Consider the following 112,619-nt stretch of genomic DNA (forward strand, 5'->3'; position numbering starts at 1 on the left):
CGAGCTGCGCCTGGACCGCGTTGGAGAACTCCAGCACGTCCAGGTCAGAGTCCTCGGCCTGCGTCAGCCCGACGGCGATGGCCGCCTGATAGCCCGCATCATCCAGCGCAACACGCGTGTAGCGCGTCAGCCGCTCGACCTGCTCGCCCGTGGCCGGATCGACCACCTCGCTGATCAGGTCCCGGACCTCGGCGGCGTCGACGGCGTCGATCGAGGCCAAGGCGTCGGCCAGACCCTCCGCCCGGGCCTGCAGGTCCTCCGGGCTCACGCCGTCGGGCCCGACCAGTGAGACCAGCAGGTCGTACTCACCGACGAAGCTCGCAGCAGAGACCGACCGGTACTCGACCTGTGCGGCGTCGGGGACCTCCGCCCCCGCCGCGATCAGGCGCTCAGTGCCCTCCTCGGAGGACACGCCGTCCTCGAACTCGACGATGACGGCGAAGGTGTTGGGCTGGGACTGCGTGGTCGTGCTCGACACCCCGTCGACCTCGCCCAGGACCTCCTCGAGTGGGGCAGCCACGTCAGCATCGACCTGCTCCGGGTCACCGACGAAGTAGGCGCCGGTGACGAACGAGATGGGCGTGTCGACCGGCGGGAAGCCCTGCCGGTCCAGGCCCACGAAGAAGGCGTAGAGGCCCGACGCCAGGACCGCGACCAGCAGCGCGACGGTGAGCGCCCATCGTCGGCTGGCCCCGGTCGCGATGTCGGCGATGGTCGACCGGCCGGAGTCCGGGGGCGGTGCCGCCGACGGTGCCTCCTCCTCGGCCGGGGATGGACGATCGGCGTCTGGAGGGGTTTGGATGCTCACCCGGCGATGGTCGCTGCCATCGCCGGATCCTGCATCCGGGGAATCCCCTAGGTCTCAGGAGATCGGCTCGGCCTCGTCGCGGAGGACCCGCCGCAGGATCTTGCCGGACGCCGACTTCGGGATCTCGTCCATGAACGTGATCCGGTGCAGCTGCTTGTAGGTGGCGACCTCCTCGGCGACGAAGGCCTTGATGTCGTCTTCGCTCGCCTCCTCGCCGTCCTTCAGCACGACGTAGCCGACCGGCAGCTCACCGGCCTCGTCGTCCTGCAGGCCGATCACCGCAGCGTCGGCGACGGCCGGGTGGGTCAGCAACAGCGCCTCCAGCTCCGCCGGCGGGACCTGGAAGCCCTTGTACTTGATCAGCTCCTTCAGCCGGTCGACGATGTAGACGTGCCCGTCGGAGTCGATCACGGCGACGTCGCCGGTGTGCAGCCAGCCGTCGGCGTCGATGGTGCTGGCGGTCGCGGACTCGTTGCCGAAGTACCCCTTCATCACCAGGGGGCCCCGGACCCACAGCTCGCCACGCTCGTCGACGCCGAGGGACTCGCCCGATGAGGGGTCGACGATCATCGACTCGGCGTTCGGCACGGTCACGCCGACGGAGCCCGGCTTGTAGTCCCCGGGCACGGTCGTGTGGCTGACGGGGGAGAGCTCGGTCATGCCGTAGCCCTGGACGACCTCGCAGCCCAGGCGGCCACCCGCCTCCTCGCCGACCTCGGCGGACAGCGGGGCGGCGCCCGAGAAGATCTGCTGCAGGTTGGTCAGGTCGAACTGGTCGACGAGCGGGTGCTTGGCCAGGGCGACGACGATGGGCGGGGCGACGTAGGCACGCGTGCACTCGTACTGGTCGTTCAGCGAGAGGAACTGCTCGAGGTCGAAGCGCGGCATCGTCACGATCGTCGCGCCGACGTTGAGGCCGGCGTTCATGAGGACCTGCATGCCGTAGATGTGGAAGAACGGCAGGACCGCGACGAACGCCTCGTCCTCGGTGAAGCCCTGTGGCTCGGAGAACTGCACGACGTTGGCGACCAGGTTCTGATGGGTGAGCATCACGCCCTTGGACAGGCCGGTCGTGCCGGAGGAGTAGGGCATCACCACGACGTCTTCCTCCGGGGTGACCTCGACCTGCTCCTCCAGCGGCTCGCCCATGAGCTCCGACAGGGACGGGTAGTCCTCGGTCTGGTCGAGCGTGTAGACGTCGGTGATCCCGGCCTGTGCCGCGGCAGCCGCGGCCGTCTCGGCGACCATGCCGACCGTGACCATGATCGAGGCACCGGAGTTCTGCAGCTGGTGGCCGACCTCATCGGCGGTGTACGTCGGGTTGATCGTGGTGATGGCCCCGCCGGTCATCGCAACGCCGTGGAACACGACGGCGTACTCGGGGACGTTGGGGGCCATGATCGCCAGCACGTCGCCCGTGCCGAACCCGCGGGCGACCAGTCCGCCGGCGAGTGACTTGATCTGGCTGGCCAGCTGGCTGTAGCTGACCTCCCGGCCGGTGGGTCCGTCGACCAGCGCGGTCTTGTCACCGAGCTCGTCGGCCCGGGCGAGGATGAAGGGGGTCAACGCGGTGACGGGGATCTCGACGTCGGGAAGTGGGCTCTTGTGGATGATCTGGCTGCTCATGGTCTCTCCGGCACGTGGGGGAGCGGTGCGGGTGGAGGCACCGCGGGCTCGTCGGCTGGTCTACCCGAGAAACCCAGGTTGCAAGCGGAGGCGGACGGGAATCGAACCCGCCAGGACGACCATGTCGCCCTCGTCGGTGTTGAAGACCGCGGGGACCACCAGGAACCCAGACGCCTCCCAGAGAGGGCCCGAGCCTAGCCCGCCGGGCGTGGTCAGCGCGAGGTCGCTGACGTTTGCTCGATGGCGGACGGGACTACCCTGGCTGATATGGCTCACTCGCTGATCCACTACTCCGCAGACATCCCGACGCTTCGACGTCCCGTCATGATCGTCTCCCTCGACGGGTTCATCGACGCCGGGGATGCCGGGTCCAGCGCGGCCATGTTCCTGCGCCACCGCTGGGCCGCCAAGCCGATCGCGACCTTCGACCACGATGCCTTCATCGACTACCGGGCCCGCCGGCCCACGACCGTGATCGACAGCGGCCTGCTCAAGCGCGTCGAGTTCGACGAGTTGCGGGTCCTGGCCGCCCCGGTCGAGGCGGCAGAACACGATGCGGTCTTCCTCCTCGGTCCCGAGCCGGACATGAAGTGGGAGGCCTTCTGCGACACCGTCATCCGCCTCTCCCGCGACCTCGGCGTCGAGACCGTGATCAGCGTCGGTGCCTACCCGGCCGCCGCCCCGCACACCCGCCCCACCCAGATCGTCTCGGCCCGCAACATCGCAGCCGGCGACATCGTGCCCACCGCCCAGAAGGTCCCTGGCTACACCGGTCCGGTCGGCGCGCAGGTCATGCTCCTCCACCGCCTCGGCGCGGCCGAGATCCCCGCCATCGGACTCTGGGCCGAGGTGCCGCACTACATCTCCGCCAACCCCCACCCGGCCTCGGCCCTCGCTCTGGTCGAGATGGTCCAGGACACCTTCGGCACCACCGTCGACACCGAGGAGCTCGAGCTGGCCGCCGCCGCACACAACGTCCAGGTCGACGAGGCCGTCGCCGAGCACTCCGACGCCGCGGAGATGGTCGAACGCCTGGAAGCCCACCTGGACGGCGGCGGCGACACCGAACAGGTTCCCTCCGGTGACGACCTGGCCGCAGAGATCGAGCGCTTCCTCTCCGACCGCCAGGAGTAGTTCGGTTCCTCGCCCCGCTGCGGGTGACTCCGGTCACGCCAGCGCGACCTGGTCAACACACAGGCCGGCTCGAGCCAGCTACAGCAGCAGCCGGCACGCCGAGAGCACCGGGACCCGTCGCGTCAGGAGCCGTCCAGGCGCCCCACGCCGACGTTGAAGAGGCGGACCTTCGACTGGGCGACCAGCTGACCCTCCTCGTCGGCCATGTCGACGTTCCACAGCTGGACGGACCGGCCGAGGTGGACCGGCGTGGCCGTCGCGGTCACCGTTCCCGACCGGGTGGCCCGCAGGAAGTCGGTGTGGTTGCTCTGCCCCACCGCTCCAGCATCGGGTCCGCCCAGCTCTCGCGCGGCGAGGGCCCCGCCGATGCTGGCCACGGTCTCGGCGATGGCGCAGTACACGCCGCCGTGCACGATCCCGTAGGGCTGGTGGTGGGCCTCGGTGATCTCGAGTTGGGCGACGCACTTGAGCCGGGTCGCCAGCGTGAACGCCATCCCCATCGCCTCGACGAACCCGCCACGGCTGGCGTTCATCTCGGGGGCGTAGTTGCGCAGCGGGTTGCCGTCCTCGTCGGTGATGTCGCTCATGACCGGCAGGCTAACCGACGCTGACACGCGGAATACCCTGGCAAGCGATGAGCACCGTGCGCGACGTAGACAGCCAGACCTTCCAGACCGAGGTGATCGAGGCCTCGAAGAGCCGTCCGGTCGTCGTCGACTTCTGGGCTGCCTGGTGTGGCCCCTGTCGGCAACTCTCCCCACTGCTCGAGACCATGGCCGAGCGGTTCGCCGGCACCGTCGACGTGGTCAAGGTCGACGTCGACAGCAACCAGGCGCTCGCGCAGCAGTACCGGGTCCAGGGCATCCCCGCCGTCAAGGCCTTCGTCGACGGTCGGCTGGCCAGCGAGTTCACCGGCGTCCAACCCGAGCCGGTCATCGAGAACTTCTTCGCCTCCCTCGGCCCCTCGCCCGCAGACCAGCTCGTGACCAGCGCCCCGACCGCCGCCGACCCCGCAGCCGTCTACCAGGAGGCCCTCGACCTCGAGGCCGACCACCCCGCGGCCGCGATCGGCCTGGCGGGGATCCTGGCCGCTGACGGCAACGCCGACGAGGCCCGGGCCGTCCTCGCCCGCGCCCGCCCGACGCCGGAGGTGGCGCAGGCCATCGCGGAGCTCGACCTGGGCGCCGGAGGGACCGCCGACGTCGATGCCCTCCAAGCCGCAGTCGACGCCGGCGACGATGACGCCCGGGTTCCCCTCGGTCGTGCCCTTGCCGCTGGCGGCCAGCACCAGGACGCCATCGCGGTGCTGCTGGACGGGGTTCGGACGCCGGCCACGAAGGACGACGCCCGAACGGCGCTGCTGGACGTCTTCACGGTCCTCGGCAACGACCACGACCTGGTCAAGTCGGCCCGCCCACGGCTCGCGGCCGCGCTGTTCTAGCCTGGACCGTTATCGTGTGGCCCCATGGTCGAACAGGTTGAAGTAGTCGAGGACGACGAGCCCGAGGCAGCAGCGGAGGGCGAGGACAGCCCGGAGCCGATGATCACCGAGCCCGGCAAGCTCATGCGCATCGCGGTGATGTTGCGCGAGGTGCAGGGCGAGGCGAGGCGCGCGGACGCCGACGAGGGCGGCCGGTCGATGCTCCGGCAGGTCCACGAGCGGGCCATGGCGGAGCTGTGCGACGTCCTGTCCAGCGATCTGCAGGACGAGCTGTCGCAGTTCTCCTTCGAGTTCGACTCCGATGCGCCGTCACAGAGCGAGATCCTGATCGCTCAGGCGCAGCTCATCGGATGGCTGGAAGGCCTGTTCCAGGGCATCCAGGCCGCGATCTTCAACCAGCAGGCCGCGGCCCAGAAGCAGCTGGAGGCCATGCGGCAGCGCGGCCTGCCCCAGGGTCGCCCGGCCGGGCCGGGTCAGGATCAGCGCTCGGGCGGGGACTCCTCGCCGGGCAACTACCTCTGAGGACGCCGGACGGCGTAGAGTCACACCCCAGTCACAACCAGCCGTCAGAACCAGCAAGCCAAGGAGTCACCGCAACATGGGTCGCGCACGCGAACACTGGGAGCTGCTCCGTGCAGCCCTCGAGAAGACCGACGTCGAGGCCGTCGACGCGATGTACGCACCCGACGCCGTCTGGCTCGAGCCGCACAACCCGCCACACGAGACCAACAAGCTCATCGCCGCCTACCTGAGCTCGTGGATGCAGGCGCGGGAGAACATCGACGTCACGACCAAGCGGCTGCTCGAGTCCGGCGACGGCAGCTTCGTCGCCGTCGAGTGGGCCATCTCCTACACCGCCGCTGGCCGGCGCTGGAACTCGCTGCCCCGCTCCTCCTGGATCGAGGTCGGCGACGAGGGCATCACCTACCACCGGGACTACCTCTGACGCTCGGTCAGCCTCCCACTCAGCCGGCGGTGGCGATGAACAGGCCCGTCCCCTCCGCCAGCAGCTGCCCGTCCCCGGACTCGAGCCGGGACAGCAGGTGCAGCTTCCGGCCATCCCGCCGGTCGAGCCACGCCCGCGCCTCGAGTTCGGTCTGCACCGGTGTGGCGGCGGCGTAGCGCACCGTGAGCGTGCCGGTGAAGGCCGCCGTCCGCTCCAGCAGCAGGACGTAGCCCATGATGTCGTCGAGGATCGCGGCGATGATGCCGCCGTGGGCGCGCTCGGGGGCGCCCTCGAAGGCTGCGCCCAGGTTGATCCGGCCGACCGCCACGCCGCCATCGCGATGGACCCGCATCATGATGCCCATCGGGTTGATCCGGCCACTGACCACACACTCCTCGAAGTGCCGCATCGGCTGGCCGTCGTCGGGTGGGTCCAGCCACAGCTCCTTCTTGAGGACGGAGACGTCGCGGTGACGCCGGGGCGAGGCCTCGACCAGCTCTGACGTGGCATCGGCCTGACGGGCGATTCGCTCCAAGAGCTCCTCGTCGGCGTCGAAGGCCACCATCGCGTGGTTCAGTCGGCGAAGTGCGGCAGCGGCAGCCAGTCGGGGGTCGATGGACGCATCCTACGGCCCGACAGCGCTCAAGTGCGCCGCTCGTTGACCGATCTAGGAGGTGTCCCTCCATACCCCGCAGGCCCGCGGGGTCCAGCAGTCGACCAGAGACAAGGAGCGAGGAGCGTTGGTTCAGTCCCGAGGCGGTCTCCGGAACGCGCTGATTCCAGCTCTCGTGGTGATCGTGGTCGTCCTGACGATCCTGACCGTCAACACCAGCAGGGCCGAGCAGGAGGAGTTCGACCGGGACATCGAGGCTGCGGTCGACCTCGTGGCGCAACGAGTCGATGCTCGGCTCCAACGCGGGGTGCTGGAGGCTGAAGCCCTGCGTGGCTTGTTCGCCGCCTCGGAGGAGGTGGAGGCGGATGAGTTCGCCGCCTACACCTCGTTGCTCTTCGACAGTGAGACGTTGGAGGGCGTCACGGCCCTCGGCTGGTCACCCCGGGTCCTGCGGGAGGACATCCCGGCGCTCGAAGCCACCGTCCGCACCGACACCAGCATCAACCCGGACGGCAACCCCACGTTCGAGGTGTTCCCGCCCGTGACGGACGTCGACGCCGACCCGGTGGTGTACGTGGCCCCGAACTCCAACTCGGCGGCCTGGGGCTTCAACCTGGCCTCCAATCCCTCGCGACGGGCCGCACTCGACGCCGCCCGCGACACCGGGGAGGTGATCTCGACCGAGCCCCTCGTCCTGGTGCAGGAGGAGGCGGACAGCGCAGCCGTCATCCTCTACGCCGCGGTGTACGAGGGCGGGCGGACGCCCGCGACCGTTGCCGAACGGCAGGCTGCGTATCGGGGATCGGTCTCGGTGGTGCTCCGGAGCGTTGAGTTCATCGCGCCGGTGATCGCCGACCCGCGGATCGAGGTCACGCTGTACGACGTCACGACTGCCGACGTCGCCGAGTCCGCAGCCCAGTCCCAGTCCGCAGCCGCCGATCTGACGCCCCAGGGGGTGGCGCCGGCGGCCATGCTGCTGCCCGCCTTCGATCCGGCCGGCCGCACCGCGATCGAGCGGGTCGTCGATGCGCCGGGCCGGGAGTGGATGTTGGTCGCCTCAGCGGTTGAGCCTCGACCGGCGGCCGTGGACGCGGGCATCCTGATGCCACGGCTCCTCCCGCTCCTCGCCGTCGTGGGGCTGTTCCTGATCCTCGGACGGTCGGAGCGACGGGCCCTGGACGAGGCGCAGGTCGCAGCCGAGGAGGTTCGGGCGTCCGAGCAACGCCTCGGCGCGCTGGTCGCGAGCTCGCCCGACGGGCTGCTGCTGCTCGACGCCGAGGGCGCGGTGCAGTTCGCCAGCAACGAAGCCGACCGCCTGCTGTCCTACCACGGGCAACCGGTCGTCGATACCAACATCGAAGCGCTGCTCTCATCCGGTCGGGGACCGGTGTTGGACCGGCTGCGCGACATGACCGACGGCCGGGTCGAGTTCGAGGGTCGTTCCCCGTCTGGCACCGGGATCGACGTCACCGCGGTGGCCTTCGACGACGATCAGATCCTGGTGTCGGTGCGCGACGCCACGGCACGAATCCGGGCGTTCGACCTGATGGAACGCGCCGTCGTCCGGGAGCGGCAGGCAGCCGAGCGCGAGCGGGAGCTGGCGGCCTCCCGGCGGGCGTTGCTGTCGACGGTCTCCCACGAGCTGAAGACGCCGCTCACGGCCATCCTGGGCTTCTCGAGCCTCCTCAACCAGCAGACGAAGGACGACAACCCGGTCGTCGGACAAGCCGCCAATCGGATCGTCCGGAACGCCAAGACGTTGGTCAGCCTGGTCGACGACCTGGTGGCGTTCTCCCGTCTCGAGCGTGATGACTTCGTGCTCGACCTGGCCGATGTCGACGCCTGCGCGCTGGTCGAGGACATCGTCGAGTCGATGCGTCCGGTCCTCGACCAGCACCAGCTCACCGTGAGCGGGCAATCGGTGACGGCCGCGCTCGACCCCACCGCGGTCACGCGGATCATGTCGAACCTGTTGATCAACGCCGCTCGCTACACACCACCGGGGACCCATGTCGAGGTTGCGGTCGTACCGGATCGTGACGGCGTCCGGATCTCGGTGGACGACAGTGGTCCGGGGGTTCCCGCCGACGAGCGGCAGCTGATCTTCGAGCGGTATCAGCGTGGCTCCGGTGGTGCTGCCGCCACCAGCGTCGGGACCGGAGTGGGCCTGTGGGTCGTCCGCGAACTGGCCCACCGGATGGGCGGCGACGTGGTGCTCGAGGACTCCCAACTGGGTGGGGCACGATTCGTCGTGCGGCTGGCGAGCACCCACGCCGGCATGTCGACCGACGCGCCCGATGGCCAGCCCGGGACGGTGCCGGTGTGAGCGACAGGCGCGTCCTCATCGCCGATGACACCGAGGACATGCGCGCACTGGTCAGCATCGTCCTGCTCGGCGCCGGCGTGACCATCGTCGGTCAGGGCAAGGATGGCAACGAGGCTCTGGAGCTGTGGCGCACCTCGCGACCGCCGAGGCTCCACGCCGTCATCCTGGACCAGCGCATGCCCGGCCGCACCGGACTCGAGGTGGCTGAGGAGATCCTGGCCGAGGACCCCGAGCAGCGCATCATCCTCCTCTCCGCGCACGTCGACCCGGAGATGACCGCGGCCGCCGAGGCCCTCGGCATCACCGCCGTGGTGCCCAAGGAGGACATCCTGGGGCTGCCGGAGCACCTCGCGTTCCCCGGCTGACGCGCTCGCACCACGGTTGTCCACAGGGCAGCCGAATTGCCTCTCGGGGGCCGGCCGCCCTTCCGTACTGTCCCGGTCGTGCGTCGCGAAGCCCTCCCCGTTGCCGTCCGCCTGGCCGACCAGGTCCTCCTGGCCGAGGTCACCGCCTACGTCGAGGCCCATCTCGGTTGGCAGGTCGTCGACCACGGGCCACACCTACCCGCGCGGCTGTGCCTGGCCGACCGGCCGCAGCCAGATCTACCAACCATTGCCGTCGCCGTCCCGGGCACCGATCCTCGTCCCCTCCTTCGGGCCGGGGTGCGCGACGTGGTGCTGTGGCCCGACGAACAGGGTCGTCTGGCCGATCTGGTCCCCGATGATCCGGTCGGCCGTCCCGCCGACCAGGTCGTCGTGGTGGCCGGACTGGCTTCGCGTGTCGGGACCACGACGGTGGCCCTCGCCCTCGGTGCCTGCGCCGCCTGGCGGGGTCGGCGCGTCGTCGTGGCCACCTCCACACACGGTCGAGCCCTGGTGGGTCCACTGGAGGCCGGGGCGGTGCCCGGTGTCGGGGAGGTGCCAGGCATCCCTGGCCTGGCCGTGCAGGTCGGCCTGGGCACCCCGCCAGGCCCCAGCAGCCTCTCGGGCACAGGCAGTCCCCCGCGTCCCCACCTCATGGTCGTCGACCGTGGCGTGTCCACGGGTGCCCACATCGCCGTTGCAGTCCCGGACCGGCTGTGTGCGGAGCAGATCGAGCAGCTGACGCCCAGCTGCACCCTGGTGCTCCGCGGCCGGGGTGGCTTGCGTGAGGCGGAGATCCGGCGCCTGTTCGACGGCCGCTCGGGCGTGGTGCTGGAGGAGTCCTTCCGCGTCGCCAGAGCGGGCTTCCAGCGGCGTGTGCCCATCGGGCTGCCCGGCCGGTACGTGGACGGTGTGACCGAGGCGCTCGGGTCGGCCACCGGAGCCATCGCGCCCCGGACGGCGGCGGCGTGACCGACACGGCAGCCACCGACCCCGCCCTGGTCACCCGGATCCGCAGTCGGCTGTCGATAGCCCGCACGGGCTCAGCGCCTGGTCCGCAGACACCGGCGGGGACGCGAGCTGCGGTCGCGGCCGCGCTGGCGGAGGAGGGGGTGACCGATCCAGCGGTGCTGCCCACGTTGGTCCGCGACATCGCCGACCAGGTCGCGGGTCTGGGACCACTCGAGCGGCTGCTGCGGACGCCGGGCGTCTCCGACGTCATGGTCAACGCCCCGAATGATGTGTGGATCGAGCGGGACGGGCGGCTGGAACGCATCGACCTGGGTCTCGCCTCGCGCGCGGACCTGCTCGATGCCGTCAGGCGGGTCATCGCCACACGAGGAGGCCGTCTGGACCGGGCCCACCCGTTCGTCGACACCCAACTGGCCGACGGCAGCCGCCTGCACGCGGTCATCGAGCCGATCGTGCCAGCCGGGCCCGTGGTCACCATCCGGCGCTTCGACCGACGGCAGCTGGGGTGGGCCGATCTGGAGCACTCCGGTGCGGTCCCCGGTCCCGCCGCAGCGATCCTGCGCCAGCTCGTCGCGGAGCGCCGCGGACTCGTCGTCTGCGGGCGAACCGGTGTCGGCAAGACCACGCTGCTGCAGTTGCTGCTGGGCCAGGTGAGCCACAGCGAACGGGTGGTCCTCATCGAGGACGCCCCCGAACTGCAACCCGCCACCGCCCATCTCGTCCGGCTGCAGACCCGTCCTGCCAGCGCCGAGGGAGCCGGCGAGATCGACGCCGGCACGCTGGTCCGCCAGGCGCTGCGCATGCGGCCTGACCGCATCGTCGTGGGAGAGGTACGAGGCCGCGAGATCGCCGACGTCCTGCAGGCGCTGGTGACCGGCCACGAAGGCTGCATGACGACCGTGCACGCCAGCTCGGCCGAGGAGGCGCTGGTCCGACTGGAGGGGCTGGCGCTGTTGGCAGGCCTCCCCCTCGCGGCGGCCAGAGCGCAGATCGCGGCGGCCGTGGACGCGGTGGTGGCACTGGGTCGCGACCAGGAGGGCCGACGCGGTGTGACCCAGATCGCAGCGATTCGGTCCGACGGCGATCGTCCGACCGCGACACCGCTCTGGGAGCGGCAGTGACCACGCTGCTGCGACGCGCAGGTGCAGGAGACGCCGATCTGGCCCAGGCCGACGTCCTGGTGGTGCAGGCCGTCCTGGCCGCCGGTGCGTCACCACTCGAGGCCCTCCGCGAGGTGGACCATCCCGTCATCCGGGATGCTGTCGCTGCCGTCGATGCCGGTGGCTCCCTCGGCGAGTGGCTGGCCGCAGACGATGGCGACGCACCGCGAGCCCCGGCGGCCGTGTCGTTGGTCCGGGCTCTCTCGCTCAGCGACAGACTCGGGTCGGCGGCCGGACCGGCGGCCGACGCGGTCCTCGACGGCCTTGCGGCAGCAGAGCGCGGTCGGCGCCTGACCCGGACGCGGTCGGCCCAGGCGGTGCACAGCGCCCGGTTCCTGATCGGGCTGCCACCCGTCGCCGGTCTGGGTCTCCTCGTACTCGATCCTGCGGTTCGGCAGTTCTGGCTGGCCGGCTCGGGCCTGCTCATCGTGCTCGTCGCGATCGTCCTGATCGGCAGCGCCCTGCTCTGGATTCGGCGGCTCCTGGCCCACGTCGCCGACGCCGCCGGGAATGTGGACCCGCTGGCCGACACGACCGCGAAGCCAGCCCGGGCGGCCGCCACCGTGACCGTCGCCGTGGTCGGAGCGGTGGCCGGCGGCGTTCTGGTCGGGCTGCTCGGTGCCGCGGTGGTGTGGGCAACAGCACCACACCTCCGACAGCGCCTGGTCCAGCCGGCGGAGGAGGCATGGCCGACCCTGTCACCCGCCGACGCCCGGCAGTTGCCGACCGTGGAGGCCATCGAGTTGTTGGCCCTGGCCCTGTCCAGCTCCGCCCCGCTGCCAACGGCCTGTGCCCTGGTCGGAGAAGCCTGCGCGGGCCCAACCGGGCGGGTCTTCGACCGGGTGGCCGCCGGACTGCACATGGGCGCCGATCCGGATGAGGCATTCCCCGAACCGCTCGCCGAGGTGGCACGCCTCCTGTCACTGACCCGTCGCTGGGGTGCCCCGAGCGCGAAGGCACTGCGCCTGCTGGCAGCAGATCTTCGAACTCGGGCCGCGTCAGCGGCGGAGGAGGCCGCCGAACGGCTCGCCGTCCGGCTGGTCTTCCCCACAACCCTGCTGCTCGTACCGGCCTTCGGGCTGCTGGTCGTCGTCCCGCTTGCGGTGTCGATGCTCAGCGGTCTGCAGCTCGGCGGGTAGCCACTCGAACCCAACACGAAGGAGCTCTCATGAACACCACCACCGCCATTCCAACGACCGGCGCCCCGACCGCAAGTGCAGGCGTCGCCGACCGGCTGCGGGCCGTTCACACCGACGAGACCGGATCCCAGGCCATGGAGTACGGCGCGCTCGCGGCCGGCGGCTGCGGCCTCATCGGGGTGCTGGTCCAGCTGCTGTCATCCGACACGGTGCAGGACCGGCTCTCCGGTGTCGTGACCGGCGTCATCGATCAGCTGGGCACCATGCTCGGCGGGATCTTCTGAGCCGGTCTGCATCAGCCGTGGTACCCGCCCCGTCCCGACCGGGTCGTGGGCGGGTGCCCGCGAGTTCTAGCGGGCACGACGAGGGCGCCCAAGCCATCGAGTTCGCGCTGGTGATGCCACTCGTCGCCGTGGCGGCGGCCGTGATCATCGGCCTCGGCCAGCTGGTCATGCTGCAACTCGGCTTGCACCAGACCTCGGTGGCGGGTGCCCGCCTCGCCGCGGTGTCCGACGATGCCACCGTGCTGGCCCAGCTGGACCTGCCAGCGCACACCGTGGTCCAGATCACCCCGCCGTCCGGCGAGCGGGCCGTCGGCGACATGGTCGTGGTACGGATCGAGCGGACACTCGACCTGCCCGGCGGCTCCCGGACCGTCGGGGCCGCAGCGGCCTTCCGCACCGAGGTGGTCCCGTGATGCCGACGGTGGCCCGGCGCGCGAACCCGGCCGACGGCGGCGCCGCCGGCCTGCTGACGATCCTCACCACGCTGATCAGCGGGACGGTGGTGGTGGCCGTGGTGCTCAGCCTCGCGACGGCCGCTGCGGCCGCGGGACGGGCCCGTGCAGCCGCCGACGCGGCCGCCTTGGCGATCCTGTCCGGCTCGCCGCTGGCCGGTGGTGACGGCTCGCCGGCACGTGACGCGGGAGAGATCGTTGCCCGGGCAGCCGACGTCACCATCGTCTCCCTGGACCAGGCAGACTGGCCGCTGGCCGTCCACGTGGTCACCGAGATCGACGTCCCGCTGATCCCCTGGATGCCGCGCGTGCTGCAGGCCCGCGGATCGGCTGCCCTCGACCCACCTGATCCGCCTTGACCGACGCTACGCTCGGTGGCTGGACCGTCAGGTGCTCGCGCGGCCCGTTCAACCATGACCCAGCCGACCGGACTTCTGCAACCCGACCCCGTCGGCCGGGACGTCGGCGGCACGACGCTGATCGGGTACCTGTTGGACGCAGCCCGACTTCGACCCGCCGGCCGCAGGCTGTTGACCCTCTTCAGTCTGGCCCTGTTCATGGTGGGCCTGAGCGTCTTCGCATTCCCGCTCACCACCGACATCTACACGACCCAGCTGGTCCAACGACCCCTGGCCGACCAGTTCACCTCACCGGAGATCGTCGAGCGGTACACCACACGCACGATCCAGACCGGGGACCCCCTGACCCAGATGGTCATTCCCGCGCTGGACGTCGATGTCGTGGTGGTGGAGGGCACCTCACCAGCCGCCCTCCGAGCCGGCGCCGGCCACTACCCGAACACCCCGCTGCCCGGTGAGGAGGGCAACGTGGCCATCGCCGGACACCGGACCACCTACGGCAAGCCGCTCAACGAACTCGACCTGCTCGACGTCGGCGAGGAGATCCAGCTGGTCACGCCACTGTCGATCCACACCTATCGGGTGGTCGCGGCACCAGCCGACTCCGGGAGGCGCTGTGCCAACGATGCCTGCTGGATCGTCGACCCCGATCAGTGGGAGGTCGTTGCACCGCTGGACGGCGCGATGCTGACCCTGACCACCTGCCACCCCAAGAACTCCTTCGCCGAACGGCTCATCCTCCGAGCCGAACTCGTCGGGAGCGAACCCCGGGTCTTCGACGACGAGGGCACCCCGCTGCCCGTGGACCAGACCGCCGCCGCCGCTGAGGTCAGGCGATCATGAGCCGCTGGATCATCGGGCGTGGCGTTGCCCTGGGGGCGGTCGTCGCCCTGATCGTGCTCGGCGTGCTCCTGAGCGTCGCTCCGGTGCAGGCACAGCCCGACCAGCGGGTTGAGGAACCCGCTGCCAGCGCCACCATCGACGACACCTTCGTCGTGGCCGCCATCGTCCGACCTGACGGCGACAGGGCCATAGCGAGGGTCGAAGCCCGCCTGAGCGGACCCTCCAGCCTGCTGGTCGAGTTGGACCCCATCGACCGCTCCGCCGACGGTGGGCAGCGGTGGGCGGCCACAGTCGACCCGCTCGTGCCAGACCGGACGTTGGCCAACGGCAGCTACCGGGTCGAGATCCGCAGCGTCAGCGACGACGGCGCAGAGCAGGAGTGGGTGGGGCACGACATCGCGGTGGCCGTCCCGCCCGCTCGTCCGACGCTCTCCGCAGCGCCGCTCTCCTCGTCAGCTCGACAGGTTCGGCTCACCTGGGACCCGGTCAGGCTCCCCGACTTCTTGGGCTACCGGATCGAGCGTCGACCACACGCAGCCGGCGGCGCGTGGACGACCGCGCACCAGGTCACGCAGGCGGGAACAGGTGCGGTGGTCGACACCGTTCCGGCCGAGGGGGAGTACCGTTACCGACTTGCCGTCCTCCGGCGCAGTGGTGCGGACCAGGCCGCCGGAGATGAGTCCGCTGTTGATGAGGGAGCGACGCAGGAGTTGCAAGCAACCTCACCCACCATCGGCGTACGAGCCACCACAGCCGACCCCGGGGTCTTCACACCACCGGCAGAGGGACCTGCCCCGCCCGCAGCGGGCGATCCGGACCCTGGGTCCGGTGACCCGCCCGCCCCGGTCGCGGGGGCGGGCCCGATCATCCGCGCCGACACACCCGACCCGGTCGAAGCCCCGGCTCCTCAGCCGGTGGCACCAGGGCAGCCGGCCGGTCAGGCCGCGGCGGTCGGGCAGCCCACGCCGGTCCCCGAGCCGGCGCAGGCGGTGGTGCCTGAACCGGAACCGCAGGATCCGCCCACGGAGGCCCCAGCCACCCCTCAGGCACCCGACCTCGGCGAGACCGTCTTCGAGGACCGTCTGCCGTTCGCCGAAACGGCCTCCGAGCTGACCCTGACCGAGAGCGAGACAGCCTTCATCGATGGAAGTCTCACCCCGGGTGGAACCCTGGCGGTCTACACCGAGCAGACCCACGATCAGACCCACGACGTGCTCACCGCCACCGCCGGGGGGCTCGTGATCGTGTTGCTGTCCGCACACGTCCTCCGCTTCGCGACCGCGGCCAGACGACGAGGCGGTTAGAGCCATCCAACATTGGCAATGGTCCCCGACAGACGTGAGCAGACCGAACACGCCACCATTTTTGGAGACGACACGTGCAGATGACCATTGACGACCGCGACGATGACCGCTCCGTGGTCGCCGTCTCAGGTGAGGTCGATGTCTACACCGCACCCACGCTTCGGGAACACCTCAACGGCCGCATCGCTGACGGTGCGACGGATCTGGTGGTCGACCTGAGCGATGTCGGGTTCATGGACTCAACTGGTCTCGGGGTATTGGTCGGGGCGCTCAAACGGCTCCGCCAAGCCGGAGGAGACATGCAGGTGATCTGCACCTCCGAGCCGGTGCTGAAGATCTTTCGCATCACCGGCCTCGAAGGTGTGCTCGGCGTCGTCACCTCACCGGAGGAGCTATCCAGCAGTGACTGACTGGACCACACTACGCGTCCCGGCTTCCGCCCACGTCGTGGGCATCGCACGCGCCATGACCGTTGCGTCGGCCAGCGGGTCCGGCTTGGCGCCGGAGCGGGTCGACGACGTTCGCACCTGCACCAGCGAAGCGGTGACCAACGCGCTCCAGGCGCACCGCCGGGCCGAGGTGACCTTGCCGATCGTGGTCCGCACCCAAGTCGACGGCGACAGCTTCGTCGTCGAGGTGGGGGACTGCGGCAACGGCCTGAGCGTGACGGAGTCAGACTTGACGGTGACGCCCGCCGACCCTTCCGACATCGCCGAACTGGCGGAGGGTGGGTTCGGCATCCCGGTGATGCGCGAGTTGAGTGACGGGTTCGACGTCCGGCCCGGCGGCCTGCTCGACCCGGCCATCGGCACGACTATTCGGATGGCCTTCGAACTCACGGCCGACGAGCCAGCCGAGACCGGCACCTCGCTGAACGTCTGAACCTCTGACGTAGCCGGCTGCGCGGGCGCTGTGCCGTTGGTCGCCCGCGCCGAGGTGCCGGCTTGCGAGCCGGTCGGATTCTCAGCCGGCTGCGCGGGCTCCGTTAGGATCCAGCGACGTGGATGCACTGCTGAGAGCAACGGTCAACACCTACGACGCCTGTGCGGAGGAGTACCTGGCGGCCTGGAAGGATCGGCGACCGCGGGACAGCGCCCGCACGTTCGCCCGGATGGCCGGGGATGGTGCCCTGGTCCTCGACGTCGCGGGTGGACCCGGTGTGGATGTCCGGCTGCTGCGGGACGTCGGCTTGAAGGCGGCCTCGGGCGACCTGTCGTCGGAGTGCATGCGGGTGGCCAGGACCTTCTTCCCCAAGGGTCTGCTGGCGCGCTGGGACTACCGCAGCCTCCCGTTCGCCGACAACCAGTTCTCCGGGATCTGGGCGCCGGCCGCGCTCCAGCATCTGCCCCGGCGGGCGATCCTCCCGGCTATGCGCGAGTTCCGTCGGGTTCAGGCCACGGGGCCGATCTTCGTCACCTTCCCTGAGGGCGAGAGTGACATGGCACCCATGGAGGACCCGCCAGCGGGCATGGTCCAGGTGACGAGCGTCACGCCGGAAGAGCTGCAGGCGCTCCTGCTCCGGCTCGGCTACGTCGACGTGGAGGTGGAGTCCCGTCCGGATCCCCGCGGGATCGCCCAACGCTGGTCCTACGGCGTGGGGATCGCGCCGGTGTAGCCGGCCCTGGCACGTCTGTTCAGCCGAGGAGGACCTGCCCGAGGGCGGCCAACGAGCCACCACCCGCCCAGACCAGCAGGCCAGCGCGGACGGTCTCGTCCGACAGTCGGGTCAGCAACGGCGTGGCCACAACCATGCCAGTGGCGACTGCGACGGCGAGCACCAGCCCGGTCTGGACCTGGAGGAGGGTCAGGCTGCCCGTCAGAGCCAGGCCGAGCAGCGCCAACAGGATGCCGGGCACGAAGATGCTGGCCAGTGTCGGTCGTACCTCTCCCGGGCTGCGGTGTCGGTACAGCACGGCGAGGGGCGGACCGCCCAGCCCAGTCGCAGTGCCGCTGAAGCCGCTGACGAGGCCGGCGAGGCGCTCGTTTGCCGGCGTGACGGAGACGGTCCATCCCAGACCGGTGGAGATGACGGCAACGAGCATCACGACGGCGACGGCGACGCTGATGCCGTCGGCGCTCAGCACCAGGACTGCGAGGGTCCCAAGTGCGATCCCGGGCACACGAGCCACGGCCACCCTGATGGCCGCGTCGCGATCGATCTGCTTGCTCTCCCGGAACGCCATCGCGACGGTCATCGGGAGGAAAGCGACGAGCGGGGCACCCGGGATCAACTCCGGCGTGGTCAAGGCCAGGGCAGGGACGGTCGTGAACGCGACGCCGAAGCCCAGGATGGACTGCGCCGCACCCCCGAGGAGAGCGGCGAGTGCGACGAACACGATCTCGAGGCCGCTCACTGGCGGCCATGTTGCCGTCCGCACGCCCTGGCCGCCGCCGTCGGACCTGGTCGGCACGGTGGGGAACCTGGCTGCACGGTGGGGAAGGTTGGCGCGACGTGGGGAAGGTTGGCGCGGCGTGGGGAAGGTTGGCTCGGCGTGGGGAAAGCAAGTTGGTCGGGAAGCCGGTCCGTCAGAACGGGGAGATCACCACGGCGAGGTCAGGTTCCCCGCAGCCAGGTCAGTTTCCCCGCAGCGAGGTTAGGTTCCCCGCAGCGAGGTCAGGTTCCCCGCGGCGAGGTTGGGTTCCCCGCAGCGAGGCCAGCTTCCCCCACGGGCCCTCAGGGATCCGACCGGATGTTGCCGTCGCTGGAGGTGTCCGGTAAGCCGTAGGCCTGGCGGAGCGAGTTGGTCCACTCCTGCTCGTCGACCGGCTCCTCCCGCTGCACCTCCCCCGGGGCTGGCGTCGGTTGTGTCGGGTCCGTCGGCCGGGCGGCCGACACCACAGACGCCGAGGGGCCGCCCCTAGCACTCGCTGACGGTGAGGCGGCGTCCGTGTCCGAGCCCTCAGCCGCTGTCCCGCTGGACGGCTCGGGACGTTCCTGGCCGTGGCTGTGGGCTGCCACTTCCGCCGACTCCGGGTCGATCGTCGCCGCCGCCACGGCCGTCGTCAGGGGGACGGCCATGATCAGGCCCAGCGACCCGACGATCGTCCGGACGATCTCCTGGGCCACGAGTTCGCTGGTAATGGTCTCCCCGATGGCGCCGTCCCCAACGGTGAAGAGGATCAGCAGGGGCAGGGCCGCCCCCGCGTAGGCCAAGAACAAGGTGTTGACCGTCGCCGCGATGTGGTCACGCCCGACCCGGAGCGCCTCGCCGAACACGGCTCGGTCCGTGATCTCCGGGTTCGCCCGTCGAAGGGCGGCGACCGTCGAGGCCTGACTCACCGTCACGTCGTCCAACACCCCGAGCGTCCCGATGATGATGCCGGCCAACAGCAGGCCACGGATGTCGATCTCGGTCCCCACCGCGAACCGGAGCAGCTGGACGTCCTCACTCGACAGGCCGGTCAGGCTGGTGGCCTCCACGGCAACCAGCGCCAGACCCACGGTGGCCAGCAGCGCGATGCTGGTCCCGACCATCGCCGCCTGGGTCGTCACCGACCACCCGTGGCTGAGCGGCAGGGTCGCCAGCATCACCGCGACCGCGATCACCAGCGCGACGACCGTCGGGCTCTGCCCAGCCAGCAGGGCAGGGATCGCCACGACGATGATCAACAGGCCTGAGACGCCCAGGCCGACCAGTGCCCGCAGCCCCTGCCAGCGCCCGAGTGCGATCACGGCCGCCGCGAAGACCGCCGCCAGCCACGTCAGGGGCATTCCTCGCGGGAAGTCCACGATGGCGAACTGCGGGTCCGTCCCCTCCGCCGACACCTGCGCGACCTGTACGGTCCGGCCGGCCTCGAAGAGCCCTCCCTCATCAACAGCGTCGATCGTGAGGACACCGCCGTTCTCCAGCTCCACATCGACGGAGACCTCGCGGGACCCCGGCAGGACGAAGTCCGACTGCTCGGGCAGCTCTCGCACCTCGAGGATCTCGGCGTTGAACCGGACTTCAGTCCCCGCGGCGAAGCCCTGTTGATCCGGCTCGGGCACCCCGCCGTAGGGGTAGATGGCTGCCAGGCCCACGACGGTCGCCACCACGACGCCGATGACGACGTTTCGCAGCAGACCGCGACGGGAGGCCTTGCTCATGAGGCGACTGTAACCGTGAGCTCCCAGGCGCGGTCCGACCTACCACAGAGGTGCGTCGGCTTCCGAGTGCTGATGCGCGATACATGACAGGCGCAGGTGGTCGGTCACGGTGCTCGCCGGGTCCGGCAGGACGACACCCCCGGACCTGGTGGGCCCGGGGGTGTCGGTCGAGCAGCCGTCAGAGGAACGCCGGTGCGAACACCAGGCTGACGATCGTCATCACCTTGATCAGGATGTTCATCGCCGGACCGGAGGTGTCCTTGAACGGGTCACCGACGGTGTCACCGGTCACCGCAGCCTTGTGCTGCTCCGAGCCCTTGCCGCCGTGGTTGCCCGCCTCGATGTACTTCTTGGCGTTGTCCCAAGCACCGCCGGCGTTGGCCATGAAGATGGCCAACATGAAGCCGGTCGACAGCGCGCCGGCCAGCAGGCCGCCCAGCGCCTCCGGTGAGACGAACCCGACGGCGAGGGGGAGGATGACGGCCAGCGAGCCTGGCACCACCATCTCCCTCAGCGACGCCTGAGTGGAGATGTCGACGCAGCGGGCGGAGTCGGGCTTGACGCCTTCCTTGCCCTCACGCAGCCCGGGGATCTCGGCGAACTGGCGCCGCACCTCCACGATCATGGCCTGCGCGGCCCGACCGACGGACTTCATCGTCAGTGCCGCGAAGGCGAACGTCGACATGGCACCGAGGAACAGACCGCTGATGACCTCCACCGAGGTCAGATCGATCACGTCGAGCCCCACGGCCGCGGTGTAGGAGCGGAACAGCGCCAGCGCGGTCAGTGCGGCCGACCCGATCGCGAAGCCCTTGGCGACCGCGGCCGTGGTGTTGCCCAGCGCATCCAGTCCGTCGGTGACCTGGCGGACCTCCGGCGGCAGATGGGCCATCTCGGCGATGCCACCGGCGTTGTCGGAGATCGGACCGTAGGCGTCGACGGCGACGACTGCACCGGTCGTGGCCAGCATGCCGATGGCGGCCAGCGCCGCGGCGTACAGACCGCCACCGGCGACGCCGTCGGCGAAGGCCGCCTCTCCCAGCGCGTAGGAGGCCGCCAGACCACCGACGATCAGGACCACCGACGCGACGGTGGAGATCATGCCGTCGGCGATACCACCGATGATGACGGTCGCGGGGCCGGTCTCGGACTCTCCGGCCAAGCGCTTGACGGGGCCGTAGTGGTCGGAGGTGTAGTACTCCGAGGTGAACCCGATGGCGTAGCCGACGGCCAGGCCGATGACGATGACGAAGCCGAGCAAGAGGCCGTTGGAGATCTCCGCGACGTCACCGAACACGAACGCGGCGGCGCCGAGCGACACCACACCGGTGATGATCATGGCCATGTTGGTCCCGAAGTGCAGCTGGGAGGACAGTGACCTACCAGGACGCCCGCGGACCAGCAGGGCACCGATGATCGAGGCGACCATCCCGATCGCCGCGATCAGCAGCGGGAAGAGGTAGGCGGCCTCCAGCAGGGACCCGTCGCCGATCTCGGAGATGTCGCCCGAGATGCCGGCCTGGAACCCGCCGAACAGCAGCGCGGCCAGGACGATCGGGGCGACGATGGACCCGGCGTAGGACTCGAACAGGTCCGCGCCCATGCCGGCGACGTCACCGACGTTGTCACCGACGTTGTCGGCGATGGTTGCGGGGTTGCGGGGGTCGTCCTCGGGGATGCCGGCCTCGACCTTGCCGACCAGGTCGGCGCCGACATCAGCGGCCTTCGTATAGATGCCGCCCCCGATGCGGGCGAACAGGGCGATGGAGGAGCCACCGAGACCGAACGCCGCGATCACGCTGAAGGCATCCGGGACCCCGAGGCCCTGGACGAAGATGATGTAGCAGAGGCTGACACCGAGCAGCCCCATGCCGGCGACCGTGAAGCCCATGACGGCTCCGCCCTTGAAGGCCAGCGGCAGGGCCTTCTCGGCGCCCTCGCGGGCGGCGTTGGCCGTCCGGACGTTGGCGGCTGTGGCGATCTGCATCCCGACGACACCGGCGACGGCGCTGAACAGGGCACCCATCAGGTAGGCCGCAGCGCCGTAGGGCAGGCCGTAGGGCAGCACGATGGCGATGACGACCGTCATCACCGCCACGAAGACGCCAACCCAGCGGTACTCCCGCCGCAGGAACGCCTGGGCGCCCTCACGGATGGCCTGGGCCAGCTCCTTCATCGTGTCGGTGCCCTCGTCGGCGGCGTTCACCACCTGGTTGAAGTAGAAGGCCAGGCCGAGGCCGGCCACCGCCGTGATGGCGGCGAGGTACGGGATAAACGTCATGGTGTGAGTGCCTTCGTTCGTTGGTTCGGCCGCGCACAGTGGGTCGGAGGTCTCGGCCCAGGGCCCCGTGGGGCGGCGCGGCTGGTGGGGTCTTGTGATGTGGAGGGGCGGCCGGCCTGCTGCGGGGGAGGGTGCAGCACGAACCAGGGCCACCGGTCACGCTCGGGCACGCAGTGTAGGCGCTGGCAGCCGGACGGCGACAATCGGCCACGGGAGTCGCGCCCACGGTGGCTCTCCCCGGGGCTGTGGACAACGTGGCGGGTGCCGTCGGCGCCTCTGCTACGGTCCGGTCTGTGCTGCCAGGCCTGAGACCTGCGGACCAACGGGAACGGGGAGAGAACCATCCATGTTCGGATTCGGACGACTGACGTGCGGCATCGCGCAGACCGGGGACCGTCGCCTCGCTCTGCTCCTCCTCGCTGGTCTGATCGCAGCCGGCATGACGACGCCGGCCACGGGTCAGATCGTCCTCCCGCCGACGCCGCTGACGGCGGACCAGGCCATCGTGGACCTTCCTGAGTACTTCGAGCGGGTCGTCGCTGTGGACACCGACCGCGATCGCGTGCTGGTCAGCGGCGAGGACGGGATCGTCGCCGTATCAGGCCAAGGTCCGGAGGAATCCATCGAGGGCATCGGAGCGATCAGGTCGATGCTGGTGACGGACGTCGATCAGGTTCTGGCGCTGGGATGGGCGGGACAGCTGGTGGTGCTCGACGCGGCCACGCTCGAGCAGGAGAGCACGATCGACCTCCCGGCAGACGTGTCGTTCTCCGACATGGTGACGGCGGGGGATCGGCTGTTCGTCGCTGGCCGGACCGAGCAGGCCTCGACGCTTTGGGCGGCCGACCTCGAGGCGCTGCTGTCCGGCGATGCGGAGCTCCAGGAGGTTGCCGGTCCGGAGTTGCTCGGCCCGACCGGGCTCGCCCCCATATTGCTCCCGCTGTCCGAGCCGGATCGGGTCTACATCGTCGACACCTCGTCGGTGACGACCCTGGACGTGACCGAGGCCGACGTGGAGTTGGTCGGGCGGGCAGAGGGGTCCGGGCTGCAGGGTGACGTCGCCGTGGACCCCGACGAGCAGGTCGTCTACTTCGGCGGCGGCGCCGTCTTCGACACGGCCAGACTCACGGTCAGCGAGGGACAGCGATTCTCCAGCGGGGTGTCTGCTGAGTCCGGTTTGGAACTGTTCATCGCATCCCGCGCTTCCGACCCGGTGGTGCTCAGCAGGCTCGCGGTCGCATCCGGAGAGACTCCCGTTCACCTTCGCGTGCGCTGTCCCGGTTCACGGGTCCTCGCGCTTGACCGGCTTGCCGGGGATCGGCTGGTGATCACCACGCCCGAGTCGGTCTGCATCACCGATCCGCCGGTCATCTCGGCAGACCTGAGCGATCGACGAGCGGATACCACCGAGCGGATCGCGGTCGGCGACCCCACCGACTTCGCCATCGAAGTCAGCCGACTGCGATTCCCCGACCAGGGTCCTCGGCAGCCCGAGATGGTCGTTCTCGCACGAGGCGATGTCTTCGCCGACGCCATGGCGGGGACATCGCTGACCGCCGATGCCCCGCTGCTGTACGTCGGCGACGACGGCACCATCCCGCCGCGGGTGATGGACGAGATCGACCGGGTCCTCCGCAACGACCCACTGGACGCGGAGCGACCGCTGATCGTCCTGCTCGGGGGCCCGGAGGCGATCAAGCGTGTGGAGCCCATGCTCTTTGACTTCGGGTACCAAACGCGTCGGCTGCAGGGCCGCGATCGGATCGAAACGGCCGTCGCCATCGCCCAGTTCGTCAACCGGCCATACCAACACTTCCTCGCGCGGGCCTACGGCACCGATGCCGACGCGACATCTGCATGGGCGGACGCGGTGGCGATCGGAACGCTGACCGCACAGGTGCAGCCCGTCCTCCTGACGACGAGCGACACGCTGCATCCGGCCGTGCAGCAGTACCTCTTCACCAATGAACCCGGCATCAGGGCGGTGCGGCCGATCGGCGGGGACGTGGCGCTGGCCGGCGCGATTGACGGACAGCTGACCGAGCTCGGCATCACGCAGGTCGGCCCTCGGTTCCGCGGGCCGAACCGTGCGGGAACGGCGGCGAGCATATTCCAGGAGTTACAACGGGGATCCCAGAGCGGGCGTTCGCCGGTCCTGGCGTTCAACGGCTACGTCGAGGAGGGTTGGGCCTACGCCCTGGTGGGTGCCGGGCTGGCGGGCGATCTCCAGGGCGCCCTGCTGCCGGTCGGCGACACCCTGCCGCCCGAGACCGAGGAGGCGATCGGATGCTCGGCCACGACGGAGCTGTTCCTCCTCGGCGGCGCCGAGCAGATCTCGTCGGATGTGGCGTTTGAACTCGACAGCATCACCGCGGAGTGCTGAGCCTCCGCGTCCACCGTGGAGGCCCCGTCGTGATCGCCGCTGGGTACCGTGAGCGTCCATGAGCAGCCTTGTTCGTCGCCGACGCACCGACCGAGAGACCGAGGAAACTGCGCTCTCACCCCTCGCCACGAAGTCGATCGAGTCCGCCGGCCGCGCACTGCGTGAACCCGATGACCCGTACCGCACCTGCTTCGAGCGGGATCGGGATCGGATCGTCCACTCCAAGGCCTTCCGACGCCTCAAGCACAAGACCCAGGTTTTCATCAACCCGACCGGCGACCACACCGTCACCCGCTTGACCCACACCCTGCAGGTGGCCCAGGTGGCCCGCTCGATCGCCGCCGCCCTCAGCCTGAACGAGCCACTGGCCGAGGCCATTGCGCTTGGCCACGACGTCGGTCACACCCCGTTCGGCCACATCGGCGAGGAGGCGTTGGCCACCTTCTTCGAGGACGGCTGGGTCCACTCCGCCCAGTCCGTCCGGATCTTCGACGTCCTCGAGCCGCTCAACCTGTGTGAGGAGACGCGAGACGGGATCCTCCGCCATCCCTGGAAGGTCGACCCGGGCCCGCGGACGCCCGAGGCACAGACGGTCCGCTTCGCCGACCGGATCGCGTATCTGACCCACGACGTGCTCGACGCCGTCCGGGCGGACCTGCTGAAGCCTGCGGACCTGCCGGCAGTGGTGACCGACACCCTCGGCCAGCCGGGGAACGACTGGATCGGTCACTTCATCGAGGCCGTCATCGATTACTCCGTCACCGCCGGGGAGGTGGGTATGGACCCCGCGCTACTCCCGGTCATGCACGAACTGCGGGCGTTCATGTTCAAGCGCGTCTATCTCGGGCCAGAGCAGCACAGCCAGACGCAGGCCGCCAAGCGGGTCGTCCTGGAACTGGTCACCTACTTGCTCGAGCACCCCGAGGAGATCACCGACAGCTACGCCGACCCGGAGGCCGACACCTTGACCCGGGTCGCTGATTTCGTGGCCGGCATGACCGATCGGTACGCACTGATGCTGCACGACCGCTGGTTTCGGCCGAGGCTCTTCAGCCACCCCTAGCGAGCTCGGGATCCCTCCGCAGTCGCTGGGCGGGTTTATCGCTCTCCGCCACGAACGAGGTGAGGGATCGTCGCAGGCCATCGAGATCGCCTGCCGAGCCCGCATGCAACAGGTGCCCGTCGGGTCGGACGACGAGCAGGGCCGGGTCGGCGCCGACATCTGCCGCCACGCGACCGAGGCCCCCGAGGGCCAGGGTTGTGGTGGGAACGGCAAGGTCGTCCAGGACCGCACCGATCGGTCCGGCGGATGCGGCACCGGGCTCCTGGTCTCCGAGGACCAGCGCAACAAGCCCGGCCGGGCGGATCCGATCATGGGTCGAACCGCCACCCGCCACGGCATGGGGAAGTCGGTCGCCGGCCGCCAGTGGGGTGTCGGTCGCGCCGGTGGTCGTCCAGGCGTTGCGGTAGGTCTGGCCGATCTGGGAGAGCGCGTCGAACGCGGCGCGACGCCCGCGGTCCGTCAGATTCGCGAGCACCGTCACCAACGGCAGCACGACGATCCGGAGCGCACTCAAGAACGGGTTGGTGCTGGCTTGCAGGGTGAATGTGCTGTCAGAGATGGCGAGCACGGACTCGGCCACCGGACGGCGCTCGGCCTGGTAGGTGTCCAGGAGTCCGTCGCTGGCCTGCCCATTGACGACGGCAGCGAGCTTCCAGCCCAGGTTCGTCGCGTCCCCGATCCCGGTGTTCATGCCGAGCCCTCCGGCGGGGGAGTGGATGTGGGCGGCGTCGCCCGCCAGAAAGACGTCCCCGACGCGGTAGGCGTCCACCAATCGGTGGTGGGAGCGGTACACCGCAGCAGCCTCGACCGCCCTCAGCTCATGGCGGACGTGGAGTCCGGCCAGGATTCGGCGCATGTCGTCGGGCTCGAGGCCGGACACACCCGTGGGACCGGCGTCCGTGCCGTACCGGCGTTCGAGTGCCGGGGTGAAGTTGGCGACCACGCGCCACCGGCCGTCCTGACCCTCAGCCGCAGGAAGGGGCAGGAAGGCATGGGTCTGGCGGTGGCTGAGCATCATGTGCGCACGGTCGTGAGGGAGGTCGATGTCCATGACCAGGTCCGCTGAGACGAAGCTGCTCTTGTACGTCCCGCCCTCGAGTGCGAGATCGATGCGGTCTCGGACGGTGCTGGAGGCGCCGTCGGCCCCGACGACGTAGCGGGCCCTGATCGTGTGGTCGTGGGCATCATCCTCGCGGCGAACCTGTGCGGTCACACCGCCGTCCGCATCGGTGACCAGATCGGTGAGTCGGGTGTTCCAGCGTGGGCGCAGACCGAGCTCGGCCAGACGGTCGAGGAGCAGCCGTTGGGTCCGGTGCTGCTCCAGCATCAGTCCGAACGGGTAGGCGGTCCGACCGGAGCCCTCGTAGAGCACCTTGCCGATCTGCTTGCCGTACGGTCGGAGGTCGATCCGCTCGATCGTGATGCCGTCGGCGATCGCTCGGGCGGCGACGCCGAGCGTGGCCCACTGCTCCAGCGTTCGCGGATGGACCCAGACGGCACGGGACTGCTGGATGGGGCCGTCGGCCAGGTCGATCAGGACGACGTCCGCACCCGCCTCGGCAAGGGGGATGGCCGTGGACAGGCCCACCGGGCCCGCCCCGACGACCAGGACTTCGGTGGCCTCAACAGAGTTGCTGCTGTCGGTCATGTCCATGCTCCTTCTCGGCGAATGTATCTATACGATACTGTTCAGTATCGAATTTATCAACGAGCGGCGAGTAGCACCCTCGGGGCGTGCTCAGCGGAGGCCGTCGAGGAGCTGGTCCACGAGAGCCGCAGGATCGAGTTCGTCCGTCGCTCCGGAGAGGATGACGAACATCACCGGGCCGACCAGACCAGCGACCGCCAGATTCGGGTTGACGTCGGCCCGGACATCGCCATCGGTGATCGCGCGTGCGATCCGTTCAGCGATCATCTGCTGCCGTGGTCGCAGCACCGAGTTGAGGTAGGCCGTCCCGAGCGGGGTGCCGGCGCCGAGTTCTCCCGCCAGGTGCGGCAGGGCTGCGCCGATCGATGAGTCGCGGAGCATCGCACCCGCTGCGGTGACCATGGCGATCAGATCATCCCGCAGGTCGGCCATCCCAAGCGTCGGCAGCTCGGCGTACACCGCCTCGACAGCGGCCAGCACGAGGTCGTCCTTGCTCGCGTGCCGTCGGTACACCGTGGCTCGCGCGACCCCGGCTCGTTCCGCCACCGCATCGATGGTCAGCCCGGAGGGGCCGACCTCGGCGAGCACATCACGTGTGGCCTGCAGGATCGCGGCGTCGGCCGAGGTGTCGCGCGGACGGCCGGGCGGACGATGCGAGGTCTGGCTCACGCGGCGCCGGGTTGGTCGCCGGCTCCGTCGTCAGCTGATGCCCTCCGGGTCGTGTGGGTCTCCAGCCGCCTCGTCAGCTGGTGCAGCTCCTCGCGAAGCACGGCCAGCTCCCTGCCGGCCAGGCCCGTCGCGGCCTCGACCTCACGCTGAACCGCGCCGGCGCGGTCATACAGCGCGTCACCCTCGGCGGTGGTCGACACCTCCACGACCCGCTCGTCGGAGGTCAGACGACGGCGGGTCACCAGGCCCTTGCTCTCCAATCGCCTGACCAGCGGCGACACCGTGGCGGAGTCCAGGCCAAGCCGTTGGCAGACCGCGCCGAGCGGGATCGGTCCGTCCTCCCACAGCACCAGCAGCACCAGGTACTGCGTGTAGGTCAGGCCAAGTGCTGCCAGGCCGGGCCGGTATGCGGCGGACATCGCTCGTGATGCGGCGTACAGCGCGAAGCACAGCTGCTCGTCGACGACGAAGGCCGTCGGGGGAACCGTGGTCATCCACACAGCCTACGGGCTCGTGGACGGGGGCTCGTACCGGGCAGCGAGATGTGCTCATCCGGGAACGTGGGCGGTCGAACCCACAACCGCGTCGTGCAACGGCATCGCGGACCTGCTAATCCTCATGGAGCATGTCCAAGAGCCTCGTCATCGTCGAATCCCCGGCGAAAGCCACCAAGATCGGCAAGATCCTGGGGAACGACTACGTCGTGGAGTCAAGCGTCGGCCACATCCGCGACCTGCCCGCCAACGCCGCCGAGGTCCCGGCCGAGCACAAGGGCAAGCCGTGGGCCTCGATGGGTGTGGACACCGAACACGACTTCGAGCCGGTCTACGTCGTCAACGCCGGCAAGAAGAAGACGGTCGCCAACCTGCGCAAGCTGCTGAAGGACGCCGACGAGCTCGTCCTCGCGACGGACAAGGACCGGGAGGGCGAGGCCATCGCCTGGCACCTGCTGCAGGTCCTCAACCCGAAGGTCCCGGTCAAGCGGATGGTCTTCGGGGAGATCACCGACAAGGCCATCCAGGAGGCGATCGACAACACCATCGAGCTGGACGAGCGGCTGGTTGACGCCCAGGAGGCCCGCCGGATCCTGGACCGGCTGTACGGCTACGAGCTCTCCCCGGTGCTCTGGAAGAAGGTCAACCCTGGCCTGTCCGCCGGGCGGGTTCAGTCCGTGGCAACGCGCATCATCGTCGAGCGCGAGCGGGAGCGCATGGCCTTCGTCTCCGCGAACTACTGGGACCTCGACGCGCAGCTCTCCAAGGAGGGAACGCCGGCCTTCGAGTCCAAGATGTCGGCGCTCGAGGACCGCCGGCTGGCCAGCGGGAAGGACTTCGACCAGCGCGGCCAGCTGACTCGGGACGACGTCGAGCGGCTGGACCAGCCACGCGCCGAGGCCATCCAGTCCGGGCTGGCTGACGCCGACTTCACCGTCACGTCCGTCGAGACCAAGCCGTACCGGCGCAAGCCCCCGGCACCGTTCTCGACCTCGACGCTGCAGCAGGACGCCGGCCGCAAGCTGCGGTTCTCCACCCAGCGCACCATGCAGGTCGCACAGCGGCTGTACGAGAACGGCTACATCACCTACATGCGGACGGACTCGACGATGCTGTCCGACACCGCCATCGATGCGGCGCGGACCCAGATCTCGGAGATCTACGGGGCGGACTACCTCCCGGACAAGCCCCGGATCTACGCCAAGCAGTCCAAGAACGCGCAGGAAGCCCACGAGGCCGTCCGGCCGGCCGGTGAGACCTTCCGGACGCCGGACTCGTTGCGGAACGAGCTCGGCTCGGAGGAGCGCCGGCTCTACGAGCTCATCTGGATGCGGACCGTCGCCAGCCAGATGGAGGACGCCCGCGGCCAGAGCGTCTCGGTTCGCTTCGAAGCCGAGGTCGGGGAGGCCGGCGGGGCTGAGGCCGGCAAGGCAACGACGTGGAACGCCTCCGGTCGCACGATAACCTTCCCGGGCTTCTTCCGCGCCTACGTCGAGGGCTCGGACGACCCCGATGAGGCGCTGGCCAACCGCGAGTCCTTCCTGCCCGAGATGGCCGAGGGGGATGTGCTGAAGGCCGAGGAGTTGAACGCCGTCGGGCACGACACGACGCCGCCGGCCCGGTACAACGAGCCCAAGCTGGTCCAGAAGCTCGAGGAGCTCGGCGTCGGCCGTCCCTCGACCTACGCCTCGATCATCTCCACCATCATCGGCCGGGGCTACGTGTGGAAGAAGTCCGGCGCGCTGGTGCCCTCCTTCACCGCCTTCGCCGTGGTCGGGCTGCTCGAGAAGCACTTCGCCCACCTCGTCGACTACGAGTTCACCGCCAAGATGGAGGACGACCTCGACGAGATCGCGGCCGGCACCTTCGACCGGGTGCCCTGGCTGTCGAAGTTCTACTTCGGGGTGAGCGAGGGCGGCTCGGGGGACCCAGAATCCTCGGGCTCGGACCCTGGTCCCGACGGGCCGGACGATGGCCTCGACGCCGGCGTCGTCGTCAACCCGATGGGTCTGCGCACGATGGTGACCGACCGGTTGGACGAGATCGACGCCGCGGCGATCAACTCGATCCCGCTCGGCAAGGACTCCTCCGGCGAGACGATGGTGGCCCGGGTCGGCCGGTACGGGCCGTACCTGCAGCGCGGCGAGGACACTGCTTCGCTGCCGGACGACATCGCCCCGGACGAGCTGACCCTGCAGCGGGCGGAGGAGCTGCTGGAGGCACCGAACGACGACCGACTGCTCGGGACCGACCCGGAGACGGGCAAGCCCGTGATCGCCCGCAACGGACGGTTCGGCCCCTACGTCCAGCTGGGCGACCCGGCGGAGGGCAAGCCGGAGAAGACCGGCTCGCTGCTCTCGACCATGTCGCTGGACACCATCGAGTTGTCCGACGCGCTGCGCGTGCTCTCACTGCCACGGGATGTCGGACCGCACCCGGAGGACGGCGAGCCGATCCTCATCCAGAACGGCCGTTACGGGCCGTACCTGAAGTGGGGCAAGGAGACCCGGTCGCTCGGCGGGGAGTCCGAGCTCTTCACCACCGACCTGGATGGGGCGCTCAAGCTGCTCGCGCAGGACAAGAAGAGCGCTCGGCAGCGCTCGAACCCGGTGCTCAGGGAGCTGGGCGTCGACCCGATCAGCGAGGGCCAGATGTCGGTCCGCAACGGGCGGTTCGGGGCTTACGTGACCGATGGAGAGGTCAACGCCAGCCTCCGCAAGGGCGACACGCCGGAGAACATCTCCGACGAGCGCGCCTCGGAGCTCCTGCAGCTGCGGCGGGAGCGGATGGCCGCCAAGGGCACCACGCCCAAGAAGAAGGCCGCCAAGAAGAAGTCGACCCGCAAGAAGACGACGAAGAAGAAGACGACGAAGAAGAAGACGGCGAAGAAGAAGACGGCGAAGAAGAAGACGGCGAAGAAGGCCAGCAAGAAGACCTCCTAGCGGCGCACGACGGCTAGGGCGTGTTCGCGTCCAACTCGTGCAGGAACGGAGCAGCGGTTCCGTCGCTGGGCGCACGCCAGTCGCCACGGGGCGACAGCGCTCCGGCCGCCGAGACCTTCGGGCCGTTCGGCATCGCCGATCGCTTGAACTGGCTGAAGCCGTAGAACCGCCTGATGAAGACCCGCAGCCAGCGCAGGATCTCCTCCAGGTCGTAGTCGTCCTGCCACGCCTGCCAGGCCAGGAACGCCACCTTGGAGGGGGCCGCGCCACCCCGGATCAGGTGGTGCAGGAAGAAGTCGTGCAGCTCGTAGGGGCCGATGGTGTTCTGGGTCGATTGGATGCTGCCGTCAGCGTCCGGCGGGACCAGCTCGGGGGAGATCTCGGTGCCGAGGATGGCCTCGAGGACCTCGTCGGTGGCCCGGTCGAACTGGTCGGTGTCGACGCACCACCTGATCAGGTACTGGATCAGCGTCTTGGGCACCCCGCTGTTCACGCCGTAGTGGCTCATCTGGTCGCCCACGCCGTAGGTGCACCAGCCCAGCGCCAGCTCCGACAGATCGCCGGTGCCCACCACGATGCCGCTGCGCTGGTTGGCCAGGCGGAACAGGTAGTCGGTCCGGAGTCCTGCCTGCACGTTCTCGAAGGCCACGTCGTAGGTGGCCTCGCCGTCCGCCGCCGGGTGGCCCATGTCGCCCAGCATCCGGCGGGCTGCGGGCCGGATGTCGATCTCCTCGCCGTCCACGCCCATGACGTCCATGAGGCGCCAGGCGTTGCTGCGGGTCTCCTCCGACGTGGCGAACCCCGGCATCGTCACGCCCAGGATGTGTGACCGGTCCAGGCCCAGCCGGTCCGTGGCCTTGGCGGCCACGATCAGCGCATGGGTGGAGTCGATGCCTCCCGAGATCCCGATCACCGGTCGAGGCGGGTGGTCGGCGTTGATGCTGGTGAGCCGGCGGGTCAGGCCCTCGACCTGGATGTTGAAGGCCTCGTAGCAGTCCTCGCTGAGCCGCTCCGGATCGTCGGGCACGAACGGATGGCGCGGGACGGCTCGTCGCACCGCTCCAGTCCGAGGTCCGCTGATCCCGATCTCCACGGCCGACACGGGCTCTGGCGGATCGTCGGTGGGCGGGCCGAAGGTCAGCCGACGGAAGGTCGTGGTCGGCCGCCCCTCGGCGATGCCGGTGTCGGCGAACGTCGGGGTCCGGGTGCGCTCCGAGCGGACCCGCCCGAGGTCCACGTCAGCCAGCAGCAACTCCGGACCATCGTCGAAGCGGGCCGAGGACGCAACCTCCTCGCCGAGCTCGTGCACCAGCCCCTGCCCATCCCACGCGACGTCCGTGGTGCTCTCACCGGGCCCGGCGGCGGAGAAGACCATGGCGCTCATGGTCCGCAGCGAGTGCGCGGCGCACAGCAGTGCGCGGTCGCGGGCCTTGCCGATGGTGATGTTGGAGGCCGACAGGTTGCAGATCAGGGTGGCTCCGGCCAGCGCCGCCCGGGTGGTGGGTGGCAGGGGAGACCACATGTCCTCACAGATCTCGACAGCCACGACGAACTCGTCCATCTCCGCGTGACGGAACAGCAGGTCGGTGCCGAACGGGACGACGCCGAGGTCGCCGAGGTCCAGCTGCTGATCGACCAGGCCGGCCCCGGGCGTGAACCAGCGCTTCTCGTAGTACTCGCGGTAGTTGGGCAGGTAGCTCTTGGGCACCACACCGAGGATCCGGCCGTCGTGGACGGCGACGGCGGTGTTGAACAGCCGCCCCTCGTGGAGCAGCGTGGCTCCGACCAGCGAGAGGGGACGACGTCCCTGGCTCCCTGCCACCACGGTCCGCAAGCCCTCGGCGACGGCGTGCCGCATGGCGTCCTGGAGGTGGAGGTCGTCGATGGCGTACGAGCTCAGGTTGAGCTCGGGGAAGACGAGGACGTCGACGTCCTCGGCGTCGGCACGGTCGATCAGCTCGACCGTCCGGCTGGCGTTCCGAGTCACGTCGCCGACCGTTGCCACCGGCGTCGCGGCGGCGACCCGGGCCAGACCGTGTGTGGTCGGCCGGTGGAAGACGTCGGGCGGGATGCTCACGTGTGGCTCCGTGTCAGCGGGGGGTGCAGCGCGGTTGCGCCACCAGCACGGTAGACGGCCGTCGGACGCCCCGACCCGTTGGCGTTGGCCGGCCGGTGATCACCCGTGGGCACAACGAAGTCCTCGGTGGCCTGCAGGACCTTCCGTCGGAAGTTGGACGGGTGGACCTCGCGGCCCCAGACCGCCTCGTACACCCGCCGAAGGTCGGGGATCGTGAAGGTCTCCGGCAGCAGCGCCGTGGCCAGGGTCGTGTACTCGAGCTTCGACCGCGCCCGCTCCACGGCGTCCTCGACGATGCGGGCGTGGTCGAACGCCCAGGGCTCGTCCGGCACGCTGGTCACCGGCAGCCACTCACCCTCGGTCGGCTCGCCGGGGTCGACGGCAAGGCCGAGGTAGACCACCGAGACCGTCCGCATCCGGGGGTCGCGGTCGGGCTCGGAGTAGGTGGCCAGCTGCTCCAGGTGCAGGTCGTCGGGGTTCAGGCCGGTCTTGTCCAGCACGGCACGGGCAGCCGCCGCTCCAGCGACCTCGTCAGGCCCCAGAAAGGTGCCGGGGAGGGCGCGGGAGCCGACGAAGGGCGGACGGTCCCGCCGGATGGTGAGGAGGTGGAGTCGGCCGCCGCGCAGGATCAGCGCCGCCGCGTCCGCGGTGACGGCGAAGGCTGGGTGGTCGGGCGCGCTCATCCGGTCGGGACGGCCTCCGCGATGTGCACACCGGCCTCCCGTAGACGCGCCTCTGCCGCCTCGCTCAACTCGGGTGAGACGGCGGCGGTGAGGGGGCGGATGATGGTGGTGTCCAGGCCAGCGTCAGCGGCATCGGTGGCCGTGGAGGCGACACAGACGTCGAAGGCGATGCCGACGATGTGGACGGCGTCGATGTTCCGCGTCGCCAGCCACTTGCGCAGTCCCACACCGGCTTCGTCGTCCCACGGCGTATCGGCGGCCAGGGTCCCGTCGAACCCGCTGTAGCTGGCCTCGGTCTGTCCCTTGAGGAAGACGGCGGTCCGGCCGGGCAAGACCAGCGCCGGGTCGAACTGCGCACCCGGTGTCCCGGCCATGCAGTGCACCGGCCAGATGCCGGCATCGAGGTCGGGTGGGTCGTCCGTCGTGGCCGGGAAGTGGTCCTGGGTGTCGGGGGTGTGCCAGTCCTTGGTGGCCGCCACCGCGGCGTAGCGCTCACCGGCACGGGTGAGCAGGTCGGTGATGCCTGCGGCGGCGGCCTTGCCGCCCTCCACGGCCAGGCGGCCACCTTCGGTGAAGTCGACCTGGGTGTCGACGATGAGCAGGGCGGTGGTGGTCATGATGGGGCCTTCTGTCGTTGATGTGGCGCGATGGCTGGTGCGGTTGGGTCGGTCTGGTCGTGGCCGGCCTGGTCACCGTGGATGTCAGGGGCCGTGGACCCGGACCGCGGGCTCGCCGGAGTCGAGGGCTCGCGCGGCGCTCGGCAGATCGGCCATGACGGCGGCGTGGTGGGCGCGCGCCGCGGCGGCGTCACTGCGGTCGACCCGCGCGCCGTCCCACACGAGCCGCTGGAGCCCGCGCCAGCCTTCGGGGTCAATGCCATCGGTGGGCCTGCGGAGCCCTGACTCGTCGTCGGTGGGCAGCACGGTGATCTGCTCCTCCAGCCGGCCGTCTGGCCCGCGGCGTCGGCGTGCCGACTTGCGACCGCCGTCGGAGTGCTTGCCTGATGAGGACTTCTCCACGTCGTGGTGGACCCCGCCGTACGTGATCTGCACCAGCTTGTAGACGAAGCCGGGGTTGGGCAGGCCGCTGACCAACTTGGTGCCGACGCCATAGCTGTCGATGGGGCTGGTGGCCAGCTCCGCGATGCGGAACTCGTCCAGATCGCCGGAGACCACGATGCGGGTCGCGGTGGCGCCCAGCTCATCCAGTTGGCGCCGCGCTCGCTTCGCCTCCAGGGCGAGGTCGCCCGAGTCCAGCCGGATGGCACCCGGCCCGGCGGAGCCGGCCCGGCGGGCTGCTTCGACGGCACGCTCGATCCCGGTGGGGATGTCGTAGGTGTCGACCAGCAGGGTGGTGTCCACGCCGAGTGCGGCGATCTGGGCGTCGAACGCCGCGGCCTCGTGCTCGTGGGCCAGTGTCCAGGCGTGGGCGGCGGTGCCCATCGTCGGCACGTCGTACTGGTGACCGGCAGCCAGGTTGGACGTGGCGTCGAACCCGGCGATCCAGGCCGCTCGCGCTGCCGCGACGGCTCCGACCTCGTGGGTGCGACGGCTGCCCATCTCCGCCAATGACCGCTCGCGGGCCGCCACTCGGATCCGAGCGGCCTTCGTGGCCACCGCGGTGTCGTGGTTGATGATCGACAGCAGGAGCGTCTCGAGGATCATCGCCTCACCCAGCGGCGCCTCGACGGTCAACACCGGCGAGCCGGGGCTGTAGAGCTCACCCTCGGGGTAGGCGGTGATCCGACCGCTGAAGGTCCGGCCGTCGAGCCACTGGGCGGTGGAGTCGTCGATCACCTCGGTCTCCTGCAGCCAGTCGAGCTCCTCGGCGGTGAACCGGAAGTCCTCGATGGCGTCCAGGGCCCTTCCGAGACCGGCGAGGATCCCGAAGCGGTAGGGCTCCGGCAGTCGGCGGCAGAAGCACTCGAAGACCGCCGGCCGGTCTGCGATTCCCTCGGCTATGGCCGAGGTGAGCATGGTGAGCTCGTAGGCGTCGGTGTACAGAGCGGTCGATCCAGGTGGGGCGATGACCATGTCGGTTCCAATGACTCGAAATGAGAGACTCAGACCGAGTGTAACACGTCGTGCGATGGGATGAGCTGAGCGGTGCGGACGATCCTGGCTGACCGCCTGGTCGCCCGGTGCGGTTCACATGTCCCCGCCAGGGGGAGTACGAACGGATGACCGATCAGACCAGCACCGAGCGCGACGACCTCATCCGGACGGTCGCCCGGGCACAGCTCGGCTACGAGGAGCTTCGGGAGGGGCAGCTCGAGGCGACGCGCGAGGCGGTGGCCGGCCGCGATGTGCTGGCCGTGATGCCGACGGGGTCGGGGAAGTCCGCGATCTACCAACTGGCAGGGGCGCTCTCGGGGGGCCCGGTCCTGGTCGTCTCGCCCTTGATCGCCCTGCAGCGCGACCAGATGGAGGGATTGGGCGAGGCCTTCGGCGGGGCGGTCGCGCTGAACAGCAGCCTCTCGGACAGCGATTTCGAGCAGGCCCTCTCCGACCTAGCCGAGGGCCGGGCGACCTTCGCCTTCCTCGCTCCTGAGCAGCTGGTCAACGAGACCACCCGCACCCGCCTGAAGGACATGGACATCGCGCTACTGGCGGTCGACGAGGCGCACTGCATCGCGACCTGGGGGCACGACTTCCGACCGGCGTACCTCAAGCTCGGCGAGAGCCGGAAGGTCCTCGGTGACCCGCCGGTGCTCGCGCTGACCGCAACCGCGTCCGCGCCCATCCGCCGTGAGATCATCGCCGAGTTGCGCATGGATGACCCCGTCGTGGTGACCGCGGGCATCGTCCGGCCGAACATCAGCCTGCAGGTGCGAGACGTGGCGGAGGTCGATGACGCAGAGGCGGTCGCCATCGAACAGGTCGTGGACCTCGAGGGAACCGGCCTGCTGTACGTTTCCACACGAGCCCGCGCAGAGGCATTGGCCGAGCGCATCGCCACGCCATCTCGCCCCGCGATGGCCTACCACGCCGGTCTGTCGACGGCCCGCCGGGAGGAGGTCGAGCGGCGCTTCACCGAGGACGACCCGATCGTCGTCATCGCCACGACCGCCTTCGGGATGGGCATCGACGTGGCGCACGTCCGCTTCGTCATCCACGTCGAGGCGCCGGCCTCGCTGGACGACTACTACCAGGAGTTCGGACGAGCGGGTCGTGACGGTCGACCGGCGGTGGCGGTGCTCGTGCGCACGCTCGCCACGGCCAGTGGGCGGCGGCTGGAGGGCGGCAGCACCCAGCTCGAGCGGTCGCAGTTCGACCGAGTCGCCCGAGGACTGTCCTCGGTCGAGGAGACGATCGAGGTTTCGGCGGTCGCTGAGCAGTTCGAGCTCACCCACACCCGGGTTGCCGTGGTCCTCGAGCACCTCACGCGGGTGGAGGCGGTGGATACGATCGGCCTGGAGCAGCTGGCCTGGTCCGGAGCACTCGAGCCGGAGGAGGCGGTCGACGCGGCCTTCGCCGACCACGAGCGGGACACCGCGCTGGCGGACAGCCAGGTTCACATGATGGCGGCCTACCTGGACGCCGACTCCTGTCGCTGGCGGTACATCGGGTCCTACTTCGGCCAGCAGCTGGACGAGCCGTGTGGCAACTGCGACCGCTGCTGGGAGACGGCCGACGAGATCGGGGACGCCGACGGGCAGACCGCCACGAGGGAGGAGGCCGTCCACGGCTTCTCACCCGGTGACCAGGTGCAGCACACCAGCTTTGGATCCGGGTTGGTGGAGGGGGTGGAGGGCAACCGGCTGATGATCCTCTTCGACGATGCCGGCTACAAGACGTTGGCGGCGGATGTGCTGGCGGACTCCGAGGTCCCGACCCGGTCCTGAGCCCCCCGTGGTTGGCCTGGTCGCGCCTGCCGTGTGCGAGTATCCCCGCATGCCACGCCGCACCGTTCATGACCTGGTCGCCGAGGCCCGGGCCGAGATCGAGGAGTTGACCCCTGCACAGGTGCAGGCCGAACTCACGGCCGGCCGCGCGACCGTCGTCGACATCCGCGACTTCCGCGAGCGGATCGAGAAGGGCTCGATCCCGGGCGCGGTGAGCGCCCCTCGCGGCATGCTCGAGTTCTGGTTCGACCCCGAGAGCCCGTACCACAAGGACCGCTACACCCCGGACCAGCGCTACATCTTCTACTGCGGCAGCGGGTGGCGCTCGGCCCTGGCCACCAAGGTGATCGGCGAGATCGGCTACGACGACGTCGCCCACCTGGAGTCGGGCTTCTCGGGCTGGGTCGAGGCGGGCATGGTCGTCGAGGATGTGGCCTCGACGTCGCCGTGGGTCCGACGCGGCAGCTGACCATCAGTCGTCCGGCGTCAGAACGCCCTTGACCTTCCCCCAAGGGCAGACCGGACGATGGCTCCACAGGAGGTAGATGACGTTGTTGGTCACGATCGGTGAGTTCTCGCGGATGACGCGACTGTCGCTCAAGGCGCTGCGCCTGTACGACGAACGCGGGCTGTTGCAGCCCGCGTGGGTCGATCCAGCGACGGGGTACCGGCACTACGACCCGGTGCAAGCGAACCGGGCCGAAGCCGTCCGGATCCTGCGGTCGGTCGACATGCCGCTGGACGAGATCGCGTCGGTCCTCGAGGCCGACGATCCCGACCTGGTCCACAAGCACCTGCAGGTGCACCGGGAGCGACTGGTCACACGACTCGCCAACGACCGACGGATGCTCGAGTACCTCGAATCACTGATGAACAGGAGAGATGGAGTCATGCCCTACACCGTTGAAACCGAAGAGGTCTCGGTTCGCCTCGTCGCGGCGACGAGGATCCACACGAGCCTGCGCAACGTCGGCGAGGACATCGGCGCCGGTCTCGGTCGGCTGCTGCCTGCCATGGGGTCTGAGGGCGTGGAGTCCGCCGGTGCACCGCTGGTCGTATACCACGACATCATCGACGAGGCGAACGACGGAACCATCGAGGTGTGCATCCCGATCGGTCGAGCGCTCTCCGCGGATGCCGATGTCGACTGCCGAGAGCTCGAAGGGGGACCGGTGGCCACGACCACCCACCGCGGCCGGTATGCCGAGATCGCGCCGGCCTACCACACGCTGTCCGGCTGGATCGCCGAGCATGGTCACCAGGTCGTCGGGCCGCCGCGGGAGATCTACCTCAACGATCCGCAGCAGGTGCCCGAGGATGAGCTGTTGACCCGGGTTGAGTTCCCGATCCGGCCGGTCGGTGACGAGGCCATGTGAGCGCAGGGCACCGCTAGGGTTCGGGGGCGATGCACCCGGGCCAGCTGCGTGGATGGACACGCGTCACCGCGTTCGTCGTTGGCGTGCTCATCGGGGTGCTGGCGGGGGCGGCGTGGTTGAGCTTGCCTGCCGGCTCGTCGAACGAGGCCGCGGCCACCCCGCCAACCCTGGAGACGGCCGATCTGGCCGACGCCGGTCCCGCCGGCCAGCCTCGCCCGTCGGGGACCGCGGCGTCCGGCACCGTTCGTGCCTCGGGCGACCCCACAGTAGGGCTGGGCGGCACGCCGGATCAGCTCACCCGGCCGGCGGATCAGCCCTACCGGGCGTTCACGCTGGCCGCGACCGGGGACCTGCTGATCCACTCGCCGGTCCGCAACCGTGCGGCCGTGGCCGATGGGTTCGACTTCGGACCCCAGTTGGCTGCCGCCCGGGCTGACGTCTCGGCCGCGGACCTGGGTCTGTGCCACCTGGAGGTCCCGCTGGACCCTGATGGCCCCTACTCCTCCTACCCGATCTTCAACGCGCCGGCCGAGCTTGCCCGGGCGATCGCGGAGACCGGCTGGGACGTCTGCTCGACGGCGTCCAACCACTCCGCCGACAAGGGGATGGAGGGTGTGGTGGCCACCTTGGACGCGCTGGACGCCGCAGGGGTCGAGCACCGCGGGATGGCCCGGTCGTTCTTCGAGGCGCTGCAGATCCGCCTCACGGAGGTGAATGACGTCGACGTCGGGCTGCTCAGCGCGACGTACGGCCTGAACGGCCTGCCGGTGCCGGGCGGGAACGCGTGGTCGGTCCAGCTGATCGAGCCGGAGCGGCTGCTCGACCAAGCCCGCCGGCTGCGGCTGGGCGGGGCCGACGTGGTGGTCCTCAGCCTGCACTGGGGTGCGGAGTACCAACACACACCGACGGAGGAGCAGCGGGCCATCGCCACCCAGCTGCTGACCGACGGGGCGATCGACGCGATCATCGGCCACCACGCCCACGTGATTCAGCCCGTCGAGTGGATCGAGGGTCGGCCGGTGGTGTACGGGCTCGGCAACTTCCTGTCTGCCCAGCAGCAGGCCGTCAGGCGGGACGGCGCCATCGTGAACCTGGCCTTCCAGGAGGGGCCGGATGGCTGGGTGGTGGAGGAGGTGCATGCCCGCCCGACCTACGTGGACGGGACCTGGACGGTCAATCTGGCCGAGCCAGGCGGCGCGCTGGCCGACTCGGCGGAGCGGACCCTGGGCCACCTCGGCGTCCCGCTCTCGCCGCCGGTCCCCTAGCAGGGCGGGATCACGGCGTGTCCCCGGTCGGGGTTGGGTGGACTTCCCACCGGCAGAGCCGGGGAAGTCCACCCACCTGACCTGGGCCGGACAACGAACCAAGCAGTCGGGTCAGCCACGCAGCGTCCCCGCCCCTCATCCGGTCAGCCGTTACCCTTGAAGGGCTACCCCACAGCCGCGGTAGCGCACGCCAATGCCCAGTGATCCCGCCAGCTTCATCCGCCGGAAGGGCCCGAACGCGCCGGCCAGGGTCGCCTCCTCGGGGAGGTCGGCCTACTTCGAGTTGCTCCGGAACCGCAACTTCCGGTTCTGGTTCGCCTCCTCCTTCACCTCCTCCGTCGGCGACTGGATGGGCTTCGTCGCGCTGACGGCGCTCATGACCCAGCTGTTCGAGAACTCCTCCTCACAGCTGTTCGCCGTCGGCGGTCTGCTGATGATCCGGCTGCTGCCCTCGGCCATGTTCGGGCCGATCGCCGGTGTGATCGCCGACCGGTACGACCGCCGCAAGGTCCTGGTCTTCACCGACATGGCCCGCGCCGTCGTCTACTTCATGATCGTCTTCGCGGGCGACGTGCTAGCGATCTTCGCCCTGACCTTCATCGTCGAGTGCATCTCGCTGCTCTTCCTCGCCGCCAAGGACGCCTCCCTCCCCCAGGTGGTCCCGGACAAGGAGCACCTGACCGAGGCCAACCAGCTCAACCTGCTGTGCAGCTACGGAACCCTCCCGCTGGGCGCGGTCTCCACCTCGATCATGATCGCCGTCGCGGGGGTCGTCGGAGGGTTCGTGTCCTTCGAGGTCGACCCGCTGCGCCTGGCGCTGCTGCTGGACTCGATCTCCTTCGTCCTCTCCGGCCTGCTGCTGTTCCAGGTCACCCTGCCGGGGGAGGCGGAGCGACGGCAGCGGCGGGAGGACGCCGCCGAGGACGGCCCGGGCATCCTCGACGAACTCCGCGAGGGTCTTGACTTCATCCGCGGCTTCCCGCTCCTGCGCGCCCTCATCACGGGCATCGTCGGGGTCTTCTTCGGCGCCGGTGTCGTGATCGGCCTGGGACCCGTGTTCATGGTCAGCGACCTGGGTCAGCCGTCGGCCAACTGGTCCATCCTCCTCAGCGCCGTCGGCGGCGGGCTGGTCGTCGGCATCGCCGTGCTCATTCCGGTCTTCCGACGGTTCGTCCAGGAAGAGGTCTTCCCGATCATGCTGGCGTCGGTCGGCATCCTCGCGGTCGCCACGGCCCTGTCCGTCAACTTCACGATGGCGCTGGTCATCGGCAGCCTGCTGGGCGCTGCGGCCGGGGTCGCCGTCGTCCAGGGCTACACGCTGCTGCAGTCCTACACCGAGGATGCCACCCGCGCCCGCACCTTCTCGCTCTTCTACGTCCTCACGCGGATCAGCCTGTTCGCTGCGCTCGGCATCAGCCCGTTCGTCGCGGGGGCGATCGGCTCGATCGGGGTGGCCACCGGACTGGGTGTGGTCAGCGTCAGCGGAACCCGCCTGACGTTGGTGGTCGGCGGCCTGATCGGGCTGTACTTCGGGTTGCGGACCCGGACGGCGATCAAGCAGGCGATGACCCGCGAGGACTCGCCGCTGAAGATCGGCGGCGCCGTCATCGAGAGCGACCCGGCGCTGGCCGAGGGGCTGTTCATCAGCTTCGAAGGGGGCGAGGGCGCCGGCAAGTCAACCCAGATCCGCAAGCTGGCCGCTGCGCTGGAGGATGAGGGCCGCGACGTGGTGGTCACCCGCGAGCCCGGTGGTGCGCCGCTGGCCGAGCGGATCCGCGAGCTGGTCCTGGATCCACTCACCACGGACATGAACGATCGGACCGAGGCGCTGCTGATCGCCGCCGCCCGGGCCGACCACGTCGAGTCGACCATCCGCCCGGCGCTGGAGGAGGGGAAGGTTGTCCTGTGCGACCGCTTCATCGACTCCTCGCTGGCCTACCAGGGGCACGCGCGCGGCCTCGGCGTCGATGACGTGGGCGAGGTCAATCGCTGGGCCATCGACGGCGTGGCCCCCGACGTGGTGGTCCTGCTGCGGCTGGACCCCGAGGAGGGCATGGCCCGGGTCGAGCGCCGTGCTGCCGAGCGAGCCGCCGAGGAGGCCGAGGAGCGCGGCGGCAACGTCGTCCCCTTCCGCGAACAGGGCATCGACCGCCTGGAGCGGGCCGGCCGCGAGTTCCACCGCGAGGTGGCCAAGGGCTACCTGAAGCTGGCTCGGTCGGGTGGGGAGCGCTGGCTGGTCGTCGATGCCACGGCCGATGCTGACGTCGTCCACGCTCAGGTGCGCGCCGGGCTCCACCGCTGGCTGCCGCTGCCCGACGAGCCAGCCGTCGCGGTGGCCCCGGAGGACGAGCCCGATGTGACCGCCGAGGACGTGGCGGCCTCAGACGCCGACGCCGGCTGAGCCCGACGCAGGGGTTCGGGCTGCCCGCGGGCTGTCGGACCCGGCCGCTACCCTTGCGAGCCGATGGACATCTGGGACATCCCGGCGCAGGACCGAGCGGTGGAGGTGCTCCGCGGCGCTGCTCTGCGTGACGACATCGGGCACGCCTGGGCCTTCGTGGGTCCCCCCGATGTGGGGCAGCAGCAAGCAGCACGGGCGCTGGCGGCCCAGGCCAACGACGCGGTCGGCGATCCCACGCTGACGGGTCGGTTCATGCGAGCCGCCCACCCGGCCTACCGCGAGTTCACGCCCGTCGGAGTGTTCCACCGCAAGGAGGACGTCCACGGGCTGTGGCTCGAGGCCGCCAACTCCACCGTCAAGGAGGGCCGCGTCAAGGTCCTGCGGATCGTCGCGGCCGACCGCATGAACGACAACGCCGCGAACGCGTTCCTGAAGGCTCTGGAGGAACCGCCGCCGGGGACGGTCTGGATCTTGGACCTGACGGACCCGGAGGAGTTGCCCGACACCCTCCTCTCCCGCTGCCGGGTCGTCACCTTCTCCCCGTGGACTCGCGAGCAGTTGCACGAGCTGGCCACGTCCCTGGGCCTTGCCGGTGACGACGCGGAGCTGGTGGTACGTGCGGCGATGGGCTCACCCTCGACCGTGCGAAACCTGGCAGATCCGGACGTCCTGGCCGACTACCGGCTGCATCGGTCCTGGCTGGTCCGGGTGCGAGAGGACGGGCCTGGGTTCGCGCTGCGGGCATCCAAGGCCCTCAAGGACGAGATCGCCAGGCGGAAGAAGGCCGTGGAGGCACAGGGAGAGGCTGAGCTGGAGGCGCTCACCGAGCTCTACGGCGACACGCCACCGAAGCCGGTCATCAAGGACCTCGAGGAGCGATACAAGCGGCTCGGACGCGCGGAGCAGACCGAGACGGTGCAGCACGCACTCGACCACGTCGTCAGCTGGTGCCGGGATGCACTCGTCGTCGGAGGCGGCGGCCAGCCCACGGCGGTGCGCAACGTCGATGCCTGGCCGCAGCTGGTCGAGCAGGCCGAGACCGTCAGCGCCGGCGCGTTGATGGACATCTGCGACTCGGCGCTGCACACCCGCGAGTCGATCGAGGTCAACGTCTCGTGGAACCTGGCGATCGAGGCGTTCATCCTGGGAGCGCACGCGCGCTCGCTCCAGGCGTAGTCAGGCGAACCGCTCCAGCTGCGTCAGGGTCTCGAACCGGGCCAGGATGAGGTCGGCGAGAGGCGTCTCGGCATCCGCCGCCTGCCAGGCCTCGATGGCCAGGTCCAACGCCAGCAGCGCGCAGCCGGCCATCAGATCCGCCGCGGGCCGATCGGCCGTTGGCAGGACGCCACGGAGCCCCTCCGCCAGCGCGTGACGGTTCCGCAGGTCCTGCTCCACTGCGGCGCCGTGGACCTGCGGCGTGGCGTAGATGAACTGGATCCGCGCCAGCTGAAACGCCAGATCCTCGTCGTATCGCCCGGCCAAGGTCTCGACGAACACGTCTCGGATTGCCGAGAGCGGCGGCTGGCGCCCCAGTCGCCCTGCCAGCGCCTCATCGATCGCGATGTCGTGCTCGTCCCACAGCACGATCTGCTCCTTGGACCCGAAGTGCCGATAGACCGTCGAGGCTGCCGTCCCCACCTCGCTCGCGATCTGCTCGACGGTGACGGCATCGAAGCCGTCCGCACGGAACAGCGGCAGCGCGGCACGCTGCACATCGCGCATCGCGCGATGTCGATTGCGTTGGCGTAGGCCGACCATCGCTCCAAAGAGTAGCAAGAGGCAGAATAGGAGTGACTAGCAATTTGCGTTATACTCCGATATGCTCCGAGGCATGCCCACGATCGCCCAGTCTCTCCGCGCCTCCGTCCGGCCCCGCCCTGACGGCCGACAGCCGCTGGTGGATGCGCTCCGCGGCTTGGCCCTCCTCGGGATCCTGCTGGTCAACGTCGAGTACATCCTCCAGAGCGTCGACCTGGGGTGGGCCGGCTTCGACAGTCCCACCGACCAGATCGTGCGTGGCCTGATCGTGGCGCTCGGCCAGACCAAGATCTTCCCGATCTTCGCCCTGCTCTTCGGCTACGGCTTCACCATCCAGCAGTCCCGCACGGACGATGCGGTCCTCCGGCAGCGGTATCGCCGCCGCATGCTGGGTCTGGCCGGACTGGGAGTGGTCCACGGGATCGTGTTCTTCCCCGGCGACATCCTGCTGATCTACGGCCTCATCGGCTGGCTCGCCTTCGCCCTGCGCACCTGGTCCGCGGGCCGACTCGTCCGTTGCGCGGCGTGGGTCTACGGCGTCGCCGCGGGCCTCTGGCTGGTGGTGGGACTGGTCGACTTGGTCGCCTACACGCCGCTGCCCGCACCGACGCAGCAAGTACTGACAACCCTGGCAGCGGGCACCATCACCCAGGTGGTGGCGCAGCACGCCGCGGTGTGGGCCGAGACGCAACTGGTCCTCCTCCTCATCCAGGGCCCAGCCGTGTTCGCCTTCTACCTGATCGGCATGGCCGTCGGACGTGGTGACCTCTTCGCCGCCCCACACCGACACGTCGTCCTGTTCCGTCAGGTCATCCGGAGTCTGGGCTTGCCAGCTCTGGTCGTTTCGATCGTCGGCGCCACCGCCACCATCATCGGCGGGCGACTGGACGCGATCGGGTTCGCCCTGGGCTTCCTGGCTGCCCCTGCCATGGCCGGCACCTACCTGGCTCTGGCGGGCCTGATCTGGGTCCGTCGTGTCGGGCGGGTGCTCGACCTGGCCAGGACGGCCGGGCGCGCCTCCCTGTCGGTCTACCTCGCTGAGTCGGTCGTCGCGACCACCGTGAGCTACGGCTACGGGCTGGGCCGGTTCGGCGCGGGCCCGGCCGAGGGGGTTCTGTGGGCCATCGGCATCTGGCTGGTGCTGGCCGTCGCGACGCGGTGGTGGCTGGGCCGGTTCCGCAACGGGCCGCTCGAGTGGGCCCTCCGAACGCTCACCTACGCCACGCCGCAGCCGCTGCGTCGTCCCGGATGAGCCCGCGACGCGTCATACTGTCGCGGGTGGGATCATCGGTCGATCGGATGCTGCACGAGGCGCGGTCGCGCTTGGACCGCGTGACGGCCGTCGAGGCCGTGTCACGCCGCTCGGAGGGCGCCGTGCTGCTCGATGTGCGGACCGATGACCAGATCGCCCGAGATGGCGAGTTGCCCGGCGCGTACCGCATCACGCTGAACGTGCTGGAGTGGCGGGTCGCGACTGACTCGCCGCACCGGATTCCAACCCTCCCGGGCGATCTGGGCGCCGAGCTGATCGTGATCTGTGCCGAGGGGTACTCCTCGTCGCTGGCGGCCGCCCGACTGCAGGACCTGGGCTTCGACCGGGCCACCGACGTCATCGACGGCGTCGTGGGTTGGCAGATGGCCGGCCTCCCGCTGGAGCGGCCCGTCAGGGACCCTGCCGTCACGGCCAGCCGCCTCGTCGCCAGCCCCTGAAGCCGGGCGCCCGGGCACGAACTCCGTCGGCCCGGTGGCGCGCTCACCTGACGAGGAACCGGAGGATCTCGAGGTCCCGGCGTCGTCGGTCGTCGTAGCCGGGGGTCTCCAGCAGACACGCCTGCGGTGCGGCGCCACGGATGAGGGCTTGGAGGGTGTGCAGACCCATCGTCCCCTCCGCCAGGTTGGCGTGCCGGTCACGACCGGCCCCGGCCTCCACGGCCGAGTCGTTGACGTGCGCGACGGCCACCTTGCCCGCGGCCGTCCGGAATGCCTCCGCCCAGCCGAACGGATCCTCGGCACAGGTCGGATCGCCCGCCCAGGCGTGGGCGGTGTCCAGGCATGCCCCGAGCGGCGGGCCCTCCACCGTCCGCAGGGCCGCGAAGAGACGCGTGATGCTGTCAAGATGCCGGCCGGGCGAGGACGTCCCCGAGGCGGTGTTCTCGATCAGGATCGGCAGGGCCGTGTCGAGCAGCGGCCAGACATCCAGCCAGCGTTCGATGGCCTGCTCGATGGTGCCCTTCGGCCCGGCTGACCCGGCGTGCACGACAACCCCGCCGGCTCCGCAGCGCGCCGCCTGGGCGATGGTGGCGTTCATCAGCCCGAGTGAGCGCTCCCGGACAACCGGATCGGGCGACGCCGGGTTGATGAGGTACGGCGCGTGGACCGCCGCGACCCGGTTGCTGTCGCGCAGCTCCTCGGCGTCGGCGCGAGGCCGCGGGTGCGCCCACACCCGGGGCGAGGTCAGGTGCAGCTGGACGACGTCGACTCCGAGCGAATCGGCGGTGGTCAGGACGTCACGGGAGGGGAGGTGTCCGCCAAGTCGCATCGGCTCCCAGCGTGCCGTGGGCCCGGCGTTTGACAGCTTCCCTCGCTCTTCCCCGCGGTGTGCCGAATCGGTACGGTGCGCTGGTCCAGATCGGCCGGACGTCCTCCGATCCCGAGATGATCCCGACCCACGTCCGTCCCAAGTCACCTCCCTCCACCCCCACGTTCGGAGCGACCATGCCACCCGACGTCACTCGTCTCGTCGCCTCGGCCCGCTCGCATGGCATCGCCCAGTCGATCCGGCGGACCGCGGAGGTCCACGGCGAGGACGTCGCGATCCGGTTCGCCGAGCGGACCTGGACCTACGCCCAGCTGGTGGCCGCCGTTGACGCCCTCGCAGCCGCGTGGCAGCAGGCGGGCCTGGAGCCCGGTGACAAGGTCGCCTTCCTGGGCCGCAACTCCGACCGCTACGCCATCGCCTGGCTGGCCACGCAGGCCGCCGGGCTGATCCACGTCCCGATCAACTTCATGCTGAGCGCCACCGAGGTCGCCTACGTCCTGGGGCACTCCGGCGCCGCCATTGCCTACGCTGACCTGCAGCTGGCCCACACGCTGAAAGAGGCGGCACGGCTGACCGACCAGGACGTGGCCCTCGGGCTCATCGACGGGGACGTCGAGTCCGATGGGGTGGTGTCGCTGCCGGCGGCGCTGACCGGTGACGGCGTCCCCTGTGCCGTGGATGGCCAGCAGCCCGTGGGGCAGATCGCCTACACCTCCGGCACCGAGTCCCGGCCCAAGGGCGCGATGCTGGCCGTCGAGGGACAGATGGACCAGTACTGGGCCTGCATCGTCGAGTGCCACTTCGAGCGGACCGACCGGGTCCTGCACGCCCTGCCCCTGTACCACTGCGCCCAGACCCACTGCTTCCTCACGCCGTACCTGATGCTCGGTGCGACGAACCTGGTCCTCGACGGCGCCGACCCGGGGGTCCTGCTCGACACCATCGAGGCGGAGGGGATCAGCTCGCTGTTCTGCCCGCCGACCGTCTGGATCGAGTTGCTCCGCCACCCGGACTTCGACCCCTCCCGGATGGCCACCGTGACCAAGGGCTACTACGGCGCCTCGATCATGCCGGTCGAGGTGGTGCGGGAGCTCAGCGAGCTGCTTCCCGGCCTTCGGCTGTGGAACCTGTACGGCCAGACCGAGCTCGGTCCGCTGGCGACGGTGTTGCAGCCCGAGGACCAGCTGCGCAAGGCCGGATCTGCCGGCACGCCGGTCCTGACCGTGCAGACCCGGGTGGTGGATGAGGCCATGGCCGATGTGGCAGTCGGGGAGATCGGCGAGATCGTCCACCGCTCCCGGCAGGTCACCCTGGGCTACCTGGATGACCCTGAACGGACGGCGGCGGCCTTCGAGGGCGGCTGGTTCCACTCCGGCGACCTCGCCACGATGGACGCCGACGGCTACATCACCGTGGTCGACCGGAAGAAGGACATGATCAACTCCGGCGGGGAGAACGTCAGCTCGCGGGAGGTGGAGGAGGCGCTCTACGCCCACCCCGCCATCGCGGAGGCAGCCGTCATCGGCGTGCCCGACGACAAGTGGATCGAGGCGGTCACCGCCGTGGTGGTCCCCCGCGACGGCGCGACCGTCGACGTCGAAGAGGTCCTGCGGTTCGTCGGCGAGAACGGCCTCGCCCGGTTCAAGCAGCCGAAGTCGATCCACGTGGCCGACGAGCTGCCGAAGAATCCCAGCGGCAAGATCCTGAAGCGCGAGCTTCGGGAGCGGATCGGCTCCGGGTGACTCAGCTCCGAGGTTGCTGATCTGTAGTTCAGTGATCTATGGTTCAGTACGTGGAGAAACCTGACTGGCTCTTCGATCGCGCCCAGGAGTGGACCGCGCTCACGGCATTTGCCGACCGTGGCCGACCAGGTCTGGGTGTCGTCCGGGGCCGGCGGCGACAGGGCAAGTCCGTCCTGCTACGCGCGCTCTCGGGACAAGGCGGCTTCTTCTACCACCAGGCCCTCCAGGGCGTTGCGGCAGAACAGCGCCGCGACATCGCCGTCAGCTACGCCCGCCACCACGGCGGACCAGTACCGGCCTTCGACCGCTGGGAGGACGTCATCATGTCACTGCTCTCGGTTCCATCCGGGCTGGCGATCATCGATGAAGTCCCCTACCTCACACAGGCATCATCGGAGCTCGAGTCGGTCGTGCAGCGGGCGATCGATCAGGCCGGTCCCACTGGGGGCTCGCTGATCCTGTGCGGCTCCGCCGTGACCTTGATGAACGGTCTGCTACGAGGTTCAGCGCCGCTCCGAGGCCGCGCACAGATGGAGGTCGACGTCTCGTCGTTCGATTTCCGCACCGCTGCTGCGTTCTCGGGTCTCTCGCCGGAGGTGGCCTTCCCCGTCCACGCCGTGGTCGGCGGTGTCCCTGGCTACGCCGTCGAGTTGCTCGACCAGACCTTTCCGGAGGGTGCTGCGGATGTGGACCGGTGGCTGCTCGAGGTGGCCGCCTCGCCCACGCGACCGCTCATCCATGAAGCCAGGGCCCTGCTCGAGTTGGAGGCCGGTGTTCGTGACCCGGGGGTCTACCACGCAACGCTCGGCGCCATTGCTGCGGGCCGGACCAGGACGAGCGAGATCGCCTCGCGGCTGGGCCGGAGCAGCGATCAGGTGTCGCACGCACTACGGACGCTCGCGGACCTCGGGCTGGTGGAAGCGGTGCAGGACCTGCGTCGCAACGGCCGGCCCAGGTGGCGCATCGCCGACCCGTTGCTGGGTTTCTACAGCGCGGTGCTCCGGCCGAACTGGGCTGCGGTGGAGCAGGGTGACACCGACCGGCTGGCAGCTCAGGCACTGAACGCGTGGCGATCGCAGGTGCTCGGGCCGCACTGGGAGTCGCTGGCGCGCTCGTGGACGACGACCTGGGCAGGGCCGGACACGCTGGGCGGCAGCCCGGACCGGGTCGGCATGACCGTCGTCAACGACCCGCCGAACCGGACCTCCCATGAGTTGGACGTCGTCGCCAGCCGGGAGGGGAGGGTGCTTGCCATCGGAGAGGCCAAGCTGCGAACCATGACCGACGAGGACCTGGGCCGACTCCGGGCGATCCGTGATCTGCTGCCCGGTGCGGAGCAGGCCAAGCTGCTGCTCTTCTCCGCGTCCGGCTTCGATCGGGGCCTGTCGGCGTCCGAGGCCGAGCTGGTGGATCTGCCGCGGCTGTACGGCGGGAGCTGATCGCGGGCTGCGATGGCGGCGGTGGGCGGTCGTCGCGTGTGGCGTCAGCCGCCGGCGATGGCCCCGAGGATCCGGAAGACGTCGCGGCCCTCGGCGACGTCGGCCGGCAGCCGGGTCTCCAGCGGCTCGTGGGAGAGGTCCTCCTCGCAGGCGAACCACCGCATGAACGGTCGCCGCTTCAGGGTCCCGTGATCCCGGAAGGTCCCGCGCAGTTCCGGGTGAGCGTGCTCGACGGCGCCCAGGACCCCGCCGATGGTCGGCTCCTCCACCTCCACCGTGATCTCGCGGTCCACGCCGGCAAGGGTGCGGAGGTGATGGGGGAGGACCACCCGGATGGCCGTCACGGGATGGACTGGGCCTCGACCGAGAGAATCCGGGGAAGGTGCTCCACGATCGGCGCCCAGTGGTCCCCGCCGTCGTCCGAGGCATACACCACCCCGTCCGTCGTCCCGACGTAGATGCCGCAGGGATCCTCGGCGTCCAAGCTCATCGCGTCGCGCAGGATGTTGCCGTAGGCGTGGGCCTGCGGGAGGCCCTCGGTGAGCAGCTCCCACTGGTCCCCGCCGGTGCGGCTGCGGGCGACGCGCATCTTCCCGTCGGGCGGGTAGTGCTCGCTGTCGCTGAGGATGGGAACGACGAAGATGGTCTCGGGGTCATTGGGATCGACCTCGATTGGGAAGCCGAAGTCGCTCGGCAGGTTGCCGGAGACCTCCCGCCAGTGGTCACCGGCGTCGTCGGTGCGCAGGACGTCCCAGTGCTTCTGCATGAACAGGGTGTCGGGACGGTCGGGGTGCTGGGCCAGGTTGTGGACGCAGTGGCCGACCGTGGCGTCCTGGTCGGGCAGATGGCCGCTGTCAAGGCCCGTGTTGATCGGCAGCCAGGTGATGCCGCCGTCGTCGGACCGGAAGGCCCCCGCGGCGGAGATGGCGACGAAGATCCGGTCGGGGTTGTCGGGGTTCAGGATGATCGTGTGCAGGCAGAGGCCTCCGGCGCCCGGCTGCCAGGTGCCGGCGGTGGAGTGGGTGCGCAGACCCTCCAGCTCGGACCAGGTCCGGCCGGCGTCGGTGGAGCGGAACAGGGCGGCGTCCTCCACCCCGGCGTAGATCGTGTCGACGTCGACGGGGGAGGGTTCCAGGTGCCAGACGCGCGCGAACTCCCAGGGGTGCGGGGTGCCGTCGTACCACTGGTGGGTCCGGGTCTCGCCGCGGTAGGCGAACTCGTTGCCCATCACCTCCCAGGTCCGGCCGCCATCCTTGGAGTGCTGGATCACCTGGCCGTGCCAGCCGGTGGAGGGGGCGGCCCAGACCCGGTCGGGGTCGATCGGGGAGCCCTTGAGGTGGTAGACCTCCCAGCCGCCGAAGTGCGGCCCCTCGACCTGCCACGCGGTACCGGCGGCCGGGCGGGTGGCGACGAACGCGCCCTTGGCGGTTCCGATGAGGACTCGGACCTGGGTCATGACGGCCTCTCCTGCGGTCGGTTGGGTGCGGGTGCAGCGTGGCAAAAAGTGACTGGTGGTGCAATGGCTGGTCCGGCCGGCTCCTGTGAATGGCACCAGCCGGAGGCTCAGCGGGTTCGCTGCTCCAGGAGTTCAACCAGATCACGGTCGCGGTTGTAGCCCCGATCGACCACCAACCGGGCCAGGCCACGAGCAGTGTCGAGATCCTCCGTCGTGGCGACATTGAACAGGGCCGCGAGATCGACGGTGTCCTGTGGGCGGAGTTCGGACTCGGCCAGCAGCTTCTGGACGATCAGGGCAGCGACCGTTGCGACCGGAACGGTGACTGCGGGGAAGACCTCGAGCGCCTCCGCTCCTTCGACCACCTCGCGCTCGATCCCGGACGAGGCGAAGAGCAGATCCACCACGGCGTCCCCCTCCCCAGGGGGGAGGATGCGTGCGGTTGACAGACGTCCAACCGCCTCCTGCTCGACCAGGGCCTCGGTCGACCAACCGCCGGCCATGAATCGTCCAACCAGGGCCTCCGCCTCGCTGTCGTGTGCGGTGGCAACGGCGATGTCGACATCGCGGGTGAAGCGCGGTTCGGTTCGCACGGAGACGGCCAGCCCGCCAACGAGTGCCATCTCCAGGTGGGCTTCCGCCAGTTCAGCTGCGACGGCGGCCAGCATCTCGGCGAGCTTCACGGGTCGTCCGTCACCCGCGGCGTCCCCACCGTGTCGCCGTACTCGGCGCCGGGCCGGGTGCGGAGCCAGGCTCGCAACCGTGCAGCGATCTGTTCCTCATCCTCGTCGGGATGTCGCCGCCGCAGGTTCTGGCGCATCAGGGCCACGCCGGCATCGTGCAGCGCCAGCGCGCTGCGGAGCCGCTCGACCTCATCCACGATGGCTACAGGATACTGCCGCTACCGCGCGGTCCAGCCGCCGTCGACCATCAGGATCGAGCCGTTCACCATGCGGCCGGCGTCGGAGGCGAGGTAGACCACCGCCCCGGCCACGTCGCTGATCGAGCCGACGTGGCCGACCGGGATCCGGTCCACGACGGAGGCGTTGAAGGCCGGGTCGTCCAGCCGCTCGGCCGTGCCCGGGGTCCGGATGAAGGTCGGGGCGACGCCGTTGACGGTCACGCCGTGAGGGCCCCACTCCAGCGCCAGGACCCGGACGAGCTGGTTGACCCCGCCCTTGGAGGCGGCGTACACCGCGTGGTCGGGTATCCCGACGACCGAGGCCTGGGAGCTCATCGCGATCACCCGTCCGTGGCCCTGCTGGAGCATCACCCGGCCGGCTGCCTGGCAGGTGAAGAACAGGCCCTTGAGGTTGACCGCCATCATCCGGTCCCAGTCCTCCGGGGTGACGTCGACCGCCGGGTGGTTGTCGCCCAGACCAGCGTTGGCCACGAGGATGTCGAGCTGCCCGTGGTCGGCCACGATCTCGTTGACGGTTGCCGTGATCTGGTCGGTGTCGGTGACGTCCAGCGCGTAGGGGAGGATGCCCGGTCCGGCGTCAGCCAGGTCGTCGGGGTTCCGACATGCGGCGGCCACCGTGGCCCCGGCCTGGGCCAGCGCGTCGATCAGTCCCCGGCCGATCCCACGGCTGGCGCCGGTCACCAGCGCCACACGACCGGCGAGGTCGAAGGAGGGGAGGGCGGGATCGGGGGTGTCAGAAGTGGTCATCGGGTGGGCTCCCAGGCCTGGAAGCGGTCGATGGAGAACCGCTTCGGGTAGGGGCCGGACCGCGGGGTCTCGGCGGTGTCGAACTGGTACAGCCCCAGCATGAACTGCATCGGATAGTCGGGCGACTGGGCGACCTGGCGCACCGGCTCGTCGTCGAGGTACCAGGTCAGGTCCTCGGGCGTCCAGCGCAGCCCGTAGGAGTGGTAGGTCGCCACGTCGATTGCGGCGTCCACGGTGGCCTCATCATCGGTCAGGGCGGGGTCCCCGAAGGCCTTGACGTTCATCCCGACGGCGGCCCCGTCCGGGGTGACTGCCGTCCCGAAGATCTCCATCACGTCGACCACACCCGACCGGTGGGGCTCGTCCTCCACCCCGATCATCCACAGCGCGACCATGCAGCCGGGCTCGAGGTCGGCCTTGGCGCGGAGGCGGAAGACCCCGTAGGTCGGGGTGTAGAGCCACTGGGTCTCCTGGGCCTCGCGGACCACCGCCTGATCGGAGAACTGGTGCTGCCCGACCGACGAGCCGACCGGCCCGGCGAACACCCCGGTCTGGATGGAGGAGACCCGGACCTGACCGTCGAACTCCGGGCACCACGGCGCCTGGTGCTCCTCGATCAGCAGCGTCAGCGCGCCGTTGTTCACGTGGTAGCGGGCCGCGGAGTCCTCGCGGGAGGACCACTGCGGCAGGTGGTGGGGCAGCCACAGCGACGGGTCGAGGTCGGGGTGCTTGGTCGCCCCGCCGGACTCGCCGGCTTCTGTGCCGGTGAGATGCTCGGCCGGCTTGCGGGGCTGGGTCTGTCTTGTCGTCCCGTCCGAGGCCCCGGCGTGTGAGCCGGTGGGCTTCTCAACCGGCTGGCGGGGCTCGGTGCCGTCGAAGTGATCGTCGACGACGAGGGTGTAGGACTCGCGGACGACGTCGAGCAGGGTCTGGGGCATGCGTGGCTCCGGGGGTGGAGGAGGTCAAGACCCAAGTGTCGGGGTGCGGCGGCGGAGGCGACACTGGCAGAGATGACAAGTGACCGGAACAAGCTGCCAACCCCGTCGCGGCTCGTCGTGGCGGTGCTGGTGGAGCCGCCGCTCCTGGCCTTCGAACTCGGGATCGCCTGCCAGCTCTTCGGCCTGGATCGCTCCGACGACGGGCTGCCGACGTACGACTTCCGGGTCTGCGCTGCCCAGGCTGGGCCCCTGGCCACGACCTCCCTGATGTGGGTGACGCCCACCCACGACCTGGCCGCGGCCGAGGAGTCGGACGTGGTCGTGGTGCCCGGGTGGGCCGGTCTGGAGGTTCCGCCGTCAGGTGAGTTCTGCGAGGTCCTGCGTTCCGCAGTCGCGCGCGAGGCGGGGGTCATGTCGATCTGCACCGGCGCGTTCGCGCTGGCCGGCGCCGGAGTGCTGGACGGCCGTCGGGCGACGACCCACTGGCAGTTCACCGCGCGACTGCGGCGGGCCTACCCGCAGGTGCGGGTCGAGCCGGACTCGCTGTACGTCACCGACGGACCGGTTCTGACCAGCGCCGGGGCAGCCGCCGGGATCGACGCGGGCCTGCACCTCCTGCGTGAACTGCACGGCTCTGCGGTCGCCGCCGCTGTGGCGAGACGGATGGTCCTGCCGGCCTACCGGACGGGCGGCCAGGCCCAGTTCGTCGAGCGGCCCGTCGCTGGCGGCCATCGCGATGATGGGCTGACCGGTCTGCTGGACTGGATCGTGGAGAACCTGCACCGGCCGCTCACCGTCCGGGTGATGGCCCGGCAGGCCCGCATGTCACCCCGCACGTTCGTGCGCCGCTTCACCGAGACGACGGGCACGACCCCGCACCGCTGGCTGGTGGACCGACGGACCGAGCACGCCGAGCGCCTCCTCGAGACCACCGACATGACTATCGGGGCGGTCGCCAAGCGCTCCGGTTTCGGCGCCACGGACACCCTCCGCCACGCGATGCGCGAACGACGCGGCACGACCCCGTCGGCCCACCGACGCGCGTTCGGTGGACAGACGGGGTAGGTGGTCGCGGGGTGCTTCCGTTGGGTGCTAGCTGGAGCAGAGGTCGAGGCCGACGTTGTAGGTGACCACGACCTTCTCCACCCCCTCGGTGGTCTCCGGGTCGAAGCTCGCGAAGAAGGCGTCGACGTCGTCGGCGCCGCTGTCGATCCGATCGATGGCGAGAGAGGTGCCGTCACGCCCGGCGGCCAGAAGCTCCATGGAGACGACCTGCAGCTCGTCGTCGAGGTCCAGCGTCAGGCTGCTCTCGAACCAGCGGAGGCGGATGTCATCGTCGGCCTCCTGGCAGGCCCTCGCGTCGATGCGCTCCTCGTCGTTGATCTGGACGCTTGCATTGGTGGGGCCAATGGGGCCGTTGTCGGTGTCACAGAGGCCGAGCCCGACGTTGTAGGAGACGGTGATCTCACGGATGCCGTCGGTGTTCGGGCCACCGAAGGTGCCACCGATGGCAGCGACGTCGTCGGCGCTGCTCTGGACGTCTGTGATGGTGGTCGTCCGCGCCGAGCGGTCGGGGCTGGCGAGCTCCATCGCCACGACTTGGGCTTCAGCGTCGGCCTCCAACGTGATGGTGCTGTCGGCCCAGGTCAGGAAGATGGTGTTGTCCCTGGTCTGGCACACCTCGGCGGCGACGGGGGCCTCGTTGTTGATGTAGACCGAGCCCTGGATGGTGTCGGCGTCGAAGCGCTGGCTGGCCACCTCACGGGTGATGTCGAGCGGGATGGCAGCGGTTCCGCCGTACACGGTGATGGTGCTTGGCGGGTTGGCGGCCAGGTACTCGGTGGTGGAGTCGGACAGGCCGGCTGGGTCGACCAGCAGCATGGGCTGCTCGGTCAGGGCGGCGTGGGTGCCGCCGGAGAGTGCGTCGGGGAACTTCTCGCCGGAGGCGATGGCGACGCGGTTGTCCTCCTCGGGTCCGGTGGGCGGCAGGAACTCAACGGCCAGACGGGAGGTCTCGTACTGGTCGGCGCCAACGATCTGGGTGTCGGTCTCGAGGGCGTCGGCGGCGACCTGGCCGACGGCGATCGTCTCGGCCTCGGGGTGGGCGTCGAGGTAGGCCTGGGTTTCGGCGGGGATGGTGGTGCCGTCGGTGAGGATCGTGGTCGCCACGAAGTCACGTGCGGCGGTGTGGCCGGCGGTCAGGGCGTCGGGGAAGGTGTTGCCGTCGGCGATGTAGATGCGGGTGGGGTCGCCGTCTCCGTTGGCGGCCTCGGCGATCGCGACGGCGGTGGCGTAGCGGGTGTACCCGGCCACGCGTTGGGTGGCGAACCCGAGGGCCTCGACCTCGGCCTGGACCTGGTTGGAGATGGCGTCGGTGCCGCCGGCCAGGAAGACGGTGCCATCGGCGGCCATGACCCGGGTCAGCTCGGCGGCGGTGGCGTCGGAGAGGCCATCGCCGTTGGTGAGGAGCAGTGGCCCATCGGCGGCGGTGGCCAGGACGGTGCCGGCGAGGGCGTCGGGGAAGAGGTCGGCGCGAACCAGTACGGCTTCGCGCCGCTCGGTGGCGTACTCGTTCGAGACGTCGACGGCGGTGGTGATCCGTTCGGGCCCGGCGAGCCGGTTGGTGAGGAGCGGGTCGCGCTCACCGAAGGGGGGTGGCTCGCCCTCCTGGGCTCCGGCGAGGGGGACGGTGAGGGCGGTCATCGCGATGATGGCGAGGATGGTGAGTAGGGATCGGCGCATGGCAGATCAGACCTCCGGTTGAGGGTTGAGGGGTGGGCGCGTTCGGCGTGCGCTCACTTGACTCAACGCCTACCACCGCGACGGGGTTGACATCATCTGTCCGTAAGGCCCGCGTTATGGTCCGGTGGTCGGTCCTGGATAGCCGCCGTACACTGCGTCGTCCGCCCCCGCGGCGGACACCCAGCCGGGTTAGCTCAGTCGGCAGAGCGATTCACTCGTAATGAATAGGTCCGGGGTTCGATTCCCCGACCCGGCTCCAGAGAACGTGCAGGTCAGAGGCGGTTTCGCGGCTCGCATCCTCCTCGTGAGCGTAGCCAGGCCGATCGCCGATCCAAGGTCCGTCCCAGTCAGATCCCACTGCGGGGCTGAGGGGAGCGCAGGCCTTGATGCCGCGGCCGACACGGACCGCAACCCTCGCATCGCTCGTAGCCTCCGTCGAGGCCTCTGATATCCGGGGATACCTGACGTCGCGGGATCCGCTCGATAGTCCCCGTTACGGCACGGCCAGGCCGATCATCCAGGGTCGGCGTCAGGAGCGTAACGACTCGGTGTTGCGTCCATGGGTGAGGCAGGTCTCCCGGGCGTCGTCGCGGATGAGGGTATGCCGTCCCGTAGGTCGGCCTGCATCAAGGGGTCCCCACGTTCGGGAGCAGGACACGCCCGAGTCCCTCGGACGTAGTCGCCACTGCTTTGTGAGTGCATCCGTCGTAGTCGGAAGGCCGACCGACCGTGTGCCTGGCTCGTGGTTCCGCTCTTCCAGTGGTGGAGGTGGCCCGCCCTGTCGGCCTTTCGCGCGCAACCCACGACCGCCAAGGGGCCATGGCGATGCCTGGCAGCCTTACCCGGCCACTGCATACCTCGCAGTAGTTCCACCGGCGAAGTTCCTGGATGCCATGTCACAGGTCGCCCGTACCCTTCGGAGTCAGAGTCCGATTCCGGGAGGAACGCATGGCGCAGTTGATCACCCAGTTCGAGAAGGCTTGCTCGAACGTTGAACCTGACGCCGAAGACATCGCCAACGCTGCGGAGGCTCACGCGGCCATCCGTGATGTTCTCGACAACCACCCAGACCTCGTCGTCAAGGGCATCGACACGGTCCTGATCGGCAGCTACAAGCGGCACGTATCGATCCGCCGGGTGAAGGACGTCGACGTGCTCTCACGCACGGACGGGCTTGACATGACTGCGCCTGAGGCACTCGACCTGTTCGAGCAGATCCTGTGCCATGAGGACGCCTTCGGTGAGGACCGAGTGGAACGCCAAGACCGGTCCATCAAGATCGGGTTCCCCGATTACAACCTCGATGTCGACGCCGTGCCTGCCCGTCCCGCCGGCGAGTACTGGGAGATCCCAGACCGGGGAGCCACCTGGACGAAGACCAATCCCGAGAAGCTCACCACACTGAGCTCGACGATAAACGGCACGTTCGACGGCCTGTACGTCCCGATCGTCAAGCTCATCCGGCAGAGCCGCCGCGCCAACTTGGACAGGCGACCCGGCGGTTTCTACTTCGAGATCCTCACATACCACGCCTTCAATAATGGGCTGGATGGCGACAACCTCCCCACGCTCTTCGTCGCCGCCATGCGGTCCGTCGCCGACCAACTTGCCGAAGTCGTCAACGGCGGCGACGTGGAGGACCCCACGATGCCTGGCGAGTACATCACGGTCAGGGTGACCGACGCGCAACTGCTGGCTGCCGCCCGGAAGTTCGCGGCGCTCGCCGACAAGGCCGAGGGCGCTCTGGGCAACGACGATCTATGCGGGTCCGCGTTGGCCTTTCGGGAGGTCCTGGGCAAGAACTCCGATGACGAGTGGGTCTTCCCGATGCCTGCGAGCTGCAACGACGACGGTACGAGGAAGGCCGTCGCTACCGTGTCGTCCACTGCCACCGCCGGCGACCAGGACGTCCCGGCAGGGAACCGGCGCTTTGCGTGAGCCCATGGGAGGCGGCGGCCGCGGCAGCACGCGAGGCGTTCCTAGAGGACTTGGCCAACGTCGGGTTCAACGTCAGGTCATCTGAGCGAGCCGAAGGAGATGTCGAGCACCACGGACGTCTGGTCCCCGTCGACATCCACATCCCGCCGGGGTTTCCCTACCAGCCCCCGAAGGTTCGGCCCATCGACGGGACAGGCGGTCTCTCCTGGCATGCGGAACTCGACGGCACGCTATGCCTCTGGGCCGCCGAGGAATGCGGGTCACTACCCTGGCAGACAGCGCGACAGGTCGTTGAACGCGTCCAGCATTGGCTCGACCACGACGCCCGCGGATGGATCGATGACACCCCCGACCTCGACCTGGAGCGGTATTGGCCCAGCACCGAGGGCCTCGTCCTGCACCCCGACCTCGACCCCCTGATCGGCAAAGTTGCACGCCTCACCCGCATCGGCAGCGTCTGGACCGTGAAGCCCGGGGCACCCCCGGAGGGTGGGAAGCAGCTGGGCTGCCTCATCCTGGACGTCGGCGAACTGGCGGCACCGCTGCGCGCCGAAGAACAGGTCCTCGACGAAGTCGCAGCGATCCGTCCGGCGCTTGAGAAGCGCGTCGGGTCCCGCGACATGCCACTGGTCATGATCCGCTACTGGCGCGACGGCAGCGCGGGGGTGTTGACGCTGCGGGCCACCAGCACCAAGCCCCTCACCCTGGCATCGATCGCTACCGCTCACCATGGCGACGCCACGCTACAGCTACGCGCAGGCGTTGATCGTGGCCTCCTCAGCGTCAAGGCCGTTGCAGTCATCGGCTTGGGTGCCATCGGGTCGCAGGTCGCCGGTCTACTCGCCAGGGCGGGCGTGGGGACACTGACCCTGGTGGACCACGACATCGTGCGCCCGGGCAACCTAATCCGTCACACAGCCACACCCGCAGACGTAGGGCACCCCAAGCCTGATGTCGTTCAACGCCAAATCAGGACTGGCCCATCGACGACGAACGTCAACATCCAACGGGAGGCGGTGGTCACACTGGAAGCTGCTACGGAACTGCTCAACAAGCACGACCTGGTGATCGACGCCACGGCCAACCAGGCGGCGACCCGTCTACTTCTTGACGGTGCACGGTTGCTCGACCGGCCGGTCGTGAGTGTGTGCCTGGTCCGAGAGGGGCAGGTCGCCAGGGTGGATCGTGCTCCGCTGCGACCTGGAGAGGACCACCGGCCGGCTGCGCCTGAGACGGCCGTTGCCACCCTGATGTTCGAAGGTGGATGCGGCAACCCCATTTCCCCCGCGCCGATGTGGGCAGCCACTGCGGCGGCAGCGCGAGCCGTCGGCGCTTGCGTAGACGCGCTCACGGGTCGCAACGAGTACCCGCCTACCGTGCTGGATGTCCTCGTCGCCGGTGACGGCTCGTGCGGCCCCGTGGGGGAAAGTGGATGAGGGTGCGACGACCACGAATCGTTATTCGTACGACCCGTAGAGCGCTAGGAGAAGGCTTCAGAGCAGGACAGCGACGACTTCCACGCGAAACCGGCGGCATCATCCTCGGATGGCGCGATACCGGTCTCATCCACGTGGAGCAACTGCTCGAGGTACCCGACCCACACGCCCACTACGTCAACTACGAACGCAGTCATGATGCCGCCCAGCGCGCCTTGAAGGCGGCCTTGGCGCAACTGCCCCCTGACACCCTTCAGGGCTACGTAGGCGAGTGGCATACCCACCCCGTAGAGCACCCGCCCAGCAAGCAGGACCGCAAGGAGCTCAGGGCAATCGCACGCACAACGGGCAAGCCCGTCGTCCTGATGGTCCTGGCGGCCGGCGGTGCCGGACGATGGCACCCAACAGCCCTAACGGCTCACGGCCGGCCCCTCAGAGCGATCCCAACACGAATCGAGGAGCTTCCATGACCCTTCCCTCACGCGCCGCTGCCATCCGAGGCGACGACTACCAGCACGCCATCGGCTGGTACTGGGCATGCCAGATGCTCCAAGACCCCGACATCGGAAGCGTGACAATCGAGGACCCCGAAGGCGGAGCATTCGACGACATCCTCATCCGGCGACGAACAGGACTTGACACGTACATCCAAGCCAAGAGTTCCAACTACGGAAACACCATCGTCGACGCGGCCTGGCTACTGACGCCAAAATCCGACAAGAGCCGCAGCCCGCTCCAGCGGTTCCACGACACCTACCTCCGCCTGACAGCCGATCAGCGGCTGGTCTCCTTGGAGCTGTGGACCAACCGGGGCTTCGACCACGACAACCCACTCCTTGGCCAGCTCCTCGATCGGAAGCATGACAAAGTGGACACGGCTCGAATGCTGGGCGTTTCATCGCGAACAAAGATCGGGAAGGAGCGTGACGCTTGGGCCCAGCATCTGGGTATCACCAAAGATGAACTGGCCGCGTTTCTCAATCAGTTCTCCTGGAAGCAGACCGGCTCAGAGCTCGACTGGCACAAGCATGCCAAGCCACTCATGCAGCTCGCCGGCCTCCGCGATGACGACGAAGCATTGACCATCGGCGTCAACGTTGTCCGGGACTGGGTCAGCAACGGCATCGGCACGCGAACCGTCGACGACCTCCGGGCCGAGGTCGCCAACCGCAACCTACTCGCGCTCACGGGGACGCTCCTCTTGGCCGTTGACGGTATCGACCACGACCCGACACCGACCCCGCCCAACCTGCGGCTCGACTTCGTCGATCTGCACGAGGGCGACGATTCGTTCAGCCGCAAGCTTCTCAAGGACCCCGCCGACTGGGACCGCGTGGTGCGTCCGGCGTTCACAGATGCAGCCCGGACCCTGGCCTCGTATCGCGTGCGCCGCGTCCACATCGCTGGGGCGCTGCGCCTCCCCATGTGGTTCGCGGCAGGACGATCATTCCCCGAGGTAAAGAAGTGGATCGTTTCGATGGACCAAGTGGACGAGCAGTGGAGCACGGACACCATCCCCGAAGACATCGCTCCTCGTGAGCTCGCCCGCAAGGACATCACTGGTGACACCGATGTGGCGCTGGCAGTCGCCCTGACGGGTGATCCCACAACCCAGGTCGAGGACTACCTCCGGTCGAGTGGGCTCCCGGTCGGACGCATGATCGTGCTTGGTCCGCACGGCAAGCCGTCGGCGACAGCTGTGCCGTCGCCCGGATGGGCCATGGGCTGGTCTCGTGGGGCAAGGGACATCGTGCGCGGCGAGGCGCAGGCAGCGGATAATGCCCACATCCACCTCTTCATGCTCTGCCCGGCTGGGATCGCAATGATGCTCGGGCATCAGTGGAACGTCATGCCCGCGACGACGATCTATGAATTTTCGGAAGGCAAGTACAGCCCGACCTTCACCTTCCCCGGCGCCTAGGGAGCGGAATCCGGCCCGTCACGCGTTGTTGCCCACACACCGTTCTCGACTAAAGGAAAGACAAATCTCCGCGAGGACAACCTGGGTACGTAGTCGGCGAGTAACGGGTCAGACGGGCATGTTCGCCATGCGCGCGAGTGGGGGCTGCCAAGCGTCGCCATGCCACGCGTCGGTGCGAGCGCCGACCGGTTGGTATCCCCGCATGCCCAGGACCTTCATGCCACTGGATCGGCTCGGCCGATCTTGCGTACCGGCTTTGGACTCGGGACCGCGAACGCTTCGGTTCACGTCCTGCTGCAGGTCAGCGACCTAATCGTGGATGTCTTCGGCTCGCACCGTGCGGAGACTCCAGTTCGTAACGCAGGCTCGCGCTCAAGGTTGTCTTGGCCTCCGCCGAAGGACCCGACGTTGGACGACGGACGGGAGGCCAGGGGTGGCGAAGTTGATGAAGATCCGACGCGACGATGTGTGTGGTGGCTGCGCCACGACGATCGTCGCCGGAACGTCGGCCTACTGGCTCCGCGATTCCCGCCAGGTGTGGTGCCTCCCCTGCCATGAGACGCCGGACGCGACGGCGCCGCCAGAAGAGCAGGCAGGGACGGCCGGGGCCAGCGCACTGGCCGAGTACCATCGTCGATCGGAGCGGGAACTAGCCCGTACGGAGAAAGCGATAAAGGCTGACGCCGAGTGGCGCGACCAGGTGGTGGCCGACCGCCCGGTGCTCGGTTGGGTGGCGCGGGCTACGACGCCGAAGCCCACGACCGGCCCGGAGTCCCAGGCCACGCGAGCATGGAAGGTCGGGGCTGAGGGGGAGCAGCGCGTCGCCGAGGTGCTTGCTGACGTCGACGGCATCACCATCCTCCACGACCGCGCGGTGCCCGGATCCAAAGCCAACATCGACCACATCGTCGTCGGGCACGCGGGCATCTACGTCATCGACGCCAAGAAGTACAAGGGGAGGATCGAGGTCCGGGACAAGGGTGGGCTGCTGTCCAGCGACCGTCGGCTCTACGTCGCTGGCCGGGACCGGACCAAGCTGGTCGAGGCCATGAGGTGGCAGATCGACGTGGTCGAGAATGCCCTGCCGCCGTCCTTCGCCCACGTTCCGGTCATCGGGGTCCTGTGCCTCGTGGCGGCTGAGTGGTCCCTCATCCCCCGACCGATCGTTCTCGACGGTGTCACCGCCCTGTGGCCGGGGCGCCTGCCCAAGTTCGTGACCACGAACACGGACGGGGTGTGGATGGACGGAGAGGCGGTGGGCCAGAGCCTCGCGGCGGCACTACCCCCCGCTGGCTGAGCCCGACAGCGTCGCGGTCACGTCGAGCCGAGCACGTCCAACTGCTCTCGTAGACGGCGGATGTGCGCCGGACCGACCTCGCAGCAGCCCCCGACGATCTGGGCCCCTTGGTCCACCCAGCCAATGGCGTGACCGGCGTAGGCGGCAGCGTCCAGGTCATTGCGAGCGTCCGGGAGCCCGTCGGTCACGACCCACCCGTCGGGGATGCCGACGAACCCGTTGGCGAACCCGCCGGCCGGTCGGCCGGAGTCAACCAGCGCAGCCATGGCCGCCGTGATCCGCTCCGGCTGGACGCAGTTCACCAGCACCGCCGCGACCGGCAGATCCGCCACAGCAGCCAGCGCGGCGGCGATCCCCGAGCCGTCCCGCAACGCACCGGCCTCTCCCTCCTCCGCCAGCGTCCACGACACCCACACCTCCCTGCCGGTCGCGGCGGCCGCGGTCAAGGCGGCACGGGCCTCCTCCGCCGTCGACATCGTCTCGCAGAGGAACAGGTCGACGTGGGGGAGCAGCAGCTCCGCCTGCTCGGCGTACAGCGGCACCAGCTCCTCGAATGCTCCGACGGCGTCCGGGTTGAACGTGCCGCGCAAGGGCCCCAGCGACCCGGCGATCCGGACCGGTCGGTGGGTCTCCTCCCGAGCCCGCACGGCCAGCTCTCCCGCGGTGCGGTTCAGCTGCTCGAACAGATGGCCGACACCGACCTTCTCCAGCCGGTCCCGGCCAGCGGCGTAGGAGTTGGTCGTGATGACGTCCGCCCCGGCCTCGATGTAGTCGCGGTGGACCGCCAGGACCTCCTCCGGGGCGTCCAGCAGAGCGGCGGCGGACCACAGCGTCTCAGATCCCGCGACCCCACGCGCGACCAGCTCCTGCCCCATGCCGCCGTCCAGCAGCGTCACCCCAGCGGTGGTGTTCGACATGCCACGATCCTGCCCGGGATGCTGGCGTCGCGCCCCCGATCCAGCCCGTGCGGACGGGCGAGCGTGGTGCCCACCCAGGCTCAAGGTCGCGGGTCCCGACGTCGACAAAGGATTGGATGGTCCAAGTGGCACGAGCGGTGTGGGAGGGATTCGGGCGGCTACCCCTGCCGGTCCGGCTGATCGCCTGGCTGCTCGGCTTCTGGATCCTCCCCGTCGCGTGGCTCGCCGCGCGCGGCAGCCGAGTCGCGCGGTACGGGGCTCTCGCCTTCCTCGTCCTCGTGACGGCGCCAGTGGCCCTCGCGATCGCGACCGACGAGACCGAGCCCGCGCGCGAGGTCGTGGTGGAGGCTCCGACCCCCACCGCTCCCACGGAGATCCAGCCCGCGCAGACGCCCTCCGCCGCCGACTCGCCTGTCCCGGACACCCCCGAGACCGACGAGGCGGATCCCGCTCCGCTTGAACCGACTGAGGAACCGACGGAGGAGGAGCGCGGCCCGACCCTGCTGCACATCCAGCGACCCATAGACGGCGACAGCTTCGTCGCCTCCGACGGCGTGGAGTACCGGGTCTCGATGATCAACACGCCCGAGACGGCGGAGTGCGGATCGGCCGAGTCCGACCAGGCCGGCTACGCCCTCCTCGAGCAGGGCTTCACCGTCCAGCCGACCGGCGGGACGACCTTCGGCCGCATGGTGGTCGTCGTCACGCTCGCGGACGGGCGCGGGTACGGCGTGACGATGGCCCAGCAGGGCATGGTCGACGACCGCTACCTGGAGGAGTACCGACACGAAGCGCCGGAGGAGGCCGACCAGTTGGAGGCGGCGTTCGCCACCGCCAGGCAGTCCGGCGCCGGCCTCTGGACCACCTGCTGGTCGGACACCAGCGACCAGATCGCGGTCGCCACCGCAACGCCGGAGCCAGCCGACCGGACGCCCACCGTGGCACCGCAGCCGCTGCTCCCACCACAGCCGGCCCCCGCGCCGCTCGAGCCGCTCACGCCGCCTGAGCCGCAAGACCAAGTGCCCGCCGCTGAGGAGGGATGTCACCCGGCCTACGAGGAATGCCTCCCGATCGGCCCCGACCTCGACTGCGCCGACATCGGCCATCGGGTCCACCTGACGGGCCAGGACGACCCGTACCGACTGGACGGCAACAGCACCACCCGGCAGAACGGGATCGGCTGCGAGTCGTACTGACCCGACCGCTCTGTCGCAGGAGGTCCCGAGGCCGGGGATCACGAGTCCACCCGGCCCCGGAGCAGACAGAACTCGTTGCCCTCCGTGTCTGCCAGGACCACCCAGGTCTGCTCGCCCTGACCGATGTCCACGCGGGTCGCGCCGAGGTCGAGCAGCCGCTCAAGCTCCTCGGCCTGGTAGTCCAACGCTGCCATCCGGCTCTCGACGGCTCCGGACCGGCCCCACTCAGTGCGGCGCACCAGAAGCTGACGAGCTGGGCCACATCGAAGGCAGCGACCACACTGGTCAAGAGCGGGGAAGCCAGCGACGAATCGTTCCGCCCGTCAGAGTCCCGGCTGCCTGGGTCATACGACTTCCAAGCTGGTGTGCTCAGCTCCTCGGACACCCACCGAGGACCCCCAAGCGGCCACCCTGTTGCGTCTGCTCTCGGCGGCAGGGAAGTCGGTGCAGGCGGTCCCCTGGACCCTGCGTCCAACCGGTTCCACGACCTGGTCTCACAACGGTGGGCCGCGATGGTCGCCGAGGATCCCTCACTACTCGATGCTGCGGTCACCGCGCTCGATGGGATGTCAGGGAGCTACACCGACGTCTGGCGCCATCTGCTGGCTGCCGGTCCCGACGCCGTCATCGGCGTGCTCACCTCTCCCTCCGACGCGGTCTCGGCGCTGAAGTCGGATGCGCCGTTCGGGAGGATGGGACTGATCGGTGAGGACGAGCGTCGCGAGCTCCTCAGGCGGGCCTATGGGGCGTGAGCAGGTCTGGCACGCGGCGAGGGCGTCCTGTCGGGTTCTCGGTGTTCGTCGTGTGCTGTGATCGGCAGTCAAGCGCTCTGAGTCAGCCAGGCATCTGCCGCACCGTGGCCACCGCTCCGCCACGAGGCGCGCTCGGCACTCCCAGCCATCTGCCCCAAGCTCGATGTCGTCCTCCTCGAGGCGGATCTTCGACGGAATGGTCCGCCGTCGATGCTGGTTCCAGCGGATATGAACATCGGGATCATCGGATCAGGCAACATCGGCGGCACGCTCGCGACGCTCCTCACTGCGACCGGCCACGACGTCATGTTGGCCAACAGTCGCGGGCCGGACAGCTTGCGAGAGACTGTCGAGGGCAACGACCGGCTACAGGCTGGCACGGCAAGCGAAGCGGCGCAGTTCGGTGAGGTGGTCATGGAGGCCATCCCGCTGAAGGCCATTCCCGGCCTACCCACTGATGATCTGGAGGGGAAGATCCTGGTCAGCGCCGCCAACTACTACCCCGACCGCGACGGTCAGATCGACCTCGGTGGGCTGAGCCAGACCGGTTGGGTCGCTCAGCAGGTGCCTGGCGCCCGCGTGGTCAAGGCCTTCAACACGATCTGGTTCCGGCACCTCGCGGAGCGAGGGGACACGACCAAGCCCGAGGACGAGCGGCGGGCGATCCTGCTGGCGGGGGACGACGAGGAGGCAAAGGCAACGGTCGCTGACCTGATCCGCGAGCTCGGCTTCGCGCCAGTGGACACCGGGACGTTGGAGGAGAGCACGCGGCAAGAACCCGGACAGCCGCTGTACAACGCCGACGTGACGGGTGCGGAGGCTCGCCGGCAGTTGAGCAGCTGAGCGTCTGGGTCAACCGTGCAGCAGCTCTCAACAACCGTGGTGGCCGTGGTCGGGTCGCAGGCTCAGCCTGCCGTCCAGGACGTCGCGGGCGCCAACCTCCGGGTGATCGCGGCGACGGATGATCCCGTGACGACCTGGGCCGAGGTCCGCCGCAGCCGATCGCCGTTCACCGTCATCACTGACGACCCGCTGAGCGAGGTGGCACAGGCCTGGTCCGAGCTGTTCGCCAGCCAGCGCTCGACGGGCCGTCTGGAGGTCGCAGTCCGGGAGGCACGGCAGCGCATCCGCGCCGGGGTGCTGGACCTGCCCGACTACTACCTGACCGCCGGCGAGGCGCCGTTCCACCTCACCGTGCTGGCTCCGCAGTCAGCGGTCCGCGTCGTGCCGCTCGATGCGGACGTGGCACGAACGGTCTCGGGGCTGTCGTCCGGGCGCTGGTGGCCTCCGCCGGGTGAGCTGTTGGCTGACCTCGACCGGCGACTGCCCGATCGGTTCGCCGCGGCCAACGCGCGGGACGAGCCATCGCTGGTGGCCCTCGGGGCCGCGACCCATCAGACGTGACTGCTGTTGGCGGGGCATTCGGTGTGGTCTCCGGATGTCGCCCGGCCCGTGAGGAGCCCCGACCTAACCCGGTGCCGCCGCGTGGGTAGCGGTGCTCACCGCTTGCCGGTCCGTAGGTGGGCGGCTACGGCCAGTGAGTCGACGGAGCATCCATCGCGGTCCAGGCGCAGGAGGTGCTGGTGACGAGTGCCTGCAGGGTGGAGCCGATCGGTAGAACCGCACGATGGCCCCTCGGCCCATGTACACCTCGGCCGGGCCGTCGTCGGACAGGACCGGGTAGCCGTCAGCGAACTCGAGCGTCAGCACCGCCTGCACCTCGCTGTCGGTGAACGGTTCGAGGTAGGCGGTCGCGAAGCGTGGCGAGAAGGTGGCGGCGGCCGCGGCAGCTCGCTCCGGGAAGCTAGGGAGCCCGAACAGCTGGACCAGGACCGGGAGGTGGCTGGTGACCGGCTGGCCCGTCACGTCGACGGCGTCCGTGGTGGCCTCCAGCACGTCGCCGAGGATCGTCAGCAGATGGGAGAGCGCATCACCGGCGAGGTTCTGAACCTCGTCGATCTGCAAGCACCCATCGGGAGAATGGAATCGGCTGCGAGTCGTGCTGACCCGACCCGTCAGCCGCAGGAGGTCCCGAGGCCGGGGATCACGAGTCCACCCGGGCCCGGAGCAGACAGAACTCGTTGCCCTCCGGGTCTGCCAGGACCACCCAGGTCTGCTCGCCCTGCCCGATGTCCACGCGGGTCGCGCCGAGGTCGAGCAGCCGCTCAAGCTCCGCGGTCTGGTCACGGTCGCGGGGCCGGATGTCGAGGTGCAGGCGGTTCTTCGTCGTCTTCGCCTCCGGCACGGGCTGCACCAGGATGGTTACCGAGCCTGGCGCCTGCGGGTCGGCGATCTCGACGGCGCCGTCCGGCTCCACAGCTTCGGACCGGCTCCACCCGAGCACCGCGCACCAGAAGCTCACCAAGCGGTCCACATCGTGGGCATCGATGACGATGGTCGAGAGCGCGGAACCCATCGGCGCACCCTACCGGCAGGTCGGTGGGGCCGCGATGGTGCCCGCCGCCTGCGGCCACTCGGCGGTCGCGATCTCCTCCTCGGGCTCGCGGGGGTGGGGAAGCGCACGGGGACCCTCGTCGCGTCCGGCTTCCCCCTCGGACGCGATCACGTTGGCGGCCACCATGAGGAGGAGGCTGTGACCGCCTCGCTCCTCGCCGACCTGGCGGATGTCTGATCGCCGCAGCCCAGGCCTGCGCGGGGCGCGATTCGCGCCATCACTTTCCATCGGACGGTGCCTGTGGACAACGGTCCAAGGGCGAATGGCAGACCTGTTACCGTCGTGGTCACAACTGACCAGGGGGGTGGAACTCATGAGACTGTCAACGGGGAAGCTCGCCGCCGGATTGGTCCTGGCCGTGATCTGGACGGCACTGCCACTCTCGGCGTCGGCGCAGCCAGCCCAGACCCAGCGAAAGCACGCCGGATGGATCAACGACTCCCACATGGCCTATCCGGGGCCGCACGACTGGGATGGGCTGTCCGGGTCGGTCCGTCCGGACGGCTACGGGGACGATCCCGAGGTGATCGCGGACCTCCTGCAACAAGCCGTGGAGGGCACCAGTGAGCCGGTCGACCCCGCCGACCTGGCGCCACCCTGGGACCCGGCGCCCGAGCCGAGCGACGAACCCCCCGGCCCACTGACCGGTTCAGTTGGCCCCGATGGGTTCGGGGACGACCCAGAGGCCATCGCCGAGGCGTTGCAGCAGGCTGTCGACGGCTCCGATCCGCCAACCGAGCCTGACGTTCCTCCGGTCCCCCCGACCCCAACCGACAGTGCCTTCGACCAGCGCGGCGAAGTGCAAGAGGTCGTTCGGCTGGCAGGTCTCAACCGAGTCACAACCGCACTGGCTATCGCCCAGTCCCTCACACGCGAGAGTGCACCACCTGAGGCCGTCATCATCGCGTCGGCAGACAACGCTCGCTACGCAGACGCGCTGTCCGCAGCCACCGTTTCTGCGGAGTACGGGGCCCCCGTCCTGCTGACGTACAGCGAGACGCTCCACCCGGACGTGGAGCAAACGTTGGCCGACTGGGCTGGCGACGACCCGACACGTCTGACCGTCCTGCTCGTCGGCGGAACGGTGGCGCTCAGCACCCAAGTTGAAGATGCGGTGCAGGCCGGTGGGTACATCGTCAGTCGCGCAGCCGGTCCCAACCGGTTCGCAACCGCGGTGCAACTCGCCCAGATCGCCGACATCGACTCGCCAACGCACGTCATGGTCGCCAACGGTGGTAGAGACGAGATGGGGGCTCCTGCCTTCCAAGACGCACTCGTCGCCGGGGCAGCCGCGGGAGAGTACGGGGTGCTGCTCCTGAGCGACGGTACGCGCATGCCGGCAGAGACCGCCGCCTACATCAACGAGGAGTCCGTCGGGAAGAACTACTACGCGATTGGAGCGGCGGCTCAAGCGGCCTACCCCAATGGCATCCCCGTCGGCGGCAATCCCGTCGACGGCAACGATGAGGTGTACGCGACCTCCGTGGCAGTAGCCCAACGGTTCACACCCGGGTTCACGCGCTTCGGTCTGGCCAGTGGCGAACGCTTTCCAGATGGACTCGCCGGCGGAGGGCACGCCGGTCGACTTGACGTACCGCTGCTGCTGTCCACGGGGACCGGCTTGCCCGACGTCGTACTGGAGCACGTGGCGGCGCAGCCACGAGAGACGGCGTACGTCTATGGCGGAGTGGACGCCATCGATGAGTCGCTCAGCCTGCAGATCGGGGTCAGCGACTACCAGACCAACTGTGGATGGACCGGTGGGATCCTCTTCGGCGTCGAGTGTCGCGTCACATTGTCCCGAATCGCCACTCAACAGTTCTGCGACGAGTGGTGCGGTCGGGCAGACGAACTGGCGATCGGTGGAGCGACCGCTGCAGGCATTTGCGCAATCGTGGGCTCCACCACCGCAGGCGTCGGATGTGTTGTCGCTCTCGGGACTGGAGGGACATTCTTCTTGGACCTACAGTCGGCTGCCGACCAGGGCGCATGCTTCGCATACGGGTTCTTGTACTCGGCACTCGTAGGAACTGCGGCGACGGTGATCGACCCTACGGAGGTCAGGGACGGTGCCGTATGCGACGACGCCAGTCGACTGGATACTACTAGGAGAGAGAATTGAGCGGCCTGAGGAATCGCAGCCGGCCATCTTGGTACGCAAGAATCAGTCTCGCGCTTACCGTGATTCCGGTTTGGACAGGCCTGATTGTCCTCTCCGGTGCCTCCGACGCCCTCGCAGACATTGACTTGCTCCTCATGATGGCGGTGCTTCTTGTCCCGCAAGTGGCCATCATGTTTGCACTACTTCCCATAATCGAGCGCTTCTGGGAGCGGCGGCTGAGAAGCGCTGCTCGAGACCCCGAACCGCAGTGAACGTGGATCACGTACCGCTTGATGCCAGCCGGGGCTTGCACGTCCACGAACTCACGCAGGCGGCCACCGTTCTCGCCAGGCCCCACTGCCCATAAGCCTGACTTGACCAGCAGCGCTCGTTAGGAGGTCTGCTCGTACGGCTGCCTGAATTTGTTGGCGGGAGTGCGCGCCGGCCCGACTTCGCAGCACCACCGACAGCGTGGGGTTGAACGTGTCACGCAGTGGCCGCAGCGAGCCGGCGACCTGGACCGGTCGGCCAGCCCTCCTCTCGGCGCCTGGCGCAGGCCGATGGTGCCGCCCGGCTGCGGTCACCCGCTGCTGGCGATCTCCTCTTGGAGCGCGCGGAGGTAGGGGAGGGCACGGTGATCCTTGTCGCGTCCTGCCGCCTCCTTGGACGTGATGACGTCGGCGAGGGACGCCACCATGACCTGCGTGCCGCCTCCGAGATCAAGCTCGACCGCGTCGTCGATCAGCGTGGCGTAGCCATCGGGGAATCCGGAGGGGGTGATCGTCAGGTCGAGGTCGCCGGCGTCGGTCGTCAGGTTGAGCATGTGGGGCTGGGAGACCAAGAACCCGGTGTTGATCGGGAACGCGACGCCGTCCGGGTCGCCAGTCCGAATTCGGGCCCCGAGTTCCCGCAGGGCGGCAGCCAGTCGGTCCATGTTGGCCTCGTCGCGGGCGGGCGCGATGTCGACGTCTTCGGTCGGCAGCGCTGAGCCGTGGGCGACCGCAGCCATGCCTCCGACCAGAACGAACCGCACCCCGTGGTCCTGGAGCGTCCGGATCAGTCGCTCTGTGTCCAACTCCCTCACGAGGCCGTCGCCTCGCCCAGGGGTCGGACCTTCCTGACGGTGCGGTCATTCCAGGCGATCCGCTCGGCAGGCGTGAGACGCAGCATGCGACGGATTTGAGAGCGGTCCACGTCCTCCGCGGGCAACGCCGCAGCGATCAGTGCCCGCAGGTACGCCGCACGTGTCATGCCCGCGCTGGCGGCAAGCCGGTCGACATCGCGCAGCAGCTCCGGTGGGAGGCGGACGGTCACCCGTTGACCGACTCGCGGACGGCCTCGGCCTGGAGTGGTGGTCACGACACGATTATACGGCGTCGCCTATTGGGGCCCGGTCTCTTCCGCCTACGATCCAGCTCGCCAAGGCAACAAGAGAGGTAGCAGTGACGTCAATCCAAGTCCTTGCTCCAGGATGGCATGTACCGGACGGCGAGCCCGAGGTACAGGTCGGCGAGGTCTGGACGGCACGGATCGAGGTCAAGCCCGCAAGGCCCGCCAGCAGCGAGGCGTGGCAGCCGGACGTCGTGGACGCCTATGACGGCAGTGACCCGATGCTCAGGCCGATTGCTGGTGTGGCTGCCGGCTACGAATTCACGGCGACAGCGACGGTGACCGGACGACGATGGACGGTCCTTGCCATTGACAGCCTGCGCATGGCGGTTCCGAGCTTGCACGACGATGCCGTTTCGGGTCGCGGCGTCTTCGTGCACGACACGCACTTCATCGACGAACCCGAGATCATCAGCGCACTCGAGATCCCCCTCCTCGCTGAGCGAATCAGGTGGGCCGCCCCGAGATCGCCGCTCCTCGCAGTGGACGAGACAGTCGAGCTGCGCGAGCTGGACTCCACGTACGACCAGGTGGTCGAGGGCCGGTCGACCGACGGGACGTTCATGATCACCGGCCATCTGGTGGGGTAGGTCGCGCCCCCGCCTCAACGAATGAAGCTCGGACAACCATGACCTCTGTGGATAACTGAGACTGGTTGACGTGTGTTAACGGCATACTGCCGACATGAACACACCACCTCTGCTCCCGCCAGCCGACACCCCGCCCCTCCGCACCGCCGTCGACGTCCACCGCCAGTGGGCCGCCCTCATGGGTGAGCTCGGATTCGCCGACCGCTGCTTGTGGCTGATGCTCCTGGATCGGGACGGCCGTCCACAGCCCGTCCTCCCGCGATTCGAGGAGCTGCCAGCCCTCCCCGACGGCATGATTCCCCGGAACCTCGCCATCGTCTGTCGCAATCTGATGGAGACCGAGGAGATGCCCGTCGCCCGGGTGGCCTTCCTGCTGTCCCGCCCCGGCCGTGGCGAGATCACGACGTCGGACCAGGCGTGGGCCGAGGCCCTGGAGGCGGCTGCCGCCTCCGCCGGCGTGCCGATGTGGCCCGTCCACATCGCCGGGGACGACCGCATCGTCGTCTACGACCTGCCCGCGGCTGCGTGAACGCCGATGGCTCTAGACTTGGCCGCGATGGGCGAGCTGCTGATCCGACCGGACGATCTGGACGTTCGCGGGCTGCGGAGTGAGGAGTACATGGCGCTGTTCGAGATGGGAGCCTTCGAGGGTGAGCGGGTCGAGCTCATCGGCGGGCAGGTCATTCGCGTGAGCCCGATGTCGGACCCCCGCGCCTGGACGATCATGCGCCTCAACGCGCAGCTCGCGTCGCTCATGTCGTCTGGCTACGACGTGCGGGTGCAACTGCCGGTCGATGTCAGCGAGTACTCGATGCCAGAGCCCGACGTGAGCATCCACCCTCGCCTGGACCGGCCAGATCAGCGGCCGACCACCGCCCTGGTGGCCATCGAGGTGTCGGTGACCTCGCTGCGGCTCGACCTGACCCACAAGGCGAGCATCTACGCGTCCGCCGGTATCCCGCTCTACCTCGTGTTCGACCTGAACGGCGACCGCCTGGTCGTCCACCGAGCTCCCGAGGGCGGCACGTACACCGACGTCGCGGAGCACGTGCCCACCGGTGGGTTCGACGTCCTCGGCATCGACCTCGACCTGCCCGAGCTGTTCGGCCGCGGCTAGCCGAACAGGGCTTCGACGTCCTCCGCGGTCAGCTTCCCGTCGAAGGCGGGGCCGCCGGCCATCACCCCCTCGACCAGCTCGGCCTTGCGTTCGGCCAGCCGGCGGACCTTCTGCTCGATGGTGTCCTCGGCGATCAGGCGGTAGACCATCACCGGTCGGGTCTGGCCGATGCGGTGGGTGCGGTCGATGGCCTGCGCCTCCGTCGCCGGGTTCCACCAGGGATCCAGCAGGAACACGTAGTCGGCCTCGGTCAGGTTCAAGCCCACCCCGCCGGCCTTCAGGCTGATGATGAAGACCGGCTCCGCCGAGGTCTTCCACGCCTCGACCACCCGGTCCCGCCGACGGGTCGAGCCGTCCAGATAAGCATGCGCAAGCCCGGCCTGCTCCAGCCGCTCCCGGACCAACGCGAGGAAGCTTGTGAACTGGCTGAAGACCAGCGCCCGGTGGCCGGCCTCGGCGATCTCGGTCAGGTGCTCGACCAGCACGTCCAGCTTGGCCGAGGCCACTCCAGCCTTCGCCTCCTCCACCAACCCCGCGTGCAAGCTGGCCAGCCGCAGCAGCGTGATCGAGCGGAGCACGGTGAAGCGGTGCTCGTCCAGGTCACCCATCAGCCCCAGCACCTTCCGGCGCTCCCGCTGCAGCCACGTGTCGTAGACCTTCCGGTGCGCTGGCGTGAGGGTCACGTCCAGGATCTGCTCCTGCTTGGGCGGCAGGTCCGGTGCGACCTCCTCCTTCGTGCGGCGCAGCAGCAGCGGTCGGATCCGCCTACGCAGCAGGGCCAGACGCTCGATGTCGCCGCTGCGCTGGATCGGCGTGGCCCACTGCTCCTTGAAGCGTGAGGGGTTGGGATACAGCCCTGGTGCTGCGACCGAGAGGAGGGACCACAGCTCCATCAGGTTGTTCTCCATCGGCGTGCCCGTGATGGCGATGCATGTCGGGGCGCCCAGCCGCCTGACGCACCCGTACACCTTGGAGCGGTGGTTCTTCACGGCCTGGGCCTCGTCCAGCACCAATCCGGCCCAGCGGACCCGCCGGTACTCCTCGGCGTCCAGCCGGAAGCGGGTGTAGCTGGTGATGACGACGTCGGCTTCGGCCGCCAACTCCTCGGCGGTGGTGCCCATCTTGGCGAAGGTCGCATCGGCCACCCGAACGTCCAGGTCGGGCGTGAAGCGGGCGGCCTCGCTCACCCAGCCGTGCACCACCGACGCAGGTGCAACCACCAGGAACGGCCCATCTGCGGCCCCGGCCCCACCACCCGGCCCTTCCGCGGCCGACAGCTCGCTCGACATCCCGCTCGACATCTCGCCGCGCCGCTGGTGGAGGATCATCGCCAGCGTCTGGACGGTCTTGCCCAGGCCCATGTCGTCAGCCAGGATCCCGCCCAGCTGGTGCTCGGCGAGGAACGCCAGCCAGCTGAAGCCCTCCTGCTGGTAGGGCCGCAGGGTGGCCTGCAGGCCGGGTGGCGGGTCGAGCTGCCGGACGGACGGGTCGGCCAGCAGCCCCTCGACCTGCCGCTTCCACGCCGCGGCCTGCCCGGTCACGATGCCGAGCGCTGCCAGCTGCTCCCACAGGTCGGCCTGGTATCGGCTGATCGACAGACCCTTGGCGGTGGGCTCGGTGAGCCCTTCGGCCTCCTCGATGAGGACGCGCAGCTGGTCGAACACCGGCCGGTCCAACGACATCCACGCTCCATCGCGGAGCATCAGTCGGGTCCGGCCCTCCGTCAGTGCGGTGAACACCGCCCCCAGCGGCACCGTGCGACCGTCCACCTTCAGCTCGACGTCCAGGCCGAACCAGTCGCGGTTGTCCTCGAACGCTCGTGTGGCCACCTCCACCTGCACGACGTCGGTGACGTCGCGGTAGTCGGGCAGCGTTCCCTCCACCTCGACGATGACGTCAGGGTGCTCCTCCAGCTCTGGCAGGAGCCGGGTCGCCAGGTCGATGGCCGCCTCGCCGGTCACGATCGCCGAGGGGCGCAGCGCACCGGCTGCATCCAGCAGACCGAGCGGGGCGTCGAAGTCGGCCTGGCCGAGGGAGCCGGTCCCCGTCACCGAGGCCAGCGCGCCGATCGCCTTGGCCTCGGCCGCCGGGTCCCGCCACGGGGTCACGTCGAGGTCGGCGTCGATCAGGTCCTCGCGCGACTCGTCGTCGATGCGGTAGCGGACACCCCAGTGGATCTGCAGCCGGTCCGCGTGCTCCGGGACCACTCGCGCCACCAGCTCAGGACCGGTGATCGTCGGTGGTATGAACGAGCCGTCGCTGGAGGTGACGTGGGTCTGTCGACGCAGCCGTGTCCAGCCCTCGGCGACGAATGTGGCCTCCTCAGCGGCGGGGATCGGGATGGCCTCGTCGGCTTGCAGCGCGTCCACCAGTCCGGCGGGCGGTGTGGCGTTCAGGGGCGCCAACCACAACCCGGGTGCGTCCTCATTGCTGGCCTGCCCGGCGTCGTGCGGCGAGTCGGTCAGAGGCTGCATCGGGGCTGATGGCTCCTCGGGCTTCGCCCCGCCCTCCACAGGGTCCCCCGGGGCATTTCGTGCCAGCACGACGCCGTGCGCCGGCTTGCCGACGAACAGGATCGGGTCGACGGTCCGATCGTCGAGCCACAGGCCCGGAGTCGCCACCAACCCACCGCTCGGGCCGTCGGGACGGGTGAGATCCAGCCTGACCTCGGCTGCGACGGGCGAGAGGTCCACGGCTGCGGCACCGGACCGGCCCGTGCGCAACGGCATGCCGGCGTCCACGGCCGCTTGCAGCAGGGTCCACAGCTGCGGGTGGGCGAACTCTGTCAGGTCCAGGTCTCTGACGGAGGTGGTGTAGCTGCCGTACGTCGCCAGGGCCGTCGACATGGCGTACAGCGCCTTGGCAACCCGCACCTGCTCCGTGTCGAAGACCGTCGGACCCGAGCGTCCGTACCCGCCGCTCCACTCCGAGAGGGTGCGCCAGTCCAGTGTTCCCGCCGTCCATCCGGTCCGTCCCGGCTGGATCAACCGGACGCTGAGGGAGGCCGGCAGGGACGTGGTGCGGGTGGTGGGACGTCGGAGGGTGAACTGCAGCCCGAGGGGCGCCGTGTCACGGTCGCGGTGCCACGCACTGGAGGTCGTCGGGGACAGCAAGGTCCTCCAGGGGGCCTGCTCGGCGCCAGTCCCTACCCCTCCGGCCACGGGATGAGCGGAGTGGTCCGACGACTCGTGGTGATCGCCGTCCACGGCGAGCCCGCCGAGTGCCGCCTCCCCGTTGCGAGGCGCGAGCTCTACCAAGCCGCGGTCCGCGGCGAGCACCAGCGCCGCGACGTGCTTGCAGTCACCGACCATAGGGCAGGAGCAGTCCCCGCCGAGGAGCACCCACGACCCGCGGCGCCGGGCCCACTCGGCGGTGGTGGTGTAGATCCGGGATCCGCTGCCGTGAACCTGCCCGACCAGCGTCGTGGCGTCCGGGTCCCAGGAGGCCGAGCGGACCATCCCGTCCCGGGCGTACCGCCGGCCCCGGTCCGTGAAGGTCGGGCCCAGGACGTCGCTCACGCCACCGATGGAGGTTGGAGGTGGGCGGTCTGGCATGACCGCACAGTAGGTCAGGACCCGGTGTCGGCGAACGGATTTCGGATCTCGATGCCGTCGAAGGCGAACCCGTCCTGCAGGTCTTCACTGTAGAGGACGTCGCATGCGCCGCGAGATGCGGCAGCCAGGATCATCGCGTCCCACAGGGACAACTGGTGGTCGCGTGACACGCGTACCGCCCTGGCGATCAGATCGGCGTCCGTGGCGACTGACGCGGCGGGCCGCAACTCCTCGATCTGAGCCGCAGCATCCTCGGGCGATAGCGGACTACCCAGCTTCCGGGTCACCGTGACGTAGAACTCCGCCAGGACCTGGGCGCTGATCACCATTTGCCCGCCGATGTCGACGAGCAGCGATACCGCGCGGTCCCGTTTCGCAGGCTCGTCCTGATCGTGGGCGTAGACCAGGACGTTGGTGTCAACGAAGGGCCGCACGGTCGTGCAGCTCATCACGGGTCCACGATGCTCCTGCACTGCCAGAGCCGCTGGCCATGGCCCGATCGAGGAATCGCGTCATCGCCTGCCGACGCTCATCCTGACCGGCAAAGGCCTGCAGGAACGATCGAACAGCAGCATTGACCGACGTTCCCTGCTCGAGTGCCCGGATTCGAGCCAGACGGAGCACGTCGTCATCGATCGTCACCGTGAGGTTGGCCACGGGATCAGTGTAGCACCAGATCCGTGTTCCACGGATTGGGGTCGGAGTTCCAGTCGAACGGTCGTGCATCGGGGAAGAGTTCGGTGTCGATCCACCAGGCCGACCACATCATCCGCGGCAGCGGCCACTCCACCTTCCGGCGGGTCGGGCCGACCGGGGTGAAGGGCTCGGACTGACAGTGCCCCTCCCACTCGTCGGGCTGGAGGAACCACGGGCCACCGTCCACCAGGTTGGCGCGTCGATCAGGGTGGGCGAAGCGGTACGCCACGGTCGGGCGGGTTCCCATCAGCAGCTGCTCCCAGCAGGCTGGGCAGGGCATCCGGGTGCGCTCCACCACGATCCCGTCTCCACCGGTTGCGATGAGGTTCCACCGGTCGTTGGCGCTTCGTCCCTCGACCTCGACGGTCCCGGTGATGGTGTGGTTGTAGGTGAAGTCCGACAACGCTCGGCCGAAGCGCTCTGGACCCGAGGGTCCGAGCAGGTGGGTGTGGAGGTAGCTGAGCCACTCGGGTATGGGCTCCTTGGTCCCGAACTCCATGGTCACTGCGAGGGTCCGACCGTCAGGGTCGGTCTCCCAGGGACAGGAGAGGCCGGGTCTCCTGATCTTGTCGGAGTGGCGGTTGATGCGTGTGAGGTAGGCCCGTTCCTGTGCGTTCAGAGGCGGGTCGATGTTCATGCGTCCGGAGGGGTAGATCTCGATTCCCATGCCAGCAGGGTGGCTGATGAGGAGGGGCCCGCGAGAGGGGATTGACCGGGGCTGTGGACAACGGTCACCCGGTCGGCGGTCGGCATCGCCTCCTGCGCGCCGGCCCTCGTGACCGAGAGCGCACCTGCCGTGACGGCCGTCCGCGCCGCCATCTCGATGTCGTCACCTCTGGCGAGGACCGCGGCCAGCACCCCGCAGAAGGTGTCGCCCGCCCCGGTGGTGTCCACCACCTCGACCGCAGGTGCGGGCAGGTGCCAGCGGTCATCCCCGGTCACGACGACCGCACCCGCCGCCCCCAGCGTGACCACCACCGTCGCAACGTCCAGGGTGGCCGCCGCGGCCATCGCACCCTCCACCCCTGCCACGTCAGGCTGACCCGACAGCGTGGCCAGTTCGACCTCGTTGAGGGTCAGCAGATCCACGTCCGCCAGGAACCCCGCCGGCAGGTTCTGCACCGGTGCCGGGGTCAGAACCCCGGTGCCCGACGCGAGGGCCAGCACCCGTGCCACGACGTCGAGGTCGGTCTCGAGCTGGGTCAGGACCACGGCCGCCCCGCCTATCAGGTCCGCGACAGCGTCCAGGTGGTCGGTCGGGATGGCGTGGTTGGCACCGGGGGAGACCACGATGGTGTTCTCGCCGCTGGCGTCCACCACGATGCTGGCCGCCCCCGTGGCAACCGGAACGGTCACGGTGTGGTCGACGATCCCCTCCGCCCGCAACCGGTCGCGAAGCAGCGCGCCGTCGCGATCGTCCCCGACAGCGCCGACGAACGCGACCGCCGCTCCCATTCGCGCGGCGGCGACCGCCTGGTTCAGGCCCTTGCCACCCGGCGTGGTGGCGAGCTCGGAGCCCATCACCGTCTCGCCCGGCCGGGGGAACCCGTCGACCCGGACGGTCCGGTCGACGTTGGCCGAGCCGACCACGACGACTTGCGGCTCGCGCTGCCCCTCGGCGGTCACTACAGGCTCCTCACTGCAGCGTTGCGCCGGCGTCGACGATCTGGGTCGTGCCGGTCACGTACCTCGCGCCCGGTGAGCACAGCCACGCGATCACGTCTGCCACGCCGGCGGGCTCCATGCGGTGGATCGGCAGCGGCAGCCCGAGGCTGCTGCCCTCCTCGCCCAGGGAGGCCTGCCAGGCCTCGCTCTCGGGATTCTCCGTCATGGGGGTGGCGGTGCCTCCGGGGTGCACGGTGTTGACGCGGATCCAGTGTGGCGCGAGCTCCAGGGCAAGGCTCCGCATCAGCGCCACCAGGCCGGCCTTGGCCGCCGCGTAGTGTCCTATCGTCGGCAGCGGCTTGATCGCCGCAGTGGAGGAGACGATCACGATGCTGCCGCCGCCCTCACGCTCCATGAGCGCCGGGATGGCCGTGCGGCAGGTGTTCCAGGTGCCGGTCAGCGTGACGTCGATCATCTGCTCCCAGGTCTCCCGCGGCAGCTCCCAGGTGCTCGACCCGAAGCTTGCAATCCCCGCATTGGCTACGACGGCATCCAGCCGGCCGTAGGTCTCGGTGGCGATCTGCACCGCCCGCTGCAGGTCCTCGTCGGAGCGGACGTCGGCCGGCGCGGCGACGATCTCATGGCCGTCGGAGGCGATGGCCGCCACCGTCTGGTCGAGGAGGGAGCCGTCGGCGGTGTCGTACACCAGATCCTCCATGCGCCGGTCGAGGTCCGAGGCCACGACGGCGAAGCCGGCCTCCGCCAGGGCCAGCGCCGTCGCCTGGCCGATCCCACGGGCTGCCCCGGTCACCAGCGCAACCGGTCGGTCCTGCTCGCTCATGCGGTCTCTCCTCCGTCGACGTCGATCACACAGCCCGTCACGAACGAGGCGGCGTCCGAGAGCAGGAAGGCGATGACCTCCGCCACCTCCTCGGGCTGGCCAATGCGGCCGAGCGCCGTCCGCTGCGCCAGGGTGCCCTGCCAACTGTCCTCATCGCCCTCCGGTCGGTTGCCCCGCAGCAGCCGTGTGTCGATCGGGCCGGGTGAGACGCAGTTGACCCGGATGCCGTCGGGCCCGAGCTCGCGTGCCGCGGCCCGCGACCAGTGGATCAGCCCCGCCTTGGAGGCGCTGTAGACGGTGAAGTCGGCGTAGGCCCGCCGACCGGCTGCCGAGGCGACCGTCACGACGGAGCCGCCGTCCGCCGCCAGGCGTGGCTGGGCAGCTCGGACCAGCAGTGCCGTTCCGCGGAGGTTGACGGCGAGGGTGGTATCCCACAGCTCGGCGTCGCTGGCGGCGATGTCGGCGTAGGCGGTCACCGCCGCCGTGACGACCAGGCCGTCCAGTCCACCCATCTGCTGGGCGCTCTCGGCGACGGCGTCCGCACAGCCGACCGGGTCTGCGATGTCGAGGGTGATGTCCCCGCCCTCGCGGTCGGCGGACGTGACGGTGGCGCCGGCCGCCCGGCACAACTCGACGGTGGACCGGCCGATCCCGTTGGCCCCGCCCACGATCAGGATCCGTCGAGCCTCAAGTGTCCTCACGCGACACCACCGGCTGCTGCGCCGGCGGCCCCGCCGCCGTCGCCAGCGGCCGAGAGCATCGCGACCACCTCGTCGGCGAACCCGTCGGGCACCTCGAGGACCACGGTCGCTCGTGCCCCCTCGATCGGCGGGTAGTTCCGGTAGATCCCGCGGAGGTCGCAGATCGTCTTCCCGCGGGATGGCCCCTGGGAGATGTCGACGGTGGCGGTGACGGTCGGGGCCAGCGTCGGGACCAGCTGCCCGGCTGCGATGGCGACGGCCAGGACATCGTGCATCGGTGACTGCCGCTCGTCGTAGTTCTCGGAGGCGAAGAAGGAGAAATAGGTTTCGAGCGCCCCGGCGATGTACTGGGCCGCGGGGCCGGCGGCGGCCAGACGGGTCCGGTGGGTCTCGGTCAGGTGGACCAGCATGGTGACGTCGAGGGGGACGATCGTGAGCGGCCACTCCGCGGCGAACGCGGCGTGGGCGGCCTCGGGGTCGCAGAGGATGTTGGCCTCGGCCATCGGGGTGACATTGCCGGGCGCCAGCGCCGCGCCACCCATGATCGTCAGGCCCTTCGCGAGCCGGGGCAGGTCGGGTTCGAGCAGCAACGCCATCGCGACGTTGGTGAGCGGTCCGACGGCGACGATCTCGACCTCCCCCGGCCGGGCGCGGATGGTCTCGACCAGCTGCTGGGCGGCGCTGTGGGGTGCGGCCTCGCGCGCGGCGGTCTCGGGAGCCATGCCGCCCTGCCCGTCGCCGCCGTGGACGTGCGGTGCGAAGACCGCCTGGCCACCGGCGAGGGGGCTGGCCGCACCGGCGGCGACGGGGACCTCGGTGGCCCCGACCAGGTCGAGCACGTGGAGGGTGTTCCGGGTGGCGTTCTTGACGGTGGTGTTGCCCCAGACGGCGCCGACGGCCAGTAGCTCGACGGCTGGGGACAGCACGGCGTACATGATGGCGATCGCGTCATCGATGCCGGTGTCGCAGTCCATCACAATCGGCTGCGGCGCGGGGGTGGTCATGGAGTTCTCCTGGGCGGTTGGTGTCGGCTAGTCGATGCCGGAGGCGGCGATCGAGCGGACGAAGTGGCGTTGGAAGCGGAGCAGCAGGACGACGGGGATCACGGCCAGGATGAAGGTGCCGGCGAAGATCTGGCCGGGATCGAAGCCGTACTCCGCCTGTCCCTGCAGCTGGGCGAGGACGACCGGACCGACCTGGAGGTTGGCGTCGGAGATCACGATCAGCGGCCACAGGTAGGCCTGCCACTGGAAGACGAACAGCAGCAACCCCGCGCCCACGAGCGCCGGTCGGGCGAGCGGGAGGTAGATGCGGAACAGGATGGTCATCGGTCCGGCGCCGTCGACCTTGGCGGCGTCGGACAGCTCCTTCGGTATGGCGAGGAAGAACTGTCTGAGCGCGAAGACGGCCAGGCCGTTGCCGATGCCGGGGAGGATGAGTGCCGAGTAGCTGTTGCGCAGCCCCCAGTCCAGGAACAGCTCGCCCAGGGGTATCGCGATCGCGTCGAAGGGGACGAGGAAGCCGAGCACCACGACGGTGAAGACCACCTGTCGGCCGGGAAAGTCGATCGCAGCCAGGGCGTAGGCCGCCATGGCGCACACGATCAGCCCGCCGACGACCGTCACACCGGCGACGAGCAGGGAGTTGAACACCGCCCGTGGGAAGGGGCCGTCGGTCAGCGCCGTGAAGCTGGCCACGGACCAGTCGGTGGGGATCAGGACGCGTGGGTCGAGCGGTGAGAGGTAGCGGAAGATGTCCCGCTCGGGCCGAAACGCGCTGACGACGATCCAGATGAGCGGGAGGGCGAAGAAGATGCCGGAGAGGACCGCGATCGGCAGCAGGACCCAGCGCCGCACACCGCGCGGAGCGTCCAGTCCGACGCCGCGGACGCGGTTGCTGTCGTCCGCGGGATCTGCTCCCTTCTCGAGGTCGCCGTCGGCCTTGCGGGCGGTGCTCATACCTTCTCCCCGGTGCGCAGCATGCCGAACTGGACGGTCACGATCACGAGCAGGATGGCCATGATCACCACGACCTGCGCGGCAGCCAGGGGGTAATCACCGAACCGGTAGGCCTGCTCGTAGGTCGACCACATGATCACGTCGCTGGCGCCGTTCGGGCCGCCGCTGGTCAGGATCTGGATCGGAGCGAAGGTGAGGAAGTTGACGACGGTGTCGGCGATCAGCACGAAGGCGAGTGGGCGGCGGAGCAGCGGCAGGGTGATGTGGAAGAAGCTTCGCCACCACCCGGCGCCGTCGATTGCGGCGGCCTCGTAGTACTCGCTCGGGATGTCGTTCAGGCCGGCGATCAGGAAGATCATCCAGTACCCGACACCGACCCAGGAGGCCATGACGATCAGGGACGGGATGACCTGCCCCTGGTCGATCAGGAACCCCTGGGTTGGCAGGCCGATGGCTTCCAGGACCGCGTTGATCGGTCCGTCGTCGGGTCGGTAGGCGACCCGCCACACGATGGCCGACACCGCGATCGGGATCGCCGTGGGCGCGTAGGCGAGGGTCCGCCACAGCCGGCCGGCCGGCAGCTTCTGCGTTAGCAGCACCGCCAGCGCCAGCGCGACGAGGATCTGGAACGGGTTGATGAGCAGGTTGAACCACAGGGTTACGCGCAGGGAGTTCAGGAAGTCCGGCGAGGTGAACATGAACTCGTAGGTGGCCAGGGAGTAGCCGCCGTCGGGATCCTCGAAGCTCGAGATGGCCGCCTGCATGAAGGGAACGAGTCGGAACAGGATCACCGCGATGACCGCTGGTGCCAGCAGCAGCGCGGCCCATGCCCGCTGTGACAGCGGCCGCAACCGCCGACGAGACGACTGGTCCCGTCGACGGTCTGCGAACGCCGCTGGCTGGTCGGTCGTCGCGGCGTCGCTCACCGCTCGAACGCGCGCGCGATGTCTTCCTCTGCCTGGGTCAGCCGCTCGGTGACGTCGCTGCCGTTGCGGATGTCTTCCAGCGCCTCACCGATGAGGGTCTCGAACTCCACGTACCCGACGCTGAAGGGGCGCGGGACGGCGGTGTTGTCGATCTCGTAGGTGACCAGGTCGGCCAGGCCGGTGAGGGTGTCACGGGTGGACTCGAGCTCGGCAAGCTGCTGTGGCAGCGCCTCCAAGTTGGCCGACGGCACCGCCAGCCCGGACGCCATGGCCAGCGCGCCCTCCTCGGTCAGGGTGATCCACTCGACGAAGGTGACGGCGGCGTCGACGTGCTCGGTGTTGGGGTCGATCGCAAGGTGCTCGGAGTCGGTGGGGGTGACCTCCTCACCGCCCTCGAAGTAGGGGTAGGCGGCGATGCCGTAGTTGAGGTCCTCGGTGCCGGAGAAGTCGGGGATCCACCAGGGGCCGCCCGGCATGAACGCGGCTTCGCCGTTGAAGAACAGCGGCTTGGTGTCGTTCGGCTCGACGCCGCGTGGCGCAAGGCCCGACTCGTACAGGTCGGCCCAGTACTCGGTCGCCGCGATCCAGCCGTCGTTGGTGACATCGACCTCGGTGCCCTCCGGGCCTGACAGACCGGAGCCGCCGCCCTGGGACTCGGGGAGGGGCTGGAACTGGTAGTAGCGAGAGACCTGGTCGTCGACGTAGCCCCAGGTGGCGCCGGCCTCCTGAGCCTGCTCGGAGAGATCGCGCAGCTCCTCCCACGTGATCCGCTCCGCCGGATCCATCGACGGGGGCTCGATGTCGGCCGCCTCGAGCAGGTCGATGTTGTAGTACAGCAGCTGGGTCGACGTGCGCATCGGGACGGTCCAGAGACGGTCGTCGATCACGGCGGTCTCGATCGACGCCTCGGGCACGACGCCCTCGAGCGCGTCGACGCCGATCAGGTCGGTCAGGTCCAGGGCGTACCCCTCCTCCACGATGGTGGGGTTGCGCGGCGCATCGGCGTAGTAGACGTCGATGTCCTGGGTGCCACCGCCGACGCGCTGGGCGATGACGGCCGAGAGCTCCTCGAAGGGCACCGACTCATAGGTGACGTCGATGCCGTCGTGGCTCTCCTCGAACTGCTCGGTGACGGGGTCGATCAGCTCGGCCGGCTGGGTGCCGACGAAGCGGATCTCGACGGACTCGCCGTCCGTGCTCTCCTCGTCGCCGCCCTCGTCTGCGGTGTTGTCGTCTGCGGTGTCCTCCGCTGCGGTTTCGCCGGTGTCGGTTGCACCCTCGTCACCGTCGTCGCCCGCGTCGTCACCACCGCTGCAGGCTGCGAGCACGAGGACCAGCACGGTCACCAGGGCGATCAGCCAGCGCTGGTCCAAGCTTCGTGACGATCGGTTGGTGCCGTCGCTGGATGGTCGGTGGGTCGTCGTTCTCATCGGTGTTCCTTTCGGTTGGTTTGCGTCAGGTGTCGCGCGGCAGCGGTGGCACCATCCCGTCGGGTGCCTCGGCCGCGGCAGCGCGCAGGTGGTCCAGGACCGCGTGGCGATCAATCCGTCCCGTGGGGCCGGCCAGCGAGAGTGCGGCGTCCGCACCCTGCGTCGTCCGAAGTGCGATCGCGACCGAGTGCATGCCCGGGTAGAGCTCGTCGCACTGCTCCGACCAGCCCTGGGTCCGATACTGCGCCAGCTCTCGGTCGGAGGGTGTCTCCACCCCTGCGTGCCGGAGGTCCTCGACGACGCCGGGTTCGGCGACGGCCAGCAGGATCCGGGCGGAGGCGGAGGTCCGCATCGACAGCGACGTGCCGATGTCGATGTTGGCCTTCATGGCCACGCTCGGCTCACGGCGTGCCACGACGATCGCCTGGGTGCCATCGATCATGACGAGGGAGGCGGTCTCCCCGGCACGGGTTGCCAGACGGTCCAGCCAGGGCGTCAGTCGGGCGCCGAGCCCGGCCTGGGTCATGGCGCCGTTGGCAACCGTGAAGGCCTTCAGCGTCAGGCGGTAGGTGGCGTCGGGCAGTTGCTCGACCCAGCCGGCGTGGACCAGCGTCTGCAGTTGCTGGAAGACCGAGCTGCGGTCGGCGTCCACGCGGCCGGCCAGGTCGCTGGCGCCGACCGAGGTCTCGACGTCGGCGAGGACGTCGAGGAGGGCGAGCGCTCGCAGGACTGACGTGAGCAGCCGGCTGCGTGGTTCTTTCTTGGTTGTTGTCATTGACAAACACCTGTTGCTATGTACAACAACTATTCGTTAGGCTGATCCCGATGTCAACCCAGGCCGCCCAAGAATCGACGCACGGTGATCTGCTGATCACGAACGTGGGAGCTGTGTTCGATGGATCGGTGGGCGCGACCGCCGCCGACATCTCAACGGTGCTGATCCGCGATGGACGGATCGCCGCGCTGGGGGACGACCTGGGGGGCGACACCGCGAAGGATGTGCCCGTGCTGGATGCCGGCGGAGCAACCGTCGTGCCAGGGCTGATCGACAACCACGTCCACCCGGTGATCGGCGACTGGACCCCACGGCAGCAGCAGACCAACTACCTGGAGGGGTTCGTCCACGGCGGCGTGACGCGGGTCGTCTCCGCAGGTGAACCCCACACACCCGGACGGCCACGTGATCGAGTGGGGACCAAGGCACTGGCAGTACTCGCACACCGATCGTTCCAGGCCGTGCGACCGGGCGGTATGACCGTCCATGCAGGCGCAGTCCTGCTCGAACCGGGGCTCACCAAGGACGACTTCGTCGAACTCGCCGACCAGGGTGTGCATCTGGTGGGCGAGATCGGGATCTCCGGCGTCCAGGATACTGACCAGGCGGCGGAGATGACCCGCTGGGCCCAGGCAGCCGGCATGACGGTGACCGTGCACTTCGGCGGGCAGTCGGTGCCAGGCAGCACGGTCATCGACGGTCCCTTCGTCGCCAGCGTGCGGCCCGACGTGGCCGCCCACGCCAACGGCGGGCCGACCGCACCGTCCCTGGATGACGTCGAGCAGGTGCTCGTCCAGACGGAGGCTGCCGTCGAGGTGGTGCACAACGGCAACGTCCGTGCCGCCCGCGACATCGCGAAGATGATGCAGAGATCCAACGCGCTGGACCGGCTGGTCGTCGGGACCGACTCACCGGCCGGGACCGGGGTGGTGCCGCTCGGCATCCTTCGCGTGCTCTCCTGGCTCTGTGCGCTGGGTGGGCTGGATGCCGGCTCGGCGATCGCCGCGGCGACCGGGAACACCGCGCGGGTCCGGCGCATCGATGGCGGTCTGCTCCGGGTGGGTGAGGTCGGCGACATCGCGCTGCTCGACGCACCCATCGGCAGTCACGCCCATGACCTGGTGGGGGCGCTCGAGTGCGGCGACACCCCGGCCGTCGCGGCCGTGGTTATCGGCGGCAACCCCGTCCTGACCCGCAGCCGGAACACCCCGCCGCCCAAGCGGGCCGCGACCGTGGTCGAGGGGCGGTAGGGCATGGCGACCTTCACGCTGCGCCGGACCACGACGGTGATCACCGAGGTGACCCACGATGGCGGGCCGTCGCTGCCCACGCCGCGACGCAAGGCTGTGATCTGTGCGGTCGTCACCAACCCCTTCGCGGGTCGGTACGAAGCCGAGATCGAGTCGGCGATGGCGGACCTAGGACCGCTGGCCGAGCGCCTGGCCGCATCACTGATCGCCGTTCTGGGCGGGCCGGATGAGATCGAGAGCTACGGCAAGGGCGCGATCGTCGGCGTCGACGGGGAGTTGGAGCACGGCGCGCTGTGGCACAACCCTGGTGGGTGGGCCATGCGTGAGGCACTCGGTGGTAGCAAGGCGATCGTGCCCTCCAGCAAGGTGGTCGGCCCGATCGGGACCCGACTGGTCGTGCCGTTGGCCCACCGCGAGGCGGCCTACGTTCGGTCCCACTTCGACAGCGTCGAGGCGGCGGTCGACGATGCGCCACGCCCGGAGGAGATCGTGTTGGCGCTGGCCATGAGCGACGGACCGCGGGTGCACGCCAGAGTGGGCGGCCTCCGGGCCCAGGACATCATCGGAGAGGATGGGTTGCGATGACCGCGATCCGAACCAGGATTGCCCGCATCGAGGAGGTCGAGCGCGTGTGGGACCAGCCGCTGGCGCAGCCGTGCCGTCGCGTGGTGACGGCGGCGGTGATCGCCAACCCGTACGCCGGGCAATTCGTCGAGGACCTGAGTCCCCTCTACCAAGTGGGAGAGGACCTCGGTCGCGAACTGGGGGAGTGGGCCGTGTCGCTGCTGGGCGGCGACATCAGCGTCCACAGCTACGGGAAGGGCGCAATCGTCGGGACGGCCGGTGAGCTGGAGCATGCCGCCGCAGTGCTGCACCCGCAGCTCGGGAAGGGGCTCCGGCCGGCGGTCGGAGGCGGGAAGTCGCTGATCCCCTCGTCGAAGAAGATGGGCGGGGTCGGGACAGTGCTGGACGTGCCTCTGGGGCACAAGGACGCGGCCTACGTGCGCTCGCACTTCGACGCGATCGCGGCGTGGTGTCCGGACGGGCCGCGGCCTGATGAGCTGCTGGTCGCGGTGGCGGTGACTGACTCGGGTCGGCCGCTGGCCAGGGTGGGGGGCCTCCCGGCCGAGGACATCGTGGGCGAGGATGGGTTGCGGTGACCCGTTGGTGGGAGTGGGAGGAGGCGTTCCCGATCGAGCCGGACGGGACGGCGCTTCTGGTGGTGGACATGCAGCAAGGCTTCATCGAGCCCGGCTCCGTGCTGGAGGTGCCGATGGCCCGGGAGCAGATACCCGTGATCCAGGCCCTGATCGAGGGCTTCCGGGAGCGAGGCATGCCCGTGGCTTACACCCGCTTCGTGGCCCGGGAAGATCACTTCCTCCCGTTCTACCGGTCGCGGGCACCTCAGCGGGGGCTGGACTTGGCCGCGCCCCGATCGATGTTCGCGCCGGACAGCGACGACGCCAAGATCGATGAGCGGCTCGCGCCGCGGGAGGGCGAGATCGTGGTGGACAAGATCGCCTACGACGGCTTCCACCAGACCGAGCTGGACGATCGACTGCGGTCGCGCGGGATCGACACGCTGGTGCACTGCGGCACGGTCGTGAACTGGTGCGTTGACTCCACGCTCCGCGCAGCCTTCCACCGGCGCTATCAGAACGTGGTCGTTGCGGATGGGGTGAGCGGCTACGAACACGCGGGGGCGAGTGGTGAGGACTGGGTGGCGAGAGAGCTGGACTTCTTCGCGGAGGCGCTGGCGACGGTGCTGAGGGCGGAGGACGTGCTGGCAGAGCTGGGCGCAAGCGAGACTTAACCCGTCAGGTCTCCGCCCGTTCGACGACGGACGGGGGGCATCAGAACCGCGATACGGTCGTCGGTGGATGGGAAGTCGGCGGGTCGTGATCGCGTGTCTGTGTGCGCTCATCGTTGCGTGCTCACCGATCGCGGCAACCGACACGACGGAGTCTGCCGCTCCGACCGGGAACGCCGAGACCGCCGCGGCCGCCGACATCGCGGATGGGCCTCCTGGTCCGCCGACCAACCTGCCGCCGGCCGGGCCGACAGCACCCACCGGGGCTGAGCCGACCACACCCGAGCCGACTGCACCTGAGCCGACCGCGCCTGAGGCGACGACACCCGAGCCGACGACGCCCGAGCCGACGACGCCGGAACCCCCAACGCCGTGGCAACGTGACCTCGCCGCCCTCATCGACCGCCAGACCGCGTCCGGCACCGACATCTCCATCTCGATCGCCAGCGACCAGCGAGGCGCGATCTACGACCATCAGGCCGGCCTCGAGCTCTGGCCCGCCTCGAACCAGAAGATCCTGACCGCGATCGGCGCTCTCGAGCTCCTCCCGCCAGATCACCGATTCACGACCACCTTCGCCACGAGCGGGACGGCGGGCGGCGCCCTCACCGGCGATCTGGTGGTGATCGCCGGCGGCGACCCGACCCTCACCAGCCTGGACCTGCGCGGCATGGTCGACACCCTGGTGACCCGCGGAGTCCGCCATATCCAGGGAGACCTGGTCGTCGACGCCAGCCGCTACGAGACGGCGACAACTGCTCTCGGCTGGCAGGACTGGCAGGTGCCGACCTACGTCGGTCCGATGTCGGCGTTCATGCTGGACGACAACCGCTGGCGCACCGATGCGGCCTACCTGGCCGACCCGGCCCTCGGCAACCTCACCCGGCTGGCCGACTTCCTGGGGGCCGCCGGCGTGCAGCTCGATGGCACCATCCGAACAGGCGCCGCAACTGCCGCCAGGGTGTTCGTCGAGCACACCTCCGCACCGGTGGCCGAGCTGCTGCCGCGCATGCTCGGCGCCAGCGACAACGAGATCGCCGAGTCCCTGATCCGCGAGATCGGCTTCCTCCATGGCGACGACGGGTCCACCCCCGCGGGGTTGGCTGCGATCCGTCGGGCCCTCGCTGCCAATGGGTTCCTGCTCACCGGTACGGACGGCGACGGATCCGGCCTCAGTCGCGCCAACTACCGCTCGGCCACCAACTGGCGGGACCTACTGGCCTACGCCCGCTCGCAGCCGTGGGCCGAGGCGTTCACCGACGCGCTCCCCGTCAGTGGGGTATCCGGCACCCTGGCCGGCCGCCTGACCGGTCCCGCCACAGCCGGCCGGATCACCGCCAAGACCGGCACGATCATCGGCGGCCGGGCACTGTCGGGGTATGCCGTCCTCCCCGACGGTGACCAGGTCCAGTTCTCCATCGTCGTCAACGGACCGGACAGCAATATCGCGGTGATCGACGCGGTGCTGTCCCACCTGCTCGCCACACCTCCGCCTCTCGGATAGGACCACCACAGAAATCTGCACGAAATCAGGAGGCGTGGCCACACAACAGACGACGGTGGCCGGGTCAGGTAGCGGACCAGGCCGCCACGACACAGGGCGGACGCAACCTCCTTGTGGCTGAATACCACCGGCTCGAAACCGGATCCCGACGGCGGGTGACCAATCACCGTGCAGCCGTCATCAGTCACATCCGCATCGCGCACGATGCAGCAACCATCACCACGCGTCGACTGTGACGGGGCCGGGTCCGTGACGGAGGGTCAGGGGCATCCGGCCACCGTCTTCGCATCACAGGGGCGTGCGTCACCCCCGTGCTACCGTCTGCCCCGTGTCTGCGGGACAGACGATGAAGCTGCCGGCCGGGCTTTCCCTAGAGCGCATCCAGGAAGCTCTCCGCCAGGCCGGCGCCGTCTTCGCCTTCGTCCACGGCAGCCGCGTCGACGGAACGCACCGCGACCACTCGGACGTCGACGTGGCGGCCTGGTTCGGCCGGGACGTCAATTCCTGGGAGGTGCCGGTGCCACCACCGGTCGACCTGCTCGTGCTCGACACAGCGGGGCTTGAGCTGTCAGGACGTGTCGCGCAGCACGGCGTCCTGATCCTCGACGACGACCCGCCCACGCGAGTCCGCTGGCAGGCCGATCGTTCCAAGCGCTATCTGGACGAGGCATACCGTCGACAGCAGCTCGTCCGGACGGTTCTCGGCGATGGTTGATGCCGTCCGATTGGCCCGACTGCTGCAACGGCTGGGGCAGCAGATGTCCATTCTGCAACGACGAGCGAAGGAGGATCGTGCCGCGCTGAGTGCCGACGAGGCGCGGCTGTCCGGCACCAAGTACCGCTTCATCACGGCGATCGAGGCCGTGTTGGACGTTGCCCATCATCTGCTGGCCTCAGAGCTGTGGGGACCGGCCGAAGACAGCGGCGATGCCGTGCGACAACTCGCCCGCCATGAGGTGGTTGATCGTGAGTTGGGTGACCGACTGGCTCGAACCGTCGGGTTTCGCAACGTTCTGGTCCATGGCTATGCCGAGGTCGATGACGGCATCGTGCTGGCTGCGCTGGATGAGCTGGACGATCTTGAGTCGTTCATCGAGCAGGTCAGATCCTGGGCCGCCCTCCAGGCGGGCGATACCGATGCCACCTAGGTCCTCCGATTGTCGTGGGTCGATGCCGGTGGTGGAACGCACGGGGTGCCCATCTCGGCGAAGATGGCCTCAGGCCGGAACATGCGGTGTGCAGCCCCACGTTGGGTCCCAGATGAACATCTGGACGCCCTGGATTGCACTGGACGATGAGCACGTGCAGCTCAGTCTGGAACCGAGCGCCGTGATCGATGCCTTCAGAACGCGCCTGTCACATGCCGATGTGATCGCCTGGGACGAGCAGCGCGACGTGCTGGTGGCCCGCTTCGCAGGTCAGGCGGGGGCATTCTCCTTCGCCACTGCCGAAGTGGTGCGGTTCACGCCCACGCGGATCACCTTCACCCACCTCTCCGGTCCCTTCATGGCCTGCGAGGAGACCGTTGACGTGGTTACGAGCGACCCCGGGGTTGTTGTCACTCACCGCGGCCGCTTCCGGATGAAGTACGGGCCGCTCGGCTGGCTCTTCGGGCGGTTTGTCGTCAAGCACCTCTTCGAACAGCATGTTGCGGAGGAGATGTCCGGCCTCGTCGCGCAGTGAGCGAGCGACCTCCAGGGTCCCCTCCGTCAGCACGCGGTAGCCGTCGGCGAACTCGAGCGTCAGAGACGTCCGCACCTCGGCGTCGGTGAAGGGCTCGAGATAGGTCCTCGCCCGATGGCCGCAGACGGGGCGCCAACCCCAACTCGTAAGAGTACGTCCTGCCGGCGAAGGCGTAGGAGTACCGATTCGAGTACATGTACGTCACCTGGGCTATGCAGCCGATCAGGTGTCGTCGATGCGCGCCAACAGGTCAGCCAGCGTGGCCAGCTCCGCCTCGCTCAGCACCTCCAGCTGCCGCGCGGCGACCTGCCGGCGTCGTCGGGTGAGCGTGCCCAGCAGGTCCCGGCCGGCCTCGGTGGCCTCGACGACCACGGCCCGACGGTCCGTCGGGTCGGGTGAGCGGGCCACCAGGCCCTGCTCCTCCAGTTCGTCGATCACGTCGGTGGCCGAGCGGCGGGCGATGCGAAGCCACTCGGCGACCTGACTCATCCTGGGTGGGCTGTCGCAGCAACTGACCATGCGCAGTGCTCGCCACTGCGCCGGCGTGACGCCGGTGTCCTTCAGGTCCCGCCGCACCGCGTGGCGGAGCCGACTGGCCGTGTGGTGCAGCAGATCGGCAACCTGCTCGGCCGTCGTCGCCGGCCCGCGCTCGGGAATACTTGACACCATTAGTGAGTTAACCTCATCATGAGTCTTGCTTACTACCTCCGAACCCTACCGACGGGAGCCCGATTTGCCTAGACCTCCCCGCGCCATGTTCCACGACCCCTCCGTCACCGACCACAAGTTGGCCCCCGGGACCCTCCGCCGGATCGCCGGCTTCGCCAGGCCCTACCGCCGCCAGATCGCCATCTTCCTCTCCCTCGTGATCGTCGACGCCATCGCCGGTGCCGCCACCCCGCTGCTGTACCGCGCGATCATCGACGACGGCATCACCGGCCAGCGGCCCGGCCTGGTCATCGGCCTCTCGCTGGGCGTCGCGCTGCTCGCGCTCGTCTCCGCCAGCATCGGCCTGGTCCAGCGGTGGTTCTCCTCCTCGATCGGTGAGGGGTTGATCCACGACCTGCGGACCCAGGTCTTCGACCACGTCCAGGCCATGCCGATCGGCTTCTTCAGCCGGGCGCAGACCGGGGCGCTGGTCAGCCGCCTCAACAACGACGTCCAGGGCGCCCAGCAGGCCTTCACCTCAACCCTGTCCAACGTCGTCGGCAACCTGATCGGCGTCACCACGACCATCGCCGCGATGGCGGTCCTGTCGTGGCAGATCACCCTGCTCGCCCTGACCTTGCTGCCGCTGTTCCTGCTGCCAGCCCGCTGGACCGGCCGCCGGCTGGCAGAGATGTCCCGCGAGCGCGCCCGCCTCAACGGGGAGATGGGCCAGACCATGACCGAGCGGTTCAACGTCTCGGGCGCCCTGCTGGTCAAGCTGTTCGGCCGTCCCGAGGAGGAGTCGGCCGTCTTCGCCGAGCGCACCGCCCGGGTCCGCGACATCGGGGTCCGCTCGGCCATGTACGCCCGAGTGGTCATGACCGCGCTCGGCCTGCTGGCCACACTGGCGACCGCCATGGTCTACGGCGTCGGTGGCCTCAGCGTGATCAATGACGGGATGCAGATCGGCACCCTGGTCGCGCTGACCGCCTATCTGGGCCGGCTGTACGGGCCGCTGACGTCGCTGTCGAACGTGCAGGTCGATGTGATGACGACGCTGGTCAGCTTCGAGCGGGTCATCGAGGTGCTGGACCTGGAGCCGATGATCACCGACCCTGAGAACCCGGTCGAGTTGCCGGACGGGGTCCCCTCGGTCTCCATCGAGGACGTCTCGTTCACCTACCCCACGGCGGAAGAGGTGTCGCTGGCCTCTCTGGAGGGTGTCGCAACCCTCTCGACCGACGCCGGGGGAGAGGTGCTGCGCGGCATCGACCTGCACGTCGAGCCGGGCCGGACGCTGGCGCTGGTCGGCGCCTCGGGGGCGGGGAAGTCCACCATCGCGGGTCTGGTCAGCCGCCTGTACGACCCCACGTCCGGCACGGTCAGGCTGGGTGGCGTGGACCTGCGCGACACGACCCAGGCCCAGATCCGACAGGCCGTCGGAGTGGTCGCCCAGGACGTCCACCTCTTCCACGACACCCTGGCCGCCAACCTGCGCTACGCCCGCCCGGACGCCACCGACGAGGAGCTGTACGCCGCGCTGGCGGACGCCCAGATCCTCGACGTCGTGCTGGCCCTGCCCGAGGGCATCGACACCGTCGTCGGCGACCGGGGCCACCGGCTGAGCGGCGGTGAGAAGCAGCGCCTCGCGATCGCCCGGCTGCTGCTGGCCGACCCCGGCGTGGTCGTCCTGGACGAGGCCACCGCGCACCTGGACACCCACGCCGAGATCGCAGTCCAGGCCGCCCTGAAGACGGCACTCGAGGGCCGGACGTCGATCGTGATCGCCCACCGCCTCTCCACCATTCGGAACGCGGATGAGATCGCCGTGATCGACGCCGGCCGGGTCGTCGAGCGTGGGACCCACGCGGACCTGCTGCTGGCCGACGGCGCCTACGCCCGACTGGTGGACGGTCAGGCGACGACGGTCCTGGCGGCCTGAGCAGGCTGGAGGAGTTCGAGGACCCCGCCCCACGCCGGCCACATCGTGGTGACCGAGCGGCCCTCGTGCGGACCGGTGGTGGGCGTGACCGGGCCCTCCAGATCCCCGTCGAGAGGGGCCGCCATCACCCGTTCGTCCCGCACCTCGAGCGACAACACCACCGACAGCGGCCGACGGGCGGCTGACTCCGGCGCCGCATCCGGCACCGTGGCCATCAGCTCCGCGCGAGCGTTGCGCCGCTCGGGACCACGCAGGAGGACGGCGCGGAAGGCCGAGCCCTCGGGTAGGCCGATCATCGCCTCCACCGTCGGGCCCTCGAAGACCTGGTCGAAGTAGACCTGGCCGCCCAACCGGTCCCGCAGGGTCGACAACCCCGCCTCGATGTCGTCGGTCACCGTGATGGCGGCCACCACCTCGCTGACCTGCTCCTCCGGCCGGTCACCCAGCACACAGCGGTGCCGGTCCGGCAGGTACTCCACGAAGGCGTGGACCAGCCCCAGCGGCGCCTCGAGCAGCACCTCGTCCACCGTGAAGTCGGTCCCGAACAGCGGGTAGGAGACCGGCTCGGAGCGGAAGCGGAAGCCGTCAGCGAGCAACGCCGCATGCAACCCCGGCAGGTCCCTGACGTAGAAGTCCAGTGCGAACGGGCCTGGGACGGCCATCGAGCGGGGTTCGGTCACCTCCGGCCACCCCGGCACGCCGACCAGGCGCAGGCCACCGCCCAAGGCTCCGGGCTTGGCCAGGTCCCGGACGTCCAGCGTCGACGCGGCCCAGCCCTCCCGATCCAGCCGCCACAGCCGGTGGTAGGCGCTGCCCGGCGTGATCTCCCAGGCACCTGTCTGGGTGAAGCCCAGGTGCCCCTGGTACAGCCGCAGCAGCGGCTCGACCGAGGGGGCGAACAGGGTGCAGACGTCGATGCCATCGAACATGGATCGACCCCTCAGTAGCTGCGGGGGAGGCCCATCGCCTCGCCCAGGATGTTGCGGACCATCTCGTTGCTGACCGGGCTGAACAGCTGCAGCCGGGCATCTCGGAAGAACATCTGCATCGACGACTCCCGCGCCAGGCCCATCGCCGCCAGCGTGCGCATCCCCTGGTCCACCACGGCCGCCGTGGCCTCCGCCGCCGCCAGCTTCGCCATCCCGGAGATGTCGGTCACATCGACCCCTGACTCGTAGTCCTCGACCGCCCGCTCGGTCAAGAGCATCGCCCCAGCCAACCGCACCGAGACGTCCACCAGCCCGTGCTGGACCGCCTGGAAGCCGCCGATCGGCCGGCCGAATGCCTCCCGCTCGCCGGCGTAGAGGACCGCCGCCTCCAGCGCCCCCTGCCCTACTCCGAGGCTGATTCCGGCCGAGAGCAGCCGCTCGATGTTGAGCGTCTCTCGCAGCATGTGGAACCCCCGTCCCTCCTGCCCCACGAGCGATCCGGCCGGCGCGACGGCCTCGTCGAACACCACCTCACACGTCCCCGCCCCGCGCATCCCCGCCAGGTGCACGCGCCGGACCGACACGCCGTCCTGGTCGGTCGGGACCGCGAGCACGGAGAGCCCGTTCGCCCGACTCCGTCCCGACGGCGGCTCGCTGGTCCGGGCGACCGTGAAGATGACCTCGGCACGATCGGCCATCGAGATCCACAGCTTGCTCCCCGTGACCCGCCATCCCCCGTCGACCGCAACGGCCCTCGTCCGGGCGGCCAGCGCATCCGTTCCGCCGCCCGGCTCGGAGATCCCGTAGGCGTGGATCGCCGACCCCTCCGCAAGCGGCCGCAGCCACGCCTCCTGCTGCTCGGCCGTCCCGTGATCCCCCAGCATCCGCCCGACCATCCCGCACAGCACGTAGTCGACGGCCAGCGAGGGGTATCGGCGGGCGATCTCGATGCAAGCCGCGACCGCCTCTCGCGCCGTCCCGCCACTGCCGCCCAGTTCTGTCGGAATCCCGAGGCCCAGGACGCCCAGCTCGGCCAGGCCGGCCCAGGCCCGATCGGGGAACTGATCAGCTTCGTCCAGCGCCCGGACGGTCTCCCAGTCCAGCTTGGTGTCGAGCAGGGCGCCCATCGAGTCCCGCAGCGCCCGACACTCCTCAGTTCGGAAGATGTCGGGCAGCAGGGTCCTCGTGGGCGCCACTGCTCAGCCCACCCCCGCGGAGATGACGACGGCGGGCACTACGACGGCGTCGCCTCCCGCACCAGCGGGCCGAACGGGGAGTACTGCCGCAGCGAGCCGGCATCCACGCTCGAACTCGTCGCCACCAGCAGCTGGGAGTTGAAGATCGGCACGTACGGCACGTCCTCCATCAGGAACTCGTGCGCCTCGGTGATCGCCGCGTCACGCTCGTCGCCGACCGGCAGGTCGCGCAGCTCACCCAGCAGGGCGTCGAACTCCTCGTTGGCGTACCCCTTGAAGTTCTGGAACGCCTCGGTGCTGTGGTGCTCCAGCTGCATGAAGTACCAGGCCTCCGGCACGATCGGAGTGTTGGCACCCAGCCACGCGGTCAGCTGCCCCTCGGTCTTGCGCTCCTCGAACTCGCTGTTGGAGGCGATGGTCTCGATCTCGGCCGTGATGCCGACGTCGGCCAGCTGGGACTCGAGCAGCACCGCGATCTGCTCGGCGTATGGGCCCGGCCGGGTCAGGTTGATCGTGAGGGGGAACTCGAGGCCCTCGGCGTACCCGGCCTCGGCCAGCAGCTCACGGGCCCGCTCGGGGTCGTAGGTGTAGGGCTCGGGCGGATCGGGCTGCTCCAGACCACTGGGCAGCTGGTTGGCCAGGACGTCGGCGAAGCCCTGCATCGGGCCGCTGACGATGGCCTCGCGGTCGATCGCGTGGGCGATGGCCTGCCGGACCTGCTGGTCCTGGAACGGCTCGAACGCGTGGTTCAGCTCGAGCATCACCATGGTGTTGCCGACCCGCGTGGTGGTGTCGACCTCCTCGGAGCCCTCGACGCTGGCGAACTGCTCGGGCTGCAGGCCGGCGGCGTACTCCACCTCACCCCGCTGGAGCAGCTGCAGGCGGGAGCTCGCATCGGGCACCTGCTGCATCAGCACCTCGCCGTAGGCCGGCGCGTCACCGGGCCACCCCGGGTTGGTCTCCATGGTGATGGACTCACCGGGCGAGAACGTCGTCACGTTGTACGGCCCGTACGTGGCCGTGTTGCTGCTCAACCACTCGCTGGCCCACTCGTCTTCATCAGTGGCGTGGGACTGGACCTCAACAGAGTCGAGCGGCGAGAGGTTCCACAGCGTCAGGACTGCCCGGACGTAGGGGTTCGGCTCGGTCACGTTGACCCGGAAGGTGCGCTCGTCGATGACCTCGATCGGGTTCTCGGCGTCGATCCGACCGACGGAGAGGACGAACTGGCCGACGAAGTCGTTGGCGAGCACCCGCTGCATCGTCCAGGCCACGTCCTCGGAGGTCAGCGTGTTCCCGTACGGGCTGGTGGCCTCGCGGAGGGTGATGACCAGGCTGCCATCGTCCTCCTCCTCGTCGGACTCGACCAGGAGCGGCTGCACGCTGTCGAGACCTGTCGTCCCGAGCGTGTCATCGGTCACGTCCTCCGGGTCGGCGAACTCGTATAAGGGTCCGGCCCAGGCGATCTCGAGCTCGGTCGAAGGTGTGCCCTCGTAGACGCCCGGGTCGATGTTGGAGACGACCGTCGGCACCGCCATCCGGAAGGTCCCGCCGCCGGCGGCCGAGTCCTCCCCATCAGAGGCGTCCTCGCCACCACCGTCCTCGCCCGCACCGTCCTCGCCGGAACCCTCCCCACCGTCCTCGCCACCACCGTCCTCGCCCTCAGCGTCCTCGCCGGAACCCTCCCCACCGTCCGAGTCGCCACCGTCCGAGCCGTCCGAGCCGTCCCCGCCGTCCGCCTCCTCGGTCGTCCCCTCGGCGCTGTCGGCATCGTCGGCGTCCGTCCCGCCCGCGCAGGCAGCGATCAGCAGCGACAGGACCGCCATCAGACACACCAGCTTGAGGTGGCGGCCGCGGGTCTCCCGTAGGTTCAACCGTCTCATGTTCTCACTCCAGTTCCGTGGCTGCGTTCGGGAGGTGTCGGCCGGGGTGATCGACACCACCGATCGTCGGACCGTATAATCATCAGATGTATTCGTCAATCTGTTTCGGACAGGCGGCATTCGAGGATCGATGAGTGGCTTCTGGCGGTATCTGGGCCGCCGCATGGCGCTGCTTCCGATCGGCCTGTTCGTCGTCGTCACCCTGTCCTTCGCGCTGGTCAACCTGGCGCCCGGCGACCCGGCCCGCGCCATCGCCGGCGGCCTGGCGGACGAGGAGACGCTGCAGGAGATCCGCGTTGACCTGGGCCTGGCTGAGCCCATCCCGCAGCGCTACGCCAGCTACCTCGGTGACCTGGCCCGCGGCGACCTGGGGACCAGCTACTTCACCAACCTGCCGATCACCCAGGAGATCTGGGAGCGCCTGCCCGACAGCCTCGAGCTGATCGTCATGTCCCTGACCGTCGCCGTCGTCCTGGGGCTGGCCGTCGGCGGGATCGGCGCCTACTACCGGGGCCGCGCCGCCGACCGCATCTCGCGCCTCGCGACCAGCGCCCTGCAGTCCATCCCCGACTTCTTCCTGGGACTGCTGCTGATCTACCTGCTGTTCTTCCTGCTCGGCTGGGCGCCCGCCCCGGTCGGTCGGATCGGTCTGATGGAGTCCCGACCGCCGCGCGTCAGCGGCGGACTGCTGATCGACGCGGCCATCGCCGGTGACTGGGAGATCTTCGCCAGCGGCCTGCGCCACAGCATCATGCCGGTGCTGGCGCTCGGCCTCTTCTACTCCGCCTACTTCGCCAAGACCACCCGCGCGGTCCTGGCGCAGGCCTTCGCCTCACGGCAGGTGGAGTTCGCCCGCGCCTGCGGCCTGCCGACCCGCACCATCTGGGCCTACGCGCTGCGGCAGGCCCGGACGCCGATCCTGACCTACGGGGCCATCCTCTTCGCCGTCCTCATCGGTGGCGCGGCGATCGTCGAGATCGTGTTCGCCTGGGGTGGCATCGGGGAGTGGGCGGTCGACCGGATCCTCTCCCTGGACATCCCCGCCATCCAGGGCTTCGTGCTGGTCGCCGGGATCATCACCCTCATCACCTACGTGGCACTGGACGTCCTGGTCGCCCGCCTGGACCCGCGGATCACCTACGGCGCGGAGGGGTCGTAGTGTCCTTCCCGTCCGCCGCGCCGCCGGAGCCGACCCCGCCCGACCCCACAGCCGCCGAGTCGGCAGCCTCCGACTCCGGGGCGACCGAGTCGCCACAACCCTCCCCGCCCGCGCAGCCGACCGCGCTGCAGCGAACGCTGACCTGGAGCCGCAGCCACCCCGGCATCACCCTCGGGTTGCTGGTCCTGGTCGCGATCCTGCTGGCCGCGTTCGTCGCACCGCTGCCGCACGATCCCGCCCGGCCCGACGCCGGCAACACGCTGGCCCCTCCCGGCGGGGAGTACTGGCTGGGCACCGACCGATCCGGCTTCGATGTCTTCTCCCGCACGATCGTCGCTGGCCGGCTGGATCTGCCGTTGGCCCTCATCGGCACGCTGGTCTCGCTCGTCGTCGGCGTCCCCATCGGACTGGCGGCCTCGGCGAAGGGCAAGTGGGACGAGACCATCATGCGCGGCCTCGACGTCTTCCAGGCCTTCCCGCTGCTGGTCCTCGCGATCGTCATCGTCGTGCTGACCGGCAACAACCTGCGCAACGTCGTCGTCGCCATCGTCCTGATCAACGCCCCCCGGTTCATCCGCCTGACCCGCAGCGAGGCCCTGGCCGTGCGCGAGAGCCGCTTCATCGAGGCCGCCCACGCCATGGGCGCCACCAAGGCCCGGGTGCTGTGGCGCCATCTGCTGCCCAACATCTCCGGCTCGATCCTGGCGCAGGCCTCCCTCGGTGCCGCCAACGCCATCGTCGTCATCGCCGCGCTGTCGTTCCTCGGGATCGGCACCAGCCCCTCCGACGCCAGCTGGGGCGCGATGATCCGCTCGGGCAGCCAGGTGATGGCCACCGGTCAGTGGTGGGTGGCGCTCGGGCCCGGGCTGGCCGTGTTCATCACGGTGCTCAGCTTCAACGCCGTCGCCGATGGGATCATGGCCATCCTCGAGGAGAAGCTCTAGGTGGACGGGCCGTCGACGGCGGAGGGAACCAACGCGGAGGCGTCTCTGCTGGCCGTCCGCGACCTGCGCTCGGAGTTCCACACGACCCGCGGCACCGTCCACGCCGTCAACGGCGTCAGCTTCGACGTCGACCGCGGCGAGCTGGTCGGCATCGTCGGCGAGTCCGGCTGCGGCAAGTCCGCAACGATCCGCTCGATCATCGGCCTGCTGCGACCCCCCGGCCGGGTCGTCGGAGGGTCCGCCGACTTCCTCGGCCGGGACCTGGTCGCCATGTCTGCGCGACGACGCCGGCAGCTGCTCGGCGCCCGCATCGGCTTCGTCCCCCAGAACCCGTTCGGCTCCCTCAACCCGGTCATGACGATCGAGCGGCAGTTCCTGCGCGTCATCCGGGAGCACAGCGACCTCTCGAAGGCCGACGCGCGTGACCGTGCCCGCACGATGCTCGACCGAGCTGGGATCGCCGATCCCGAGCGGGTCCTGGGCGGCTACGCCCACCAGCTGAGCGGTGGCATGGCTCAGCGCACGGTGCTGGCCATCGCGATGTCCCTGGAACCCGACCTGGTCATCGCCGACGAGCCCACCACCGGCCTCGACGTCACCGTCCAACGGCAGATCCTGGACCTCACCATCGAGTTGGTGCAGCGCGACGAGCGGGCGATGCTGCTGGTCACCCACGACCTGGGCGTCGTCGCCCACTACTGCCAGCGAGTCGTCGTGATGTACGCCGGCAAGGTGGTCGAGGTCGGCCCCACCGCCGCGGTGTTCGCCCAGCCGGCCCACCCCTACACCGAGTTGCTGCTGCAGGCCGTCCCCCGGCCCGGCGAGCCACTGCGGATCGCTCGGGGCCAGATCCCCGACCTGGTCGACTACCCCGAGGGCTGCCCCTTCTACGACCGCTGCGAGTACCGCGACGACCCCCGCTGTCAGACCCAGGCGCCGCCGCTGCGCGAGGTCGGTCCCGACCACCAGGCCGCGGTCTACTACGACATCAGCGCACGCCAACCCGTGGGGACCGCCTGATGGCGCTGGTCAGCCTGCAGGGCGTCACCAAGCGGTTCGACACCCCCAAGGGGCTCGTCCACGCCGTCAACGGCGTGTCGCTCGACATCGGGCAGGGCGAGACCGTTGCCGTCATCGGCGAGAGCGGGTCCGGCAAGTCCACCCTGGGCCGGCTGCTGCTGGGGCTGCACCGGCCCGACGAGGGGTCGATCACCTTCGACGGGCAGGACCTCGCCACCCTGCCGGCGGCGGACCTCCGGGCCGTCCGGTCACGCCTGACCGTGGTGTTCCAGGAGCCGGATGAGTCCCTCAACCCCCGCATGAGCGTCGGCCAGAACATCGCCGAGCCGCTGCGGATCCACTCGCCGACGATGGGGCGTGAGGAGCGGCGCAGCACGGTCGCCGAGGCGCTCGATGCCGTGTCGCTGCCCCGTGACTTCGCCGACCGCAGCCCCAGCCAACTGAGCGGCGGCCAGCAGCAACGCGTCGGCATCGCCCGCGCGATCGTGACCGACCCGGCGTTCGTGGTGCTCGACGAGCCCACGTCCTCACTCGACCTGTCGGTCCGCTCGCAGGTGCTGGCCCTCCTGAACGACCTCCAGGAGCGTCTGGACCTCTCCTTCCTGTTCATCACCCACGACATCCAGACCGTCGCCTACGTCTCGGACCGGATCGCGGTGATGTACCTGGGCACCATCGTCGAGACCGGTCCGACCGAGCAGGTGGTCGGCGACCCGCGCCACCCCTACACCCTGGCGCTGCTCTCCTCGGCGCTCACCCCCGACCCGTCCGACACGCTGCCCGAACTCCGACTGCGCGGTGAGGTGCCGTCCGCCACCGACCTGCCCGCCGGGTGCCTCTTCCACTCCCGCTGCCCGTACCGTCGGGACGAGCGCTGCCAGACGGAGCGACCCCCGCTGCGCGAGGTGTCGCCTGGCCACTTCGTCGCCAGCTTCTACGCCATCGGTGCGGCCGAACGGGCCGAGGTCGGGTACCGCACATGAGCTCCCAGCCGACTGAGCACGGCGACCCTGCCGCAGCAGACCCCGTCGAACCGACGCCGATCCTCACCGTCGCCACCCTGCTCGAGACGCTCCGCGCCGCCGTCCGTCGGCTGCCGCAGGACCAGGCACCACCGCCGCCAGGCCGCCCGTCATGACCAGGACCATCGCCGAGCTCGGGCGGGCCGTCCGGGACGGCAGAACCAGCATCGTCGAGCTCACCGAGCAGACCCTGTCGGCCATCGAGCGTTGGGAGCCGACCATCCACGCGTGCCTCGGTGACCTGGCCGACCGGGCGCGGCGGCAGGCCGAGCGGCTGCAGCGGGAGCTGGACCGCGGCGAGGACCGGGGACCCCTGCACGGCATCCCGCTCGGCGTGAAGGACCTGATCGACATCGAGGGTGAGGTCACCACCGCCGGATCGGTCATCCTGCGCGACAACGTTGCGACATCAAGCGCCCCGGTGGTGCAGCGGCTGGAGGAGGCCGGGGCCGTGGTGGTCGCGAAGACCAACACCCACGAGTTCGCCTTCGGTGCCCTCACCCCGCCGACCCGCAACCCGCTCGACCCGGCCCGCATGCCGGGCGGCTCCTCCGGCGGCTCGGGGGCGCTGGTCGGCGCCGGCATCGTCCCGGCTGCGCTGGGGACCGACACGGCCGGTTCGATTCGCGAGCCGGCAGCGCTGTGCGGGGTAGTCGGGCTCAAACCCACGTACGGGCGAACCGACCTGCGCGGCATCGTGCCGCTGGCCTGGAGCCTGGACACCGTGGGCCCCATCGCGGCGACCGTCGAGGATGCCCGGGCGGTGCTCCAAGCCATGCGGCCCACCGGCCCGGACGCTCCACTCCGCGACCGGCGCTCTGAGACGGTCGACATCGCCGACCTGCGGATCGCCACCTGGGAGGAGCTGACCAGCCGCTTCGAGCGGGACGTCCGCGGGGTGCACGACGACGCCCTTGCGGCCCTGACGGAGGCGGGAGCCGAGGTGGTGCCGGTCTCGCTCGGCAGTCCTGACGAGCTGGTGGCGGCCACGATCGTGGTGCTCGGCGCCGAGGCGCTCAGCTACCACCGGCCTTGGCTGGACACCCGACGGGGGGAGTACGCGCCCGACGTGCTGGCCTATCTGGACTTCTCGGCCACCATCACTGCCGAGGATCTGGTCGGCGCTCGCCGCCTTGGCGCGGGGTTCACCCGCCGTCTGGAGCAGCTCTGGCGGGACGTCGATGTGCTGGTGACGCCGGCGCAGTTGGTGGTGCCACCGCGGATCGTCGACGAGGAGGTGCTGTTCGAGGACGGTCGGCACGGCCCGCGCGATCTGACGCTGATCCACCCCCTGGCGCCGTTCAACCTGAGTGGCCACCCCGCGGTCTCGGTGCCGGTCGGCCGGACCCCCGACAGGGGCTTCCCCGTGTCACTGCAGGTCGTCGGCCCCCGCGGCACCGAGTTCGGCCTGCTGGACGTGGCAGCAGTGGTGCAGCGCACGTGCAGGTGGGTGCCATCGTGGCCTGAGCCGCCGTGATGCCGCATGGCGGTCGTATCGTGAACCGTCGCTCCCTCGCCTCGAGGACCACCCGTGCCGCCTGACCAAGCCCCGCGCCGTCCCTACCCGCCCGTCCTGCATGACGGCGACCCGGAAGCCTCTGCGTGGCTCCGCCGTGCCGAGGGGCCGCCCGACATCACCTTCCCCGGCGGTTCGACCTGTGAGTTGCTGGCCACCGGCGACCAGACCGACGGACGCTTCGGCCTGTACCGCTGGACCTTCGGGGAGGGGGAGTCGGGGCCCGACCCGCACTTCCACCGGACGATGTCCGAGCAGTTCTACGTCCTCGACGGCGAGGTGCGCGTCCACGACGGCACGAGTTGGAAGACGGCACATCCCGGCGACTTCCTGTACGTCCCGCCGGGCGGCATCCACGGGTTCCGCGGCTCGGGCGGCGCCTCGATGCTGTTGATGTTCACGCCCGGCGCACCCCGCGAGGCCTACTTCCGAACCCTGGCCGAGGACCCGCCGACGGACGAGGAGACCCTCAACGCGTTCCTCGACGCCCACGACAACCACTACTTGTAAGCCGCGCTGCACGGCGTGAGTGAGTCAGACGCCTCGCGCGGTCCGTTCGATGTCCTCCACGGCCGCGAAGATCTCGTGGGCCTCGTAGATCTGGACGTTGCGAGCGGCTGTGGTCCGGTTGAGGACGCCGACGTCGGTGAGCGTCTCCAAGGCATTGCGCGCCGCCGGAGCGCTGACGCCGTGGCGGTCCGCTGAGAGCGATACCGTCGTGACCGGTCGCGATGGCAGATCGGGGACGATCCTGTGGATCACCGAGTCGGGTCGACTGCCGGCCACCTCAGGAATTGCCTGCCACTCATCAACTATGGAGTCCACGTGGTCCGCAAGCGTGTCGGCCATCGTCGCGGCGATCATGGCCGTCTTGGCAAAGTCCGCGACGTACGCATCCACCTCGCCGTTCTCATACCCGGACAGGGACTCCAGGTAGTTGTCGGGATCGCCGAGGATGGCGACCGATAGCGGGGCGGTGGTCGTCGGCGTGATGGCGCGTCGACGCAACACCAGATGCGTCAGGGCCCGTCCAACGCGTCCGTTGCCGTCCATGTACGGGTGGATGGTCTCGAACTGCGCGTGGGTGATCGCGGCCTGAGCGATGGCCGGGATGTCAGTGCCGGTGATGAACTCGCTGAGATCAGTCATCAGTCGGGGGAGGTGAGCTGGGTCCGGTGGGACGTGGCGGGCACCGCGCGGCGAGTAGTCCGACCCCCCGATCCAGTTCTGCACGGTCCGGATGTCTCCGGACCAGACCTCGTCCGGTAGAAGGGTTCGGTGGACAGCGTCGATCGTCGCCGGGGTGACCGGCTCATGAGCCCTAGCGAGGGCGAGTTCGAGGGCATGCAGGTTCGCCGCGACGTCCTTTGCAGATCGCTGCGTCGTCGGTAGGCCGGCCAAGGCCCGGCTGACGTAGCGTTGCTTGACCTCCAGCTGCTCGATCTTCGAGGAAGCCGCAGACTCGGTACGGAGGAGCGCGAGGATGGATCGGCCGGAGTTCCGTGCATCTGAACGGATGAGAGCAGCTGCCGCCTCGGTGATCAGATTGATGGTGTCGGCCGACAGTTGCGGCCTGCGCCCGGCGATCGCCGCGGGCAGCGACGGGGTGTAGTGAACGCGTCGATCGGCTGCGGGGAGGCGTCGGCCGGCCTGAGGGGTCCAGATCCGCGAGGTGTCCTCGGCCACTCTCGGCCACGACTCATCGCCGGGTGCGTGAGCAGCACCGGGCGTCGGACGGAGGCTCATGACACCCTCCTGGCGGATCGTTTCATCTACACATCCCAGATGAAAGGTTATCGGCTTATCCTTTCATCTACTAGCCGCTGCGGAAACGAAACGAAGGACCCTTGCCGCGAACTCCGTCGGAATTCGGAGCGGCAGCTGGCCGACCAGGCCGGGGACCCGCTCCAACTGGGCGTCCGGGAACAGGACCACGGCCTCCTCGTCTGAGGTGATGAGCAGGTCGTCCTCCGCCGTGTAGAGCAGCACCGGGCACCTGACGTTCGCCAGGTCTGGCCGTGGGTCGTAGCGGAACGCCGCGTTGTACGCCAGGTGGTAGTCCTGCAGGTTGGCGAGCAGCGTCGTCGCGCCCAAGTGCAGCAGGTCGGGCGGCCCCGACCAGATCCGCTCGTAGCGCTCCCAGGCCCAGGCCAGATGACTGCCGTCGGGCGCGATGGGGACCTCCGGCGCCCAGCTGCGCAGGTACTCCGCGCGCTGCTCCTCGGTGATCAGCGGCACACCGGAGAGCACGAGATGGGTCACTCGGTCCGGTGCCTGCACGGCCATCTGCACGGCCAGCGAGGCGCCGGTGTGGACGCCCACCACCGCGATCCGGTCGAGCCCCATCGTCCGGGTCACCTCGAGCAGGACGCTGGCGTACTCGCTTATCTCCGCCCGCGCCGGCGGGCCGTCGGACATCCCGTACCCGGGCGTGTCGATGGCCACCGCGCGAGCGCCGCGCGCCAGTGCCGGCAGCACCGCGGCGTACGTGGCTGAGGACAACGGGGACTCGTGGAGCAGCACGATGGCTGGCCCCGCCTGGCCGGCCCGTCGGATGTGCACCTGCCCCCACGAGGTCTCGACGTAGCCGCGGCTGACCCCCTCGACGCGAGCCCGGCTCACCGCATGATCACTCTGGCCCAGACCGGTCCGGGCTCCACCGCGGGCAGGGTCGCACCCGCAGGCACGGTGTGCCAGCGGTGGCCGGCCAGGTCGAAGAGGTCGACCCGGGCGATCCCCGCCGGCACATCCGTCTGCTCCGGGACCGACTGGACGATCCACGTCTCGCGGTCCGCCGCGCGGCGAAGCGCCCACCCGGTGACACCGAGCGGCGACGTCGCGGTCTCGGCCTCGGTCCAGGTCGCAAGCTCGAGACCGTCAGCCGCCGCCTCCGCAGCGGGAGACACCGACTCCGACCACTCGTTCGGCTGGCTGAACCAGGCCAGCGCGAGCGCACCCGTCGGGGCCGCAGAGTCGGTGCGGGTGAAGGAGGTCGGGAACCAGCCGTAGTCCCCGGCGCGGTAGGTGCGGCCACTCATGCGGAACCCGCCTGCGATGAAGGTGACCTCCTCGATGGCGTCGTAGTGCCCCGGTCCCGGCCGAGACCAGCCGGTCGGGAAGCGCACGAGCACGTCGAAGCCGCCATCGGGATGGGCGCCCAGGCGCGTCAGGTGGACCGGTGTGTTGCTGCCCGGGATGGTGAACTCCCGCCACGTCGCCGCGCCGATGTCGATCGTGGTGATCTCGGCCGAGCGGGACGTCGTCGTCGTGTCAGGCATGCGTCGAATCTAAAGATCAGATGTTTTGGATGCAAGACTCCCGCGGGCCTGTGGTAAACATCAGAGGTATCACCGCCCTGCCTCCGCTACGGACCCGCGCCGGGATCCTGGCCATGTGGTCCCTGCCGGCACTCGTCTTCGGCGTGTCCTTCGGCGCCGTTGGTGTCGCGGGTGGGGCCGATCCGCTCATGCTGACGGTCATGTCGGTCGTCGTGTTCGGGCCGAGCTCGCAGTTCGGGGCACTCACCATCCTCTTGGCCGGAGGGGCGGCGACGGCTGCCCTGGTGACCGGGCTGGTCCTGAACAGCCGATTGGTCGCGCTCGGCCTGGTGATCTCGCCGCGCCTCGACGTCGGCCCGATCAGGCGTGCGTTGGCCGCCCATCTGGTGGTCGATGCCTCCGTCCTGCTGGCCATCAGGATGGAGCGGCCAGCCGACCTGCGGCGCTTCTACCTCGAGTCGGGCGTGGCCGTCTGGCTCTCCTGGATCCTCGGGACCATGGCTGGATCTGTGGTCGGAGGGAGCCTGGACGATCTGGGCCGCTTCGGGATCGATGTGGCACTCCCCGCGCTGTTCCTGGGTCTGCTGGCCCCGACGATCACCGATCGTCGCAGCCGGGTGGCGGCCGCCGTCGGTGCCGTTGCTGCGGTCGCCACGACGCCGGTGCTGCCGCGCGGCATCCCCGTGCTGCTCGCCACGGTCGGAGCCGCAGTCGCGGTCGTGGCGGTGGACCGCGATGTGGCCGAGCCATCGCAGCCGGACCGGGAGCCCAACGCATGACCTGGACGGTTGTCGTCGTCCTGGCGCTCGGGACCTACGCGTTCCGGTGGATCGGCGTGACCGTCCTGGCCGGCCGCGACATCTCCAGCCAGGTCGAGGAGGTCCTCCGACTCCTGCCCCCTGCCATCATCGCGGGGCTCGTGACCACGCAGACGTTCGCCAGCGGCGGCGATCTGACCATCGACGCCCGGCTGCCCGGTGTCCTGGCTGCCGGGATCGCTGTGCTGCTGCGAGCCCCACTGATCGTCGTCCTCCTGGTGGCCCTGCTCACGACCGCCCTGTTCCGCTCGACCGGAGTTGCCACATGACCACACCCACGACGCCTGACCGGACCGTCATCGACACCGCCACGATGCCCTGGATCAACGGCTTGGATGTGCTGGCCAACATGGCTCCGGCCTTCCGTGACAACCTCGGTCCGCGGGAGCGGGTGGACGACCTGTTCGCCCGCTACCACCGTAAGACCCTGCGCCTGGACGATGACACGACGCGCCGACTGGACCTCATACGGGTTGAACCCGGCTACCGCGACCTCACCAACGCCTACCACGACTCGGTGGAGGAGTGCCTGGTCCTGGAGGGCACCGTCAGCATCGACGGTGAGGGCGAGTTCCGGGCCGGCGACTACTTCTGGCGGCCGCCCGGCTACGTCCACGCCGCCGAGACGGCCGACGGGTTCACCGCGCTGCTGGGCTTCCAAGGTGTCGACCCCGACGAGGACAGCGAGGGGGCGTCACGGGTGATCCGGCCCGACGAGGAGGCGGGGACGAACGCGCTGGACGGGACGACGGAGGGTGCGTTCGCCGCAGACACGGTGGGGCCGCGCGGCTGGGTCCGCTGCAGCTCAGGACTGCTCCCGGAGATCCCCGGACCGGTCGTCGCCCGCCACCGGGGGCCGTTCGAGGGGATGGATCTGGACCGGCTGTCCGTGCGGGTGCTCAGCCACAACCCGTGGACCGACGGCCAGACCCTGCTGGTCCGGCTGCTCCCCGGCTACACCGAGTCGGGCTCGGCCCACGGCACCGCGGCCTACGAGCACGTGGTGCTCGAGGGCAGCTACGAGATCGCCGGCGAGATGCACGGCACCGGCACCTATCTGCAGAGACCGGCGGGCGTCGTCGATCACCCGATGACCAGCGCGGACGGCGCGCTGCTGTACGTCAAGCTCGACGGCACCTGGGATCGTGTCGTCGCGGCGAACACGAGGTCATGAGCAGGCCCGGACGTGATTCAGGACTCACGTCGTCACGCGGATCTCCCGCTTGAGCACCTTCCCAGCAGCGGACTTCGGCAGGGCGTCGACGAAGTCGTAGCGCTTGGGGACCTTGTAGCCGGCCAGATGCCCACGGACGTGGGCGTCCAGCGCCTCCGCGGTGGCGACCTCTCCTGAGGCACCGGGGTCACGGCGCACGACCACGGCGGTCACGCTCTCGCCCCACGTCTCGTCCTCCACCCCGATGACCGCACACTCGGCGACGCCCGGATGGGTGATCACGACCTCCTCGACCTCGCGCGGGTACACGTTGGTGCCGCCGCTGATGATCATGTCCTTGACCCGGTCGATGATGTAGTAGAAGCCGTCCTCGTCCTTGACCGCGATGTCGCCGACGGTCACGAAGCCGTCGTCGTCGACCGCCGCCGCGGTCGCCTCGGGGTTGTCGAGGTAGCCGTTGAACACCATGGGTGAGCGGGTGAACAGCTCGCCGGGCTGGCCGGGCTCGGCCGGTTGCCCGGTGTCGGGGTCGATCAGCTTGATGGTGTTGAGGAACCAGGCGGGTCCCACGCAGCGCTCCTTGCGGCGCATGTCCACCGGACGGCAGTTGGTCACCACCCCGGTCTCGGTCGCTCCGTAGACCTCGTGGAAGCCGACGTCCGGCAGCGAGTCCATGGCCCAGAGCTTGAGCGGCTGGGGGAGGGGAGCGGCGTTGCAGTAGATGACCTCGAGCCCCTCGGTGTTGGCGTCGGCCAGCGTCGACTCACCCATCGCCCGCAGCATCTGCAGGTGGGCGGGGACCAGGAAGACCGAGTGCGGTCGGTAGGTGCCGAGCAGCGCCAGGAACTGCTCGGGATCCCAGGAGCGCAGCATCGCCACGCTCCCGCCGGTCGCCGGTCCCATGTAGGCGAAGGCGAACCCGGCACCGTGGTACATCGGCGCGACGGCGATGGTCCGGCGGCCGGGCCCCAGGCCCCACTCGAGCGCACCGCCCAGGAAGATCAGCGAACGGGATCGGTGGCTGAGCAGCACCCCCTTCGGCAGACCGGTGGTGCCGCCGGTGAAGGTGCAGGAGTACGGGTCGGTATCGCCCACGGGGGCGCGAGGGTCCTCGGGCCGGGCGTCGTCGAGCACACGCTCGTACGGCTCGCCGACCTGCGGGTCGGTGCCGCCGTCGGTGATCCCGAACACGGTGTCGAACAGCTGGCCGGCGTGATCGCCGTACAGGTGGGCCAGCGCGTCGTCGCCGATCACCGCGGCCACGTGCCCGGCGGTGAGGACGTGGGTGGCCTCGCGGCTGGTGTACCGCGGGTTCAGGGGGACCGAGACCATGCCGGCCTTGGCGATCCCGGCGGCAACCTCGGGGTACTCGAGCCGGTTGCCCAGCGCCACGCCGACGAAGTCGCCCCGACCGAGCCCCCGCGACAGCAGTGCCTGCGCCACCTGTGAGGCGCGCCGGTCAACGTCGCGGAAGGTCAGGGAGCGATCGCCGTCGACCACCGCCACGGCTCCGGGCGAGGCGAGCGCGAACTCACGGATGCCGCTGGCGATGTGGAGTCGGTCGCCGCCGGGGAGCAGGCTCACTCGTGTTCTCCCTTCGCGATCACGCGGCCCTCCCGAGGTGATCCAGGATGGACGCCTGGGCCTCACGGGTCACCTCAGTGCACACCAGGTGGGTCGGGGGGCTCAGCTTCAGCCCGTCGACCAGCCCCGCGTAGGCCGCGCGCTTCTCCTCCACCTCGTCCGGGGTGCCGGCGAACGTCAGGGCGGCGACCATCTCATCAGGCACAGCCGCGATCATGGCAGCGGTGTCGCCCGAGCGGAAGGCCTCGCGGATCGCGGCGGCCTCGTCGCCGAAGCCGTGGAAGGCGAAGAAGTCCGCGTAGGTCTTCACCGTGGCGTAGAAGGCAACCAGACCGGCCGCGCGCCGCCGGGCCGCCGGACCGTCCTCGTCGATCACACAGCAGCCCGAGGCGACCAGGT

At 69.6% G+C, this 112,619-nt stretch carries 113 protein-coding genes, 2 tRNA genes and 1 pseudogene (2 of these 116 only partly in view); 64 read left to right on the forward strand and 52 right to left on the reverse strand.

All coding sequences use genetic code 11. The annotated features are described in order from the left end of the window. From C1746_RS06590 to C1746_RS21940, 3 genes are all read right to left on the reverse strand, one after another. A protein-coding gene (locus C1746_RS06590) for an efflux RND transporter permease subunit (RefSeq protein WP_116713848.1) crosses the window boundary here: on the reverse strand, positions 1-808 show its 5' end (the start). It extends 1,949 nt beyond the left edge of the window; the window shows 808 of its 2,757 coding nt (coding positions 1-808); its start codon is at positions 806-808; its stop codon lies beyond the left edge, outside the window. 54 nt (positions 809-862) lie between these two features. Continuing rightward, a complete protein-coding gene (locus C1746_RS06595) occupies positions 863-2,434 on the reverse strand; it encodes a 4-coumarate--CoA ligase family protein (protein ID WP_116713849.1) in 1,572 nt (523 codons plus the stop codon). 84 nt (positions 2,435-2,518) lie between these two features. Continuing rightward, a tRNA-Sec gene (locus C1746_RS21940) sits at positions 2,519-2,612 on the reverse strand. Positions 2,613-2,701: 89 nt separating this feature from the next. On the opposite strand from C1746_RS21940, the gene C1746_RS06600 reads away from it, so the two are divergent. Beyond that, positions 2,702-3,568, forward strand: a complete 867-nt coding sequence (locus C1746_RS06600) for a PAC2 family protein (RefSeq protein ID WP_162867459.1) — start codon at positions 2,702-2,704, stop codon at positions 3,566-3,568. Positions 3,569-3,690: 122 nt separating this feature from the next. On the opposite strand, the gene C1746_RS06605 is transcribed toward C1746_RS06600, so the two are convergent. Continuing rightward, positions 3,691-4,155: a PaaI family thioesterase gene (locus C1746_RS06605; protein ID WP_205711744.1), complete on the reverse strand. Its 465-nt coding sequence runs from the start codon at positions 4,153-4,155 to the stop codon at positions 3,691-3,693. Positions 4,156-4,202: 47 nt separating this feature from the next. Here C1746_RS06605 and C1746_RS06610 point away from each other — a divergent pair, with 47 nt between their 5' ends. From C1746_RS06610 to C1746_RS06620, 3 genes are all read left to right on the forward strand, one after another. Next, the gene (locus tag C1746_RS06610; RefSeq protein WP_116713851.1) at positions 4,203-5,009 is read left to right on the forward strand and encodes a tetratricopeptide repeat protein; all 807 of its coding nucleotides are present in this window, start codon (positions 4,203-4,205) and stop codon (positions 5,007-5,009) included. 24 nt (positions 5,010-5,033) lie between these two features. Next, positions 5,034-5,531, forward strand: coding sequence for a proteasome activator (locus C1746_RS06615; protein ID WP_116713852.1), 498 nt, complete (start codon positions 5,034-5,036; stop codon positions 5,529-5,531). Positions 5,532-5,607: 76 nt separating this feature from the next. Further along, positions 5,608-5,955 carry a nuclear transport factor 2 family protein gene (locus C1746_RS06620; protein ID WP_116713853.1) on the forward strand — a complete coding sequence of 116 codons (348 nt, stop codon included), beginning with the start codon at positions 5,608-5,610 and terminating at the stop codon, positions 5,953-5,955. Between the two features lie 19 nt (positions 5,956-5,974). On the opposite strand, the gene C1746_RS06625 is transcribed toward C1746_RS06620, so the two are convergent. Further along, the gene (locus C1746_RS06625) at positions 5,975-6,520 is read right to left on the reverse strand and encodes a PaaI family thioesterase (protein WP_116713854.1); all 546 of its coding nucleotides are present in this window, start codon (positions 6,518-6,520) and stop codon (positions 5,975-5,977) included. A 175-nt stretch (positions 6,521-6,695) separates the two neighbouring features. On the opposite strand from C1746_RS06625, the gene C1746_RS06630 reads away from it, so the two are divergent. From C1746_RS06630 to C1746_RS06690, 13 genes are all read left to right on the forward strand, one after another. Then, positions 6,696-8,894 carry a CHASE domain-containing sensor histidine kinase gene (locus C1746_RS06630; RefSeq protein WP_162867460.1) on the forward strand — a complete coding sequence of 733 codons (2,199 nt, stop codon included), beginning with the start codon at positions 6,696-6,698 and terminating at the stop codon, positions 8,892-8,894. Then, on the forward strand, positions 8,891-9,259 hold the full coding sequence (locus C1746_RS06635) for a response regulator transcription factor (protein WP_116713856.1): 369 nt from the start codon (positions 8,891-8,893) through the stop codon (positions 9,257-9,259). Before C1746_RS06630 ends, C1746_RS06635 begins: the two co-directional genes overlap by 4 nt. A gap of 78 nt (positions 9,260-9,337) precedes the next feature. Then, entirely contained in the window at positions 9,338-10,228 is an 891-nt protein-coding gene (locus C1746_RS06640; RefSeq protein ID WP_116713857.1) for a hypothetical protein, read from the forward strand. After that, positions 10,225-11,349 carry a TadA family conjugal transfer-associated ATPase gene (locus tag C1746_RS06645; protein ID WP_116713858.1) on the forward strand — a complete coding sequence of 375 codons (1,125 nt, stop codon included), beginning with the start codon at positions 10,225-10,227 and terminating at the stop codon, positions 11,347-11,349. Before C1746_RS06640 ends, C1746_RS06645 begins: the two co-directional genes overlap by 4 nt. Further along, the gene (locus C1746_RS06650) at positions 11,346-12,527 is read left to right on the forward strand and encodes a type II secretion system F family protein (RefSeq protein ID WP_162867461.1); all 1,182 of its coding nucleotides are present in this window, start codon (positions 11,346-11,348) and stop codon (positions 12,525-12,527) included. Before C1746_RS06645 ends, C1746_RS06650 begins: the two co-directional genes overlap by 4 nt. Before the next feature lie 29 nt (positions 12,528-12,556). After that, a complete protein-coding gene (locus tag C1746_RS06655) occupies positions 12,557-12,811 on the forward strand; it encodes a DUF4244 domain-containing protein (RefSeq protein WP_116713860.1) in 255 nt (84 codons plus the stop codon). A gap of 53 nt (positions 12,812-12,864) precedes the next feature. Beyond that, positions 12,865-13,224, forward strand: a complete 360-nt coding sequence (locus tag C1746_RS06660; RefSeq protein WP_116713861.1) for a TadE/TadG family type IV pilus assembly protein — start codon at positions 12,865-12,867, stop codon at positions 13,222-13,224. Continuing rightward, a complete protein-coding gene (locus C1746_RS06665; protein ID WP_116713862.1) occupies positions 13,224-13,622 on the forward strand; it encodes a hypothetical protein in 399 nt (132 codons plus the stop codon). The genes C1746_RS06660 and C1746_RS06665 overlap by 1 nt, the downstream gene beginning before the upstream one ends. A gap of 54 nt (positions 13,623-13,676) precedes the next feature. After that, the gene (locus tag C1746_RS06670) at positions 13,677-14,465 is read left to right on the forward strand and encodes a class E sortase (protein ID WP_116713863.1); all 789 of its coding nucleotides are present in this window, start codon (positions 13,677-13,679) and stop codon (positions 14,463-14,465) included. Then, positions 14,462-15,769 carry a fibronectin type III domain-containing protein gene (locus C1746_RS06675; protein WP_116713864.1) on the forward strand — a complete coding sequence of 436 codons (1,308 nt, stop codon included), beginning with the start codon at positions 14,462-14,464 and terminating at the stop codon, positions 15,767-15,769. Before C1746_RS06670 ends, C1746_RS06675 begins: the two co-directional genes overlap by 4 nt. 80 nt (positions 15,770-15,849) lie before the next feature. Beyond that, positions 15,850-16,179: an STAS domain-containing protein gene (locus tag C1746_RS06680; RefSeq protein WP_116713865.1), complete on the forward strand. Its 330-nt coding sequence runs from the start codon at positions 15,850-15,852 to the stop codon at positions 16,177-16,179. Beyond that, positions 16,172-16,651 carry an ATP-binding protein gene (locus C1746_RS06685; RefSeq protein WP_162867463.1) on the forward strand — a complete coding sequence of 160 codons (480 nt, stop codon included), beginning with the start codon at positions 16,172-16,174 and terminating at the stop codon, positions 16,649-16,651. The genes C1746_RS06680 and C1746_RS06685 overlap by 8 nt, the downstream gene beginning before the upstream one ends. A 118-nt stretch (positions 16,652-16,769) precedes the next feature. Beyond that, a complete protein-coding gene (locus C1746_RS06690) occupies positions 16,770-17,384 on the forward strand; it encodes a class I SAM-dependent methyltransferase (protein ID WP_116713867.1) in 615 nt (204 codons plus the stop codon). 19 nt (positions 17,385-17,403) lie between these two features. On the opposite strand, the gene C1746_RS06695 is transcribed toward C1746_RS06690, so the two are convergent. From C1746_RS06695 to C1746_RS06705, 3 genes are all read right to left on the reverse strand, one after another. Continuing rightward, positions 17,404-18,180, reverse strand: coding sequence for a sulfite exporter TauE/SafE family protein (locus C1746_RS06695; RefSeq protein ID WP_116713868.1), 777 nt, complete (start codon positions 18,178-18,180; stop codon positions 17,404-17,406). 263 nt (positions 18,181-18,443) lie between these two features. Continuing rightward, a complete protein-coding gene (locus tag C1746_RS06700; protein ID WP_116713869.1) occupies positions 18,444-19,856 on the reverse strand; it encodes a YibE/F family protein in 1,413 nt (470 codons plus the stop codon). A 178-nt stretch (positions 19,857-20,034) separates the two neighbouring features. After that, entirely contained in the window at positions 20,035-22,137 is a 2,103-nt protein-coding gene (locus C1746_RS06705; protein ID WP_116713870.1) for a sodium-translocating pyrophosphatase, read from the reverse strand. A gap of 346 nt (positions 22,138-22,483) precedes the next feature. On the opposite strand from C1746_RS06705, the gene C1746_RS06710 reads away from it, so the two are divergent. Both C1746_RS06710 and C1746_RS06715 read left to right on the forward strand, forming a co-directional pair. Next, complete coding sequence (locus C1746_RS06710; protein WP_162867464.1) at positions 22,484-24,520, forward strand: cell wall-binding repeat-containing protein; 2,037 nt, start codon at positions 22,484-22,486, stop codon at positions 24,518-24,520. A 58-nt stretch (positions 24,521-24,578) separates the two neighbouring features. Further along, entirely contained in the window at positions 24,579-25,583 is a 1,005-nt protein-coding gene (locus tag C1746_RS06715; protein ID WP_116713872.1) for an HD domain-containing protein, read from the forward strand. Here C1746_RS06715 and C1746_RS06720 read toward each other — a convergent pair. The 3 genes from C1746_RS06720 to C1746_RS06730 all read right to left on the reverse strand — a co-directional run bounded on the left by C1746_RS06720 (position 25,570) and on the right by C1746_RS06730 (position 28,394). Then, positions 25,570-27,231 carry an FAD-dependent monooxygenase gene (locus tag C1746_RS06720; RefSeq protein WP_162867465.1) on the reverse strand — a complete coding sequence of 554 codons (1,662 nt, stop codon included), beginning with the start codon at positions 27,229-27,231 and terminating at the stop codon, positions 25,570-25,572. The two genes, C1746_RS06715 and C1746_RS06720, sit on opposite strands and share 14 nt — an antisense overlap. Before the next feature lie 90 nt (positions 27,232-27,321). Beyond that, positions 27,322-27,900, reverse strand: a complete 579-nt coding sequence (locus tag C1746_RS06725; protein ID WP_116713874.1) for a TetR/AcrR family transcriptional regulator — start codon at positions 27,898-27,900, stop codon at positions 27,322-27,324. After that, positions 27,897-28,394, reverse strand: a complete 498-nt coding sequence (locus tag C1746_RS06730) for a MarR family winged helix-turn-helix transcriptional regulator (protein ID WP_116713875.1) — start codon at positions 28,392-28,394, stop codon at positions 27,897-27,899. Before C1746_RS06730 ends, C1746_RS06725 begins: the two co-directional genes overlap by 4 nt. A gap of 131 nt (positions 28,395-28,525) precedes the next feature. On the opposite strand from C1746_RS06730, the gene topA reads away from it, so the two are divergent. Further along, positions 28,526-31,336, forward strand: coding sequence for a type I DNA topoisomerase (gene topA, locus C1746_RS06735; RefSeq protein WP_116713876.1), 2,811 nt, complete (start codon positions 28,526-28,528; stop codon positions 31,334-31,336). Between the two features lie 13 nt (positions 31,337-31,349). On the opposite strand, the gene C1746_RS06740 is transcribed toward topA, so the two are convergent. The 4 genes from C1746_RS06740 to C1746_RS06755 all read right to left on the reverse strand — a co-directional run bounded on the left by C1746_RS06740 (position 31,350) and on the right by C1746_RS06755 (position 36,129). Continuing rightward, the gene (locus C1746_RS06740; RefSeq protein ID WP_205711745.1) at positions 31,350-33,413 is read right to left on the reverse strand and encodes an NAD(+) synthase; all 2,064 of its coding nucleotides are present in this window, start codon (positions 33,411-33,413) and stop codon (positions 31,350-31,352) included. After that, positions 33,410-34,096, reverse strand: coding sequence for an NUDIX hydrolase (locus C1746_RS06745; protein ID WP_116713877.1), 687 nt, complete (start codon positions 34,094-34,096; stop codon positions 33,410-33,412). Before C1746_RS06745 ends, C1746_RS06740 begins: the two co-directional genes overlap by 4 nt. Beyond that, the gene (locus tag C1746_RS06750) at positions 34,093-34,713 is read right to left on the reverse strand and encodes an isochorismatase family protein (RefSeq protein WP_116713878.1); all 621 of its coding nucleotides are present in this window, start codon (positions 34,711-34,713) and stop codon (positions 34,093-34,095) included. Before C1746_RS06750 ends, C1746_RS06745 begins: the two co-directional genes overlap by 4 nt. Before the next feature lie 84 nt (positions 34,714-34,797). Further along, positions 34,798-36,129, reverse strand: a complete 1,332-nt coding sequence (locus C1746_RS06755; protein ID WP_116713879.1) for a nicotinate phosphoribosyltransferase — start codon at positions 36,127-36,129, stop codon at positions 34,798-34,800. A 146-nt stretch (positions 36,130-36,275) separates the two neighbouring features. On the opposite strand from C1746_RS06755, the gene C1746_RS06760 reads away from it, so the two are divergent. From C1746_RS06760 to C1746_RS06785, 6 genes are all read left to right on the forward strand, one after another. Then, positions 36,276-37,940 carry a RecQ family ATP-dependent DNA helicase gene (locus C1746_RS06760; protein ID WP_116713880.1) on the forward strand — a complete coding sequence of 555 codons (1,665 nt, stop codon included), beginning with the start codon at positions 36,276-36,278 and terminating at the stop codon, positions 37,938-37,940. Positions 37,941-37,989: 49 nt separating this feature from the next. Next, positions 37,990-38,409: a rhodanese-like domain-containing protein gene (locus tag C1746_RS06765; protein WP_116713881.1), complete on the forward strand. Its 420-nt coding sequence runs from the start codon at positions 37,990-37,992 to the stop codon at positions 38,407-38,409. A 76-nt stretch (positions 38,410-38,485) separates the two neighbouring features. Further along, positions 38,486-39,316, forward strand: a complete 831-nt coding sequence (locus tag C1746_RS06770) for a MerR family transcriptional regulator (protein ID WP_116713882.1) — start codon at positions 38,486-38,488, stop codon at positions 39,314-39,316. 29 nt (positions 39,317-39,345) lie between these two features. Then, positions 39,346-40,581 carry a CapA family protein gene (locus C1746_RS06775; protein ID WP_116713883.1) on the forward strand — a complete coding sequence of 412 codons (1,236 nt, stop codon included), beginning with the start codon at positions 39,346-39,348 and terminating at the stop codon, positions 40,579-40,581. Between the two features lie 193 nt (positions 40,582-40,774). Then, positions 40,775-42,982: a dTMP kinase gene (gene tmk / locus C1746_RS06780; protein WP_116713884.1), complete on the forward strand. Its 2,208-nt coding sequence runs from the start codon at positions 40,775-40,777 to the stop codon at positions 42,980-42,982. A gap of 63 nt (positions 42,983-43,045) precedes the next feature. Then, positions 43,046-44,158 carry a hypothetical protein gene (locus tag C1746_RS06785; protein ID WP_116713885.1) on the forward strand — a complete coding sequence of 371 codons (1,113 nt, stop codon included), beginning with the start codon at positions 43,046-43,048 and terminating at the stop codon, positions 44,156-44,158. On the opposite strand, the gene C1746_RS06790 is transcribed toward C1746_RS06785, so the two are convergent. After that, a complete protein-coding gene (locus C1746_RS06790; protein ID WP_205711746.1) occupies positions 44,159-44,704 on the reverse strand; it encodes a TetR/AcrR family transcriptional regulator in 546 nt (181 codons plus the stop codon). Positions 44,705-44,813: 109 nt separating this feature from the next. Here C1746_RS06790 and C1746_RS06795 point away from each other — a divergent pair, with 109 nt between their 5' ends. Together C1746_RS06795 and C1746_RS06800 are read left to right on the forward strand one after the other, a co-directional pair. Continuing rightward, entirely contained in the window at positions 44,814-45,992 is a 1,179-nt protein-coding gene (locus tag C1746_RS06795; protein ID WP_162867466.1) for a DUF418 domain-containing protein, read from the forward strand. A 26-nt stretch (positions 45,993-46,018) separates the two neighbouring features. Further along, the gene (locus tag C1746_RS06800) at positions 46,019-46,450 is read left to right on the forward strand and encodes a rhodanese-like domain-containing protein (RefSeq protein WP_116713888.1); all 432 of its coding nucleotides are present in this window, start codon (positions 46,019-46,021) and stop codon (positions 46,448-46,450) included. Positions 46,451-46,493: 43 nt separating this feature from the next. Here C1746_RS06800 and C1746_RS06805 read toward each other — a convergent pair whose 3' ends face one another. Continuing rightward, positions 46,494-47,279 (reverse strand): TIM barrel protein, encoded by a 786-nt coding sequence (locus tag C1746_RS06805; protein ID WP_116713889.1) that lies wholly within the window; start codon positions 47,277-47,279, stop codon positions 46,494-46,496. A 176-nt stretch (positions 47,280-47,455) separates the two neighbouring features. On the opposite strand from C1746_RS06805, the gene C1746_RS06810 reads away from it, so the two are divergent. Then, positions 47,456-49,021 carry a fatty acyl-CoA synthetase gene (locus C1746_RS06810; RefSeq protein WP_116715603.1) on the forward strand — a complete coding sequence of 522 codons (1,566 nt, stop codon included), beginning with the start codon at positions 47,456-47,458 and terminating at the stop codon, positions 49,019-49,021. A gap of 50 nt (positions 49,022-49,071) precedes the next feature. Further along, positions 49,072-50,460 carry an AAA family ATPase gene (locus C1746_RS06815; protein ID WP_162867467.1) on the forward strand — a complete coding sequence of 463 codons (1,389 nt, stop codon included), beginning with the start codon at positions 49,072-49,074 and terminating at the stop codon, positions 50,458-50,460. Positions 50,461-50,504: 44 nt separating this feature from the next. Here the strand turns inward: C1746_RS06815 and C1746_RS06820 are convergent, their stop codons facing one another. The 6 genes from C1746_RS06820 to C1746_RS06845 all read right to left on the reverse strand — a co-directional run bounded on the left by C1746_RS06820 (position 50,505) and on the right by C1746_RS06845 (position 54,523). Further along, positions 50,505-50,804: a MoaD/ThiS family protein gene (locus tag C1746_RS06820; protein WP_205711747.1), complete on the reverse strand. Its 300-nt coding sequence runs from the start codon at positions 50,802-50,804 to the stop codon at positions 50,505-50,507. Beyond that, a complete protein-coding gene (locus tag C1746_RS06825) occupies positions 50,801-51,916 on the reverse strand; it encodes a WD40/YVTN/BNR-like repeat-containing protein (RefSeq protein ID WP_116713891.1) in 1,116 nt (371 codons plus the stop codon). Before C1746_RS06825 ends, C1746_RS06820 begins: the two co-directional genes overlap by 4 nt. Positions 51,917-52,023: 107 nt before the next feature. After that, a complete protein-coding gene (locus C1746_RS06830) occupies positions 52,024-52,599 on the reverse strand; it encodes a nucleotidyl transferase AbiEii/AbiGii toxin family protein (protein ID WP_205711748.1) in 576 nt (191 codons plus the stop codon). Then, complete coding sequence (locus C1746_RS06835; RefSeq protein WP_116713892.1) at positions 52,596-52,796, reverse strand: hypothetical protein; 201 nt, start codon at positions 52,794-52,796, stop codon at positions 52,596-52,598. The genes C1746_RS06830 and C1746_RS06835 overlap by 4 nt, the downstream gene beginning before the upstream one ends. A 21-nt stretch (positions 52,797-52,817) precedes the next feature. Next, a complete protein-coding gene (locus C1746_RS06840; RefSeq protein ID WP_116713893.1) occupies positions 52,818-53,585 on the reverse strand; it encodes an SDR family NAD(P)-dependent oxidoreductase in 768 nt (255 codons plus the stop codon). Continuing rightward, on the reverse strand, positions 53,582-54,523 hold the full coding sequence (locus C1746_RS06845) for a glycoside hydrolase family 16 protein (protein ID WP_116713894.1): 942 nt from the start codon (positions 54,521-54,523) through the stop codon (positions 53,582-53,584). Before C1746_RS06845 ends, C1746_RS06840 begins: the two co-directional genes overlap by 4 nt. A 72-nt stretch (positions 54,524-54,595) precedes the next feature. Between C1746_RS06845 and C1746_RS06850 the strand changes: the two genes are divergently transcribed. Continuing rightward, the gene (locus C1746_RS06850; RefSeq protein ID WP_116713895.1) at positions 54,596-55,588 is read left to right on the forward strand and encodes a helix-turn-helix domain-containing protein; all 993 of its coding nucleotides are present in this window, start codon (positions 54,596-54,598) and stop codon (positions 55,586-55,588) included. A gap of 27 nt (positions 55,589-55,615) precedes the next feature. Here C1746_RS06850 and C1746_RS06855 read toward each other — a convergent pair whose 3' ends face one another. After that, positions 55,616-57,265: a cell wall-binding repeat-containing protein gene (locus C1746_RS06855; protein WP_116713896.1), complete on the reverse strand. Its 1,650-nt coding sequence runs from the start codon at positions 57,263-57,265 to the stop codon at positions 55,616-55,618. A 183-nt stretch (positions 57,266-57,448) separates the two neighbouring features. Here C1746_RS06855 and C1746_RS06860 point away from each other — a divergent pair. From C1746_RS06860 to C1746_RS06885, 6 genes are all read left to right on the forward strand, one after another. Next, positions 57,449-57,524: transfer RNA gene (locus C1746_RS06860), tRNA-Thr, on the forward strand. Between the two features lie 689 nt (positions 57,525-58,213). Then, a complete protein-coding gene (locus tag C1746_RS06865) occupies positions 58,214-59,203 on the forward strand; it encodes a nucleotidyltransferase domain-containing protein (RefSeq protein WP_116713897.1) in 990 nt (329 codons plus the stop codon). Next, positions 59,200-60,639 carry a ThiF family adenylyltransferase gene (locus tag C1746_RS06870; RefSeq protein ID WP_162867468.1) on the forward strand — a complete coding sequence of 480 codons (1,440 nt, stop codon included), beginning with the start codon at positions 59,200-59,202 and terminating at the stop codon, positions 60,637-60,639. Before C1746_RS06865 ends, C1746_RS06870 begins: the two co-directional genes overlap by 4 nt. After that, positions 60,636-61,109 (forward strand): Mov34/MPN/PAD-1 family protein, encoded by a 474-nt coding sequence (locus tag C1746_RS06875; protein ID WP_116713899.1) that lies wholly within the window; start codon positions 60,636-60,638, stop codon positions 61,107-61,109. Before C1746_RS06870 ends, C1746_RS06875 begins: the two co-directional genes overlap by 4 nt. Next, the gene (locus C1746_RS06880; RefSeq protein WP_162867469.1) at positions 61,106-62,560 is read left to right on the forward strand and encodes an SAVED domain-containing protein; all 1,455 of its coding nucleotides are present in this window, start codon (positions 61,106-61,108) and stop codon (positions 62,558-62,560) included. The genes C1746_RS06875 and C1746_RS06880 overlap by 4 nt, the downstream gene beginning before the upstream one ends. 445 nt (positions 62,561-63,005) lie before the next feature. After that, on the forward strand, positions 63,006-63,857 hold the full coding sequence (locus C1746_RS06885; RefSeq protein ID WP_162867470.1) for a nuclease-related domain-containing protein: 852 nt from the start codon (positions 63,006-63,008) through the stop codon (positions 63,855-63,857). Positions 63,858-63,874: 17 nt separating this feature from the next. Here the strand turns inward: C1746_RS06885 and C1746_RS06890 are convergent, their stop codons facing one another. Next, positions 63,875-64,774 (reverse strand): homocysteine S-methyltransferase family protein, encoded by a 900-nt coding sequence (locus C1746_RS06890; RefSeq protein ID WP_116713902.1) that lies wholly within the window; start codon positions 64,772-64,774, stop codon positions 63,875-63,877. Positions 64,775-64,890: 116 nt separating this feature from the next. On the opposite strand from C1746_RS06890, the gene C1746_RS06895 reads away from it, so the two are divergent. Then, the gene (locus C1746_RS06895; RefSeq protein WP_116713903.1) at positions 64,891-65,970 is read left to right on the forward strand and encodes a thermonuclease family protein; all 1,080 of its coding nucleotides are present in this window, start codon (positions 64,891-64,893) and stop codon (positions 65,968-65,970) included. Between the two features lie 38 nt (positions 65,971-66,008). Here the strand turns inward: C1746_RS06895 and C1746_RS21945 are convergent. After that, positions 66,009-66,152 (reverse strand): annotated as a pseudogene (locus tag C1746_RS21945) (VOC family protein); the annotation flags it as partial. A gap of 330 nt (positions 66,153-66,482) precedes the next feature. Here C1746_RS21945 and C1746_RS06905 point away from each other — a divergent pair. The 3 genes from C1746_RS06905 to C1746_RS06915 all read left to right on the forward strand — a co-directional run bounded on the left by C1746_RS06905 (position 66,483) and on the right by C1746_RS06915 (position 68,126). Continuing rightward, positions 66,483-66,722: a hypothetical protein gene (locus C1746_RS06905; RefSeq protein ID WP_116713904.1), complete on the forward strand. Its 240-nt coding sequence runs from the start codon at positions 66,483-66,485 to the stop codon at positions 66,720-66,722. Positions 66,723-66,932: 210 nt separating this feature from the next. Beyond that, positions 66,933-67,565, forward strand: a complete 633-nt coding sequence (locus C1746_RS06910; protein WP_205711750.1) for an NADPH-dependent F420 reductase — start codon at positions 66,933-66,935, stop codon at positions 67,563-67,565. Between the two features lie 15 nt (positions 67,566-67,580). Continuing rightward, positions 67,581-68,126 carry a hypothetical protein gene (locus C1746_RS06915; protein WP_162867471.1) on the forward strand — a complete coding sequence of 182 codons (546 nt, stop codon included), beginning with the start codon at positions 67,581-67,583 and terminating at the stop codon, positions 68,124-68,126. Positions 68,127-68,189: 63 nt separating this feature from the next. Here C1746_RS06915 and C1746_RS06920 read toward each other — a convergent pair whose 3' ends face one another. The 3 genes from C1746_RS06920 to C1746_RS21950 form a co-directional block, all read right to left on the reverse strand. Next, positions 68,190-68,687, reverse strand: a complete 498-nt coding sequence (locus C1746_RS06920) for a hypothetical protein (protein WP_116713907.1) — start codon at positions 68,685-68,687, stop codon at positions 68,190-68,192. A 79-nt stretch (positions 68,688-68,766) separates the two neighbouring features. After that, entirely contained in the window at positions 68,767-69,138 is a 372-nt protein-coding gene (locus tag C1746_RS06925; protein ID WP_116713908.1) for a VOC family protein, read from the reverse strand. Positions 69,139-69,147: 9 nt separating this feature from the next. Further along, positions 69,148-69,303, reverse strand: a complete 156-nt coding sequence (locus C1746_RS21950) for a hypothetical protein (RefSeq protein WP_162867472.1) — start codon at positions 69,301-69,303, stop codon at positions 69,148-69,150. 187 nt (positions 69,304-69,490) lie between these two features. On the opposite strand from C1746_RS21950, the gene C1746_RS06930 reads away from it, so the two are divergent. Next, positions 69,491-71,299 carry a cell wall-binding repeat-containing protein gene (locus C1746_RS06930; RefSeq protein WP_162867473.1) on the forward strand — a complete coding sequence of 603 codons (1,809 nt, stop codon included), beginning with the start codon at positions 69,491-69,493 and terminating at the stop codon, positions 71,297-71,299. A 559-nt stretch (positions 71,300-71,858) separates the two neighbouring features. Here C1746_RS06930 and C1746_RS06940 read toward each other — a convergent pair. Further along, positions 71,859-72,362, reverse strand: coding sequence for a nucleotidyl transferase AbiEii/AbiGii toxin family protein (locus C1746_RS06940; RefSeq protein WP_116713911.1), 504 nt, complete (start codon positions 72,360-72,362; stop codon positions 71,859-71,861). After that, entirely contained in the window at positions 72,359-72,637 is a 279-nt protein-coding gene (locus C1746_RS06945; protein ID WP_116713912.1) for a ribbon-helix-helix protein, CopG family, read from the reverse strand. Before C1746_RS06945 ends, C1746_RS06940 begins: the two co-directional genes overlap by 4 nt. An 83-nt stretch (positions 72,638-72,720) precedes the next feature. Here C1746_RS06945 and C1746_RS06950 point away from each other — a divergent pair, with 83 nt between their 5' ends. From C1746_RS06950 to C1746_RS06960, 3 genes are all read left to right on the forward strand, one after another. Next, on the forward strand, positions 72,721-73,257 hold the full coding sequence (locus tag C1746_RS06950; RefSeq protein ID WP_116713913.1) for a hypothetical protein: 537 nt from the start codon (positions 72,721-72,723) through the stop codon (positions 73,255-73,257). 94 nt (positions 73,258-73,351) lie between these two features. Next, a complete protein-coding gene (locus C1746_RS06955; protein ID WP_116713914.1) occupies positions 73,352-73,786 on the forward strand; it encodes a hypothetical protein in 435 nt (144 codons plus the stop codon). Positions 73,787-73,813: 27 nt separating this feature from the next. Beyond that, on the forward strand, positions 73,814-74,374 hold the full coding sequence (locus C1746_RS06960; protein ID WP_162867474.1) for a Uma2 family endonuclease: 561 nt from the start codon (positions 73,814-73,816) through the stop codon (positions 74,372-74,374). On the opposite strand, the gene C1746_RS06965 is transcribed toward C1746_RS06960, so the two are convergent. From C1746_RS06965 to C1746_RS07020, 12 genes are read right to left on the reverse strand one after another with little or no spacing between them, the layout of a single operon-like run. Further along, positions 74,371-77,928, reverse strand: coding sequence for a DEAD/DEAH box helicase (locus C1746_RS06965; protein ID WP_116713916.1), 3,558 nt, complete (start codon positions 77,926-77,928; stop codon positions 74,371-74,373). The two genes, C1746_RS06960 and C1746_RS06965, sit on opposite strands and share 4 nt — an antisense overlap. A gap of 14 nt (positions 77,929-77,942) precedes the next feature. Beyond that, the gene (locus C1746_RS06970; protein ID WP_162867475.1) at positions 77,943-78,362 is read right to left on the reverse strand and encodes a PIN domain-containing protein; all 420 of its coding nucleotides are present in this window, start codon (positions 78,360-78,362) and stop codon (positions 77,943-77,945) included. Continuing rightward, a complete protein-coding gene (locus tag C1746_RS06975) occupies positions 78,346-78,585 on the reverse strand; it encodes a hypothetical protein (protein WP_116713918.1) in 240 nt (79 codons plus the stop codon). Before C1746_RS06975 ends, C1746_RS06970 begins: the two co-directional genes overlap by 17 nt. 4 nt (positions 78,586-78,589) lie before the next feature. After that, on the reverse strand, positions 78,590-79,291 hold the full coding sequence (locus tag C1746_RS06980) for a hypothetical protein (RefSeq protein WP_116713919.1): 702 nt from the start codon (positions 79,289-79,291) through the stop codon (positions 78,590-78,592). Continuing rightward, positions 79,258-80,250 (reverse strand): ribokinase, encoded by a 993-nt coding sequence (locus tag C1746_RS06985; protein WP_116713920.1) that lies wholly within the window; start codon positions 80,248-80,250, stop codon positions 79,258-79,260. Before C1746_RS06985 ends, C1746_RS06980 begins: the two co-directional genes overlap by 34 nt. 10 nt (positions 80,251-80,260) lie before the next feature. Then, complete coding sequence (locus tag C1746_RS06990; protein WP_116713921.1) at positions 80,261-81,070, reverse strand: SDR family oxidoreductase; 810 nt, start codon at positions 81,068-81,070, stop codon at positions 80,261-80,263. Beyond that, a complete protein-coding gene (locus tag C1746_RS06995; protein WP_162867476.1) occupies positions 81,067-81,771 on the reverse strand; it encodes an SDR family NAD(P)-dependent oxidoreductase in 705 nt (234 codons plus the stop codon). Before C1746_RS06995 ends, C1746_RS06990 begins: the two co-directional genes overlap by 4 nt. Then, on the reverse strand, positions 81,768-82,775 hold the full coding sequence (locus C1746_RS07000) for a nucleoside hydrolase (RefSeq protein WP_116713922.1): 1,008 nt from the start codon (positions 82,773-82,775) through the stop codon (positions 81,768-81,770). Before C1746_RS07000 ends, C1746_RS06995 begins: the two co-directional genes overlap by 4 nt. Before the next feature lie 27 nt (positions 82,776-82,802). Next, positions 82,803-83,729: a carbohydrate ABC transporter permease gene (locus tag C1746_RS07005; RefSeq protein WP_116713923.1), complete on the reverse strand. Its 927-nt coding sequence runs from the start codon at positions 83,727-83,729 to the stop codon at positions 82,803-82,805. Further along, positions 83,726-84,655, reverse strand: a complete 930-nt coding sequence (locus tag C1746_RS07010; protein WP_116713924.1) for a carbohydrate ABC transporter permease — start codon at positions 84,653-84,655, stop codon at positions 83,726-83,728. The genes C1746_RS07005 and C1746_RS07010 overlap by 4 nt, the downstream gene beginning before the upstream one ends. After that, on the reverse strand, positions 84,652-86,085 hold the full coding sequence (locus C1746_RS07015) for an ABC transporter substrate-binding protein (protein WP_116713925.1): 1,434 nt from the start codon (positions 86,083-86,085) through the stop codon (positions 84,652-84,654). Before C1746_RS07015 ends, C1746_RS07010 begins: the two co-directional genes overlap by 4 nt. A 25-nt stretch (positions 86,086-86,110) precedes the next feature. Continuing rightward, positions 86,111-86,860, reverse strand: a complete 750-nt coding sequence (locus C1746_RS07020) for an IclR family transcriptional regulator (RefSeq protein ID WP_116713926.1) — start codon at positions 86,858-86,860, stop codon at positions 86,111-86,113. Between the two features lie 50 nt (positions 86,861-86,910). Here C1746_RS07020 and C1746_RS07025 point away from each other — a divergent pair, with 50 nt between their 5' ends. From C1746_RS07025 to C1746_RS07060, 8 genes are all read left to right on the forward strand, one after another. Continuing rightward, complete coding sequence (locus C1746_RS07025) at positions 86,911-88,110, forward strand: amidohydrolase family protein (RefSeq protein WP_116713927.1); 1,200 nt, start codon at positions 86,911-86,913, stop codon at positions 88,108-88,110. Positions 88,111-88,113: 3 nt separating this feature from the next. After that, entirely contained in the window at positions 88,114-88,695 is a 582-nt protein-coding gene (locus C1746_RS07030) for an amino acid synthesis family protein (RefSeq protein WP_116713928.1), read from the forward strand. Beyond that, a complete protein-coding gene (locus C1746_RS07035; protein WP_116713929.1) occupies positions 88,692-89,270 on the forward strand; it encodes an amino acid synthesis family protein in 579 nt (192 codons plus the stop codon). The genes C1746_RS07030 and C1746_RS07035 overlap by 4 nt, the downstream gene beginning before the upstream one ends. Beyond that, positions 89,267-89,923 carry a cysteine hydrolase family protein gene (locus tag C1746_RS07040; protein WP_116713930.1) on the forward strand — a complete coding sequence of 219 codons (657 nt, stop codon included), beginning with the start codon at positions 89,267-89,269 and terminating at the stop codon, positions 89,921-89,923. The genes C1746_RS07035 and C1746_RS07040 overlap by 4 nt, the downstream gene beginning before the upstream one ends. 67 nt (positions 89,924-89,990) lie before the next feature. Next, positions 89,991-91,424: a D-alanyl-D-alanine carboxypeptidase/D-alanyl-D-alanine endopeptidase gene (dacB, locus tag C1746_RS07045; RefSeq protein WP_162867477.1), complete on the forward strand. Its 1,434-nt coding sequence runs from the start codon at positions 89,991-89,993 to the stop codon at positions 91,422-91,424. Between the two features lie 328 nt (positions 91,425-91,752). After that, a complete protein-coding gene (locus C1746_RS07050; protein ID WP_205711751.1) occupies positions 91,753-92,139 on the forward strand; it encodes a nucleotidyltransferase domain-containing protein in 387 nt (128 codons plus the stop codon). Then, on the forward strand, positions 92,132-92,572 hold the full coding sequence (gene hepT, locus C1746_RS07055; protein ID WP_116713933.1) for a type VII toxin-antitoxin system HepT family RNase toxin: 441 nt from the start codon (positions 92,132-92,134) through the stop codon (positions 92,570-92,572). Before C1746_RS07050 ends, hepT begins: the two co-directional genes overlap by 8 nt. A 112-nt stretch (positions 92,573-92,684) precedes the next feature. Next, on the forward strand, positions 92,685-93,107 hold the full coding sequence (locus C1746_RS07060) for a hypothetical protein (RefSeq protein WP_162867478.1): 423 nt from the start codon (positions 92,685-92,687) through the stop codon (positions 93,105-93,107). A 222-nt stretch (positions 93,108-93,329) separates the two neighbouring features. On the opposite strand, the gene C1746_RS07065 is transcribed toward C1746_RS07060, so the two are convergent. After that, positions 93,330-93,776: a MarR family winged helix-turn-helix transcriptional regulator gene (locus tag C1746_RS07065; RefSeq protein WP_116713935.1), complete on the reverse strand. Its 447-nt coding sequence runs from the start codon at positions 93,774-93,776 to the stop codon at positions 93,330-93,332. Positions 93,777-93,861: 85 nt separating this feature from the next. Between C1746_RS07065 and C1746_RS07070 the strand changes: the two genes are divergently transcribed. After that, complete coding sequence (locus C1746_RS07070; protein WP_116713936.1) at positions 93,862-95,697, forward strand: ABC transporter ATP-binding protein; 1,836 nt, start codon at positions 93,862-93,864, stop codon at positions 95,695-95,697. Here C1746_RS07070 and C1746_RS07075 read toward each other — a convergent pair. The 3 genes from C1746_RS07075 to C1746_RS07085 are packed head-to-tail and all read right to left on the reverse strand — an operon-like array spanning position 95,670 to position 99,705. Next, positions 95,670-96,626 carry a VOC family protein gene (locus C1746_RS07075; protein ID WP_116713937.1) on the reverse strand — a complete coding sequence of 319 codons (957 nt, stop codon included), beginning with the start codon at positions 96,624-96,626 and terminating at the stop codon, positions 95,670-95,672. The genes C1746_RS07070 and C1746_RS07075 overlap by 28 nt on opposite strands. A gap of 11 nt (positions 96,627-96,637) precedes the next feature. Then, positions 96,638-97,822 (reverse strand): acyl-CoA dehydrogenase family protein, encoded by a 1,185-nt coding sequence (locus C1746_RS07080; RefSeq protein WP_116713938.1) that lies wholly within the window; start codon positions 97,820-97,822, stop codon positions 96,638-96,640. 38 nt (positions 97,823-97,860) lie between these two features. Then, positions 97,861-99,705: an ABC transporter substrate-binding protein gene (locus C1746_RS07085; RefSeq protein ID WP_162867479.1), complete on the reverse strand. Its 1,845-nt coding sequence runs from the start codon at positions 99,703-99,705 to the stop codon at positions 97,861-97,863. Between the two features lie 130 nt (positions 99,706-99,835). On the opposite strand from C1746_RS07085, the gene C1746_RS07090 reads away from it, so the two are divergent. The 7 genes from C1746_RS07090 to C1746_RS07115 are packed head-to-tail and all read left to right on the forward strand — an operon-like array spanning position 99,836 to position 105,876. Next, positions 99,836-100,864, forward strand: a complete 1,029-nt coding sequence (locus C1746_RS07090; RefSeq protein WP_116713940.1) for an ABC transporter permease — start codon at positions 99,836-99,838, stop codon at positions 100,862-100,864. Beyond that, positions 100,864-101,808, forward strand: coding sequence for an ABC transporter permease (locus C1746_RS07095; RefSeq protein WP_205711752.1), 945 nt, complete (start codon positions 100,864-100,866; stop codon positions 101,806-101,808). The genes C1746_RS07090 and C1746_RS07095 overlap by 1 nt, the downstream gene beginning before the upstream one ends. Beyond that, on the forward strand, positions 101,809-102,828 hold the full coding sequence (locus tag C1746_RS07100) for an ABC transporter ATP-binding protein (protein WP_116713941.1): 1,020 nt from the start codon (positions 101,809-101,811) through the stop codon (positions 102,826-102,828). Next, positions 102,828-103,811 (forward strand): oligopeptide/dipeptide ABC transporter ATP-binding protein, encoded by a 984-nt coding sequence (locus C1746_RS07105; RefSeq protein WP_116713942.1) that lies wholly within the window; start codon positions 102,828-102,830, stop codon positions 103,809-103,811. The genes C1746_RS07100 and C1746_RS07105 overlap by 1 nt, the downstream gene beginning before the upstream one ends. Then, positions 103,808-103,966 carry a hypothetical protein gene (locus C1746_RS21955; RefSeq protein ID WP_162867480.1) on the forward strand — a complete coding sequence of 53 codons (159 nt, stop codon included), beginning with the start codon at positions 103,808-103,810 and terminating at the stop codon, positions 103,964-103,966. Before C1746_RS07105 ends, C1746_RS21955 begins: the two co-directional genes overlap by 4 nt. Further along, positions 103,963-105,327, forward strand: a complete 1,365-nt coding sequence (locus C1746_RS07110) for an amidase (protein WP_116713943.1) — start codon at positions 103,963-103,965, stop codon at positions 105,325-105,327. Before C1746_RS21955 ends, C1746_RS07110 begins: the two co-directional genes overlap by 4 nt. 54 nt (positions 105,328-105,381) lie before the next feature. After that, entirely contained in the window at positions 105,382-105,876 is a 495-nt protein-coding gene (locus tag C1746_RS07115) for a cupin domain-containing protein (protein ID WP_205711753.1), read from the forward strand. A gap of 24 nt (positions 105,877-105,900) precedes the next feature. Here the strand turns inward: C1746_RS07115 and C1746_RS07120 are convergent, their stop codons facing one another. The 3 genes from C1746_RS07120 to C1746_RS21960 all read right to left on the reverse strand — a co-directional run bounded on the left by C1746_RS07120 (position 105,901) and on the right by C1746_RS21960 (position 108,644). Then, positions 105,901-107,112 carry a Fic family protein gene (locus C1746_RS07120; protein WP_116713944.1) on the reverse strand — a complete coding sequence of 404 codons (1,212 nt, stop codon included), beginning with the start codon at positions 107,110-107,112 and terminating at the stop codon, positions 105,901-105,903. A 63-nt stretch (positions 107,113-107,175) separates the two neighbouring features. Then, positions 107,176-107,988 carry an alpha/beta fold hydrolase gene (locus C1746_RS07125; protein ID WP_162867481.1) on the reverse strand — a complete coding sequence of 271 codons (813 nt, stop codon included), beginning with the start codon at positions 107,986-107,988 and terminating at the stop codon, positions 107,176-107,178. Continuing rightward, on the reverse strand, positions 107,985-108,644 hold the full coding sequence (locus C1746_RS21960) for a forkhead box protein (protein ID WP_162867482.1): 660 nt from the start codon (positions 108,642-108,644) through the stop codon (positions 107,985-107,987). The genes C1746_RS07125 and C1746_RS21960 overlap by 4 nt, the downstream gene beginning before the upstream one ends. 113 nt (positions 108,645-108,757) lie before the next feature. On the opposite strand from C1746_RS21960, the gene C1746_RS07130 reads away from it, so the two are divergent. The 3 genes from C1746_RS07130 to C1746_RS07140 are packed head-to-tail and all read left to right on the forward strand — an operon-like array spanning position 108,758 to position 110,636. Further along, entirely contained in the window at positions 108,758-109,423 is a 666-nt protein-coding gene (locus C1746_RS07130; protein WP_162867483.1) for an AzlC family ABC transporter permease, read from the forward strand. After that, entirely contained in the window at positions 109,420-109,731 is a 312-nt protein-coding gene (locus C1746_RS07135; RefSeq protein ID WP_116713947.1) for an AzlD domain-containing protein, read from the forward strand. Before C1746_RS07130 ends, C1746_RS07135 begins: the two co-directional genes overlap by 4 nt. Beyond that, positions 109,728-110,636: a cupin domain-containing protein gene (locus C1746_RS07140; RefSeq protein WP_116713948.1), complete on the forward strand. Its 909-nt coding sequence runs from the start codon at positions 109,728-109,730 to the stop codon at positions 110,634-110,636. Before C1746_RS07135 ends, C1746_RS07140 begins: the two co-directional genes overlap by 4 nt. 24 nt (positions 110,637-110,660) lie before the next feature. On the opposite strand, the gene C1746_RS07145 is transcribed toward C1746_RS07140, so the two are convergent. Together C1746_RS07145 and C1746_RS07150 are read right to left on the reverse strand one after the other, a co-directional pair. Then, the gene (locus C1746_RS07145) at positions 110,661-112,220 is read right to left on the reverse strand and encodes a class I adenylate-forming enzyme family protein (protein ID WP_116713949.1); all 1,560 of its coding nucleotides are present in this window, start codon (positions 112,218-112,220) and stop codon (positions 110,661-110,663) included. 19 nt (positions 112,221-112,239) lie between these two features. After that, positions 112,240-112,619, reverse strand: partial view of an LLM class flavin-dependent oxidoreductase gene (locus C1746_RS07150; protein WP_205711754.1) — the end only. It continues 649 nt past the right edge of the window; 380 of the gene's 1,029 nt are visible here — the last part of the coding sequence; its start codon lies off the right edge, out of view; it ends in the stop codon at positions 112,240-112,242.

This window comes from Euzebya tangerina (genome assembly GCF_003074135.1).
In the GTDB taxonomy this organism is placed as follows: Bacteria; Actinomycetota; Nitriliruptoria; order Euzebyales; family Euzebyaceae; genus Euzebya; species Euzebya tangerina.

Coding starts and splice junctions, on each gene's coding strand:
- C1746_RS06595 (WP_116713849.1), bottom strand. CDS start 2,434: ATGAGCAGCCAGATCATCCACAAGAGCCCACTTCCCGACGTCGAGATC.
- C1746_RS06600 (WP_162867459.1), top strand. CDS start 2,702: ATGGCTCACTCGCTGATCCACTACTCCGCAGACATCCCGACGCTTCGA.
- C1746_RS06605 (WP_205711744.1), bottom strand. CDS start 4,155: ATGAGCGACATCACCGACGAGGACGGCAACCCGCTGCGCAACTACGCC.
- C1746_RS06610 (WP_116713851.1), top strand. CDS start 4,203: ATGAGCACCGTGCGCGACGTAGACAGCCAGACCTTCCAGACCGAGGTG.
- C1746_RS06615 (WP_116713852.1), top strand. CDS start 5,034: ATGGTCGAACAGGTTGAAGTAGTCGAGGACGACGAGCCCGAGGCAGCA.
- C1746_RS06620 (WP_116713853.1), top strand. CDS start 5,608: ATGGGTCGCGCACGCGAACACTGGGAGCTGCTCCGTGCAGCCCTCGAG.
- C1746_RS06625 (WP_116713854.1), bottom strand. CDS start 6,520: ATGGTGGCCTTCGACGCCGACGAGGAGCTCTTGGAGCGAATCGCCCGT.
- C1746_RS06655 (WP_116713860.1), top strand. CDS start 12,557: ATGAACACCACCACCGCCATTCCAACGACCGGCGCCCCGACCGCAAGT.
- C1746_RS06665 (WP_116713862.1), top strand. CDS start 13,224: ATGCCGACGGTGGCCCGGCGCGCGAACCCGGCCGACGGCGGCGCCGCC.
- C1746_RS06670 (WP_116713863.1), top strand. CDS start 13,677: ATGACCCAGCCGACCGGACTTCTGCAACCCGACCCCGTCGGCCGGGAC.
- C1746_RS06675 (WP_116713864.1), top strand. CDS start 14,462: ATGAGCCGCTGGATCATCGGGCGTGGCGTTGCCCTGGGGGCGGTCGTC.
- C1746_RS06680 (WP_116713865.1), top strand. CDS start 15,850: ATGACCATTGACGACCGCGACGATGACCGCTCCGTGGTCGCCGTCTCA.
- C1746_RS06700 (WP_116713869.1), bottom strand. CDS start 19,856: ATGAGCAAGGCCTCCCGTCGCGGTCTGCTGCGAAACGTCGTCATCGGC.
- C1746_RS06705 (WP_116713870.1), bottom strand. CDS start 22,137: ATGACGTTTATCCCGTACCTCGCCGCCATCACGGCGGTGGCCGGCCTC.
- C1746_RS06710 (WP_162867464.1), top strand. CDS start 22,484: ATGTTCGGATTCGGACGACTGACGTGCGGCATCGCGCAGACCGGGGAC.
- C1746_RS06715 (WP_116713872.1), top strand. CDS start 24,579: ATGAGCAGCCTTGTTCGTCGCCGACGCACCGACCGAGAGACCGAGGAA.
- C1746_RS06720 (WP_162867465.1), bottom strand. CDS start 27,231: ATGACCGACAGCAGCAACTCTGTTGAGGCCACCGAAGTCCTGGTCGTC.
- C1746_RS06730 (WP_116713875.1), bottom strand. CDS start 28,394: ATGACCACGGTTCCCCCGACGGCCTTCGTCGTCGACGAGCAGCTGTGC.
- topA (WP_116713876.1), top strand. CDS start 28,526: ATGTCCAAGAGCCTCGTCATCGTCGAATCCCCGGCGAAAGCCACCAAG.
- C1746_RS06745 (WP_116713877.1), bottom strand. CDS start 34,096: ATGAGCGCGCCCGACCACCCAGCCTTCGCCGTCACCGCGGACGCGGCG.
- C1746_RS06750 (WP_116713878.1), bottom strand. CDS start 34,713: ATGACCACCACCGCCCTGCTCATCGTCGACACCCAGGTCGACTTCACC.
- C1746_RS06755 (WP_116713879.1), bottom strand. CDS start 36,129: ATGGTCATCGCCCCACCTGGATCGACCGCTCTGTACACCGACGCCTAC.
- C1746_RS06760 (WP_116713880.1), top strand. CDS start 36,276: ATGACCGATCAGACCAGCACCGAGCGCGACGACCTCATCCGGACGGTC.
- C1746_RS06765 (WP_116713881.1), top strand. CDS start 37,990: ATGCCACGCCGCACCGTTCATGACCTGGTCGCCGAGGCCCGGGCCGAG.
- C1746_RS06770 (WP_116713882.1), top strand. CDS start 38,486: ATGACGTTGTTGGTCACGATCGGTGAGTTCTCGCGGATGACGCGACTG.
- C1746_RS06775 (WP_116713883.1), top strand. CDS start 39,346: ATGCACCCGGGCCAGCTGCGTGGATGGACACGCGTCACCGCGTTCGTC.
- tmk (WP_116713884.1), top strand. CDS start 40,775: ATGCCCAGTGATCCCGCCAGCTTCATCCGCCGGAAGGGCCCGAACGCG.
- C1746_RS06785 (WP_116713885.1), top strand. CDS start 43,046: ATGGACATCTGGGACATCCCGGCGCAGGACCGAGCGGTGGAGGTGCTC.
- C1746_RS06790 (WP_205711746.1), bottom strand. CDS start 44,704: ATGCGCGATGTGCAGCGTGCCGCGCTGCCGCTGTTCCGTGCGGACGGC.
- C1746_RS06795 (WP_162867466.1), top strand. CDS start 44,814: ATGCCCACGATCGCCCAGTCTCTCCGCGCCTCCGTCCGGCCCCGCCCT.
- C1746_RS06805 (WP_116713889.1), bottom strand. CDS start 47,279: ATGCGACTTGGCGGACACCTCCCCTCCCGTGACGTCCTGACCACCGCC.
- C1746_RS06810 (WP_116715603.1), top strand. CDS start 47,456: ATGCCACCCGACGTCACTCGTCTCGTCGCCTCGGCCCGCTCGCATGGC.
- C1746_RS06825 (WP_116713891.1), bottom strand. CDS start 51,916: ATGACCCAGGTCCGAGTCCTCATCGGAACCGCCAAGGGCGCGTTCGTC.
- C1746_RS06840 (WP_116713893.1), bottom strand. CDS start 53,585: ATGACCACTTCTGACACCCCCGATCCCGCCCTCCCCTCCTTCGACCTC.
- C1746_RS06845 (WP_116713894.1), bottom strand. CDS start 54,523: ATGCCCCAGACCCTGCTCGACGTCGTCCGCGAGTCCTACACCCTCGTC.
- C1746_RS06850 (WP_116713895.1), top strand. CDS start 54,596: ATGACAAGTGACCGGAACAAGCTGCCAACCCCGTCGCGGCTCGTCGTG.
- C1746_RS06855 (WP_116713896.1), bottom strand. CDS start 57,265: ATGCGCCGATCCCTACTCACCATCCTCGCCATCATCGCGATGACCGCC.
- C1746_RS06865 (WP_116713897.1), top strand. CDS start 58,214: ATGGCGCAGTTGATCACCCAGTTCGAGAAGGCTTGCTCGAACGTTGAA.
- C1746_RS06875 (WP_116713899.1), top strand. CDS start 60,636: ATGAGGGTGCGACGACCACGAATCGTTATTCGTACGACCCGTAGAGCG.
- C1746_RS06880 (WP_162867469.1), top strand. CDS start 61,106: ATGACCCTTCCCTCACGCGCCGCTGCCATCCGAGGCGACGACTACCAG.
- C1746_RS06885 (WP_162867470.1), top strand. CDS start 63,006: ATGAAGATCCGACGCGACGATGTGTGTGGTGGCTGCGCCACGACGATC.
- C1746_RS06890 (WP_116713902.1), bottom strand. CDS start 64,774: ATGTCGAACACCACCGCTGGGGTGACGCTGCTGGACGGCGGCATGGGG.
- C1746_RS06895 (WP_116713903.1), top strand. CDS start 64,891: ATGGTCCAAGTGGCACGAGCGGTGTGGGAGGGATTCGGGCGGCTACCC.
- C1746_RS06905 (WP_116713904.1), top strand. CDS start 66,483: ATGGTCGCCGAGGATCCCTCACTACTCGATGCTGCGGTCACCGCGCTC.
- C1746_RS06910 (WP_205711750.1), top strand. CDS start 66,933: ATGCTGGTTCCAGCGGATATGAACATCGGGATCATCGGATCAGGCAAC.
- C1746_RS06925 (WP_116713908.1), bottom strand. CDS start 69,138: ATGGGTTCCGCGCTCTCGACCATCGTCATCGATGCCCACGATGTGGAC.
- C1746_RS21950 (WP_162867472.1), bottom strand. CDS start 69,303: ATGGTGGCCGCCAACGTGATCGCGTCCGAGGGGGAAGCCGGACGCGAC.
- C1746_RS06930 (WP_162867473.1), top strand. CDS start 69,491: ATGAGACTGTCAACGGGGAAGCTCGCCGCCGGATTGGTCCTGGCCGTG.
- C1746_RS06955 (WP_116713914.1), top strand. CDS start 73,352: ATGAACACACCACCTCTGCTCCCGCCAGCCGACACCCCGCCCCTCCGC.
- C1746_RS06960 (WP_162867474.1), top strand. CDS start 73,814: ATGGGCGAGCTGCTGATCCGACCGGACGATCTGGACGTTCGCGGGCTG.
- C1746_RS06965 (WP_116713916.1), bottom strand. CDS start 77,928: ATGCCAGACCGCCCACCTCCAACCTCCATCGGTGGCGTGAGCGACGTC.
- C1746_RS06980 (WP_116713919.1), bottom strand. CDS start 79,291: ATGGGAATCGAGATCTACCCCTCCGGACGCATGAACATCGACCCGCCT.
- C1746_RS06990 (WP_116713921.1), bottom strand. CDS start 81,070: ATGAGCGAGCAGGACCGACCGGTTGCGCTGGTGACCGGGGCAGCCCGT.
- C1746_RS07000 (WP_116713922.1), bottom strand. CDS start 82,775: ATGACCACCCCCGCGCCGCAGCCGATTGTGATGGACTGCGACACCGGC.
- C1746_RS07005 (WP_116713923.1), bottom strand. CDS start 83,729: ATGAGCACCGCCCGCAAGGCCGACGGCGACCTCGAGAAGGGAGCAGAT.
- C1746_RS07015 (WP_116713925.1), bottom strand. CDS start 86,085: ATGAGAACGACGACCCACCGACCATCCAGCGACGGCACCAACCGATCG.
- C1746_RS07020 (WP_116713926.1), bottom strand. CDS start 86,860: ATGACAACAACCAAGAAAGAACCACGCAGCCGGCTGCTCACGTCAGTC.
- C1746_RS07025 (WP_116713927.1), top strand. CDS start 86,911: ATGTCAACCCAGGCCGCCCAAGAATCGACGCACGGTGATCTGCTGATC.
- C1746_RS07030 (WP_116713928.1), top strand. CDS start 88,114: ATGGCGACCTTCACGCTGCGCCGGACCACGACGGTGATCACCGAGGTG.
- C1746_RS07035 (WP_116713929.1), top strand. CDS start 88,692: ATGACCGCGATCCGAACCAGGATTGCCCGCATCGAGGAGGTCGAGCGC.
- dacB (WP_162867477.1), top strand. CDS start 89,991: ATGGGAAGTCGGCGGGTCGTGATCGCGTGTCTGTGTGCGCTCATCGTT.
- hepT (WP_116713933.1), top strand. CDS start 92,132: ATGGTTGATGCCGTCCGATTGGCCCGACTGCTGCAACGGCTGGGGCAG.
- C1746_RS07060 (WP_162867478.1), top strand. CDS start 92,685: ATGAACATCTGGACGCCCTGGATTGCACTGGACGATGAGCACGTGCAG.
- C1746_RS07065 (WP_116713935.1), bottom strand. CDS start 93,776: ATGGTGTCAAGTATTCCCGAGCGCGGGCCGGCGACGACGGCCGAGCAG.
- C1746_RS07070 (WP_116713936.1), top strand. CDS start 93,862: ATGTTCCACGACCCCTCCGTCACCGACCACAAGTTGGCCCCCGGGACC.
- C1746_RS07075 (WP_116713937.1), bottom strand. CDS start 96,626: ATGTTCGATGGCATCGACGTCTGCACCCTGTTCGCCCCCTCGGTCGAG.
- C1746_RS07085 (WP_162867479.1), bottom strand. CDS start 99,705: ATGAGACGGTTGAACCTACGGGAGACCCGCGGCCGCCACCTCAAGCTG.
- C1746_RS07090 (WP_116713940.1), top strand. CDS start 99,836: ATGAGTGGCTTCTGGCGGTATCTGGGCCGCCGCATGGCGCTGCTTCCG.
- C1746_RS07105 (WP_116713942.1), top strand. CDS start 102,828: ATGGCGCTGGTCAGCCTGCAGGGCGTCACCAAGCGGTTCGACACCCCC.
- C1746_RS21955 (WP_162867480.1), top strand. CDS start 103,808: ATGAGCTCCCAGCCGACTGAGCACGGCGACCCTGCCGCAGCAGACCCC.
- C1746_RS07110 (WP_116713943.1), top strand. CDS start 103,963: ATGACCAGGACCATCGCCGAGCTCGGGCGGGCCGTCCGGGACGGCAGA.
- C1746_RS07120 (WP_116713944.1), bottom strand. CDS start 107,112: ATGAGCCTCCGTCCGACGCCCGGTGCTGCTCACGCACCCGGCGATGAG.
- C1746_RS21960 (WP_162867482.1), bottom strand. CDS start 108,644: ATGCCTGACACGACGACGACGTCCCGCTCGGCCGAGATCACCACGATC.
- C1746_RS07130 (WP_162867483.1), top strand. CDS start 108,758: ATGTGGTCCCTGCCGGCACTCGTCTTCGGCGTGTCCTTCGGCGCCGTT.
- C1746_RS07135 (WP_116713947.1), top strand. CDS start 109,420: ATGACCTGGACGGTTGTCGTCGTCCTGGCGCTCGGGACCTACGCGTTC.
- C1746_RS07140 (WP_116713948.1), top strand. CDS start 109,728: ATGACCACACCCACGACGCCTGACCGGACCGTCATCGACACCGCCACG.